98 protein-coding genes, 1 tRNA gene and 1 pseudogene are annotated in these 115343 nt (G+C 64.9%); 41 read left to right on the top strand and 59 right to left on the bottom strand.

Annotated elements, in window-relative coordinates; translation table 11 throughout:
• Positions 1-156: 156 nt before the first annotated feature.
• On the bottom strand, positions 157-1191 hold the full coding sequence (pcaQ, locus tag BTH42_RS30780; protein ID WP_075304957.1) for a pca operon transcription factor PcaQ: 1035 nt from the start codon (positions 1189-1191) through the stop codon (positions 157-159).
• 110 nt (positions 1192-1301) lie between these two features.
• Between pcaQ and pcaH the strand changes: the two genes are divergently transcribed.
• Complete coding sequence (gene pcaH, locus BTH42_RS30775) at positions 1302-2006, top strand: protocatechuate 3,4-dioxygenase subunit beta (RefSeq protein WP_075304956.1); 705 nt, start codon at positions 1302-1304, stop codon at positions 2004-2006.
• A gap of 3 nt (positions 2007-2009) precedes the next feature.
• Positions 2010-2597 (top strand): protocatechuate 3,4-dioxygenase subunit alpha, encoded by a 588-nt coding sequence (pcaG, locus tag BTH42_RS30770; RefSeq protein WP_075304955.1) that lies wholly within the window; start codon positions 2010-2012, stop codon positions 2595-2597.
• A gap of 230 nt (positions 2598-2827) precedes the next feature.
• On the opposite strand, the gene BTH42_RS30765 is transcribed toward pcaG, so the two are convergent.
• On the bottom strand, positions 2828-3094 hold the full coding sequence (locus tag BTH42_RS30765) for an H-NS family nucleoid-associated regulatory protein (RefSeq protein ID WP_075304954.1): 267 nt from the start codon (positions 3092-3094) through the stop codon (positions 2828-2830).
• Positions 3095-3583: 489 nt separating this feature from the next.
• On the opposite strand from BTH42_RS30765, the gene BTH42_RS30760 reads away from it, so the two are divergent.
• Positions 3584-4222: a LysE family translocator gene (locus BTH42_RS30760; RefSeq protein ID WP_075304953.1), complete on the top strand. Its 639-nt coding sequence runs from the start codon at positions 3584-3586 to the stop codon at positions 4220-4222.
• A 65-nt stretch (positions 4223-4287) separates the two neighbouring features.
• Here BTH42_RS30760 and BTH42_RS30755 read toward each other — a convergent pair whose 3' ends face one another.
• Positions 4288-5922: an acyl-CoA synthetase gene (locus BTH42_RS30755; RefSeq protein WP_075304952.1), complete on the bottom strand. Its 1635-nt coding sequence runs from the start codon at positions 5920-5922 to the stop codon at positions 4288-4290.
• A 236-nt stretch (positions 5923-6158) separates the two neighbouring features.
• Between BTH42_RS30755 and BTH42_RS30750 the strand changes: the two genes are divergently transcribed.
• On the top strand, positions 6159-6902 hold the full coding sequence (locus tag BTH42_RS30750) for a Crp/Fnr family transcriptional regulator (RefSeq protein WP_075304951.1): 744 nt from the start codon (positions 6159-6161) through the stop codon (positions 6900-6902).
• Between the two features lie 67 nt (positions 6903-6969).
• Here BTH42_RS30750 and BTH42_RS30745 read toward each other — a convergent pair whose 3' ends face one another.
• Positions 6970-7323 carry a transposase gene (locus tag BTH42_RS30745; RefSeq protein ID WP_075304950.1) on the bottom strand — a complete coding sequence of 118 codons (354 nt, stop codon included), beginning with the start codon at positions 7321-7323 and terminating at the stop codon, positions 6970-6972.
• 282 nt (positions 7324-7605) lie between these two features.
• Between BTH42_RS30745 and BTH42_RS30740 the strand changes: the two genes are divergently transcribed.
• Positions 7606-8745: a porin gene (locus BTH42_RS30740; protein ID WP_075304949.1), complete on the top strand. Its 1140-nt coding sequence runs from the start codon at positions 7606-7608 to the stop codon at positions 8743-8745.
• A 166-nt stretch (positions 8746-8911) separates the two neighbouring features.
• On the opposite strand, the gene BTH42_RS30735 is transcribed toward BTH42_RS30740, so the two are convergent.
• The 9 genes from BTH42_RS30735 to BTH42_RS30700 form a co-directional block, all read right to left on the bottom strand.
• Positions 8912-10057, bottom strand: coding sequence for a porin (locus BTH42_RS30735; RefSeq protein WP_075304948.1), 1146 nt, complete (start codon positions 10055-10057; stop codon positions 8912-8914).
• A gap of 895 nt (positions 10058-10952) precedes the next feature.
• Positions 10953-11126 carry a hypothetical protein gene (locus BTH42_RS35700; RefSeq protein WP_178392268.1) on the bottom strand — a complete coding sequence of 58 codons (174 nt, stop codon included), beginning with the start codon at positions 11124-11126 and terminating at the stop codon, positions 10953-10955.
• 219 nt (positions 11127-11345) lie between these two features.
• Complete coding sequence (locus BTH42_RS30730; protein ID WP_075304947.1) at positions 11346-11552, bottom strand: hypothetical protein; 207 nt, start codon at positions 11550-11552, stop codon at positions 11346-11348.
• A gap of 332 nt (positions 11553-11884) precedes the next feature.
• Positions 11885-11972: transfer RNA gene (locus BTH42_RS30725), tRNA-Ile, on the bottom strand.
• A gap of 155 nt (positions 11973-12127) precedes the next feature.
• Entirely contained in the window at positions 12128-14518 is a 2391-nt protein-coding gene (rpoD, locus tag BTH42_RS30720; RefSeq protein WP_075304946.1) for an RNA polymerase sigma factor RpoD, read from the bottom strand.
• 92 nt (positions 14519-14610) lie between these two features.
• Positions 14611-16497 carry a DNA primase gene (gene dnaG, locus BTH42_RS30715; RefSeq protein WP_075304945.1) on the bottom strand — a complete coding sequence of 629 codons (1887 nt, stop codon included), beginning with the start codon at positions 16495-16497 and terminating at the stop codon, positions 14611-14613.
• Positions 16498-16623: 126 nt separating this feature from the next.
• Positions 16624-17070: a GatB/YqeY domain-containing protein gene (locus tag BTH42_RS30710; RefSeq protein ID WP_075304944.1), complete on the bottom strand. Its 447-nt coding sequence runs from the start codon at positions 17068-17070 to the stop codon at positions 16624-16626.
• Between the two features lie 246 nt (positions 17071-17316).
• Positions 17317-17529, bottom strand: a complete 213-nt coding sequence (rpsU, locus tag BTH42_RS30705; RefSeq protein WP_008919901.1) for a 30S ribosomal protein S21 — start codon at positions 17527-17529, stop codon at positions 17317-17319.
• Between the two features lie 68 nt (positions 17530-17597).
• Positions 17598-18815 (bottom strand): NAD(P)/FAD-dependent oxidoreductase, encoded by a 1218-nt coding sequence (locus tag BTH42_RS30700; RefSeq protein WP_075304943.1) that lies wholly within the window; start codon positions 18813-18815, stop codon positions 17598-17600.
• A 133-nt stretch (positions 18816-18948) separates the two neighbouring features.
• Between BTH42_RS30700 and tsaD the strand changes: the two genes are divergently transcribed.
• On the top strand, positions 18949-19977 hold the full coding sequence (tsaD, locus tag BTH42_RS30695) for a tRNA (adenosine(37)-N6)-threonylcarbamoyltransferase complex transferase subunit TsaD (RefSeq protein ID WP_075304942.1): 1029 nt from the start codon (positions 18949-18951) through the stop codon (positions 19975-19977).
• 126 nt (positions 19978-20103) lie between these two features.
• On the opposite strand, the gene folE2 is transcribed toward tsaD, so the two are convergent.
• From folE2 to BTH42_RS30675, 4 genes are all read right to left on the bottom strand, one after another.
• Positions 20104-20910: a GTP cyclohydrolase FolE2 gene (gene folE2, locus BTH42_RS30690; protein ID WP_075304941.1), complete on the bottom strand. Its 807-nt coding sequence runs from the start codon at positions 20908-20910 to the stop codon at positions 20104-20106.
• 235 nt (positions 20911-21145) lie between these two features.
• On the bottom strand, positions 21146-23053 hold the full coding sequence (dxs, locus tag BTH42_RS30685) for a 1-deoxy-D-xylulose-5-phosphate synthase (RefSeq protein WP_075304940.1): 1908 nt from the start codon (positions 23051-23053) through the stop codon (positions 21146-21148).
• An 87-nt stretch (positions 23054-23140) separates the two neighbouring features.
• Positions 23141-24022, bottom strand: a complete 882-nt coding sequence (locus tag BTH42_RS30680; RefSeq protein WP_075304939.1) for a polyprenyl synthetase family protein — start codon at positions 24020-24022, stop codon at positions 23141-23143.
• Positions 24019-24327 (bottom strand): exodeoxyribonuclease VII small subunit, encoded by a 309-nt coding sequence (locus tag BTH42_RS30675; protein ID WP_075304938.1) that lies wholly within the window; start codon positions 24325-24327, stop codon positions 24019-24021. The genes BTH42_RS30680 and BTH42_RS30675 overlap by 4 nt, the downstream gene beginning before the upstream one ends.
• 320 nt (positions 24328-24647) lie before the next feature.
• Here BTH42_RS30675 and BTH42_RS30670 point away from each other — a divergent pair, with 320 nt between their 5' ends.
• Both BTH42_RS30670 and BTH42_RS30665 read left to right on the top strand, forming a co-directional pair.
• Positions 24648-25754 carry an aromatic ring-hydroxylating dioxygenase subunit alpha gene (locus BTH42_RS30670; RefSeq protein ID WP_075304937.1) on the top strand — a complete coding sequence of 369 codons (1107 nt, stop codon included), beginning with the start codon at positions 24648-24650 and terminating at the stop codon, positions 25752-25754.
• A 148-nt stretch (positions 25755-25902) separates the two neighbouring features.
• The gene (locus BTH42_RS30665; RefSeq protein WP_075304936.1) at positions 25903-26772 is read left to right on the top strand and encodes a sulfurtransferase; all 870 of its coding nucleotides are present in this window, start codon (positions 25903-25905) and stop codon (positions 26770-26772) included.
• Between the two features lie 34 nt (positions 26773-26806).
• On the opposite strand, the gene BTH42_RS30660 is transcribed toward BTH42_RS30665, so the two are convergent.
• From BTH42_RS30660 to polA, 3 genes are all read right to left on the bottom strand, one after another.
• A complete protein-coding gene (locus tag BTH42_RS30660) occupies positions 26807-27679 on the bottom strand; it encodes a dienelactone hydrolase family protein (protein ID WP_075304935.1) in 873 nt (290 codons plus the stop codon).
• A gap of 91 nt (positions 27680-27770) precedes the next feature.
• Complete coding sequence (locus tag BTH42_RS30655; protein WP_075304934.1) at positions 27771-29126, bottom strand: NAD(P)/FAD-dependent oxidoreductase; 1356 nt, start codon at positions 29124-29126, stop codon at positions 27771-27773.
• Positions 29127-29283: 157 nt separating this feature from the next.
• The gene (polA, locus tag BTH42_RS30650) at positions 29284-32025 is read right to left on the bottom strand and encodes a DNA polymerase I (RefSeq protein WP_075304933.1); all 2742 of its coding nucleotides are present in this window, start codon (positions 32023-32025) and stop codon (positions 29284-29286) included.
• Position 32026: 1 nt separating this feature from the next.
• Here polA and BTH42_RS30645 point away from each other — a divergent pair, with 1 nt between their 5' ends.
• The 4 genes from BTH42_RS30645 to BTH42_RS35695 all read left to right on the top strand — a co-directional run bounded on the left by BTH42_RS30645 (position 32027) and on the right by BTH42_RS35695 (position 35081).
• Positions 32027-32770, top strand: a complete 744-nt coding sequence (locus BTH42_RS30645; RefSeq protein ID WP_075304932.1) for a TIGR00730 family Rossman fold protein — start codon at positions 32027-32029, stop codon at positions 32768-32770.
• A 198-nt stretch (positions 32771-32968) separates the two neighbouring features.
• Complete coding sequence (locus BTH42_RS30640; RefSeq protein ID WP_075304931.1) at positions 32969-33550, top strand: chromate transporter; 582 nt, start codon at positions 32969-32971, stop codon at positions 33548-33550.
• A complete protein-coding gene (locus BTH42_RS30635) occupies positions 33547-34077 on the top strand; it encodes a chromate transporter (RefSeq protein WP_075304930.1) in 531 nt (176 codons plus the stop codon). The genes BTH42_RS30640 and BTH42_RS30635 overlap by 4 nt, the downstream gene beginning before the upstream one ends.
• Positions 34078-34262: 185 nt before the next feature.
• The gene (locus BTH42_RS35695) at positions 34263-35081 is read left to right on the top strand and encodes a hypothetical protein (protein ID WP_178392267.1); all 819 of its coding nucleotides are present in this window, start codon (positions 34263-34265) and stop codon (positions 35079-35081) included.
• A 123-nt stretch (positions 35082-35204) separates the two neighbouring features.
• Here BTH42_RS35695 and BTH42_RS30625 read toward each other — a convergent pair whose 3' ends face one another.
• Complete coding sequence (locus BTH42_RS30625; protein WP_075304928.1) at positions 35205-36731, bottom strand: AMP nucleosidase; 1527 nt, start codon at positions 36729-36731, stop codon at positions 35205-35207.
• Between the two features lie 187 nt (positions 36732-36918).
• On the opposite strand from BTH42_RS30625, the gene BTH42_RS30620 reads away from it, so the two are divergent.
• The 7 genes from BTH42_RS30620 to BTH42_RS30590 all read left to right on the top strand — a co-directional run bounded on the left by BTH42_RS30620 (position 36919) and on the right by BTH42_RS30590 (position 42652).
• On the top strand, positions 36919-37311 hold the full coding sequence (locus tag BTH42_RS30620; RefSeq protein ID WP_075304927.1) for a hypothetical protein: 393 nt from the start codon (positions 36919-36921) through the stop codon (positions 37309-37311).
• Between the two features lie 194 nt (positions 37312-37505).
• Positions 37506-38501 carry a homoserine kinase gene (locus BTH42_RS30615; protein ID WP_075304926.1) on the top strand — a complete coding sequence of 332 codons (996 nt, stop codon included), beginning with the start codon at positions 37506-37508 and terminating at the stop codon, positions 38499-38501.
• Positions 38492-39298 (top strand): BPSS1780 family membrane protein, encoded by an 807-nt coding sequence (locus tag BTH42_RS30610; RefSeq protein WP_075304925.1) that lies wholly within the window; start codon positions 38492-38494, stop codon positions 39296-39298. Before BTH42_RS30615 ends, BTH42_RS30610 begins: the two co-directional genes overlap by 10 nt.
• Positions 39299-39428: 130 nt before the next feature.
• The gene (locus tag BTH42_RS30605) at positions 39429-39890 is read left to right on the top strand and encodes a MarR family winged helix-turn-helix transcriptional regulator (RefSeq protein ID WP_075304924.1); all 462 of its coding nucleotides are present in this window, start codon (positions 39429-39431) and stop codon (positions 39888-39890) included.
• 187 nt (positions 39891-40077) lie between these two features.
• Complete coding sequence (locus BTH42_RS30600; protein WP_075304923.1) at positions 40078-40497, top strand: organic hydroperoxide resistance protein; 420 nt, start codon at positions 40078-40080, stop codon at positions 40495-40497.
• 153 nt (positions 40498-40650) lie between these two features.
• Positions 40651-42150, top strand: coding sequence for a deoxyribodipyrimidine photo-lyase (locus tag BTH42_RS30595; RefSeq protein ID WP_075304922.1), 1500 nt, complete (start codon positions 40651-40653; stop codon positions 42148-42150).
• A 16-nt stretch (positions 42151-42166) separates the two neighbouring features.
• Complete coding sequence (locus BTH42_RS30590; RefSeq protein ID WP_256702431.1) at positions 42167-42652, top strand: TspO/MBR family protein; 486 nt, start codon at positions 42167-42169, stop codon at positions 42650-42652.
• A 219-nt stretch (positions 42653-42871) separates the two neighbouring features.
• Here the strand turns inward: BTH42_RS30590 and BTH42_RS30585 are convergent, their stop codons facing one another.
• On the bottom strand, positions 42872-43054 hold the full coding sequence (locus tag BTH42_RS30585; RefSeq protein ID WP_075304920.1) for a DUF3563 family protein: 183 nt from the start codon (positions 43052-43054) through the stop codon (positions 42872-42874).
• A 110-nt stretch (positions 43055-43164) separates the two neighbouring features.
• Positions 43165-44349 (bottom strand): PHB depolymerase family esterase, encoded by a 1185-nt coding sequence (locus BTH42_RS30580; protein WP_075304919.1) that lies wholly within the window; start codon positions 44347-44349, stop codon positions 43165-43167.
• A gap of 367 nt (positions 44350-44716) precedes the next feature.
• On the opposite strand from BTH42_RS30580, the gene BTH42_RS30575 reads away from it, so the two are divergent.
• The 4 genes from BTH42_RS30575 to BTH42_RS30560 all read left to right on the top strand — a co-directional run bounded on the left by BTH42_RS30575 (position 44717) and on the right by BTH42_RS30560 (position 47863).
• Positions 44717-45421 carry a phosphatase PAP2 family protein gene (locus tag BTH42_RS30575; RefSeq protein WP_075304918.1) on the top strand — a complete coding sequence of 235 codons (705 nt, stop codon included), beginning with the start codon at positions 44717-44719 and terminating at the stop codon, positions 45419-45421.
• Between the two features lie 246 nt (positions 45422-45667).
• Entirely contained in the window at positions 45668-46441 is a 774-nt protein-coding gene (gene modA / locus BTH42_RS30570) for a molybdate ABC transporter substrate-binding protein (RefSeq protein ID WP_075304917.1), read from the top strand.
• A 35-nt stretch (positions 46442-46476) separates the two neighbouring features.
• A complete protein-coding gene (gene modB, locus BTH42_RS30565; RefSeq protein ID WP_075304916.1) occupies positions 46477-47151 on the top strand; it encodes a molybdate ABC transporter permease subunit in 675 nt (224 codons plus the stop codon).
• A 1-nt stretch (position 47152) separates the two neighbouring features.
• Entirely contained in the window at positions 47153-47863 is a 711-nt protein-coding gene (locus tag BTH42_RS30560) for a sulfate/molybdate ABC transporter ATP-binding protein (RefSeq protein ID WP_075304915.1), read from the top strand.
• Positions 47864-47915: 52 nt separating this feature from the next.
• On the opposite strand, the gene BTH42_RS30555 is transcribed toward BTH42_RS30560, so the two are convergent.
• The 4 genes from BTH42_RS30555 to BTH42_RS30540 all read right to left on the bottom strand — a co-directional run bounded on the left by BTH42_RS30555 (position 47916) and on the right by BTH42_RS30540 (position 52228).
• Positions 47916-48761, bottom strand: a complete 846-nt coding sequence (locus tag BTH42_RS30555) for a TOBE domain-containing protein (protein WP_075304914.1) — start codon at positions 48759-48761, stop codon at positions 47916-47918.
• A 218-nt stretch (positions 48762-48979) separates the two neighbouring features.
• Positions 48980-49402, bottom strand: coding sequence for a VOC family protein (locus BTH42_RS30550; protein WP_075304980.1), 423 nt, complete (start codon positions 49400-49402; stop codon positions 48980-48982).
• Positions 49403-49551: 149 nt separating this feature from the next.
• Complete coding sequence (locus BTH42_RS30545; RefSeq protein WP_075304913.1) at positions 49552-50736, bottom strand: porin; 1185 nt, start codon at positions 50734-50736, stop codon at positions 49552-49554.
• Between the two features lie 148 nt (positions 50737-50884).
• The gene (locus tag BTH42_RS30540) at positions 50885-52228 is read right to left on the bottom strand and encodes an MFS transporter (RefSeq protein ID WP_075304912.1); all 1344 of its coding nucleotides are present in this window, start codon (positions 52226-52228) and stop codon (positions 50885-50887) included.
• A gap of 156 nt (positions 52229-52384) precedes the next feature.
• Here BTH42_RS30540 and BTH42_RS30535 point away from each other — a divergent pair, with 156 nt between their 5' ends.
• Both BTH42_RS30535 and BTH42_RS30530 read left to right on the top strand, forming a co-directional pair.
• Positions 52385-52903: a MarR family winged helix-turn-helix transcriptional regulator gene (locus BTH42_RS30535; RefSeq protein WP_075304911.1), complete on the top strand. Its 519-nt coding sequence runs from the start codon at positions 52385-52387 to the stop codon at positions 52901-52903.
• An 84-nt stretch (positions 52904-52987) separates the two neighbouring features.
• Complete coding sequence (locus BTH42_RS30530) at positions 52988-54553, top strand: sulfatase-like hydrolase/transferase (RefSeq protein ID WP_075304910.1); 1566 nt, start codon at positions 52988-52990, stop codon at positions 54551-54553.
• Between the two features lie 19 nt (positions 54554-54572).
• Here the strand turns inward: BTH42_RS30530 and BTH42_RS30525 are convergent, their stop codons facing one another.
• A complete protein-coding gene (locus tag BTH42_RS30525; RefSeq protein ID WP_075304909.1) occupies positions 54573-54956 on the bottom strand; it encodes a tautomerase family protein in 384 nt (127 codons plus the stop codon).
• A gap of 98 nt (positions 54957-55054) precedes the next feature.
• On the opposite strand from BTH42_RS30525, the gene BTH42_RS30520 reads away from it, so the two are divergent.
• Entirely contained in the window at positions 55055-55906 is an 852-nt protein-coding gene (locus BTH42_RS30520) for a LysR substrate-binding domain-containing protein (RefSeq protein WP_075304908.1), read from the top strand.
• A gap of 129 nt (positions 55907-56035) precedes the next feature.
• Here BTH42_RS30520 and BTH42_RS30515 read toward each other — a convergent pair whose 3' ends face one another.
• Positions 56036-56785: a hypothetical protein gene (locus BTH42_RS30515; protein ID WP_075304907.1), complete on the bottom strand. Its 750-nt coding sequence runs from the start codon at positions 56783-56785 to the stop codon at positions 56036-56038.
• A gap of 113 nt (positions 56786-56898) precedes the next feature.
• On the opposite strand from BTH42_RS30515, the gene BTH42_RS30510 reads away from it, so the two are divergent.
• Together BTH42_RS30510 and BTH42_RS30505 are read left to right on the top strand one after the other, a co-directional pair.
• Entirely contained in the window at positions 56899-57333 is a 435-nt protein-coding gene (locus BTH42_RS30510; RefSeq protein ID WP_075304906.1) for an MbcA/ParS/Xre antitoxin family protein, read from the top strand.
• Positions 57330-58031: an RES family NAD+ phosphorylase gene (locus BTH42_RS30505; protein ID WP_075304905.1), complete on the top strand. Its 702-nt coding sequence runs from the start codon at positions 57330-57332 to the stop codon at positions 58029-58031. Before BTH42_RS30510 ends, BTH42_RS30505 begins: the two co-directional genes overlap by 4 nt.
• A gap of 36 nt (positions 58032-58067) precedes the next feature.
• Here BTH42_RS30505 and BTH42_RS30500 read toward each other — a convergent pair whose 3' ends face one another.
• The 4 genes from BTH42_RS30500 to BTH42_RS30485 form a co-directional block, all read right to left on the bottom strand.
• Complete coding sequence (locus tag BTH42_RS30500; RefSeq protein WP_083654984.1) at positions 58068-58805, bottom strand: metallophosphoesterase; 738 nt, start codon at positions 58803-58805, stop codon at positions 58068-58070.
• A 145-nt stretch (positions 58806-58950) separates the two neighbouring features.
• Positions 58951-60375, bottom strand: coding sequence for a cytochrome c (locus BTH42_RS30495; RefSeq protein ID WP_083654983.1), 1425 nt, complete (start codon positions 60373-60375; stop codon positions 58951-58953).
• A gap of 19 nt (positions 60376-60394) precedes the next feature.
• Positions 60395-61996: a GMC family oxidoreductase gene (locus tag BTH42_RS30490; protein WP_075304903.1), complete on the bottom strand. Its 1602-nt coding sequence runs from the start codon at positions 61994-61996 to the stop codon at positions 60395-60397.
• A gap of 92 nt (positions 61997-62088) precedes the next feature.
• Positions 62089-62718, bottom strand: coding sequence for a sugar dehydrogenase complex small subunit (locus BTH42_RS30485; protein WP_083654982.1), 630 nt, complete (start codon positions 62716-62718; stop codon positions 62089-62091).
• A gap of 393 nt (positions 62719-63111) precedes the next feature.
• Here BTH42_RS30485 and BTH42_RS30480 point away from each other — a divergent pair, with 393 nt between their 5' ends.
• From BTH42_RS30480 to treY, 8 genes are all read left to right on the top strand, one after another.
• Entirely contained in the window at positions 63112-63774 is a 663-nt protein-coding gene (locus BTH42_RS30480; RefSeq protein ID WP_075304902.1) for a DUF1345 domain-containing protein, read from the top strand.
• 483 nt (positions 63775-64257) lie between these two features.
• Complete coding sequence (locus tag BTH42_RS30475) at positions 64258-67710, top strand: maltotransferase domain-containing protein (RefSeq protein ID WP_075304901.1); 3453 nt, start codon at positions 64258-64260, stop codon at positions 67708-67710.
• Positions 67707-71180 (top strand): maltose alpha-D-glucosyltransferase, encoded by a 3474-nt coding sequence (gene treS, locus BTH42_RS30470; RefSeq protein WP_075304900.1) that lies wholly within the window; start codon positions 67707-67709, stop codon positions 71178-71180. Before BTH42_RS30475 ends, treS begins: the two co-directional genes overlap by 4 nt.
• A complete protein-coding gene (gene glgB, locus BTH42_RS30465) occupies positions 71173-73383 on the top strand; it encodes a 1,4-alpha-glucan branching protein GlgB (protein ID WP_075304899.1) in 2211 nt (736 codons plus the stop codon). Before treS ends, glgB begins: the two co-directional genes overlap by 8 nt.
• A 101-nt stretch (positions 73384-73484) precedes the next feature.
• A complete protein-coding gene (glgX, locus tag BTH42_RS30460; protein ID WP_075304898.1) occupies positions 73485-75695 on the top strand; it encodes a glycogen debranching protein GlgX in 2211 nt (736 codons plus the stop codon).
• A 199-nt stretch (positions 75696-75894) separates the two neighbouring features.
• Positions 75895-77799, top strand: coding sequence for a malto-oligosyltrehalose trehalohydrolase (gene treZ / locus BTH42_RS30455; protein ID WP_075304897.1), 1905 nt, complete (start codon positions 75895-75897; stop codon positions 77797-77799).
• Positions 77796-80015 (top strand): 4-alpha-glucanotransferase, encoded by a 2220-nt coding sequence (gene malQ / locus BTH42_RS30450; protein WP_075304896.1) that lies wholly within the window; start codon positions 77796-77798, stop codon positions 80013-80015. The genes treZ and malQ overlap by 4 nt, the downstream gene beginning before the upstream one ends.
• Positions 80012-82966, top strand: a complete 2955-nt coding sequence (gene treY / locus BTH42_RS30445) for a malto-oligosyltrehalose synthase (RefSeq protein ID WP_075304895.1) — start codon at positions 80012-80014, stop codon at positions 82964-82966. The genes malQ and treY overlap by 4 nt, the downstream gene beginning before the upstream one ends.
• A 53-nt stretch (positions 82967-83019) precedes the next feature.
• Here the strand turns inward: treY and BTH42_RS30440 are convergent, their stop codons facing one another.
• Entirely contained in the window at positions 83020-84363 is a 1344-nt protein-coding gene (locus BTH42_RS30440; RefSeq protein ID WP_075304894.1) for a hemolysin family protein, read from the bottom strand.
• Positions 84364-84465: 102 nt separating this feature from the next.
• The gene (locus BTH42_RS30435; RefSeq protein ID WP_075304893.1) at positions 84466-85281 is read right to left on the bottom strand and encodes a sensor histidine kinase KdpD; all 816 of its coding nucleotides are present in this window, start codon (positions 85279-85281) and stop codon (positions 84466-84468) included.
• 196 nt (positions 85282-85477) lie between these two features.
• On the opposite strand from BTH42_RS30435, the gene BTH42_RS30430 reads away from it, so the two are divergent.
• The gene (locus tag BTH42_RS30430; protein ID WP_075304892.1) at positions 85478-85819 is read left to right on the top strand and encodes an FKBP-type peptidyl-prolyl cis-trans isomerase; all 342 of its coding nucleotides are present in this window, start codon (positions 85478-85480) and stop codon (positions 85817-85819) included.
• 43 nt (positions 85820-85862) lie between these two features.
• Positions 85863-86642 carry an AraC family transcriptional regulator gene (locus tag BTH42_RS30425; protein WP_075304891.1) on the top strand — a complete coding sequence of 260 codons (780 nt, stop codon included), beginning with the start codon at positions 85863-85865 and terminating at the stop codon, positions 86640-86642.
• Positions 86643-86660: 18 nt separating this feature from the next.
• Here BTH42_RS30425 and BTH42_RS30420 read toward each other — a convergent pair whose 3' ends face one another.
• From BTH42_RS30420 to BTH42_RS30305, 24 genes are all read right to left on the bottom strand, one after another.
• The gene (locus BTH42_RS30420; protein ID WP_075304890.1) at positions 86661-87857 is read right to left on the bottom strand and encodes an O-succinylhomoserine sulfhydrylase; all 1197 of its coding nucleotides are present in this window, start codon (positions 87855-87857) and stop codon (positions 86661-86663) included.
• A 148-nt stretch (positions 87858-88005) separates the two neighbouring features.
• Positions 88006-89553: an amidophosphoribosyltransferase gene (purF, locus tag BTH42_RS30415; protein ID WP_075304889.1), complete on the bottom strand. Its 1548-nt coding sequence runs from the start codon at positions 89551-89553 to the stop codon at positions 88006-88008.
• Between the two features lie 88 nt (positions 89554-89641).
• Positions 89642-90196, bottom strand: a complete 555-nt coding sequence (locus BTH42_RS30410) for a CvpA family protein (RefSeq protein ID WP_075304888.1) — start codon at positions 90194-90196, stop codon at positions 89642-89644.
• Between the two features lie 7 nt (positions 90197-90203).
• On the bottom strand, positions 90204-91184 hold the full coding sequence (locus BTH42_RS30405) for an SPOR domain-containing protein (RefSeq protein ID WP_075304887.1): 981 nt from the start codon (positions 91182-91184) through the stop codon (positions 90204-90206).
• A gap of 29 nt (positions 91185-91213) precedes the next feature.
• Positions 91214-92524, bottom strand: coding sequence for a bifunctional tetrahydrofolate synthase/dihydrofolate synthase (gene folC, locus BTH42_RS30400; RefSeq protein ID WP_075304886.1), 1311 nt, complete (start codon positions 92522-92524; stop codon positions 91214-91216).
• 308 nt (positions 92525-92832) lie between these two features.
• Positions 92833-93705: an acetyl-CoA carboxylase, carboxyltransferase subunit beta gene (accD, locus tag BTH42_RS30395; RefSeq protein ID WP_075304885.1), complete on the bottom strand. Its 873-nt coding sequence runs from the start codon at positions 93703-93705 to the stop codon at positions 92833-92835.
• Positions 93706-93783: 78 nt separating this feature from the next.
• Entirely contained in the window at positions 93784-94596 is an 813-nt protein-coding gene (gene trpA / locus BTH42_RS30390) for a tryptophan synthase subunit alpha (protein ID WP_075304884.1), read from the bottom strand.
• Positions 94597-94671: 75 nt separating this feature from the next.
• Positions 94672-95586 (bottom strand): site-specific DNA-methyltransferase, encoded by a 915-nt coding sequence (locus BTH42_RS30385; RefSeq protein WP_075304883.1) that lies wholly within the window; start codon positions 95584-95586, stop codon positions 94672-94674.
• Positions 95587-95595: 9 nt separating this feature from the next.
• Positions 95596-96789, bottom strand: a complete 1194-nt coding sequence (gene trpB, locus BTH42_RS30380; RefSeq protein WP_075304882.1) for a tryptophan synthase subunit beta — start codon at positions 96787-96789, stop codon at positions 95596-95598.
• Between the two features lie 59 nt (positions 96790-96848).
• Positions 96849-97559 (bottom strand): phosphoribosylanthranilate isomerase, encoded by a 711-nt coding sequence (locus BTH42_RS30375; protein ID WP_075304881.1) that lies wholly within the window; start codon positions 97557-97559, stop codon positions 96849-96851.
• Positions 97556-98368 carry a tRNA pseudouridine(38-40) synthase TruA gene (gene truA, locus BTH42_RS30370; protein ID WP_075304880.1) on the bottom strand — a complete coding sequence of 271 codons (813 nt, stop codon included), beginning with the start codon at positions 98366-98368 and terminating at the stop codon, positions 97556-97558. Before truA ends, BTH42_RS30375 begins: the two co-directional genes overlap by 4 nt.
• Positions 98365-101031 carry a FimV/HubP family polar landmark protein gene (locus BTH42_RS30365; RefSeq protein ID WP_075304879.1) on the bottom strand — a complete coding sequence of 889 codons (2667 nt, stop codon included), beginning with the start codon at positions 101029-101031 and terminating at the stop codon, positions 98365-98367. The genes truA and BTH42_RS30365 overlap by 4 nt, the downstream gene beginning before the upstream one ends.
• A 138-nt stretch (positions 101032-101169) precedes the next feature.
• On the bottom strand, positions 101170-102291 hold the full coding sequence (gene asd / locus BTH42_RS30360; RefSeq protein WP_075304878.1) for an aspartate-semialdehyde dehydrogenase: 1122 nt from the start codon (positions 102289-102291) through the stop codon (positions 101170-101172).
• Between the two features lie 392 nt (positions 102292-102683).
• Positions 102684-103751 carry a 3-isopropylmalate dehydrogenase gene (gene leuB / locus BTH42_RS30355; RefSeq protein ID WP_075304877.1) on the bottom strand — a complete coding sequence of 356 codons (1068 nt, stop codon included), beginning with the start codon at positions 103749-103751 and terminating at the stop codon, positions 102684-102686.
• An 86-nt stretch (positions 103752-103837) separates the two neighbouring features.
• Entirely contained in the window at positions 103838-104491 is a 654-nt protein-coding gene (leuD, locus tag BTH42_RS30350; RefSeq protein WP_075304876.1) for a 3-isopropylmalate dehydratase small subunit, read from the bottom strand.
• A gap of 86 nt (positions 104492-104577) precedes the next feature.
• On the bottom strand, positions 104578-104736 hold the full coding sequence (locus BTH42_RS30345) for an entericidin A/B family lipoprotein (RefSeq protein ID WP_028196115.1): 159 nt from the start codon (positions 104734-104736) through the stop codon (positions 104578-104580).
• Positions 104737-104741: 5 nt separating this feature from the next.
• On the bottom strand, positions 104742-106151 hold the full coding sequence (gene leuC, locus BTH42_RS30340) for a 3-isopropylmalate dehydratase large subunit (RefSeq protein ID WP_075304875.1): 1410 nt from the start codon (positions 106149-106151) through the stop codon (positions 104742-104744).
• Positions 106152-106481: 330 nt separating this feature from the next.
• Positions 106482-107783, bottom strand: coding sequence for a citrate synthase (gltA, locus tag BTH42_RS30335; protein ID WP_075304874.1), 1302 nt, complete (start codon positions 107781-107783; stop codon positions 106482-106484).
• Between the two features lie 72 nt (positions 107784-107855).
• Entirely contained in the window at positions 107856-108128 is a 273-nt protein-coding gene (locus BTH42_RS30330; RefSeq protein WP_075304873.1) for a succinate dehydrogenase assembly factor 2, read from the bottom strand.
• Between the two features lie 85 nt (positions 108129-108213).
• On the bottom strand, positions 108214-108918 hold the full coding sequence (locus tag BTH42_RS30325) for a succinate dehydrogenase iron-sulfur subunit (protein WP_075304872.1): 705 nt from the start codon (positions 108916-108918) through the stop codon (positions 108214-108216).
• Positions 108919-108944: 26 nt separating this feature from the next.
• Entirely contained in the window at positions 108945-110720 is a 1776-nt protein-coding gene (sdhA, locus tag BTH42_RS30320) for a succinate dehydrogenase flavoprotein subunit (RefSeq protein ID WP_075304871.1), read from the bottom strand.
• 4 nt (positions 110721-110724) lie between these two features.
• Positions 110725-111093 (bottom strand): succinate dehydrogenase, hydrophobic membrane anchor protein, encoded by a 369-nt coding sequence (gene sdhD / locus BTH42_RS30315; RefSeq protein WP_075304870.1) that lies wholly within the window; start codon positions 111091-111093, stop codon positions 110725-110727.
• A gap of 3 nt (positions 111094-111096) precedes the next feature.
• Complete coding sequence (sdhC, locus tag BTH42_RS30310; RefSeq protein ID WP_075304869.1) at positions 111097-111513, bottom strand: succinate dehydrogenase, cytochrome b556 subunit; 417 nt, start codon at positions 111511-111513, stop codon at positions 111097-111099.
• A gap of 157 nt (positions 111514-111670) precedes the next feature.
• Positions 111671-112471: a GntR family transcriptional regulator gene (locus BTH42_RS30305; RefSeq protein ID WP_075304868.1), complete on the bottom strand. Its 801-nt coding sequence runs from the start codon at positions 112469-112471 to the stop codon at positions 111671-111673.
• A 491-nt stretch (positions 112472-112962) separates the two neighbouring features.
• Here BTH42_RS30305 and BTH42_RS30300 point away from each other — a divergent pair, with 491 nt between their 5' ends.
• The 3 genes and pseudogenes from BTH42_RS30300 to BTH42_RS36190 all read left to right on the top strand — a co-directional run.
• Positions 112963-113946 carry a malate dehydrogenase gene (locus tag BTH42_RS30300; protein ID WP_075304867.1) on the top strand — a complete coding sequence of 328 codons (984 nt, stop codon included), beginning with the start codon at positions 112963-112965 and terminating at the stop codon, positions 113944-113946.
• 190 nt (positions 113947-114136) lie between these two features.
• The gene (locus BTH42_RS30295; RefSeq protein ID WP_075304866.1) at positions 114137-115144 is read left to right on the top strand and encodes a CoA ester lyase; all 1008 of its coding nucleotides are present in this window, start codon (positions 114137-114139) and stop codon (positions 115142-115144) included.
• Positions 115145-115209: 65 nt separating this feature from the next.
• Positions 115210-115343, top strand: a pseudogene (locus BTH42_RS36190) (2-methylcitrate synthase); the annotation flags it as partial.

The following is a 115343-nucleotide window of genomic DNA, read 5'->3' as shown; positions in this document are numbered from 1 at the left end:
GGTGCGCCGCCGCAACGCGCGGGCCGCGGCGGCTTTCGCACCGTGTTTGTACACCGGGTCGCGGGGCATTCGCAACCGCGATTTTGTACTGAATGGTTCAAACGTTGATGCGTGCAGCGGTCGTGCCCGCTCGCGCGCGGCCCGCGCCGCGTCGCATCAGTGTTCCGGCGGGTTGCTTCGGCCACTTTTGCGAGCCGGCGCGCGGGTATTTTTACCGGCGCTTTTGCGCGGTTTTTTCCCCGCTTTGTGGTCCGCGACTGCCGCCATCCGCTCCCGCGCGACTTCGCGCACCGCCTCGATGAACGCACGCCCGACCGCCGACGGCTGTGTATCCGAGCGCCGGATCAGGCCGACCGGCTCGCCGGTCCCCGCGAACGGCAGCGGCAGGCGCACCAGCATCCCGTGCGCGAGCTCGTATTCGACCGCGCTTTGCGGCACGAACCAGACCGCGCCGTTTTCGAGCGTCAACGCACGCCCCGTCGACACCGACAACACCTCGACGAACCCCGACAGCGGCGCCACGCCCCACGCGGCCAGCAGACTTTCGGCCGACTGGCGGATCAGCGTGCCGAACGGCGGCAAGACGACCGTAAACGCATCTAGCGACGTCACCGGCAAGCCCGCCCCCTGCGCGAGCGGATGCCCGGCACGCACGACTGCGATCAACGGCTCGGTAAACAGTTGCTCGAAACTGAGGCCGACCATCCGCTCGGGATCGGCAAGACGGCCGATCGCAAATTCGATCGACCCCGCCTTCAGACGCTCCAGCAGTTCCGGATTCGCGCCGGTCGCGAGCCGCACGATCACGCGCGGCCATTGCTCGGCGAACTGCCGCAGCACCGGTGGCACCAGCACCGCCGCGACGGTCGGCAGCACGCCGATTTCGAGCGTCGCGGCCGCCGCGCCTTCGGCTTGCGCGAGCAGATCGACGCCCTGGCGCAGTGCGCTCACGCAGGCGCTCGCATGCGGCATAAATAGCTGCCCCTCGCGGGTCGGCACCGCGCCGTGGCGGCCGCGCTCGAACAGCCTGACGCCCAGAATCGCCTCCAGCTCGGCGACCGTTTTGGACACCGCCGGCTGCGTGATGGACAGACTGTGGGCCGCCCGCTGGACGCTGCCGAATTGCGCGACGGCCAGAAAGCACTGAAGATGACGGAACTTGACGCGGCTATCCGCGAGACTGCGTTGCATAACGGGAGGTTATACGAAACGGGCGAAAACGTCATTTTGCATAACTGCCGGCGTTGTATAAAGTGCCGGACACACGTTGCACCCCACGATTCCTCCAACGGAGACACCTCATGGAAGATTCCCTGCTCAGCCCGCGCGATTTCGCGTCGCATCCCGAATACATCTACCCGCCGTACGGTTCGTCGGTCAAACGCGGCCCGACGCGTCCGCTGATTCCGCTGAAGGAACGTCTGCGCGACCAGCGCGTGCCGGTCTACGGCACCGAAGACCTCGACGCGCTCGACAACGACCTGACCCGCAACGCGGTGCGCAATGGCGAGCCGCTCGGCGAGCGCATCATCGTCACCGGCCGCGTGCTCGACGAAGGCGGCCGCCCGGTCCGCAACACGCTCGTGGAAATCTGGCAAGCCAACGCGGCCGGCCGCTACGTGCACAAGGCCGACCAGCATGACGCGCCGCTCGACCCGAACTTCCTCGGCGCCGGCCGCTGCATCACCGACAACGAAGGCCGTTACCGCTTCCTGACCATCAAGCCGGGTGCGTATCCGTGGGGCAACCACCCGAACGCATGGCGTCCGCAGCACATCCATTTCTCGCTGTTCGGCGATCACTTCGGTTCGCGTCTGGTTACGCAGATGTACTTCCCGGGCGACCCGCTGCTCGCGTTCGATCCGATTTACCAGGGAACGCCGGCAGATGCCCGTGAGCGCATGATCTCGAAGTTCTCGCTGGATATCACGGAAGAAGCCTATGCGCTCGGCTACGATTTCGACATCGTGCTGCGCGGCCCGAACGAAACCCCGATGGAGCGCTAAGCCATGACGACCCTCAAGCAAACGCCTTCGCAAACCGTTGGCCCGTACTTCGCGTACGGTCTGGTCCCGCAGCAATACGATTTCGACTACAAGAGCCTGTTCACGCACGTGCTGGCTGACCGCGAAGCGGCCGGCGAGCACATCACGATCATCGGCAACGTGCACGACGGCGACGGCAACGTGATCGGCGACGCGATGCTGGAAATGTCGCAAGTCGACTCGAACGGCCACTATCCGGAATCGCGTGAAGAGATCCAGAAGACCGGCTTCCGCGGCTTTGCCCGCGTCGGCACCGGCACGGATTCGCGCAAGCGCTTCGTCGTCGAAACGGTGAAGCCGGGCCGTGCGAATCCGGACGAAGCGCCGCACGTCAACGTGATCCTGACGATGCGCGGCATGCTGCTGCACACGTTCACGCGCATCTATTTCGAAGACGAAGCGCAGGCGAACGAAAAGGACGCGGTGTTGGCAGCGGTGCCGGCCGAGCGTCGCAATACGCTGATCGCGCGTCGCGAGCCGGGCACGTCCAACGTCTATCGCTTCGACATTCACATGCAAGGCGATAAGGAAACCGTGTTTTTCGATCTGTAAGGCAGGAATAGTGAAGCAGGCTTGAAAGCGAAACTGTGAAGCGATTACTGCACACTTTCATCCAGCTTTCACATAAACTGCGTACGATCCGTCAAGCGACTGGATCGCGAAACTCCGAGTAGTAAAGTTAAGCCCGCGTTGAGCGGGCTTTTTTTTTGCGCGGCGGGCGGCGCGCGGCGGGACCGGTGGCTTCTGGACGGCTTTGTGGCGGTTTTTTCAGGCCGTTTCGCTCAGCACAGGAAATGGTCGATGCTCTGGCCCGCGTATATCGCGCGCCGCAGCCATTCGGGCTTGTCGCCGTAACCGTCCCACGTATTGCCGAACGCATCGCGATAGCGCACCGCGCGCACCGCGTTCGCATCGGCCTCGATCGATTCCGCCAGCGCCTCCAGCGTGATGTCGTAGTCGTCCATGCGACGGCGGATCCACACGATCATCCGATCGCGCACATTCTCATCGAGTTCGAACAGGCGTTGTTGTCCTTCTCGCTCTTTCATAACGTTCTGATATCGCAGCTGATGCTGGCGTTAGACAAACAGGGCTGTCGCGAAACAACGCGAAGCCCGTGCGCAATTCAAAAGAAAACGGAAACAAATCGGATTCACAGCATCCGTGCAAATGCGCGAAAAACCGCACTCGCGAAGTGAAAGTTCGTTAAATCCGGGATTGAAGCAGCTGAATGAAGGCGTTGGAGTCAGGCAAGCTAGTTATTCCAAGGGCGCTTCAGCGTATGGAAGCCGATTCTAGCATTCAATTTATTTGGGGCGCAGCAACGGAGTTTTTCCAATTGCGCGGGTCGCACCGAGTGCACCGAGTGCACGGCCGGCGGCTTTTCAGTATTCGTGGCCGCGGCCGCGCGATTGACGGACAATGCGATACGTTACGCCCGATGCCCGCCGGCCACGCCCGCATCGCGGCGCGTCACCTCGCGTCGCACCGCGCGACCGTAGGCCGCCCAAACGCCCCGCCCCTCAGGAGACAATCGAATGCCCGCCTCGACCGCTATCCTCACGATCCTCGCCGCGTTGTTATTGGGCGCGATGAGCCCGGGACCGAGCTTCGTGATCGTCGCGCGCAACGCGATCGGTCTGTCGCGCAACGACGGACTCGCGACCGCGCTCGGCATGGGCATTGGCGGGGTGTTCTTCAGCGGCATCGCGCTGCTCGGGCTGTATACGCTGCTCGCGACCGTCGAGTGGCTGTATGTTGGGCTGAAAGTGGCCGGGGGCGTCTACCTGATCTATCTGGCGTCGAAAATCTGGCGCGGCGCCGCGCAGCCGCTCGCCTTCAGCGCGACCCCGGCGGGCGCCGGCGGCAATCCGCGCAAGTCGTTCTGGATCGGCCTGAGCACGCAGCTCAGCAATCCGAAGACGGCGGTCTATTACGGCAGTATCTTCGCGGCGCTGCTGCCGCAGCATCCGCCGCTGTGGTGCTACTTCGCGCTGCCGCCGGCGATCTTCGCGATCGAGGCGGGCTGGTACACGATCGTCGCGCTGTGCTTTTCGAGCAAGCGGCCGCGCGAGATCTATCTGCGCTGGAAGGCGTGGATCGACCGCATTGCCGCGAGCGCGGTGACCGCGCTGGGCCTGCGGCTGATCCTGAATGCGCACAAGATGGGGATTTGATAACGCGGCGCGGCGTGTCTCGCACGCTCGCGCCGCTTAGCGGACAGCGTTGAAGGCCGCGAGCGTCAGCCCTTGCCTTCCGCCTTGATCCGCGAGCGCAACTCGAACTTCTGGATCTTGCCGGTCGAGGTCTTCGGCAATTCGCCGAAGCGCACCGCCTTCGGCAGCTTGTAGCCGGCGAGGAACAGCCGGCAGTGCGCGATGATTTCCTCCTCGGTCGCCTGCGCGCCCTCCTTCAACTCGACGAATGCGCACGGCACCTCGCCCCACTTCGGATCGGCCATCGCGACCACCGCCGCCACCGACACCGCCGGATGCCGGTACAGCGTGTCCTCGACCTCGATGCTCGAAATGTTCTCGCCGCCCGAAATGATGATGTCCTTGCTGCGGTCGCGGATGCGCACATAGCCGTCGGCGGTGCGCACGCCGAGATCGCCGGTATGGAACCAGCCGCCGGCGAACGCCGCTTCGGTCGCGCGTTCGTTCTTCAGATAGCCCTTCATGCAGATGTTGCCGCGGAACATGATCTCGCCGAGCGTTTCGCCGTCGTCCGGCACCGGCGCGAGCGTGTCCGGATCGAGCACCGCGACCGCCGCCTGCAGGTGATAGCGCACGCCCTGGCGCGCGGTCAGGTCGGCGCGGGTGATGTCGTCGAGTTCGTCCCACGCGTCCTGCTTCGCGCACACGGCCGCCGGCCCGTAGGTTTCGGTCAGGCCGTACACGTGCGTCAGATCGAAACCGATCTCCTTCATCTTCGCGATCACCGCGGGCGGCGGCGCCGCGCCGGCGACCATCGTCGACACCCGGTGCGTGATGCCCTCGCGCCATTCGGCCGGCGCATTGGCCAGCGCGCTCTGCACGATCGGCGCGCCGCAGTAGTGCGTGATGCGCTCGCGGCGAATCAGCTCGAACACGGTCTTCGCGTCGAACCTGCGCAGGCAGACATTGACGCCCGCGCGCGCCGCCACGGTCCACGGGAAGCACCAGCCGTTGCAATGAAACAGCGGCAGCGTCCACAGATAGACCGCGTGCTTCGGCATGTCCCATTCGAGGATGTTGCTGAGCGCATTCAGATACGCGCCGCGGTGATGGTAGACCACGCCCTTCGGGTCGCCGGTGGTGCCGGACGTGTAATTGAGCGCGATCGCGCCCCATTCGTCGGTGGGCGGGGTCCATTCGTAAGTGGGGTCGCCGGCTTGCAGGAACTGCTCGTAGTCTGTCGCGCGGGGGAACTGCGCGGGGTCGGCGGGCTGCGCGTCGGCCACGCTGATCACGCGCAGCTCCGGAAATTCGAGCGCCGCGCGGTGTGCGAACTCGCCGTATTCGGTGTCGACGATCAGCGCCTTGGCTTCGCCGTGGCGCAGCATGAACAGCAGCGTGGCGACGTCGAGCCGGGTATTGAGCGTGTTGAGCACAGCGCCGGCCATCGGCACGCCGAAGTGCGCTTCGACCATCGGCGGGATGTTCGGCAACAATGCGGCAACCGTGTCGCCGCGCTCGATGCCGGCCGCCCGCAACGCGCTCGCGAGGCGCCGCGCGCGCTCGTAAGTCTCGCTCCAGCTGCGACGAATCTCCCCGTGGACGATCGCGAGCCGGTGGCCATACACTTGCGCTGCGCGCACGAGGAAATCGATCGGCGTCAGCGGGACATAATTGGCCTCGCGCCGCTCGAGACCTTCGTCGAACATGTGCTGCGTCATTGCGTAGTCTCCTTGGGCGCGAGCCGCGCCGATGATCGTTCTGATTGGCAAACCGGGACCTGCTGCCTGCCGTTCACGTTGGGTTCACGTCGGCAGCGAGCCCTAGCCTAGCAATTGTCATCGCGAACTGTCTGTCATTCAAATGACAGAGTCGCGCGGCACGCGTTCCGCCCCTCGTCCGCACCGCGCTATCCTGCTCCAACTGTTGCTCCAACCGCTCAAGCCGCTTATTGCCGATGAACGACGCTCCGCTCACCGACCACGCCGAAACCCGGCCGCCGTGCTCACGCGTCGCGCCCGCCGAACTCGAACGGCTGTTTACCAACTGCGCATGGTTTCGCGCGCTGGCCGCCGAGCATCGGGCGCTGGTGCTGGCCAGCGCGCACGCCGAGCATCTTGAAGGCGGTGCGTGGATCGCGCGCCGCAGCGAGCCTTCCGACTACTGGATCGGCGTGCACTCCGGACTCATCAAGCTGGCGATCTACAACGCGTCGGGCCGCAGTTGCACGCTGTCGGGCGTGCCGCCGGGCGGCTGGTTCGGCGAAGGCAGCGTGATCAAGCGCGAATTGCGCAAATACGATGTGGCGGCGATCCAGCCGTCGCTGGTGATGTTCGTGCCGTCGGCGACGTTCCATGCGCTGCTCGAAACGAGCCTGCCGTTCACGGGGTTCGTGATCCGGCAGTTGAACAACCGGATGGGCGAATTCATCGCGTCGATCCAGAACAGCCGGCTGCTCGACGTGGATGCGCGCGTCGCGCAGTCGCTCGCCCAGTTGTTCAATCCCGATCTCTATCCGGACACCGGGCGCACACTGGCGATCTCGCAGGAGGAAGTCGGGCTGCTCGCGGGCGTGTCGCGGCAACGGATTAATCAGGCGTTGCAGAACCTCGAGAAGCTGCGAATCTTGCGGCTGTCGTATAACCAGATCGACGTGCTCGATCTGGAAAGGCTGTGCGAGTTCGGACGGGAACAGATCTAGGCGGCGCCCTTTCTGTTATTGCGCCATTCTTTCTGCCACCGCGCGGTGGGCCGTCGCGCGCGACGCCTTAGCCCGCCCGCGCGCCGCCCCTGCGCGTGGCGCGCGTTTCGAGCGCGTCGTCGGTCTTGAATAGCGCGAACATGATCGCGGTCAGCACGCCGGACTTTTTCCAGCGCAGATAGTAACGATGCGCGGTCTGGTACGGGACGTAGCCCTCGGGCATCGCACTCCACGGCGCTCGCGTGTGCAGCACCCACATCACGCTGTCGAGCACGCGGCGCACATCGATCGGCGGCCGCCCGCGGCGCGGTCCGTCGTTCAGCATCTCAGGCAATAGTGACGCGACGCGCAGCCATTGTTCGTCGGTCAAGTCCTGCACTTTCGGCCAGGTCGAGTTGGATTCGGTAGAAGGGATATTCATGCATCAATACCCGTCCGCACAAAACATGAGCCAGCGTCGCGGAGCATGGGTGTCCATAGATCAATAGATCAACCCGTTCGAGACTACTCGAAGCCCGCTTGGGCAAAAGTCAAATCTTGTTAGCAATAAGGACGCAATTGTCAGAAAGCGCAATACGTTATTGCAGCAACACTTCGAGTGAGCCGCGCGGGCCGTGATCTATCATCGGCGCGCCCGGCGCCGCGGGCGATCCGCGCGCCGCTTCCAAAAGATAAATCTCTCTCTCCACACGCAGGAAATTCAGTGAGACACACCCGTCTTCTCAAAACCGCCGCGCTGCTCGGCGGCGCCGCCCTCGCCGTCACGTCGGAACAGGCCGCCGCGCAAAGTTCGATCACGCTGTACGGCGTCGCCGACGTCAGCGTGCGCTATCTGACCAACTCGAACGCCAGCAACGACAATCGCCTGTTCATGACGAACGGCGCGATCACCAACAGCCGCTGGGGTCTGCGCGGCTCGGAAGATCTCGGCGGCGGCATCAAGGCGATCTTCGATCTGGAAAGCGGTATCGATCTGCAGAACGGCGCGGCGTCCGATAGCCATCGCCTCTTCAACCGCAACGCGTATGTCGGGCTGAGCAGCCGCTACGGCACGCTCACGCTCGGCCGCCAGAAGTCGCCGCTGTTCGATCTGCTCGGCGACACCTACGACCCGCTGACCGTCGGCAACTACAACGAGAATTCGTGGCTGCCCGGCGCGCTCGGCGCGGGGCTCTATGCGGACAACGCGGTCAAGTACACCGGCACCTTCAACGGCCTGACGGTGGCCGCGATGTATTCGTTCGGCACCGACTCGACGTCGACCGGCGATAGCGGCTTCTCGGGCCAGGTGCCGGGTCATCTCGGCGCGGGCAATATGTACGGTTTCACGCTGTCGTACGCGGCCGGCCCGCTCAGCGTCGCGGCCGGCGTGCAGCAGAACAGCGACAACAGCAATCACAAGCAGACCATCTTCAACGCGAACGCGGTCTATGCGTTCAGCGCGACGAAGGTCTACGTCGGCTATCTGCATTCGAAGGACGACACCGGCTTTGTCGATAGCGCGCTCGCGCAGCAGACGCTGGTGCCGGGCGTCGATATCGTGAAGGGCTCCGGCCGCATCGACAACGGCCCGTTCGCCGGCGTCACCTGGCAGGCCACCCGCGCGCTCACGCTGACGGGCGCCGCGTATTACGACCACATGTCCAATGCGGCGATCGGCAACGGTCAACTCGACAGCGGCTACCGCTACACGTTCGTCGGCCTCGCCGAATATGCGCTGTCCAAGCGCACCGAGGTGTACGGCACTGTCGATTTCAACAAGGTGTCGGGCGCGGCTTCGGTCGAACTGCCGGGGCGCGACAATCAGACCGGCGTTGCACTCGGTCTGCGGACGATTTTCTAAAAGACGATTTTCCGGATCGTGACGGCAAAACGGCGCCCCTTGGGGCGCCGTTTTTTTTCGCCTGTCGCGCGGCAAGTCGGCTTGCCGGTGTGTGCGTTTGCCGCGCGCATAAAAAAAGGTGCCGCGAACGGCACCTTTTTGTACTACAGGTAGCTTCTGCTGAAGCTTAGAAGCGGTGACGCAGACCGACCGTAGCAGCCGTCTGGTTCTTCGACGACGAGGTCGGAACCGTGTTGTCGCCGCTGTAGATCGAAGCCACGCCGCCGTCGCCCATTGCGTGCTGGTACACAGCCTGAGCGTAGACGTCGGTGCGACGCGACAGCGAGTAGTCAGCCTGCAGGCCGATCTGGTGGTAACGGGTCTTCATGTCGTTGCCAGCTTCGTTCACGCCGTAGCCACGCGAGTCGGTGAACGTGTAAGCAACGCCCAGAGCCATTGCCGGCGTCAGGTTGTACTTACCGTTGACTTCGTAGTTGTTGGTGTGACCTTGACGCTGACCAGCTGCTGCGCCGACCAGGTTGTCGATACGCGATTGCGTCCATGCCAGACCGACCGTTGCCGGGCCGAGGTCATACGAAGCCGCTGCGCCGAACTGACGCTGACGGAATTGAGCAGCGTTGATCACGCCACCTGCGTTCGCGACGACGCCGTCCGAAGCGCCCGTGCCGTTGCCAGCCGGGTTGTTCTGCTGGGCGTAAGCAGCACCGAGGTGCAGGCCTTGCCACTGGTATGCAGCACCGACGCTGTACTGGCGGTTGTTCGCGAAGTTACCAGCTTCGTTCGAGAAGCCGTACGTGCCGCCGAACGTGAAGCCAGCGTAGTTTGCGCTCGAGTACTTGATCGAGTTGTTAACCGACAGACCACCGTTGGTGTTCAGGTTGTCGTTGTTGTACGGGTGCGCGAAGAACGTGCCGCCCCAGCTGCCCGTTGCGGTCAGCGGTGCGAGGTAGTCTTGAGCTGCGTCGAACTGACGGCCCAGCGTGACGGTACCGAATTGTGCGCTCGACAGACCGACGAATGCCTGACGGTTGAAGATGCCGCCGTTGTTACCCAGGCCGCCGTTGTTGACGTTGAAGCCGCTTTCCAACGTGAAGATTGCCTTCAGACCGCCGCCCAGATCTTCCGAACCGCGCAGGCCGAACATGCTCTGGTTGATGCCGCCGCTGCCTGCTGCCCACTTAGCGTTGCCACCAACGTTGCTGGTGTACGTCAGGCCTGCGTCCAGCAGACCATACAGGGTCACGCTGCTTTGTGCGTGTGCGACGGAAGCGAACGATGCGGCAGCCGCAACGACGATGAGACTCTTTTTCATGGGAACTCCAATTCGAAAAATTTACGGGGAGCGGGACCCGCTTCAGCGGCCGATGCCGAGAGCATCTGCCACCGCCCTGTGGCCGAGCCGTGAAGCTTGGCTGGGCACCCTTGAAACGAAGCGTGAGTGTAGGTGGACACCCTAATAGCGACGCCAATAATTCACGCAACAGGATTTTTCGAATTTCGCAACAATAGCCACCCAACTTGATTTAAGTCATTGTTTTTCCGTCAGTTATGACAAGATTGCGACGGCCGCAGAGCTGCGCCAGGCAAGGCGAATTTGCAATGTCTCAATATTCGAAGTTGTGCGTTTGCAACACCGTCTTAATACGGATGACTTAATCGGGTCGGAACAAATTGCCGAATAAGCGAGCAGAATTTCCGTACGCGGACCTATTGAAATGATTGATATTCGGGGGTATGGAAAAATATTTATAAATTCCGGGAACTTAATGGAGTTAATCCAGTCATTCTCCCGCCACTCGGTCGATTAGCGAATTGACCTGCCGGTTGATTAACGCGTCGCCCAATACGCGACGCAATTGCCCGATTGCAATTCACCACTTTCGAGCGCCGCTTTGCGCGGCCGCACAAGGCCACGGGCGTTGGCTCTGCCACCGGTCGCCATCTCAATAAAAAACCGCCTGCCCGGCGGTCTTGTGATTTCCCGTTTCGGCTAACGCCTGTCATCGGCTTTTTCACAAAGCCTATACGCGCCGTGAAGAAGCTTTCGGCACGGGCATTGCCCGGAGGTGAATTGCGGCGCCGGCCGCCGCGTGACAAAACCCGTGCTGAAAGCGGAAGCCTTAATTTAATAAGGCTTCCGTATTGATTTAACGACTTGGGCGCGGTCTTTTTTACACGGACTTTCCCTGATACCGGTCAATTCTGACTTATGGTTCGCGCGGCGCGCGCCTGAGAGCCTCTTCGTCTTCAGGCGACGAACCGGGCGCGAGCGGATCGGTTTCGGGCGGCGTGTCGGGCAACGGCCGCGGTTGCTCGCCGGGTTCGTCGAGCGGCTGGTTGGCGGGATCGGCAATCGGGTCGATGGTGGGATCGGTTTGCATGGCGGCGTCCAGTGTCCAGTGAATGGGAAGAACTCCCACCCGAGGGACGCGCAACCGCTATTCCCGGCAAGGCCGCCGGTAAGCGCCCACGTGCGCCGACGTGCGCCGACGTGCGCCGCGTCGCTCGTCGCCAGAGCGCAGGCGAGCGAACGCTCGGCGGGACGGCGAGCCTGTAGAAACTGCTCTCGCTTAAAACGAAAGTTTCAACGCGGCGGCGCTTCAATGCGAATCGCGCTTCGCTCCGGTCGAATCGTCGGGCGTGGCGGCGAGGAACGGCTCCAGCCCGAACAGCCACGCGAAACAGAAGGCGACCCGTGTCAGCATGCGCATCGGCGGTTGTGACAGAGGCGCGGTCGCCTCATCCAGCGACGCGCCCGGCGCGGGCTGAGGTTCGGTTAAATCGGCGGTGGTCTGGTCGGAGCGCATGGTAGTTCTCGTTATTGGATTAGTGTGGAAGCCGACCTACTGCAAACGACATGCCACTCACGCCAGACCGAATACTCCCGTCTGTCAGATCAGACTACCGACGCGCCGCGGCAGGCTCTGTGCGCTTGCACGCGAATAGAGGGAAAAGAGCGAACGATCGGGTGGAGATCTTTAGACGAAAAGCTGAGCCGGCGGGCGCGGGTTGCCGGGGGCACCGCGAAGAGAAGAAAAGAAGGATGCGCAATTGCCGCGGATCACGTGCGGCGCGTAGAACACGGAGCTCGCCAAAACAAAAAGGGTTCCGAAAAATCGGAACCCTTCTATTGATACTTTGGTGGGCCGGGTGGGATTCGAACCCACGATGTCCTTTCGGAGGCGGATTATGAGTCCGCTGCCTGCAACCAACACGGCGTCCAGCCCACGAAGAAAAAGACCCGGTCATAAAGGCCGGGCCCGTTTCATCGATTGGCCGACATACTACACGAAAAAGGGGTCTCCGCAACCGCCTCGCTCGCGCGAAACGACCGGGAGGCCCCTTTGATCGCATCATTTGCGGCCAGCCGCAGCTACCGCGCTCAACTTCCTTCGAGGAACGACTTCAGCTTGTCGGAACGGCTCGGGTGACGCAGCTTGCGCAGCGCCTTCGCCTCGATCTGACGAATCCGCTCGCGCGTCACGTCGAACTGCTTGCCGACCTCTTCGAGCGTGTGATCGGTGCTCATCTCGATCCCGAAGCGCATCCGCAGCACCTTCGCCTCGCGCGGCGTCAGCGAGTCGAGCACGTCCTTCACGACGTCGCGCATGCTGGCGTGCAACGCGGCGTCGGCCGGCGCGACCGTGTTGTTGTCTTCGATGAAGTCGCCCAGATGCGAATCGTCGTCGTCGCCGATCGGTGTTTCCATCGAGATCGGTTCCTTCGCGATCTTCATGATCTTGCGGATCTTGTCCTCGGGCATCTCCATCTTTTCGGCCAGCGTTGCCGGATCCGGCTCGAGACCGGTTTCCTGCAAAATCTGACGCGAGATGCGGTTCATCTTGTTGATCGTCTCGATCATATGAACCGGAATCCGGATCGTGCGCGCCTGGTCGGCGATCGAACGCGTAATGGCCTGACGAATCCACCACGTCGCATACGTGGAGAACTTGTAGCCGCGCCGGTATTCGAATTTGTCCACCGCCTTCATCAGGCCGATGTTGCCTTCCTGGATCAGGTCGAGGAACTGCAAGCCGCGATTCGTGTACTTCTTCGCGATCGAAATCACCAGACGCAGGTTCGCCTCGGTCATCTCGCGCTTCGCCTGACGCGCCTTCAGCTCGCCGGCCGCCATCTGCCGGTTGGTCTCCTTCAGGTCCTTCAGCGGCAGCACCACGCGCGCCTGCAGATCGAGCAGACGCTGCTGCTGTTCGCGGATCGCGGGGATGTTACGCGTGAGGATCGCGCTATACGCATGGCCTTCGGCAACGATCTTATCGGCCCATTCCAGGTCGGTTTCGCTACCGGGGAAACGCGCGATGAATTCCGCGCGCGGCATCCCGCACTTGTCGACCACCGTATGCAGAATCTGCCGCTCGACCTGGCGTACTTCATCGACCTGCGCGCGCAGCGTGTCGCACAGACGCTCGACGGTACGCGCGGTGAAGCGGATCGACATCAGCTCGTTCTGGATCGTTTCCTGAGCCTTCAGATAGGACTTGGACTTGTAACCTTCCTTCTCGAACGCGCGCCGCATCTTGTCGAACCATTCGCTGATCAGCGCGAATTTTTCGAGCGACGCGCGCCGCAGCGCTTCGAGCTGCGCGGCGTTGGCCGTCGCTTGCGCGGCGCCATCGTCTTCTTCCTCGTCCTCTTCGTCCTCTTCCTCGGCTTCCTCGTCTTCGTTTTCGATCGCTTCGGCTTCCTGCGCGGAGAAGCCGTCGGCGTCTTCCGCGTCGGCGTCGATCAGGCCGTCGACGAGTTCGTCGATACGTATTTCGTCATTCGCGACGCGCTCGGCCATCGCGAGGATGTCGGCGATCGTGGTCGGGCAGGCCGAGATGGCCATCACCATGTGCTTGAGGCCGTCTTCGATCCGCTTCGCGATTTCGATTTCGCCTTCGCGCGTGAGCAGCTCGACCGTACCCATCTCGCGCATGTACATGCGCACGGGGTCGGTGGTGCGGCCGAATTCGGAGTCGACGGTCGAGAGCGCGACTTCCGCTTCCTCTTCGACTTCGTCGTCCGACGAAGCCGCGGGTGCGTTGTCGTTGAGCAGCAGCGTTTCGGCATCCGGGGCCTGTTCGTAGACCGCGACGCCCATGTCGTTGAACGTGCTGATGATGCCTTCGATCGCCTCGGTCTCGGTGAAGTTGTCCGGCAGGTGATCGTTGATTTCAGCGTAGGTGAGGAAGCCGCGCTCCTTGCCGAGCTTGATCAGCGCGCGCAGTTTGGAGCGGCGTTCTTCGAGTTCCTCGACGGTGCCGGGCTGCGACGACGCGAATGCATCCTTCAGCAGCGCCTTTTCCTTTGCACGACGGTCGCGAGCCTTGACCTTCTCCGTCTTGCCCGGAGCGGCGGCGGCGGTTTCTTCGGCCTGGGTTGCATCGTCTTCGACAGATACTTCGTTCAGCTTTTTCGTCATGGAGTTCGCTGTACCAGCTGTAGTCTCGACCCCCGGCTGTTGAACAACAGCCGGTTGAACCGTGGATACTGGAGTCACGCGCGCTACCGCACCTTCCTCAACGGCAGCCGCTTCCCTTGCGCTTCTGACACCTGACCGCTTCGCGGCCGACGGTGCTACCGCTTTCGCCGCCCGGACCGAGGCAGCCTGCGCGGCCGCAGTCGTCGACGACTTCTTCCCGGCAGCCGGGGCGACATTGACGGCAGACGATCTTCGGGCGGATACAGTCAGCTTGGCTTCGGTAATTTTTCCGCTGCGCTCTTTAGCGCGTGAGCCCGTTGTCTGATTTCCGCCTGTAGTCTTTGCCATCGCATCGCCTTTTCGCCTTTGCTAGGAAAACCCTTGAAAAACAAACCGCTACAAACCTTTTATTCTACCACCCGGGTTTTTTGACCTCTCCGTTACAGCCCGAGCTGACGCTTCATGTCAGCCCGCTTCCGATTGAGCTCCGACAACTCCGCGAACTCTTCCGGCGTATGCCGGGATTGTCTCGACAAATGCTCGAGACGCTCGCAATAAGCGTCGTACCGCATCTTCAGAATCGCGGCTTTCAATTCCTCGCCAACGATCCGTTCCTGCTCGCGCCGCTCCTCGATAACGGTCGCATCCTGCGGGTCTTTCAGCAGCAAATCCCGGACGTTTTCATCATAGTCTAGAATTTTGCGAAAGATTTCCTCGAAAGTTGGGGCGTTCGCGCCATTTCGCAAGAGATCGGACAACAGCTGGAACTCCGCCGATTCGCCCAGTGCGCGCGCGTGCGTGGTCACCTCGGCGAACAGTTCGGCGTGGCGCGTTACGGTAACCAGCGCCTCTTCGGCCTCCTCGTCGAGCATCGCGACCGTGCGCGGATGCATCACCAGATTGCGCAGCGTCTTTTCCTCGATCCCGGTCACACTGCGGCGGTCCTTGCGGGCCGGCGCCTCGCGCGCCGCCGCGGCGATCCGCGCATCGACTTCGCACAGCGCCGCGACTTCGGTGAACGGCACGTCGAGCCGGTCCGCGAACATATGCATGATCTGCGCGCGCAGCGCATTGGCCGGCAGCGCCTGCAACAACGGCTTCGCGTCGAACAGCGCGCGCGCCTTGCCTTCCGGCTGATCCAGCTCCTTGCCGGTCAACACCTCGTTGAGCATGAACTGCGACAGCGGCATCGCGCGTTCGACCTGGGTCGCGAACGCCTCGGTGCCGAACTCGCGCACGTAGCTGTCCGGATCGTGCTCGGACGGCAGGAACAGGAAGCGGATCGTGCGGTTGTCGGCGGCATGCGGCAGACAGGCGTCGAGCGCGCGGCGTGCGGCGCGGCGGCCGGCCGAATCGCCGTCGAAACTGAAGATGACCGTGTCGGTCTGGCGCATCAGTTTCTGCACATGAATCGGCGTGCAGGCGGTGCCGAGCGTCGCGACAGCATTCTGAAAGCCAAGTTGCGCGAGCGCGACCACGTCCATATAGCCTTCGACGACCAGCACGTAGTGCTGCTCGCGAATCGCCAGACGGGCCTCGAACAGCCCGTACAACTCGCTGCCCTTGTTGAATAGCGGGGTTTCGGGCGAATTCAGATACTTCGGCTCGCCGCCGTCGAGCACGCGGCCGCCGAACCCGATCACCTGCCCCTTCACGTTGCGGATCGGGAACATGATCCGCTCGCGGAAGCGGTCGTAGCGGCGGTTCTGCCCCTGCGCGTCGGACTTTTCGCTGACGATCACGAGACCCGCTTCGACCAGCGCGTCGTCGCGATAGTTGGGAAATGCGGTCTCGAGGTTCTGCCAGCCGTCCGGCGCATAGCCGAGGCCGAAGCGCGCGGCGATCTCGCCGGTCAAGCCGCGCTTTTTCAGGTATTGGATCGCGCCCGGCGCGCTGCGCAGCTGCTTGCGGTAGTAGTCGCAGGCAGTCTGCATCAGGTCGGACAGCGCGGTGGTGACGGCCTTCGACGCCGCCGGCGCATAGCCGCCGGAGCCGCCGCCCCCGCCTCCGCCTCCGCCGCCATAACCGGGCGAAGGCTCGCGCGGCACAGTCAGGCCGACCGATTGCGCAAGCTCGGTGACCGCTTCGGGAAACGACATGCCCACGTGCTCCATCAGGAACCCGATGGCGGTGCCATGCGCGCCGCAGCCGAAGCAGTGATAAAACTGTTTAGTCGGACTAACCGTAAACGAAGGGCTCTTCTCGTTGTGAAACGGACAGAGCCCCATCAGGTTCGCGCCGCCCTTTTTCAACTGCACGAACCGGCCGACCACGTCGACGATATCGACGCGGTTGAGCAGGTCCTGCAGGAATGACGGTGGGATCACAGTAGATGACGCTGCCAGGAAAGCTTCAAAATCCAGGCCCGGAAACCGGGCTCGACACTGCAAGCGGGCCGCGCGCGCGTTGCCTTCGACGACGCGGCGCGCGCAGCCCGGACCAGGGCTCGCGGCTTACTTCGCGAGCGCGGCCTTGACCTGCGCGGAGACGGCGGTCATGTCGGCGCGGCCGGCGAGCTTCGGCTTCAGCACGCCCATCACCTTGCCCATGTCCTGCGGACCGGCCGCGCCGGTTTGCGCAACCGCGGCCTGCACTTCGGCGACGATTTCCGCGTCCGACATCTGCTCCGGCATGTAGGCGGACAGAATCGCCAGTTCGGCCTTTTCCTTGTCCGCGAGGTCCGTGCGGCCGGCGGCTTCGAACTGGCTGATCGAATCCTTGCGCTGCTTGATCATCTTGTCGACCACAGCGGTCACGCTGGCGTCGTCGAGCGTGATGCGCTCATCGACTTCGCGCTGCTTGATCGCGGCGAGCAGCAGGCGGATCGTGCCGAGACGCTCGGTTTCGCGCGCCCGCATCGCAGCTTTCATATCGTCGTTGATCCGGTCCTTGAGACTCATCACTCACCTGTATTACGTTGAAAAATTGAAAAACCGGCGGGTCGGCGGCGGCATGCCGCGGCATCAACACAAAAACCCGCTTGGGACAGCTTCCTCAAGCGGGTTGGCGCAATGTGCGTAGTGGATGCAACCCTGCCGGCTGGCCCGATGGGCCGGGTTTTCCGCGACGGCACCGATCGTGCCGCCAGCGGTATCGAGGTTGCCGCGGCGCTCGTTCAAGCGAAAGGGCAGCAACGCCAGAATCAATCAGTAGAGCTTTTTCGGCAGCATCTGGCCACGCAGACGCTTGAAATGACGCTTCACCGCCGCTGCTTTCTTGCGCTTGCGTTCGGCGGTGGGTTTCTCGTAAAACTCGCGAGCGCGAAGTTCCGTCAGCAAACCGTTTTTCTCCATGGTGCGCTTGAATCTGCGCATGGCCACTTCGAACGGCTCATTATCTTTTACGCGGATGGTCGTCATTTTTCAATAACGGAACTTTGTAAAGGTTGATGAGTATAGCAGAGCTTTCTCACAAAGCCACCGCGCCGTCAAGCCCCCCGCGCATAGTCGGCGGCGGCTTCGCCGGCCGCGACGCCCGACGCCCACGCCCACTGAAAGTTGTAGCCGCCGAGCCAGCCGGTGACGTCGACCGCCTCGCCGATGAAGTAGAGGCCGGGCACGCGCGAACTCATCATCGTCGTCGACGACAGGCCGCGCGTGTCGACGCCGCCGCGCGTCACTTCCGCCTTGCGATAGCCTTCGGTGCCGTTCGGGGTGAGCGTCCAGCGCGACAGCGCCTCACCGATGCGGCGCAGCGTCTTGTCCGGTAAATCGGCGAGCCGCGCGTCGGCGGGCACCTGATGGGTGTCGAGCCAGGCGTGCGCGAGCCGTTGCGGAACCCACTCGGACAGCAGATTGGCGATCTGCCGCTTGGTGCTGCTTTTGGCCTCGATCAGATCGGCCGCCGCGTCGCGTTCCGGCAGCAGGTTGATATGGATCGGTTCGCCCGGCTGCCAGTAGCTCGAAATCTGCAGCACGCCGGGGCCCGACAGACCGCGATGCGTGAGCAGCAGGTCTTCGGTGAATTCGGCGCCGGTCCTCTTGTTGCCGGTCGACAGCTGCACTTCGAGCGACACCCCCGAGAGCGCCGCGAACGGCTCCCAGTCCGCGGGCGCGAAGGTCAGCGGCACCAGCGCCGGACGCGTGTCGATCAGCTTGTGGCCGAACTGTTTGGCGAGCCGGTACGCGAAGTCGGTCGCGCCGATCTTCGGGATCGACAGGCCGCCGGTGGCGACCACCAGCGCGCGGGCCGCGATCGTCCCGGCCGAGGTGCCGAGCGTGAACTGGCCCTGGCCGTCCTGGCCCACTTCTTCCACTCCTAGCGGCGTCCGCCACGCGACGCGCCCCTCATCGCATTCGCGCTTGAGCACGTCGATGATCGCGTCGCTCGACTGGTCGCAGAACAGTTGGCCTTTGTGCTTCTCATGCCACGTGACGCGGTGCTGCTTCAGCAGCGACATGAAGTCGCGCGGCGTGTAGCGCGCGAGCGCTGAACGGCAGAAATGCGGATTCGCCGACAGATAGTTCGCCGGCCCCGCGTACAGATTCGTGAAGTTGCAGCGGCCGCCGCCGGAAATGCGGATTTTTTCCGCGAGCCGCTGTGAGTGGTCGATCAGCACGACGCGCCGGCCGAGTTGCCCGGCCACGGCCGCGCACATCATGCCGGCCGCGCCCGCGCCGATTACCGCGATATCGAAGGATTCCATGGGGCCGCATTGTACCTGCGGGGCCTCGCCGGCAGAGGGGGCGGCCGGCGGCCGTTGCCCCGCGCTGCTATACTTTCAGGCTTACCTTTCACTTTCGGGCGCGCGTTCGCGCGTCCGGCTCAAGCGACTCATCATGCTCGTTCTCGGCCTCGAAAGCTCCTGCGACGAAACCGGTCTCGCGCTCTACGACACGGAGCGCGGCCTGCTCGCGCACGCGCTGCATTCGCAGATTGCGATGCACCGGGAGTATGGCGGCGTGGTGCCGGAACTGGCTTCGCGCGACCATATCCGCCGCGCGCTGCCGCTGCTCGAAGAGGTGATGGAGCGCGCAGGCGTCGCGCGTAGCGACATCGACGCGATCGCGTACACCCAGGGCCCGGGGCTCGCGGGCGCGCTGCTGGTCGGCGCGAGCGTCGCCAATTCGCTGGCGATGGCGTGGAACAAGCCGACCATCGGCATCCACCATCTCGAAGGGCATCTGCTGTCGCCGCTGCTCGTCGATGAACCGCCGCCGTTCCCGTTCGTCGCGCTGCTAGTGTCCGGCGGCCATACGCAGCTGATGCGCGTGACCGACGTCGGCGTCTACGAGACGCTCGGCGAAACGCTCGACGACGCCGCCGGCGAAGCATTCGACAAAACCGCCAAGCTGCTCGGCCTCGGCTACCCGGGCGGGCCGGAAGTGTCACGGATGGCCGAATTCGGCACCCCCGGCGCAGTCGTGCTGCCGCGCCCGATGCTGCATTCCGGCGACCTCGACTTCAGCTTCAGCGGCCTGAAGACCGCGGTGCTGACAAACGCGAACAAGCTCGGCGGCGCGAACATCTGCGAGCAGTCGAAGGCCGATCTGGCGCGCGGTTTCGTCGATGCAGCGGTTGAAGTGCTGGCGGCCAAGTCGCTCGCGGCGCTCAAGCGCACGAAGCTGAACCGGCTGGTAGTGGCGGGCGGCGTCGGCGCGAACCGGCAGTTGCGCGAAGCGCTGTCCGCGGCCGCGCAGAAGCGCAATTTCTTCGTGCACTATCCCGACCTGTCGCTGTGCACGGACAACGGCGCGATGATCGCGCTGGCCGGCGCGCTGCGTCTGCAACGCTGGCCCGAGCAGGCCGGCAACGACTACGCGTTCACGGTGAAGCCGCGCTGGGATTTGAGCTCGCTCGCGCACTGAGCCGAACCTGAACTGCGGGATCTCCGCACACGCAACACGAAAAAAAGCCGCTTCAAAAAGCGGCTTTTTTCATACTTCGAAGCGATGCGCGACGACCACCCGGTCCGCGCATCGACGGCACGCCCTTTAAGCGACCCGCTTATCCCGCTCGATCACCGCATACGCGCTGTGATTGTGGATCGACTCGAAGTTCTCGGCTTCGAGCACATAAGCGACCACGCGCTCATCCGCGTTCAGACGCTGCGCGACATCGCGCACGAGGTCTTCGACGAACTTCGGATTCTCATACGCGCGCTCGGTCACGAACTTCTCGTCCGGCCGCTTGAGCAGGCCCCACAGTTCGCACGACGCCTCTTCCTCGGCGATCCGCACCAGTTCTTCGACCGCGACCTCGCCGTTCAACTCGGCATTGATCGTCACGTGCGAGCGCTGGTTGTGCGCGCCGTACTGGGAGATCTTCTTCGAGCACGGGCACAGGCTCGTGACCGGCACCAGCACCTTCAGGAACAGCCGCGTCGCACCGTTGCGGGTGTCGCCGCTCAGCGTCACTTCGTAGTCGAGCAGGCTTTGCACGCCCGACACCGGCGCGGTCTTGTTCACGAAGTACGGGAACGACACTTCGATCCGACCCGCCTCGGCCTCGAGCTTTTCGAGCATCGTCGTGAGCATCGTGCGGAAGGTGGCCGCGTCGAGCGGCGTCTTGTTCTCTTCGAGCAACGCGACGAAACGCGACATGTGGGTGCCCTTCTGCTCGGCCGGCAGATGCACGTCGAGGCTCCAGGTACCGACGGTCGGCTGCACGTCGCCGGCCTGAGTGCGTACCGTCAACGGATGCCGCACGCCCTTCACGCCGACGCGCTGGATCGGGATCTGGCGGGTATCGGGCGTGCTTTGCACGTCGGGCATCACAAAGGCGGGATTCATCTGATTCATTCTTTTGTCCTTTCTGGAAAGCGCCGGGCGGCCTTCGTTTGGTTGTATCTGCAAGCGTCGCTCAGCGACGGCTTCGAGGCGCCCAGCGGCCGTGCGGATCAGTACGCGCAACGGCGAACGCCGGCTTTCGCCGGCGTTGGGTGACGGGTCGCAACGCCCGTCCGTTCAAACTGGAGATTGCCGCGGCCACCGTCGCATGACGGCGGCACCGGCGCTACGACCAGCGATAGCGCGCTTACGCGACGCGCTTCACCGACGATTGACCGCCGACCGCGCCGCTCGCGAGGAAGCGTTCGCGGATCGACCGGGCGATACCCGCTGCGTCGAGACCGCACGCGGCGAGCAGCTTGGCCGGGTCCCCGTGATCGATGAACCGGTCGGGGAGGCCCAATTGTAGTACGGGTCGCATAACCCCACTCTCGAGCAGGGCTTCGACGCAGGCCGAACCCGCGCCGCCCATGATGCAGCCTTCTTCGACGGTGACGATCGCGTCGTGGGTTTCGGCGAGCTGACGCACGAGGTCGGCGTCGAGCGGCTTCACGAAGCGCATGTTCGCGACGGTGGCGTCGAGTTGCTCGGCGGCCGCCAGCGACGGCGCGACCATCGTGCCGAACGCCAGAATCGCGATCCGCTTGCCGGCCGGCTGCGAGGTCTCGCGACGCACTTCGCCCTTGCCGATCGGCAACGCGCTCATCTGCTTGACCGTCGCGACACCGGTGCCCGCGCCGCGCGGATAACGCACCGCGGTCGGGTTCGGCTGCTGGAGCGCCGTGTACAGCATCTGCCGGCACTCGTTTTCGTCCGACGGCGCCATCACGGTCATGTTCGGGATGCAGCGCATGAACGCGAGGTCGTACGCACCAGCGTGAGTCGCGCCGTCCGCGCCGACGAGGCCCGCGCGGTCGATTGCGAACACGACCGGCAGGTTTTGCAGCGCGACGTCGTGGATCAACTGGTCATACGCTCGTTGCAGGAACGTCGAGTAGATCGCGACGACCGGCTTCATGCCGTCCGCGGCGAGACCGCCCGCGAACGTCACCGCGTGCTGCTCGGCGATGCCGACGTCGAAGTAGCGATCCGGGAAGCGCTTCTCGAACTCGACCATACCCGAGCCTTCGCGCATTGCCGGCGTAATGCCGACCACGCGCGAATCGAGTTCGGCCGCATCGCACAGCCATTCGCCGAACACCTGCGTGTAGGTCTTCTTCGACGGCGTTGCCGCCGGCTTGATGCCCTCGGCCGGATTGAACTTGCCCGGGCCGTGGTACAGCACCGGATCGGCCTCGGCCAGCTTGTAACCCTGGCCTTTCTTCGTGACCACGTGCAGGAATTGCGGGCCGCGCAGTTCCTTGATGTTCTGCAGCGTCGGGATCAGCGAGTCGAGGTCATGACCGTCGATCGGGCCGATGTAGTTGAAGCCGAACTCTTCGAACAGCGTAGCCGGCACGATCATGCCCTTCGCGTGCTCTTCGAGCTTGCGGGCGAGATCGAGCATCGGCGGCGCGACGCGCAGCACGCGTTCGACGCCGGCGCGCGCCGCCGCGTAGAAGCGACCCGACATCAGACGCGCGAGATGGCGATTCAGCGCGCCGACCGGCGGCGAGATCGACATGTCGTTGTCGTTGAGGATCACCAGCAGCGGCACGTCGTCTTCGACGCCCGCGTTGTTCATCGCCTCGAAGGCCATGCCGGCCGTCATCGCGCCGTCGCCGATCACGGCGATGCCCATGCGGTTATCGCCCTGCAGCTTGCTCGCGACCGCCATGCCGAGCGCGGCCGAGATCGACGTGCTCGAGTGCGCGGTGCCGAACGTGTCGTATTCGGATTCGTCGCGTTTCGGGAAGCCCGAGATGCCGCCCAGCTGACGCAGCGTGTGCATCTGGTCGCGGCGGCCGGTCAGGATCTTGTGCGGATAGGTTTGATGGCCCACGTCCCAGACGATGCGGTCGTGCGGCGTGTCGAACACATAGTGCAGAGCAATGGTCAACTCGACCGTGCCGAGGTTGGACGAGAGATGGCCGCCCGTCTGCGACACGCTGTCGAGCACAAAGGCGCGCAACTCGTCGGCAAGCGGTTGCAATTGGCGGCGATCGAGGCGGCGCAGGGCTGCCGGGTCGTCGATGGTTTTCAGCAAGTCGTACATCGTCGTTCCATTGTAGGAAAACTTACGCGCCCGCACTTCATACATGCACCCCGGGGATGGAAGGTGCGCGGCGGCGGGCTTTCGCGTTCAGCTGACCCGGTTCACCACCAGGTCGGCCAGTTCGGCAAGGCGCTGTGCGCGCGCGCCGAACGGCGCGAGCGCGGCGTGGGCGTCGCTGCGCAGTTGCGCGGCGAGCGCGCGCGACGCGTCGAGCCCGATAATCGACACGTAGGTCGGCTTGCCGTCCTTCGCGTCTTTGCCGGCGGTCTTGCCGAGCGTCGCGGAATCGGTCGTGACGTCGAGAATGTCGTCGACGACCTGAAACGCGAGGCCGACCGCGGCGGAATATGCGTCGAGCGAACGCAGCGCGTCCGCGTCCGGCGTGTCGCCGGCCAGCGCGCCCATGCGCACGGCCGCGCGCAGCAGCGCGCCGGTTTTCATCCGGTGCATGGTTTCGAGTTGCGGGCGCGTCAGCGTATGGCCGACGCTCGCCAGATCGATCGCCTGGCCGCCGCACATGCCGAGCGAGCCGCTCGCGAACGCGAGTTCGCGCACCAGCGACGCCTGTTGCTGCGGCGCGAGCACGTCCGAAGTCAGCACGACGAATGCCTGTGACTGCAGCGCATCGCCGACCAGCAGCGCGGTCGCTTCGTCATATTTGACGTGGACCGTCGGCTTGCCGCGGCGCAGTTCGTCGTCGTCCATGCACGGCATGTCGTCGTGCACGAGCGAATACACGTGGATCATTTCCAGCGCCGCCGCCGCCGCGTCGAGGCACTCGGCGCGCGCGCCGGTCAGCTCGCCGGCCGCATGGCACAGCAGCGGCCGCACGCGCTTGCCGCCGCCGAGCACTGCATAGCGCATCGCTTCATGCAGTTTGGCGGGTTCCGTGGTCTCGGCCGGCAGGTAGTTTTCCAGCGCCGTTTCGACGCGTTCGAGTACCGAGCGCGTCCATTGTTCGAATGTCATAGGTCGTCCCCGCTTTCAGTCGCGGCTGTGCCTGCGGTATTCATGGGCAACGGCTTGAGCGTCTCGCCATCCAGCACGCGCACCTGCTGCTCGACTTTCTCGAGCTGCTGTTGACAGAATGCGACAAGTGCCGCGCCGCGACGATACGCGGCCAGCGATTCCTCGAGGCTCAGGCTGCCGCCTTCCATGCGCGCGACGAGCTCTTCCAGCTCCGCCTGCGCAGCCTCGTAATTCTCCGGCAGCGGCGCGCTGTCGCCACATTCGGCTGACGCGGCGGCGGAATCTTTCGATGCGGTCTTCGCCATGAATAGTCGCAAAATTAAAACAAGTCGGACATTCTACGGCAAAAGCGCCAGGTTCGACCCGCTCGCGACCCTGCGCCCCGCCGTGCCTCCCCGTTTCCACCTTTTGCTCCGCTCGCTTTTGCAGCGCTTCGACCCGAAAGTCTCGCAGAAAAAAATCCGAGGGTCTGCGGCGAAAATGCCGAACTTTCTCGACATTTTTGACCCAAATCAGTCACTTAAGCGCCCCAGCAGTGGGGAAACAGGTATAATCGCCGGTTCCCTAAATCGAATCTATCGATGGTTGGGTTGTTCACTGCTTTCACGTCTTCACGGGAGTGGGAATGTCCAATCTGAGCAATGCATTGCAGTTGCGGTCTGTCCACAGCCAGCTGCCAGTCACGGCTTACTTTGACGAAGCGCTTCTTACGCGCGAAATCGACACCCTTTTCAAGAAAGGTCCTCGCTACGTCGGCCACGATCTCATGGTGCCCGACGCGGGGGATTATTTTGCCTTGCCCAGCGAACGCGAGGGGCGGGTGCTCGTCCGCAACCAGCAGTCGCAGGTCGAACTGCTGTCGAACGTCTGCCGCCATCGCCAGGCCATCATGCTCAACGGCCGCGGCCAGACGCAGAACATCGTCTGTCCGTTGCATCGTTGGACCTATGACCTGAAGGGCGAACTGCTCGGCGCTCCGCATTTTGCGGACAACCCGTGTCTGAATCTCGGCGCGACGCCGCTGCAGAACTGGCAGGGCCTGCTGTTCGAGGCACAGGGCCGCGATGTCGCGAAAGATCTCGCCCGCCTCGGTCCGAGCCGCCATTTCGACTTTTCGGGCTTCATGTTCGATCACGTCGAAGTCCACGAGTGCAACTACAACTGGAAGACCTTCATCGAGGTCTATCTGGAGGACTATCACGTCGCGCCGTTCCATCCGGGCCTCGGCAGCTTCGTCAATTGCGACGATCTGACGTGGGAGTTCGGCGACTGGTACAGCGTGCAGACGGTCGGCGTGCACAAGGCGCTCGAACAGCCGGGCAGCCCGACCTACCGCAAGTGGCACGACGAAGTGCTGCGCTTCCGCGGCGGCAACCCGCCCGAGTTCGGCGCGATCTGGATGGTGTACTACCCGGGCATCATGATCGAGTGGTATCCGCACGTGCTGGTCGTGTCGTGGCTGATTCCGCGCGGTCCGCAGCAAACCACCAACGTGGTGGAGTTCTATTACCCCGAGGAAATCGCGCTGTTCGAACGCGACTTCGTCGAAGCCGAGCGCGCCGCCTATATGGAAACGGCCCGCGAAGACGATGAAATCGCCGAGCGCATGGACGCCGGCCGGCTCGCACTGATGGAGCGCGGCGAGTCGCAGGTCGGTCCGTATCAGAGCCCGATGGAAGACGGCATGCAGCACTTCCACGAGTTTCTGCGCCGCGAACTCGGCACGATCTGAGCCGCGTCGCGTGACGCTGCAAGCAACACAAGGAAAGACGGGCTGCGGCCCGTCTTTTTTTGTTTAGACTACCCACATAGACCGGCCACCCGCCCGCCGCAGCGAAACGCGCAGCCGGAGCCGCCATCGCTTGCATCGAGGAGACATCATGCCCCATACCCACTACACCACTCTGATCTCCGCGACCAATCTGGCCGAGCGGCTCGCCGCCGCGCCGGGCAGCGTCTTCGTGATCGACTGCCGGTTCGATCTCACCGATACCGAAGCGGGCGAAAAAGCCTATCTGGCCGGCCATCTGCCGGGCGCGCATTATCTGCATCTCGATCGCGATCTGTCCGGGCCGAAGACCGGTTCGAACGGCCGGCATCCGTTGCCGGAGCGCGCGCGGCTCGTCGAAACGCTCGAATCGCGCGGGCTCAAGCAGGGTCAGCAGGTCGTCGCCTACGACGCGCAAGGCGGCATGTACGCGGCGCGGATCTGGTGGCTATTGCGCTGGCTCGGCCACGACGCGGTCGCGCTGCTCGACGGCGGACTGCAGGCCTGGCAAGCCGCCGGTCAGCCGTTGACGCAGGACGCGCCCGCGCAGAATACCGGCGACTTCAAGGCAGGCGCGCCGCTCGCGGTCACCGTCGATGCACAGACGGTCGAGCGCAATCTCGGCACGAAGGAACGCGTGGTCGTGGATGCGCGCGCGGCCGATCGCTATCGCGGCGAGAACGAGACGCTCGATCGCGTCGGCGGCCATATCCCCGGCGCGCTGAATCGCTTCTTCAAGGACAACCTGACCGCCGACGGCCGCTTCAAGTCTGCCCATACGCTGCGCGAGGAATTCCACGCGCTGCTCGGCGACACGCCGCCCGAGCACGTGGTGCTGCAATGCGGCTCGGGCGTGACCGCCTGTGTCAATTCGCTCGCGATGGAAATTGCCGGCCTGCACGGCTCCGCGCTGTACGCTGGCTCGTGGAGCGAATGGAGTTCGGATTCGAAGCGGCCGGTCGCGACAGGGCCGAATCCTTAAGCCTTGAAGCCCCTAAGAGCGCCGGCCGCGTGCGTCACGCGACCCCGTGCTGCTTGAACCACACCAGCGCGCGACGCCAGCCATCCTCCGCATCGGCCTTCCGGTAGCTCGGCCGGTAGTCGGCGAAGAACGCGTGGCCCGCATCGTCGTAGACGACGAACTGCGAGCCGCGTCCCGCCGCCGGCCCCTGGGCGATCGCCTGCTTCATCTGCTCGAGTGTGTCCTGCGGAATGCTCTGGTCCTGGCGCCCGTACATCCCGAGCACCGGCGCATGCAGATTAGCGACGAGATCGATCGGATTGGCCGGCGTGTTCTCGGTTTTCGCGCCCGTCACGCGGCCGTACCACGCTGCGCCCGCCTTCACGCGCGGATTGTGCTCCGCGTATAGCCACGCGATCCGCCCACCCCAGCAGAAGCCGTTCACGCCGAGCCGGTTCAGGTCGCCGCCGTTCGCGCCCGCCCACGCGGCGGCCGCGTCGAGATCGGCCAGCACCTGCTGGTCGGGCACCTTGCTGACCAGTTGCTCGTTCAACTGCTGCATGCTCGTGTACACGGTCGGATCGCCCTGCCGCTCGTACAGGTCCGGCGCGATCGCCAGATAACCCTGCTTCGCGAAGCGCCGGCACACGTCGGCGATATGCTCGTGCACGCCGAAGATTTCGTGCACGACGAGGATCACCGGCAGATCGGTCTTGCCCTTCGGTTGCGCGCGATAGGCCGGCACCAGCGTGCCGCCAGACTGAAACGCGACTTCGCCGGCTTCGAGGCCGTCGCTGTCGGTGTGGATGGTCTGCGCCGAGACCGGCAGCACGGCCGCGGCGAAGCCGGTGCCGAGCGCGGCCTTGATGAAGGTACGGCGGTCGAACGGAACGTGCGGGATCAGGCTGTCGATTTCGGGTTTCAGCATGCGGCGCTCCTCGGTTGGTTGATCGGATGCAACAGGATACGCGCAGAGCGCATCCTGTTGCAGATTCGACCGTGGAGAAAGCCGGTGCCCGTCAGTGCAGCTTGACGCGCGGCAGCGTGGTGCGGCGCAGCCAGTGCGCGAACGTGTCGAGCACCATGCGCGGATAGCCGTGCAGCGCGGCGATGTGCAGCCGGTACAGCGACATGTACATGAAGCGCGCGAACAGCCCTTCGATCAGCATGTTGCCGCCGATCACCCCGCCCATCAGATTGCCGACCGCGCTGAAGTGGCCAAGCGACACCAGCGAGCCGAAGTCGCGATAGGTGAATTCCGGCAGCGGCCGGTTGTCGAGCCGCGCCGCCAGCGCCTTCAGCAAAAAGGTGGCCTGCTGGTGCGCGGCCTGCGCGCGCGGCGGCACGTTGCGCTCGTTGCCCGGCCACTGGCAGGCGGCGCAATCGCCGAGCGCGAAGATGTTGTCGTCGATTTCCGTTTGCAGCGTGCGGCGCACGGACAGCTGGCCGAGCCGGTTGACCGGCAGCCCGTCGAGCTGCCCCAGCACCGCCGGCGCCTTGATGCCGGCCGCCCACACCGTCAGATCGGCGCGCACCGTGTGACCGCTCGCGGTACGGATGAAGCCGGGTGCGACCTCCGCCACGGTTTCGCCGATCATCAGCTTCACGCCGAGCTTGGTCAGCAATTCGGCGGTAGCTGTAGAGACACGCTCCTGCAGCGCCGGCAGAATCCGCGGCCCCGCCTCGATCAACACGATGCCGACGTCATGCCGCGGGTCGAGCTTGTGCAAGCCGTACGCGGACAACACCTGCGCGGTATTGCGCAATTCCGCCGACAACTCGACGCCGGTCGCGCCGCCGCCGACGATCGCCACCTGAATGCGCGGTTCACTGGTGCTCCAGGTGCCGGGGCCCGGTCGCGATTCGACCGGCTCGTGCGCCTGGTGCTCGGCGCGCATGCAGGCCGCGATCAGGCGTTTGCGGAAACGCTCGGCCTGGCCGACGGTATCGAGTGCAATGGAGAATTCGGCCGCGCCCTGGACGCCGAAGAAGGCCGTGGTACTGCCGATCGCGATGACCAGCGTGTCGTACTCGAGCACGCGCTCGGGCAGCAGTTCCGCGCCGTCGTCGTCGAGCACGGTGCCCAGCGTGATGCGGCGGCTCGCGCGGTCGAGCCCGGTCAGCTCGCCCTGCTGGAACTCGAAGCCGTGCCAGCGCGCCTGCGCCGCGTATTCGAGCTCCTGCGTGAACGGGTCCATGCTGCCGGCCGCCACCTCGTGCAGCAGCGGCTTCCAGATGTGGGTCGGATTGCGGTCGACCAGCGTGACGAGGGCCTTCGCATCCTTGCCCTTCCTGCCGGCGCCGTAGCGATCGCCGAGACGAGTCGCCAGTTCCAGCCCGCCCGCACCTCCGCCAACGACGATAAATCGATGCATTGCACTTCTCCGTGTAGCCGATGAATTATGCGTCGCAACGCCGCGCACGAAGGCGCCGTTCCGCACCGATTGTCCTCGACCCACACGGGTAGCCACAAGTCGCCAAAACCCATGTGTGACATGCGCACGACGTTATCGCGCGCGTGTCATCGCAATGTCAATGCGCCTCTTCCCAATTCAGTCCGGCGCCGACCTCGGCGACCAGCGGCACTTTCAGCGCGGCCACGCCGCACATCAGTTCGGGCAGACGCTTGCGCACTTCCGACAATTCGGCGTCCGGCACTTCGAGAATCAGTTCATCGTGCACCTGCATGATCATGCGCGTGCCGATCTTCGAATCTTCGATCCACTTCTGCACCGCGATCATTGACAGCTTGATCAGGTCGGCGGCCGTACCCTGCATCGGCGCGTTGATTGCCGCGCGTTCGGCGGCCTGGCGACGCGGCCCGTTGCCGCCGTTGATTTCCGGCAGCCACAGACGGCGGCCGAATACGGTCTCGACGTAACCCTTCGCCTTCGCGCTCAAACGCGTCTCGTCCATATAACGCGCGACGCCCGGATAACGCGCGAAATAACGGTCGATATACATCTTCGCCGCGTCGCGCGTGATGCCGAGGTTCGCCGCGAGGCCGAACGCGCTCATCCCGTAGATCAGGCCGAAGTTGATGACTTTCGCGACGCGCCGTTGATCGTTCGACACTTCGAGCGGCGTCACGCTGAAAATCTCCGAAGCCGTCGCGCGGTGAATGTCCTCGCCTTGCGCGAACGCGCGCATCAGCGATTCGTCGCCGGAGATGTGCGCCATGATGCGTAGTTCGATCTGCGAATAATCGGCGGACACCAGCTTGTGTCCCGGCGGCGCGATGAACGCCTCGCGAATCCGGCGGCCTTCGCCGGTACGCACCGGAATGTTCTGCAGGTTCGGATCGTTCGACGCGAGCCGCCCGGTCACCGCAACCGCCTGCGCATAGTTCGTGTGCACGCGGCCGGTCTGCGCATTGACCATGCGCGGCAGCTTGTCGGTATAGGTGGACTTCAGCTTCGACAGGCCGCGATGCTCGAGCAGGATCTTCGGCAGCGGATAGTCTTCGGCGAGCTTTTGCAGCACTTCTTCGTCGGTGGACGGTGCGCCGCTCGGCGTCTTCTTGACGACCGGCAATTGCAGCTTCTCGAAGAAGATCTGACCGATCTGCTTCGGAGAACCAAGATTGAATTCGCCGCCAGCCAGTTCGTACGCCTGACCTTCGAGTTCGATCAGCCGCGTGGCGATCTCGCTGCTTTGCTGACGCAGCTTGTCCGCGTCGATCAGCACGCCGGTGCGCTCCATCTTGCGCAGCACGCGCGAGGTCGGCACTTCGATCGCGCTATACACGTGCTCCAGCGTCTTTTCCGCTGCGATCTGCGGGTACAGCGCCTGATGCAGACGCAGCGTGATGTCGGCGTCTTCGGCCGCGTATTCGGCGGCCTGCTCCAGCGCGACTTCGTCGAAGCCAATCTGTTGCGCGCCCTTGCCGCAAATCTCTTCGTACTTGATCGTCTTCACGCCGAGATGGCGCAGCGCGAGGCTGTCCATGTCGTGCGTGCGATGCGATTCGAGCACGTACGATTCGAGCAGCGTGTCGTGCTGCACGCCGCGCATCTCGATGCCGTAATTCGCGAGCACCTGTTCGTCGTACTTCATATGCTGGCCGACCTTCTTGCGCTCGTCGCTTTCGAGCCACGGCTTGAGCTTCGCGAGCACTTCGTCGCGCGGCAGTTGCACCGGCGCGTCCGGGCCGCGATGCGCGAGCGGCACGTAGGCCGCGCGGCCCGCTTCGACGGAAAGCGACAGGCCGACGATCTGCGCGGTCATCGGATCGAGCGAGGTGGTCTCGGTATCGAACGAGGTCAGCTCGGCCGCGTTGATTTTCTCGAGCCACGCGTCGAACTGCTCCCACGTCTGCACGGTGTCGTAGTGACGTTCGTGGTCCACCGTCAACGCGGGCGGCACGTCCGTTTCCGGGCCTTCGACCGCATCGGCAATTTCGACTTCACGCAGCCACGTCTTGAAGCCGTTGCGCGTAAAGACGTCGCGCAGTTCTTCGCGCGACTCGGGCCGGCTTTGCAGGCTTTCTTCGATCGACACGATATGACCGGTCAGATCGCACTGACGCTCGACGGTCACGAGCTTGCGCGCCATCGGCAGGAAGTCGAGCGCGCGGCGCAGGTTCTCGCCGACCGCGCCCTTGATCTCGCTCGCATGTTCGACGATGCCGTCGAGCGAGTCGTATTGCGTGAGCCATTTGAGCGCGGTTTTCGGTCCGCACTTGTCGACGCCCGGCACGTTGTCGACGGTATCGCCGATCAGCGACAGATAATCGACGATGCGTTCCGGCGGCACGCCGAACTTCGCGATTACGCCTTCGCGATCGAGCGTTTCGTTGGTCATCGTGTTGACCAGCGAAACGCGATCCGATACGAGCTGCGCGAGGTCTTTGTCGCCGGTCGACACCACCACGTTCATGCCGAGCTTTTCGGCTTGCGTGCACAGCGTGCCGATCACGTCGTCGGCTTCGACGCGTTCGATCATCAGCAGCGGCCAGCCGAGCGCGCGCACCGCGACGTGAATCGGTTCGATCTGACGCGACAGATCTTCCGGCATCGACGGGCGATTCGCCTTGTAGTCCGGATACCAGTCGTCACGAAATGTTTTGCCCTTGGCGTCGAACACGCACGCGCTATACTCTGCGGTAACTTCCTTGCGCATGCGCCGGAGCATGTTGATCATCCCGTAGAGCGCACCCGTCGGGCTACTGTCGGGGCCGCGCAGATCAGGCATCGCATGGTAGGCCCGGTATAGATAACTCGAACCGTCGACCAACAGCAGGGTCTTACCTTCAAGGCTTCGTTCTTCAGGCATTATGACTAAGAGAAAAGTGATTCCGAGTCTGCGATCGCTCGCAGATCAAGAGCGCGCAACGGCCAAAAAAGCCCGCGCATCGTGGCAGATGTTCACGATTATGGCAGAGTTTATCGAGGCGACCGAGTACCTGTCGGAGATTCGCCCGGCTGTCAGCATCTACGGTTCGGCGCGTCTGAAACCCAACACGCCGTACTACAAACTGGCCACGCAGATCGCTCGCAAACTGTCCGACGCGGGCTTAGCGGTGATCTCCGGCGGCGGCCCCGGCATCATGGAAGCGGCCAACAAAGGCGCGCATGCGGGCAAGGCGCCGTCGGTCGGTCTGAACATCGAACTGCCGCACGAGCAATCGGGCAACCAGTGGCAGGACATCTCGCTGCGCTTCCGTCATTTCTTCACGCGCAAAGTCACGTTCGTGAAGAACTCGGACGCGGTCATCGTGATGCCTGGCGGCTTCGGCACGCTCGACGAACTCGCGGAAGTTCTCACGCTGATCCAGACCAAGAAATCGCGTCACGTACCGATCATTCTGGTCGGCGCCGAGTTCTGGGAAGGACTGCTCGCGTGGTTCAAGAGCTCGCTGATTCCGATGGGCCTGATCAATCCGACCGACATCGATCTGATGCAGGTGATCGACGATCCGGACCAGGTGCTCGAAGCGGTGCTGAAGTTCTATGAAGATCGCGAGGAAGGCGACCAGCATCCGGTGAAGTCGGACGAGGACCGGATGTTCTATCTGTAACGTGCTGTGCTGAACACCGCATTGCGCGAATCGAAGCGGGCAGCCTCTGAGCTGCCCGCTTTCGTTTTGAAGGCCAGTTTGCGATGCGCTTACGGTGATGCGTGTTGATGTGTGGATCGGGCGTGTAGACGCAAATATCGTTTTGCATGCCACCGGTTCGGCGCTACCCTGCTGGGCTTCTACCCGAAGCATCGCAACATGGACCACCCACTCACCTCGCGCGAGCCCGGCCCCGGACTCGAACTCGCACCCACCCCCACGGTGCGCGAAATCTTCAGCGGCTTTCTCGGCCTCGGACTGATCTCCTTTGGCGGCGCATTGCCGCTCGCGCGCCGCGCGCTCGTCGAACAACGCCGCTGGCTCAGCGCCGAAGAATTCACCGACCTGCTCGGCCTCTGCCAATTCCTGCCGGGCGGCAACGTGATCAATCTGTCGGTCGCGATGGGGATGCGCTTTCGCGGCTTGCCCGGCGCGCTGGCCGGTCTGCTCGGGCTGATCGCCGGGCCTTCGCTGGTGGTGATCGGCCTCGGCGTGCTGTATGAACACACGCAAAACGATCCGCATGTGCGCCATCTGTTCGCGGGGCTCGCGGCGGCCGCGTCGGGTCTGCTGATCTCGATGGCGATCAAAATCCTGCTGCCGTTGCGCAACAAACCGCTCGCCGCGCTGATCGCTGCGCTCGGCTTCGTCGCGATTGCGATCCTGCGGCTGCCGCTATTGCCGACCATGCTGGTGCTCACGCCGCTCAGCATTTATCTCGCGGCGAGGAGCGCACGATGACTCACACGTTAATTGCACTCGCGGTCATCTTCAGCCAGTTGTCGCTGCTCGCGTTCGGCGGCGGCAATACGATTCTTCCGGAGATGCAGCGCCAGGTGGTCGACGTGCATCACTGGATGCCGGCCAGCGAATTCAGCGCGCTGTTCGCGCTCGCGCAGGCCGCGCCGGGACCGAACCTGATGATCGTCACGTTGATCGGCTGGCACGTGGCCGGCTGGGCCGGGATGCTGGTGACGTCGATTGCGAAGTTCGGGCCGTCGTCGATTGTGACGATTCTCGCGCTGCATGCGTGGGAGCGTTTCAAGGACCGGCCGTGGCGGCGCTACGCGCAACTGGGTTTGGTGCCGGTGACGGCCGGCATCGTCGCGGCGAGCGCGGCGGTGATCGCGCGAGCATCGAACCCGACCGCGATCGCCTGGGCGATCAACGCATTCACCGCCGTGCTGGCGACGAAGACGCGGATTCATCCGCTATGGCTGCTGGCGGCGGGAAGTCTGATCGGTTTGAGCGGGTTCGGGCAAGGTTAAGCCGGCCAAAATACTTACCAGTTATTGCCAGAAGTTTCCTGCTGAAAGAGAAAGTTTCGGTAAGCTAAACTTTCCGCTTACTCCCCTTAGATTCAACGAGTTTCAGCCGTAAAAGCGAACGGCGATTCCATCGATTGGATGAAGCTCCCGGCGAGAGATCTCGCTAAATCTTACGGAGTAAAAGAATGTCTATTTCAGCTTTGGCGGGAAACTCCACGGGCCTCGAAGCCTGGTGGTCGTCCACCAGTTCGCGAAGCTATCAGGCGCAAACAGATGATTCGTCTTCAACGTCGACCGACAGCGCGTCGTCGACCAATCCGCTGGTCGCGGCCATCGCGGCCGCGCTCGCGCAGTTCGGCGTGACGTCGACGGACGGTTCGTCGTCGGCAACGTCGACGTCTTCGTCGACCGATTCGACCTCGACCTCGACCGCTTCGACTACGTCGTCCACCTCGGCGAGCGCGATCAGCGCGGCGCTGCAACAGTTCCTCGGCGCACTGTTCCAGGCGGCCGCGCCGCAAGGCGGTCCGGGCTCGCAGGACTCGGGCACCGGCAGCACGAACGCGAACGGTGTTGTCGCCGCCAGCGGCACGACCTCCAGCGCGGATACGTCCGATACCGCGGACAGCACCGCGACCACCTCGGCCTCCGCCGGCGCGATGCCGCCGCCCCCGCCTCCTGCGCCGTCGTCATCGTCGGCGCAGGGTTACGACGGCGGGTTCGCGACCGCGATCGAAAATCTCGCGCAATCGTTGGCGTCCGGTTCGTCGTCGAGTTCGAATTCGGACAGCACATCCACGGATGCCAGCACGACCGGCTCATCGTCGAGCGACAGTTCGCTGGCGACGGATTTCGAGAACCTGCTGACGGCACTCGGCGCGTCGAGCGGTTCGTCGAGCACATCCAGCAGCGCGGATCTGCAGAAGTTTCTGACCTCGCTCGCGGCCAATCTGCAAAACGGCACGGCCAGTCTGAGCGGGATGTTCGTCAGCACGTCGGCCTGAGAACGGCCAGCGGTCGCGCCGAAGAATCCAGAGGCTCGTAAAGCGCCGCGGGCGATGCCGGCAGTCCCTCCCGATCAGGACACCCGCATCGCCCGCCGCACCCGCCCCAACCTACCGGCGTGATTACTGGAACGCCACCTCCGCAAAGCTGCGCAGCTTGCGACTATGCAGGCGATGCAGCCCGTTCATCCGCAGCAGCTCCATCGCCTTCACGCCGATCTGCAGATGCTGATCGACCTGCGCGCGATAGAACTGGTCAGCCATGCCGGGCAGCTTCAGCTCGCCGTGCAGCGGCTTGTCCGACACGCACAGCAGCGTGCCGTACGGCACCCGGAAGCGGAAACCGTTCGCGGCGATCGTCGCGCTTTCCATGTCGAGCGCGATCGCGCGGCTTTGCGACAGCCGCTGCACCGGCTCGCGATGATCGCGCAGCTCCCAGTTGCGGTTATCGACGCTCGCGACCGTGCCGGTACGCATCACCCGTTTCAACTCGACGCCGTCGAGCTGCGTGACCTGCGCGACCGCGCGTTCGAGCGCGACCTGCACTTCGGCGAGCGCCGGGATCGGCACCCACAGCGGCAGATCGGCGTCGAGTACATGGTCTTCGCGCACATAGCCGTGCGCGAGCACGTAGTCGCCCAGACGCTGCGTGTTGCGCAGCCCCGCGCAGTGGCCGAGCATGATCCACGCGTGCGGGCGCAGCACCGCGATGTGATCGGTGATGGTCTTCGCATTCGACGGCCCGACGCCGATGTTGACCATCGTGATGCCGCTGCCGTCCGCGCGCTTCAGGTGATACGCGGGCATCTGCGGCAGCCGCGGCGGCGACGTGCCCTCCTGGGCCTGCTCGCCGAGATTCTCGTTGTAGGTGACCACGTCGCCGGGCTCGACGAACGACGTGTATTCGCTGCGGTACGCGCGCAACTCCTCGTCGTCGGTATGGGTCATCATGCTGCGGCCCAGCTTGACGAATTCGTCGATATAGAACTGGTAGTTCGTGTACAGCACGTAGTTCTGCACGTGCGTCGGCGAGGTCGCCGTGTAGTGCTTGAGCCGGTGCAGCGAGAAGTCGACCCGCGCCGCCGTGAACAGCGCGAGCGGATGCGGCTCGCCCGGCAGCGGCTCGTAGGTGCCGTTGACGATCCGGTCGTCGAGCAGCGCGAGGTCCGGCGTGTCGAAGATGTCGCGCATCAGGAACAGGCGCTCGCGGTCCAGATCGCCTTCGAGGTGGATGCCCTCGGCAAACGCGAAGTGAATCGGAATCGGCTGGTCCGACACGCCGACTTCGATCCGCACGTGATGGTTCTTCGCTAGCAACCGCAGTTGCTCGCGATAGTAGTTACCGAACAGGTCGGGCCGCGTGACGGTCGTCTCGAACACGCCCGGCCCCGCGACGAAGCCGTACGAGCGGCGCGAATCGACGTGCGTGTTGACTTCGGTGCGCACGCGCACGAACGGATAGCAGGCGCGCACGCGATTGACGAACTGCTCGTTGCGGCGGTAGCGCGCGAACGCATCGCGCAGGAACGACGTGTTCGCCTCGTAGATCGCGGCGAGGCGGGTGACGGCCTCGGCCGCGTCCTCGAAGCCCTCGGTGGGGAAGCTGTTGGCGGGAGTCTGCACCGTGCGTTGATTGATATCGTTGTTCATCATCGTTCACCCCTATTGATGAGACGACCTTACCACGGAACCTGGCGCCGCCAAATGTCAACCACGGGCTGAAGACGGGCTTGCGCACGGTTCGCGCGCGTTGCGCGAAAGCGGCGCAAAATAAGGCCGCGCGCCCGTACGCGAGGCCGGATTTGCTAAAATCGGCGCACCCTTTCGGAGAATCACCATGAAGCCGCTCCTTCCCATCGCCGTTGCGCTGGCTTTCGCCTTCGGCAACGCCGCGATGGCTGCCCCCGTCGACGAACCGCCGCCCGCCGGCGCGCCCCAGTCCGCCAATGAACGGGCCGGTTTGCCGGACCTGGAGAAGATCAATCGTCCCGGCGCAGAGGTCAGCTCGAAGGTCGAAATCAACGTTCCGCGCACGCCGAGCTTCCACGAAGTGAGCCCGACCGGCACCGAAATCACGGAGTATCGCGACAAGGGCAAGCCGGTCGAAATCAACGTGCATTCGAATTTCGGCACCCGCTACCAGATGAGCGCGCCGCTCGATACGTCGCCGACCGTCCACGACAGCGGCCGTCCGAGCACACGTTTGCCGTCGGTGAACCTGCGCTACTGATCGACCCGGAAGCGGCGCGCCGGCACCGGCACTGGCCGGGTCCCGCGCCGCGGCCCGTGTTCCGCGCAAGCGCAATGCGGATACGCCGAACCGCCTGGTTCGACACCGCCTCCACCCGCTTGCTGCCTACTTTTGTCGCACCTCGCACTGGCCCTACCGCGCCAGCCCGAACAACCTGACCCGACGTTTCCCGCATGGCCGTCTTCACCGCAGTCAACGACTCCCAACTCGCAGAATGGATGCGCCACTACGACCTCGGCGATGTCGTCGAATTGCGTGGCATCTCGTCCGGCATTGAAAACAGCAACTTCTTTCTGACGACGACGCGCGGCGAATACGTGTTGACGATTTTTGAAAAGCTGACCGCCGAACAACTGCCGTTCTATCTCGACCTGATGCGCCACCTCGCGTCGCGCCGCGTGCCGGTGCCCGACCCGATGCCGCGCAACGATGGCGCGCTGTTCGGCATGCTGCTCGGCAAGCCGGCGACGATCGTCACCAAGCTCGAAGGCGCGCCGGAACTCGCGCCGGGCATCGAGCACTGCGTCGAGGTCGGCCAGATGCTCGCGCGCATGCACCTCGCGGGCCGCGACTATCCGCGCTATCAGCCGAATCTGCGCAGCCTGCCGTGGTGGCGCGACACCGTGCCGACAATCCTGCCGTACCTCGAAGGCGAGCAACGCGAGTTGCTGGCGTCGGAACTCGCGCATCAGGAAGCGTTTTTCGCGTCGGCCGATTACGCCGCGATGCCGAGCGGCCCGTGCCACGCCGACCTGTTCCGCGACAACGCGATGTTCGCGCACGCGGCGCCCGACACCGGCCACGAAGTGCGGCTCGGCGGCTTCTTCGACTTCTATTTCGCCGGCTGCGACAAATGGCTGTTCGACGTAGCGGTGACGGTCAACGACTGGTGCGTCGACCTCGCGACCGGCCAGCTCGACGACGCCCGCACCGAGGCGCTGCTGCGCGCGTACCAGACGGTGCGGCCGTTCACCGCCGAGGAAAACCGCCATTGGGGCGACATGCTGCGGGCCGGCGCGTACCGCTTCTGGGTGTCGCGCCTGTATGATTTTCACCTGCCGCGCGCGGCCGAACTGCTCAAGCCGCACGACCCCGGCCATTTCGAACGCATTCTGCGCGAACGCCTGAAAGGCGTCGCCAATCCTGGCATCCATACTCCATGCAACTGATCGAAGTCCCCGCGAAAACCGGCTACGTGTGGTTCCGGCAAGGCATCTGGCTGTTCCGCAAGAATCCGCTCGCGTTCCTTACGCTGTTCTTCACCTATCTGCTGGTGATGACGCTGGTGTCGCAGATCCCGGTGGTCGGCGGCGTGCTGCCGCTGCTGTTCATTCCGGGCGTCGCGGTCGGCTTCATGGCCGCGTGCCGCGACACGATCGCCGGCAAGCCGGTGTTCCCGACCATCCTCGTCGACGGCTTTCATTCGTACGGTCCGGTGGTCACGCGGCGGCTGCTGGTGCTCGGCGTCGTCTACGTGATCGCGATGGCGCTGGTGCTGGCCGGCTCCGCGCTCGCCGACGGCGGCATGCTGCTGCAAGTGATGCTCGGCAACGCGACGATGGACGAGAACGCGATCGCCAACAGCAACATTCCGCTCGCGGTGCTGACCGCGCTCGCGTTTTACGTGCCGGTCGCGATGCTGTTCTGGTTCTCGCCGATTCTCACCGCGTGGCACGACGTGCCGCCGGTCAAGGCGATGTTCTTCAGCGTCGTCAGCTGCTGGCGCAATCGCGGCGCGTTCGTGGTGTTCGCGGCGCTGTGGTTCGCGGTGGCGACGCTGGTGTCGCTCGGACTGTCCACGCTGATGCAGGCGCTCGGCGCGGCCGAGTTCGCGTTCGCGATCCTGATGCCCGCGACGATGATCGTCACCACGATGCTGTATTGCTCGTTCTACGCGACCTATCGCGGTTGCTTCGGCGTGCAGACGCCGCAAACGCCGGATCTGCCGACCCGGCCCGCGGCCTGATCCATTTCACGCGCGGGGCCGTTCTGGCGCCCGCGCCGTTCCTTCCTCTCGCGCCCATCACCCTGCGTCGGTTTGCGGCACAATGGTTAGCGTGCAATCCATTTGCACGCTCTTTCAGCCGAGATGCACGATGACCACTCAGCGCGCCGCCCTCCCCTTTACGCTCGACGAGCAACTCTGCTTCGCCCTCTACTCGACCTCGCTGGCGATGACGAAGGCGTACAAGCCGCTGCTCGACAAGCTCGGCCTGACCTACCCGCAATACCTGGCGATGCTGGTGCTGTGGGAAACCGACAACGTCACCGTGAAAGACATGGCCACGCGCCTGAATCTCGATCCGGCGACGGTCACGCCGCTGCTCAAGCGGCTCGAGGCACAAGGCCTCGTCGAACGCGTGCGCGGCACCGACGACGAACGACTCGTCTACATCCGGCTCTCCAGCGCGGGCAAGGCGCTCAAACGACAGGCACGCGAAGTGCCGGCGGAAATCTTCTGCGCGACCCAACAGACGCCGGAATTCCTGCTGCGCTTGCGCGACGATCTCACACGCCTGCGAGCGACGCTCAACGATTACATGGACGACGGCGAGTAACCGCCGCACTGCCGCGAGCACCGACCAAACGGGGGCACGCTATCGCGTCGATGCAAAAATTAATTTGCACACAAATGATTTGTGTACTATCTTACTCGACATGCCGCTTCGCTGTTACCTCGCCAGACCGGCGAACCAGCCCGCGCAAGCATGCGAACCCTGACCAATCCAGACAAGGAGCAGCACCATGAACATCCTCTACAAAGCAAGCGCAACGAGCACCGGTGGCCGCGACGGCCGCGCCGTATCGTCGGACAATGCATTGGACGTGAAGCTGGCTGCGCCGCGTGAGCTCGGCGGCAACGGCGCGGCGGGCACCAACCCCGAACAGCTGTTCGCGGCCGGCTACTCGGCCTGTTTCCTGAGCGCGATGAAGTTCGTCGCCGGTCAGCGCAAGCAGGCGCTGCCGGCCGACACGCAGGTTTCCGCGGACGTCGGCATCGGCCCGAACGACCACGGCGGCTTCGCGCTCGACATCGATCTGCGCATCACGCTGCCGGGCCTCGCGCCGGAAGCGGCGAAGGAACTGGTCGACGCCGCGCATCAGGTGTGCCCGTACTCGAACGCCACGCGCAACAACGTCGCGGTGCGTCTGCACGTCGCGTAAGCCGGCCGACCGGCGCGCAACCCCGCGCCGTCGCGAACAACGCCCGCTCCCTGCACAATAGGGGCGGGCGTTGTTGCATCCAGCTGCATCTGGCGCCCGCGGCACGCAATCTGCGACACCGCTCCCCAACTTCCCGCTTTCCACCGATACCCGATGACACGCGCCCGCCGCCTCGACGACTCCTTCGACACCGGCCTCGTCTGGTTCCGCCGCGATCTGCGCAGCACCGATCATGCCGCGCTGTACTACGCGCTCAAGCATTGCGAGCGGGTGTGGTGCGTCTTCGTGTTCGACACGACGATCCTGCAACCGCTGATCGATACGTGGCAGACGCGCCATCCGGGCGAACCGGTGCAGGACCGGCGGATCGATTTCATCCTCGCATCGCTGCAAGAACTGGACGATGCGTTGCGCGCCCACGGCGGCGGCCTCGTCGTGCTGTATGGCGATCCCGCGGAACTGGTGCCGAAGCTGGCCGCCGAACTGCGAGTCGATGCGGTGTTCGCGAACCACGATTACGAGCCGGTCGCGATCGAACGCGATGCGGCGGTCGGCGAACAGCTCGCCGACGCGGGCCGCCAGTGGCTGTCGTTCAAGGACCAGACGATTTTCGAGCGCGACGAGGTGCTGAACGGCCAGCGCAAACCGTTCGCGGTGTTCACGCCGTACAAGAACGCGTGGCTCAAGCAACTGGGCGCGTTCGACCTCAAGCCCTACCCGGTCGAAACCTACGCGAAGCATCTGGCGCCGCTGCCGCGCAAGCTCGATCGCAAGTTGCCGACGCTCGACCAGCTCGGCTTCGCGCCGAGCAACCTCGCGGAGCTGGCGCTGCCCGCCGGCATGAGCGGCGCGCAACAGTTGCTCGACGACTTCCTGACGCGCATCGATAGCTACGCGGACCGCCGCGACTTTCCGGCCGCGAAGGGGCCGAGCTATCTGTCGGTGCATCTGCGCTTCGGCACCGTGTCGATCCGCACGCTCGCGCGCCTCGCGTACGAGATGTCGCTACAGCCCGACGGCAAAGGCGCGGCGACCTGGCTCTCCGAGCTGATCTGGCGGGACTTCTACTTCATGGTGCTTGCGCATCATCCGCGCATCGCGAGCGGCGCGCCCTTCAAGCCGGAATACGCGCATCTGCGCTGGGAACACGGCGCGGCGGCCGACAAAGCGTTCGCCGCGTGGTGCGACGGCCGCACCGGCTATCCGCTGATCGACGCGGCGATGCTGCAACTGAACCGCACCGGCTACATGCACAACCGTCTGCGGATGGTGACCGCGAGCTTTCTCGCGAAGGATCTCGGCATCGACTGGCGCCGCGGCGAGCGCTATTTCGCGGACCTGCTCAACGACTTCGATTTCTCCGCGAACAACGGCGGCTGGCAATGGGCAGCCTCGACCGGCTGCGACGCGCAACCGTACTTCCGCATCTTCAATCCGGTCACCCAGTCCGAAAAATTCGACCCGGACGGCCGCTTTATCAAACGCTACCTTCCCGAGCTCGCGAACTTGCCGGCAAAATGGATTCACGCGCCGTGGCTGGCGGGCGCGCAGCGGCTCGCGGAATTCGGCGTGGTACTGGGCAAGGACTATCCGGAACCGATCGTCGATCACGCGCAGGCCCGCGAGCGCACGCTGGCCCGTTACGGCAAGTGAGTGCCCGCTTACATCAATGAACAACAACATCTGGAGGGTAAAGATGCGCCGCCTGCCGTCGCTGCTCGTGTTTCTGATCCTGACGCTGGCGGCCGGCTGGGCCGCGAGTCTATCGATGCCGGACGCGTGGTACGCGGGTCTGCACAAGCCCGTCTTCAATCCGCCGAACTGGGTGTTCCCGCCGGTCTGGACCGTGCTGTACGTACTGATGGCGTTTTCCGCGTGGCGGGTCTGGAAGCGCGACGGCATGACCGCGGCGATCGTGCTGTGGGTCGTACAACTGCTGTTCAACGCGGCGTGGATGTGGCTCTTTTTCGGCCTGCACCGGCCCGACGCGGGGCTGGTCGACATCCTGATCCTGCTGGTGCTGATCGTCGTGCTGACCTATATGTTCTGGCGACGTGATCGTCTCGCGGGCGTGCTGCTGGTGCCGTACGTGATATGGGTCGCGTATGCGGCGCTGCTCAATTACGCGCTATGGCAGATGAATCCGGCTGCGTGATTCGAGCCGTTGGAGATGAGTTGCCTGAGGCAGGCACTTAGAAGCGACACGCTGGAAGTAAGCCGTCTGAGTGGCCCGGCCGCGAAGGCCGCGTGGAGCGCGAAGCGGGTGAAGCGAAGGTTTCGGGCGAGCGCCTGAGCGGCGTGCCCCGAACACCGGCGTCTCATTACCCGCCGATGCTCCGATTGCTACATTTGATGCGGACGCTTCGACGCCGGATCAGCCGTAGTGCTGGCTCATCCACGACGGCTGGCGCACGTTCGCGTCACGGTCGAGCTTGCGCATACGGAATTCGAGATCGTACAGATCGGTCGCTTCGGCGAGATAGGCGTCGGCGCGCTCTTTGGCGAGCTGGTCCGGCGATTTGGTCAGGAATAGAAACAGGCGGCTAAGCAGATACATGGTCGACCTCGGCAATGTGAGCTAGGCGTTTACGCCTAAGGGATAACCCGTATTATAGGGAAAACCCTAGGATTGCGCCACTGATCAATATTCGAGGTGTTGTCCCGGCGTCACCGGCCGGCCGACGAAGCCGCCACCGCCGCGCCATCCGCGACGCGCGAGGCCTCGGGCCGGCGTTGATGCTTGAAGAATTCCCAGATCATCGCGCTCGCGTCCGGGCCTTTCGACGAATGGAACGGCACCGCGTCATCGCCGCCCGCCCATGCGTGGCCGAGCCCCTGGACCCGGCACATCCGTACCACGCGACGCCCGCTGCGCACATAGTCGCGCATCACCACGCCGCCCTTGCGGTCCTCGCGCATCTCGCCGGACTTGCGCGCGCCGCGCGCGTCGATCATCCGGTTCAGGCGCAGGAACTGGGTGGCCAGCTGCTCGGCGTTGACCGGCGCGACCACGTGGTCGGCGTCGCCGTGAAGGATGATGGCCGGCATCCCCGGGTATTGGGCAACGTCGGTGATCGCATCGACGAGTTCGACCGGCTCGCGGCGCGCGCCGCGCCGCATCACGTCCATCGCGGTGATGCCCGAGCGGGCTTCGCCCAAAGCGGGGCCAGAGTGGAGCGCCACTGCGGCGAAATGCCCAGGATACTTGACGGCAAGCAGCGAACTCAGGCCCGCACCGGCGGAAATCCCCGCCACGTACACGCGCTCGGCGTCGAAGCCGTGCTGCGCGACCAGCGCATCGACCAGCGACACCACCGCCCGCGCCTCCGCGCCGCCCGCGCTGTCGCCGGCGTCGTACCAATGCCAGCAGCGATGCGAGTGCGCGTGCTTCGACTGCTCCGGGTAGACCACCGCGAAGCCGTAGCGGTCGGCGAGCAGGTTCATCCGCGTGCCTTCGGCGAATTCGTCGATGGACTGGGTGCAGCCGTGCAGCATCACGACCAGCGGCATCGCTTCGTGCGCATGGCCGGACGGGATATACAGCCCGTACTGCAGATGATTGACGAGCCGGCCCGGCGCGGCCGGCGCGGAATGGAACGAGCGCGTCCACGCGCCGCTCGCCCACGCCGCCGCGCGCGGCCGCACCCGCGACTCGCGCGGTGCTTCGCGTTTCGCGGGCGTGCGCAGCGCGGCGGCCGGCTTCAGCGGCCGGGCTTTACTCGACGGTTTGTTGGCGGCGGCGCGAACCGGTCGCGCCGGCGTTCGCTTGACGGTTTTTTGCGCGTGTTCGGTCTGAATCGCGAGCAGCCGCTTTAAACCGCGCAGCCAGATTTTCGACAGGCTTTTAGCCATCGGCGATAACCTCGCAAAAAGGGACAGTGCAGATCAGGGGAAAATCACCAGATCGCATAAAGTTGTGCAATGCACAATAACACCATTTTTCGTCCGTTGCTGAAGACCGCTGTCGTCAGCCAGGTCAGATTTCCGCTGCCGCGAACCTTGTCGCGACCCCGCCGTCCAACTCGCACGATGGCCGTTCGGCAGCCAACATTCAAGGCAATAAATGCGTCGCGGGCGGCAAGACCGTCAACCCGACACCCGTCTATACTGACGGCTAGCCTTCGACCCTGTCGAACCGAGTCGCACCGGCATGCACCGCCGGCCGCGCGCCGCTTCCCGCTCACCCCCATTCCACGCGACCCGCGTCGCGCTTTTGCCCATGCCCGATTTACCCATCCATCTGTGGTATTCGATCACCAGCCTCGGCGGCGCCGGCATGACGCTGCCGCTCGCGTTCGCCATCGCGATCTGGCTGGCGGTCGGCTATTCGTGGAGGCTCTCCGCCTGCTGGCTGGCCCTGCTCGGCTCGGCGATCGGTATCGTGACCGTCACCAAGCTCGCATTCCTCGGCTGGGGCGTCGGCATCCGTGAACTCGACTTCACCGGCGTCAGCGGTCACGCGATGCTGTCCACCTCGGTCTATCCGGTCGCGCTGTTTCTGATGCTGTTGCCCGCGCGGCCCGCGCTGCGGCTGTTGGGGGTGCTGGCGGGGCTCGCCGCCGGCATCGCGGTGGGCTTGTCGCGCGTTGTGCTGAGCGCGCATTCGCCGTCCGAAGCGGTGACCGGTTGCCTCGTCGGCGCGCTCGCCGCGCTGGTGTTCGTGCGCATCGCGTGGAATGCGGAGCCGGGCCGGCTGTCGATACTGCCGGTGGCCGTCAGCATGCTGGTGCTGGCGATCGTGATGCACGGCGTGCACGTGCCGACCCAACGCTGGGTCACCAATATCGCGCTCAAAGTGTCCGGCCACGACCGGCCGTTCATCCGCGCGAAATGGAAGGCCACGCGCGAATTCCGGCCGGAAGCCGCGCCGCTGTCGCAGACTCTCAACACCCTCGAACCGGCGCCGCGCGCGCCGATCGGCTAAGCGGCTAAGCGGCTCAATGGCTAGCGGCCGGGCGGCCTGCTGGCCGCTGCCGCGCCGTTAGCCGACTTTCTCCTGCTTACTTCCCCCTCTTCGATCCTCTTTCCCGCTGAGCTTGCGCGTCACGCGTTGCGTGACGCGTGACCTGCCGTACCGAAAATCTGTCGCGCTCACCGCTATAACCGCGCATATATTACGATAGCGGTTTCACATCGCAGCTTTGTCCACGTCAGACTTTTCAGGTCCTTCATGACACTTTCCCGCCATCTGAAGCAATACGCGCTGTGCGTTGCGAGCGCCGTCTCCGTTCTCGTCAGCGTGAATGCGCACGCCAATGAACTCGTGGTGTCCGCCGCCGCCAGCCTGACCAACGCGTTCAAGGCAGTTGGCGACGCGTTCGAGCAGCAGCACCCGGGCACCAAGGTACTGATGAACTTCGGCGCGTCCGACGTGCTGATGCAGCAGATCGTCAAGGGCGCGCCCGCCGACGTGTTCGCGTCCGCGGATCAGAAGGCGATGGACAAAGCCGCCGCGGAAAAAGTGATCGTGCCGGCCACGCGGCGCGACTTCGCGGCCAATTCGCTGGCGCTGATCGTGCCCGCCGACAGCCGTTTCGCGCCCGCCAGTCTCAACGATCTGACCGGGGCCAGCGTGAAGCGCGTCGCGTTCGGCGATCCGGCTTCGGTGCCGGTCGGCCGCTATACGCAGGGCGCGCTGCAGGCCGCCGGCGTGTGGGACGCGGTGAGCGCGAAGGCGGTGCTCGCGGCGAACGTGCGCCAGAGCCTCGACTACGTCGCGCGCGGCGAAGTCGACGCCGGCTTCGTGTTCGGCACCGACGCCGCGATCATGCCGGACAAGGTCAAGGTCGCGCTGACCGTGCCGACGCAAACCGCGATCACCTATCCGATCGCGCAGGTGGAAGGCAGCCGCCACGCGGCCGACGCGCAGGCGTTCGTCGATTTCGTGCTGTCGCCGGCCGGCCAGGCGGTGCTCGCGAAGTACGGCTTCAAGCCCGCGCACTGATCCACAGCACTGATTCATAGAAGAGGCACACCGTCATGCAAGAGGCCTGGGTTCCGCTGCTGCTGTCGCTGAAAGTGGCGGGCTGGGCGACCGCGCTCAATCTCGTGCTCGGCGTCGCGGCGGCGCTCGGTCTGTCGCGCTGGCGCTCCGCCGCGCGCGACGTGATCGACTCGCTGCTGATGCTGCCGCTGGTGCTGCCGCCGACCGTGCTCGGCTACTACCTGCTGGTGCTGCTCGGCCGACGCGGCGTGATCGGCGCCTGGCTCGACCGCTTCGATATCCAGCTCGTGTTCACGTGGCAGGGCGCGGTGATCGCGTCGACGGTGGTCGCGTTTCCGCTGGTGCTGAAGTCGGCGCGCGCCGCTTTTGAAGGCGTCGATCCGCAGCTCGAACACGCGGCGCGCACGCTCGGCGTCAGCGAAACCGCGGTGTTTTTCCGCGTGACGCTGCCGCTCGCCGCGCGCGGCATCCTGGCCGGCGGCCTGCTCGCGTTCGCCCGCGCGCTCGGCGAATTCGGCGCGACGCTGATGATCGCCGGCAACCTGCCGGGCCGCACGCAGACGCTGTCGGTCGCGGTCTACTCGGCGGTGCAGGCCGGCGACGACAGCACCGCGAACTTCCTCGTGCTGGTGACCTCGGTCACGTGCGTGACGATCCTGCTGCTCGCGGGGCGCCTCGTGCCGCAGCACACGCTTCTGAGGTCCCGCTGACATGCCGCTCAACGTCGCGATCCGCAAAACCTTCGCCAGCGCCGAGCGGCGCTTCACACTCGATGTCGCGTTCAGCGCGAACACCCAGCGGCTCGTGCTGTTCGGGCCGTCCGGCGCGGGCAAGAGCCTGACCTTGCAGGCGATCGCCGGGCTGCTGCGGCCCGACGAAGGGTCGATCACGCTGCACGGCGCCACGCTGTTCGACAGCGCGAGCGGCATCGATCTGAAGCCGCAGGCGCGCAAGATCGCCTATCTGTTTCAGGACTACGCGCTGTTTCCGCATCTGAACGTGCGCCAGAACATCGGCTTCGGGTTGCGCCAGGGCTGGTTCAATCCGCGCGCGCGCGGCACGCATCCGCAGGTCGATTACTGGCTCGATGCGCTGGAGTTGCGGGGCGTCGCGGGCAATCACCCGGCGCAGTTGTCCGGCGGGCAGAAGCAACGGGTGGCACTGGCGCGAGCTCTGGTGTCGCAACCGCGCCTGCTGCTGCTCGACGAACCGTTTTCCGCACTCGACAGCGCGTTGCGCCAGCGCATGCGGCGCGAGCTGTCGGACCTGCAAACGCGCCTCGATATTCCGATGGTGCTGATTACGCACGATCCCGACGATGTCGCCGCGTTCGGCGATCAGGTCGTGCAGGTCAACGACGGCCAGGTGCGCGAAGATCAGCCGTTCGCGGGGTATGCGCGCAGCGAGGCGTCGCCGCGTTGAGTGGGTGCGGCCCGCGAGGCTGGCCGTAGCTCGTTCAACGCGCCGGCGGCGCTCAATCCTTCACGCCGAGTATCACGCTCGATGCCTTGAACGCGGCGACCGCGTTCGCGCCTTGTTGCAAGCCAAGCGTTTCGACGCTTTCGTTGGTGACGACCGCGGTGATCACCGCGCCGCCTTCGAGACCTAGCGACACCTCCGCATTCACCGCGCCGTGCTTCACGCTCTGCACGATCCCGCGCAACTGATTGCGCGCGGACAGCTTGAGCGGCGCGCCGTCTTCGCGATCGACCAGCAGCACCACCCACGACGCCTTGATCAGCGCAAACGCCGCGACACCTTCGGCGAGCCCGAGCGCCTCGGTGCTCTCGTGCGTGACGACCGCGACGATGGTCTGGCCGCCGGGCAGCGCGAGCGACACTTCGTCGTTGACGCTGCCGCGCGTGAGCGCCGACACCTTGCCGTAGAACTGATTGCGCGCGCTCGTTTTCACGCCGATGCGGCCGATCAGATCCCAGTCGTTCGCAAAGCCTTCGATCGCCGCGCCCGCGCGTTCGAGAAAGCGCCGATGTTCGCGCTCGACCGCGCGAAACGTGTCGATCAGCTTGACCGCGCGCGGCGTCAGCGTGGTGCCGCCGCCGCCCTTGCCGCCGGTCAGCCGCACGACGAGCGGCTCGCCGGCGAGGTTGTTCATCGTATCGATGGCGTCCCACGCGCCCTTGTAGCTCATCCCCACCGCCTTCGCCGCGCTCGTGATCGAGCCGGTGTCGCCGATCGCCGCGAGCAGCGCGATGCGCGCCGCGCCGCCGAGCGTCTGCGTGCCGGCCTGGAACCAGACTGAGCCGCCGAGTTCAAGGTGGTCGTGGGGCGGGTCGGTGGGATCGGTTGGTTCGGTGGTCATGGTTGGAGCGCTCGGGGCGGGGTGGCGGGAGGAACGGGGGACGGATCATTATAGCGACGCGATGCCGGCCGGCTGCGGGCTCCGGCCGGGGATGAACGATGCGTCGTTGCCGCGCTGACTACCTTCATGATCGTCCAAAGCGTTCGTGGCGGTGTGCTGGCTGAGGGGGAGCCGGCTCGGTGGCGGTGGGGGAAAGTTTAGAGATCAACGGCCAACATTCAGTCCTCCGGAACAAACGCGGGATTGAACACAACCTCCCACAGATGCCCATCGGGGTCCTGAAAATATCCGGCATAGCCGCCCCAAAAAGTTTTCCCCGCGGCCTTCACGAGCCGTGCTCCCGCAGCGACCGCTTGCTGCATCGCCTGATCGACTTCGTCCGTACTGCCAACGTTGTGGCCAATGGTGAATTCCGTCGCGCTGCGTGCGGAAACCGGCAAGCCGGCGTCGTGCGCAATGTCGGCGCGGGCGAAGAGCGCCAGTTTGAGTCCGGCCTGAAGGTCGAAGAACGCGACCGCGCCATGTTCGAATTCCCTTCCGATGACGCCCTCGGTCGCCAATCCCAAGCCGTCCCGGTAAAACTGCAGGGCGCGCTCCAGATCGTCTACACCGATGGTCAGCACACTGATTCTGGGTTTCATTCGGTCACCTTTCATCGAGTCGCGGAGATTGTCCAACCATAGCAGTGCTACGAGGGAATCGTCTTCCTGGTTATCAGATCGAACTACGCGCCGCAAACCCAGCACTATGCTGGTGAGCGCGCACCAGGCTACTTGCGGCGATCTCGATCCTAGAACCTGTGCCGCAACCCGGCGACCACTCCCACCTGAACCGTGCGCCCTTCACCACCCGGCCCAAGCACGTTAAGCGCCACGGTATCGGCATCGGCGGCCGCGCGCTGATAGAGCACGGAGACGTGCAAATCCGTGCGCTTCGAAAGCAGATACATCGCGCCGAGATCCAGTTGATGCCATTGGGGATGATCGCCGCGCGCGAACGCCTTCGCGCCGGTGCCCACGAAGCCCGAGCCATCCGTGAAGATATATCCCGCGCCGAGCATCAACGCCGGCGTCACGTAGTAACGCGTGTTGACTTCGTAGTTGCGCACGCCGAGGCTGCCGGCGCCAGCGTAATCGAGCAACGTGTCGGTGAAGACGAAGTTGAACACAGCGTGCTGCGTCGCATAGCCGATCGCAGCGCCGTAGACATTCTGGCGGGTCACAAATCCGGTGTTGTAGAAGATGCTCGTCGCGTTCGTGTATTCGCCACCGACTGCACCACCCGGGTTGCTGCCCGAAGTCGACGACGAAGGGTTATCCAGATGCAGCCACGTGAGCGCCGCCTGCCAACCGTTCGACTTCCACGAAAGGCCCAGACTGTACGCGCGATTGTTCGCGAAGCCCGTGTCCGGCGCGCCGCCCGCCTGATTGCTGAACGCGTAGATCGCGCCCGCGCGCAGACCTTCGATCGGGGACACCTGGTATTTCACCGTGTTGTCGAGCCGGAAGGTGTCGAAGGTGTTATCGACGTCGCCGATATGGGCGCCATAGATGCTGCCGAACGTCTGCCACGCGAGGAACGGCGACAGGTAGTCATAGCTGATGTCGTATTGCCGACCGAGCGTGACGCGTCCGTAGCGCGCCGTGTCGAGTCCGACGAACGCCTGGCGACCGAACATCCGGCCGCCTTGCAGTGCGGCGCCCGTCAAGCCGCTAAAACCGTTTTCGAGCGTGAAGACAGCGCGCGTACCGCCGCCGAGGTCTTCACTGCCCGTCAAGCCAAAACGGTCGCCGGCACCGAAGCCGGTCACGGCCGACACGCGGCTCGCGCCCGCCGCGCTGATACTCGACGCCGCGGTGTTCGTGTACGCGATGCCGGTGTCCACGATGCCGTACAACGCGATCGAGCTTTGCGCATGAACGTATTGCATCGGCCCCGCACAAAGCAGGCCAGCGACGGCAAGGGTCTTCCACATGAATGTCTCCAGTTTGCTGTTATTAGATGGCGTGCGGCCGCACGGGACTTTCCGTACGGAAAGCCCCGGCGCTGCAATTTCATGCGTGGTTTTGAAGGAAGGTGCGCGCGCGCTGTTTTCCGCGTCGTGCTTCGCCGCGCCTCGTCCGCTAGTCCGGGCTCGACCCGGCTACGACGGATTCGAGCGGCGCGTGCTCGCGCGGCGTGTTGGGCAGAACGAGGCGCAGGGCGATCATCCCCGTGGCGAGCACGATGGCGGCTACGCCGAGCGCGCTGTCGAGATTGCCGCTCTGCGTTTTGAGCCAGCCCGTGACGGTCGAACTGAGAAACCCGCCGATCGACCCGAGGCTCGCCATGATCGCGAGCGCGTGACGCGCGGCGTGCTCGGCGAAGCAGATGGTCGGCGTGGTCCAGAACAGGCTCAGTGCCGTGAAGATCCCTACCGAGCCGAGACACAGCACAGACGCGCTCGCGATGGGACTGTTCGGGAACATCGGCAGCATGACGAAGGCCACGATCGTGAGGACCGCACCAACGACGATGTGCCAGAAACGCTCGAGCCGGCGGTCCGAATGTAGCGACATCAGGTAAGCACCCACCGCGCTCACCAGCGAAATCACGCTGCTATAAATGCCGATCTCGAGCGGTGTCGTGAGGCCCGCGCTGCGCAGCAAAGTGGGCGTCCACGTACCGAAGACGTTAAGGCACCAGAAGATCGCGAAGTACACGTACGCGAATCCATAGACGCGCGGGTCGCGTGCCACCTCCATGAAACTCGCGCTCTGACGTGCGATTGTGCCCAGGCTCGCCTGCACGTCCGCCGCGATAAAGCGCGCTTCATCGGCGTTCAGCCAGCGCGCGTTGGCCGGACGTTCGGCGAGCCACCACCACGCCATCACGCCCAGCGCTACAGACGGCACGCCTTCGAGCACGAACAGCCATTGCCAGCCTTCGAGCGACGTGCCGTGACCGAAGTTCTGCAGAATCCAGCCCGCCAATGGGCCGCCGATAATGCCGGCAATGGTAGGGCTGATTTCGAAGAGGCTCATCATCTGTCCGCGCAGACGGTGCGGGAACCAGTACGTGAGATAGAGAATCACGCATGGCGCGAAGGCCGCTTCGCTCGCGCCGATCAAAAAACGCATCACGTAGAATTCGTGCTTCGTTGTGGCAAACGCGAGCAACACGGTGCAGATGCCCCACGCGCACATCAGCAACGACATCGTGCGTCGCGCGCCGATCACGCCCACCAGCTTCATCCCCGGAATCACGAACGCGGTATAGCCGAGGAACAGCATTCCCGCGGCGAGGCCATACGCGGCTTCGCTCAACTGCAGGCTCTGCAGGAATTGCAGCTTCGCGAAGCTGATGTTCACACGGTCGATGAAATTCACCACATAACAGACGAACAGAAAGGTCACGAGCCGCCGCGCGACCCGTCGATAGAGCAGCGCGGCGCGCTTGGGGTCATGGGGTTCTACTCTCGGGATCATGTCGTCTCCAGGTTTTAGCGAATTGTGCGCAGCACGAACTCGATGCAATGTGGAGGGCAGGATACGATGCGTGTTTTTCCTTAACCAAGTTAAAGGTCGTATCGAATACCCTGGGGTGCGTGTTCCCCGGCGTCACGACAAAAAGCCTTCTTCGCCATGACCGATTCCGCTTCGCCCGCAGCACCGTCGCGTCTCATCGAGCCGCAGACGATCGACGACTTTCTCGTGCTGCGCCTGCGCCGCGTCGCCGTGGCGGCGGCCGACGGCCCCGGCTGGCTCTACGAGCGTGAACTCGACATCAGCCGGCGCGACCTGCGTGTGCTCGGCATCATTCACGACCAGCCGGGAATGACCTCGGGCGCACTCGCCGCGCGGCTCAACGTGAGCGCGGTTCTCGCGAGCCGCACTGTTTCCGCGCTGGCGGACGAAGGACTCGTGCGCAAGGTGCGCAATCGCGACGACACGCGCTCGATCGAACTGGTACTGAGCGAGAAAGGCCAGGCCGTCTACGCACGTGGCCTGCAACTGGGCGTGGAGTTCAATCGCGAGCTGGCGTCGTGTCTGTCCGACGACGAAGCGCATGCGCTCGATGCGCTGCTACAAAAACTCGAGGAACGCGCACTCAAACTGTCGGAGCGCGAAAAAGCGCAGTTCATGGCGCAGCGCAAACGCTGAACTTGGTTAACGGTCTCGTCCTCTCCTACGATCTGCGCCAGGCATCACATCGATGCAACGCACAGATTCGAGGAGACTTATTTCATGACCGCCCGCAACGTGCTGTTCATCATGTGCGACCAGTTACGCGCCGATCATCTCGGCTGCTACGGTCATCCGTGGCTGCGCACGCGCAACATCGATGCACTGGCCGCACGCTCGGTCTGCTTCGATAACGCATTCGTTTCGTCGGGTGTCTGCGGTCCGTCGCGCATGTCGTACTACACGGGCCGTACGGCGACGAGCCACGGGGCGACGTGGAACCGCGTGCCGATGAACATCGGCGAGATCACTCTCGGCGAGTATCTGGCTCGACATGAGCGCAGCCTCGCGCTGGCGGGCAAGACGCATGTCGTTGCCGACGAGGACGGCATCGCGCGCATGACGCTCGCCGGAAACAACGAGGCGCTCGCGGCGCGGCTGCGCGTCGGGCATTTTCACGAGCTCGACCGTTACGACGGTCATCACGAGCCGGGTAGCGAATCCGGCTATCCCGCATGGCTGCGCGCGCAGGGTTACGACAGCACGCGTCCGTGGAGCGACTACGTGATCAGCGTGCAGGACGACGCGGGCGGCGTGCACTCGGGATGGAAGATGCGTAACGTGCACTGGCCGTCGCGCGTACTCGAAACGCACTCCGAAACGGCGTACATGACCGATCAGGCGATCCGCCATATCGAACAGGAAGGCGATACGCCGTGGGCGCTCCATCTCTCGTACGTCAAACCGCATTGGCCTTATGTCGCGCCGGCGCCTTATCACAACCTCTACTCGCGCGATCAATGTCTGCCGCTCAAACGCAGCGAAGCGGAACTCGTCGATCAGCATCCGGTGCTGGGCGCGTATCGCGAGCAGGAGGAGTGCCGCAACTTCGCGCGCGCGGAAGTCTCGGACAAGGTGCGGCCTGTTTATCAAGGCCTGATCCAGCAACTCGACGATCACCTCGGGCGCCTGTTCGACACGCTCGAGCGCCTGGGCCGTTTCAAGGACACGCTCATCGTGTTCTGCGCCGATCACGGCGATTTTCTCGGCGACCACTGGCTTGGCGAAAAGGAAATTTTCTACGACACCGTGCAGCGCGTGCCGATGATCGTCTACGATCCGTCGCCGCTTTCCGATGCCACGCGCGGCACCCATGAGCGCCGCTTCATGTCGAACGTCGACGTGGTCCCCACCGTGCTCGACAGCCTCAACCTGCCGATCGACGACGCGCGTATCGAAGGCCGGTCGGTGTTGCCGCTGCTGCGCGGCGAGGCGTGCGACGACTGGCGCGAATTTGTCGTCTCGGAACTCGACTACAGCTTCCGGCGAGCGCGTCTGATTCTCGATCGCCAGCCTGATGAATGCCGCGGATGGATGGTGCGCGATGCGCGCTGGAAGTACGTGCACTGGCAGGGCTTCCGTGCGCAGCTCTTCGACCTCGAGAACGATCCTGACGAGTTCGTCGATCTCGGATCGGTTGCCGAGCTCGAACCTGTGCGCGAGGCGATGCATCGCAAACTCGGCGAATGGCAGCGAGCGGCCAGGACGCGCGTGACCGTCAACGACGCGCTCGTCCTGCGCACGACCGATGTGCATAAATCGAAGGGGGTTTTTTACGGAGAGTGGTGAGCGTAACCACCCCGCCCCCTCAAACCGCGTACTGCGCCACCCCATTGCCAAACGACCAATTCTCCGTCTTAACCTCGACGAGATTAATAAACACATCCTCCGCCCGAACCCCGGGCGACTTCCCAAGCTCATCGACGATCTGCTTGTAGAGCGCCTTCTTCTGCTCGACCGTACGCGTATTGCTGACGGTCAGCTGAATCACAACAAAGTCATCCCCACGCTGAATGTTCTGATACTGCCGGTCGTAAATCATGTTGTCGTCCGTGTGCTCGGTGATCAGCACGAACAGGTCATCGGGCGGCACGTTGAAGGTATTCACCAGCGAGCGCTGGATCCCGGCGGTCAGCGCCTGACGATACTCAGCCGGCTTGCCGGCGCGCAGAGAAATACGGGTAAGCGGCATGATCGGCTCCTTGTTGCGGTGTTGAATTAAACACAGCTTAGGCGCGCCGAGTCATAATAAACAGATATCTCCGCCTATTTCATCCATTTCAATCCGAAATGAAAGTCCTCGATCTCGATGCGGTACGCGCGTTCGTGCTGGTCGCCGATCTGCGCAGCTTCACCCGCGCCGCCGACGCGCTCGACACCACTCAATCGGCCGTCAGCCTCAAGCTGAAGCGGCTGGAAGCCCATCTGGGCAAGCAGTTGCTCGAGCGCACGCCGCGCGTCGTGCGTCTGTCCGCCGACGGCAACGCATTTCTCGGCGCCGCCCGCGAGCTGCTGAACGCGCACGAGCGCGCGCTCGGCGCGCTGTCGGTCGAGCGGCGGCGGCTCGTGCTCGGGCTCAGCGAGCATGTCGCCGGACCCGATCTGTCGCATCTGCTCTCCCGCCTCAATGCGCACGATCCGGCGCTGGTGGTCGAACTCCATATGGGCGCATCGGCGACCCTGCTCGCGCAGTTCGACGAACGCCGGCTCGACGCGGCGATCGTCCGCTACGGTATCGACGAGCCGCCGCGCGACGACGCGCAGCCGCTGTTCAGCGAACCGCTCGGCTGGCTCGCGACGCCGGCGTGGCTGCCGCGGCTCGGCGAACCGCTCGCGCTCGCGCTGCTGAGCCCGCCGTGCAACGTGCGCGACGTCGCATTGCGCTCGCTCGAAGAAGCGGGGATTGCGTGGCAGGAAGTGTTCGTCGGCGGCGGCGTGGCCGCGGTCGGCGCGGCGGTGGCGGCGGGACTCGCCGTATCGCCGCTCGCGCGGCGGGTCGCGCCGCGCGGTCTGGTCGACGTGGGCAGCCGGCTCGGCTTGCCGGCATTGCCGGAGTCGCGTGTAACGCTGCACTCGCGGGTGCGCGAGCCGCGTTCGGCGGAAACGCTGCGGCTGCTCGCGAACGGGCTCGCGGCGGCGTAATGCGCCAACTTAAACCGCCAGCGTAAGCCACCAACATAAGCCGCCAACGCAATCCGCCGGCGTGAGCCAGCAGCGTGACGCGGCGCAACTACAGCACGCAGCGTCACGCGATCCGGCAGAAAGAAAAACTCAGTGAATAATCGGCGGCAGCGAACCGCTGCTGGCAGTAGCCGGATTGGGCACGGAACCCATCGGCGCGATGTCGCCAACGTTTGCGGAATCGGCCGGCGCGCGCTGCACAGCCGGCCTGATCGGATTCGCACGGGCGACCGCCGGCTTCGCCGAGACCTTGACCGCGTGCGGATGCGCATTCCGGCCGGTCGTCGCGAAGTTCGCGCGCATCACCTTGCCCTGAGCGGGCTTCGCGCGGACCAGTTGCGCGTGCGCTTGCGGATGGGCATGCGCCGGCGAATGCGCGGCCTGCGCGGTCACGGTCGCATGCGCACGCCCCTTGCCCGCGGCCGCGACGCGAGCGGGAGCCTTAACGCCGCCGTGCGCGCCCTTCACACCACCCTTCTTAGCCTCGATCGCCGCGATCTTTTTCACGCCGCCGCGATGCGCGGCAAGCTTGTCGCCGTGGCGCGCGCCGCCCGCCGTAGTCGCAACATGCGCGGGCCGCTGCCGCCCACCCGCCACCCGCACCGGATGCGCACCCGCGCCGGCCTTACCGCCAATGTGAGCACCCGCTTGCGCCGACGCCCCCGGCATCGCCTGCGCCGGCGCTGCTTGCGGCTCGCTAACCGCCGCCTTCGCAATCCGCCCGCTCACTACATGCCCGCTAGCCTCGGGCGGATTCCACGTTTCCGTATAACCGGCCGCGACGGCCGCTTCCGACATGCACCACACGGCCAATGCCGCTGCCACTGCTCGAACCCGCATCTCCTGCTTCTCCTGATCGACGACTGCCCAAACGAGCCGGGATTATATTCTCTTGCAAAAATCCATATATGGACTAATATCAGTTCAAAGTACATATAGGGACTTACCCGCTCATGGCTCACGCTGCCCGACTGACCACGCCCGAGGCGCCGCGACGCTCGTCGTCGGAACCCACGCTAACGGACATGTCCGCGGCGGGTCTGCGCGCGTTCTTCAACATCGCGCGCGACTGGGACCTGAACGCGGACGAACAGATCAGACTGCTCGGCTCGCCGGGCCGCTCGACGTTCTTCAACTGGAAAAAGGAGCCGCAGGCCGCGCGCCTGAGCCGCGACACGCTGGAGCGTCTGTCGCTGCTGCTCGGCATCTATAAGGCGCTGCAGATTCTGCTGCCGCAGCCGAGCGCCGCGGATAACTGGATCAAGCGCCCCAACAGCGCGCCGCCGTTCGGCGGGCGCCGCGCGCTGGACCGCATGCTGGCCGGCAACATCAGCGATCTGGTCGCCGTGCGCCAGTATCTCGACGCGATGCGAGGCGGCTGGGCGTGACACAACCGCAATGGCAGGATCGCTGGACCAGCGCCGCGCTCGACTGGTCGCCCGCGTATCGCGTGATTCCGACGCGTTTTCCGGCAATCAATCTGTTCGACCGGGTTGCGTCGCCGGAAGATTTCGACGCGCTCTACGCGCTCGAAGCGATGACCAACGACCGGCTGCGCACCGAGATCGGCGAACTCGATCTGGTGCCGCGCGAGGAGCGCCGCTTCGGGCCCGGCTACGGGCCGATCATGGCCGCGCTCACGCATCTGAATCCGCTCGGCAGCCGCTTCTCCGACGGCACCTACGGTGTGTTCTACTGCGCGCGCTCGCGGGCCACTGCGATCGCCGAAACGCGCTTCCACACCGGCCAGTTTCTCGCCGCGACCGCGGAGCCGCCGATGCGTCAGCAGATGCGGCTGTACACGGTCATCGCGCAAGGCGGCGTGGTCGATCTGCGCGGCGACGCGGCGTTCGACCCGGCGGTGCTGTCGCCGGACGACTACCTCGCCGGCCAGACGCTCGGGCGCGCGGTGCGGGCGGCGGGCGCGCCGGGGATCGTCTATCCGTCGGTGCGCGACGCGGCCGGCGAATGCCTCGCCGCGTTTCGCACCACGCTGCTGCGCGAGTGCCAGCACGCCGCGTATCTGGAATACAACTGGAACGGTTCGAGCGTCGATATGGTGTTCGAGCTCAATCAGGTGGGCTAACGGTTCGGCTAGAAGTCCGGTGAGGGGTTCGGCGGCTCACGGCAGCGCCAGCGCGCCCGCCCCTTCCGCGCGCGCCGCTTCCACCGAGATCGACCAGCGCCGCAGCGCCTGCGGCTGCACGATCGTCAGCGTGCCGCCGGGGCCGAACGCGCCGGTATCGATAAATACCTGCGAGCCGATCTGCGTGATGTCGCGCACCGGCGTATGGCCGCAATAGGTCAGCGAGAGTCCGCGCTGGCCCGCCGGATCGCCGTTGCCCAACGCCAGCTCGCGGCCCCACAGCAGTTGCTGGCGGGTTTCGGCCGAATAGTTGCCGGCGTCCAGCTCGGCGTCCGAGCCGAAAAATTCGCCATGCAGAATATTGAAGCGCTCCTTGCCTTCGCCGATCACGCGCACCAGCGGCAGCGTGCGCAGATACTCGGCGTAGTGGCGCAAACGCTCGTCGGGCACGTCGATCGCCCACCCGCCGCCGATCCCGTACCACCACTGGCGCCGCAAGCGCCCCTCGGCGACCGCGCACAGCGTGTCCTCGTGATTGCCGAGCACTGCGAAGAACCACGGCTTCGCGAGCAGCGCGAGCGCCTGCTCCGAATGCTCGCCGCGATCGACCAGGTCGCCGACCGAAAACAGCCGGTCGCGAGCCGGATCGAACGCGATCTGGCAGAGCAGGTAACGCAGCGCATCGACGCAGCCATGCAGGTCGCCGACCACGAAATCGCGGCCGGCCAAGTTGGCGGCGTGATGCTGAACGAAGTTGGCGGGTGTCGAACTCATCTTCAAATAATAATGCGGCCGACGCCGGTATGTATGCGCGGTGCCTATCGTAGCCGCGCGCCATTACGCAATCCGCGTGCCCGCGCGGTCCGGGCCGGGGTCCTCTGGTCCGGGCTCGCTATTGCAGCTATCGCAGCTATTGCAGCTACTGCAGCGTGCGCAGCTTCGCGACCTGGCCCGCGCTGATCGTCGCCTGCGGGTTGCCGAACTGCTTCGTCACATAGTTCGTGAGCGCGGCGATCTGCTCGTCGTCGAGATGACCGCCGAACGCGGGCATCATCACGTCCGCGTGCGCGGTCGTGCGGTTCACGCCGCGCAGGATCACCAGCGCGAGATTGTTCGCATCGCTCGCGCCGACCGTCGAGTTATGGATCAGCGACGGATACGCGCCCGGCGCGCTCGCGCCGACGCCCTGCCCGCTCCAGTTGTGGCAGCTCGCGCAATTGGCGACGAACAGCTGCGCGCCGTTCACGCCTTTGACGGCCGTGCCGCGCAAGCCGGTGACGTCGTCGGCCGGCGTGCCCCAGTCGTGGCGGCCGCGCGTATCGCCGCCGTTGACGGGCGGCACCGAACGCAGATAGACGACGATCGAGCGCAAATCCACCGGCGTCAGATACTGCGTGCTGTTCGCGACCACCTCGCCCATCGGGCCGGCCGCGTTCGCGCGGCCCGGCGCCGCGCCGGTCGCCAGATACGCGCGCAGTTCCGCGTCGCTCCACGCGCCGACGCCGCTCAGCTTGTCCGGCGTGATGTTGAACGCGTGCCAGCCGGCCTGCACCGCGCCGGACAGGCGCGCGCCCGACTGCAGCCCCTGCATGAAATTACGCGGCGTATGGCACGCCTCGCAATGCGCGAGCCCCTCGACGAGATACGCGCCGCGATTCCATTCGGCGCTCTTCTGCGGGTCCGGCACGAAGCGGCCCTCGGTGAAGTTGAACAGATTCCAGAACACCATCAGCCAGCGCTGGTTGAACGGAAACTTGAGGCTGTTCGCGGGCGGCGTGAAGTGAATCGGCTGCAGCGTGTTCAGATACGCGCGGATCGCCAGCACGTCCTGCTCGGTCACGCGCGTGTACGCGGTGTACGGGAACGCCGGGTACAGCCGCTCGCCGCTCTTGCCGATGCCCTCGTGCATCGCGCGCATGAAGTCGGCATCGGTCCAGCGGCCGATGCCGGTCTCCGGATCCGGCGTGATGTTCGGCGTCACGATCGTGCCGAACGGCGTGCTGATCGGCAGGCCGCCGGCGAACGGGCGCGACTTGTCGGCGGTGTGGCAGGCCGCGCAATCGGCGGCGCGGGCCAGGTATTGGCCGCGCCTGATCAGATCGCCGTTGGCGACCGGGCTGGTGGGCATGGCCGTGTCGTCCGGCGTCTGCTCGACGTCGTCGGCGTACGCCTGGGTGATCGGCAGTTCGTCGCTCTGTTGCGCGTGCGGGCCGTGCGCCTCGTGCAATGCAATCGCCAGCGAGAACACCGAAAACGCCGCCGCCAGCGCCGCGCCGCCGAAACGTCGACGCGGCGCGTGCGGCAGCGGATGATCCGGTTGCGCGCGAGAGGGGTGGTTCAACATGATGGCTCTCCGCTCGGGCTCAGATTTCGCGCTTCAGCTTGTCGGCCAGCTTCAGCGACAACGCCGCGATCGTCAGCGTGCAGTTCACCGACGCCGCGCTCGGCATCACGCTGCTGCTCGCGACGAACAGGTTCGAATGATCGTGCGTGCGGCAGTCCTCGTCGACGACCGAGTTCGCCGCGTCGCTGCCCATGATCGTCGTGCCCATGATGTGATTGTTCGGCGCGAAGCTGTCGTCGAACGACACCTCGGCGCCGCCGAACAACTCGGCGATCCGCGCGTAGTGTTCGCGCGTATCGGCGGCGCTTTTCTTCACGTAGTCGTTGATCGAGTAGTAGATCTCGGGCTGCGCAATACCGAGCGCGTCCTTGTGATCGGCCGACGGCACAACCCGGTTCCGCGGTTCCGGCAAATGCTCGTGAAAGCTGTTGATGCTCAGCGTGCGCGCCGCGCGGTCGCGAATCTGCCGGTCGAGTTCGGCGCCGGTCAGCCCTTGTTTCAGCAGCGCGGCGGTCACGCTCATCGTCGCCACGCCGTTCGACAGATGCAGCTTTTTCGCCGCGTAGTCGGAGCGGAACGCGCCGTCGCGGAAATTGACGATCGAGGTCATCTCCATCGGACCGCGCCCGGGCCACAGCGGCTCGTTCGCGAGAAAAGTCACGCCGGTGCCCGGATGGTCCATCAGGTTGCGGCCGACCTGATCGGAGCTGTTGCCGATTCCGTGCGGGAATTTATCGGAACTCGACATCAGCATCAGCTTCGGCGTTTCGATCCCGTTCGCCGCGAGCACGAACAGCTTGCCGGTCACGCGCGTGCTGTTGCCGTTCGGGTCCTTGTAGTGGACCGCGGTGATCAACCCTTTGTTGTCCGCTTCGACGCGATACACGACCGCTTCGGGAATCAGTCGCGCGCCGGCCTGTTCGGCCTTCTCCGCGTGAATCACGCCGTTGTACATCGCGGCGATCGGGCAGATCGGCATGCAATTGTTGTTGCCGCAGCAGGTGGGCCGCGCATCGTAGGGGCGGCTGTTGCGCGCGACCGGTTCGGGCACCACCTTGAAGCCCTGCGCGTTGAGCACGTCGCTGAAACGCTGATCCATATACGACAGCGGCAACTGCTGCATCGGATACGGCTTCGAGCGCGGAGAGCCGAGATCGATCGACGTATCGGGACCGGACACGCCGAGCTGCACTTCGGCGGCGACGTACCACGGTTCGAGCGTCTCGTACGGATACGGCCAGTCGCGCCCGACGCCATACAGTTTGTGCAACTGAAAGTCCGATGGCAGCAGCCGCCACGCGGCCGCCGCCCAGTGCCACGTCGTCCCGCCAACCAACCGCACATATTGTGAGTTGTACGGATAATCGCCCTTCTGGATCAGGTAGTTGTTCGGCGGCGAGTACTGCGGATGCGGCGCATAAGCGGTCGACGGATACGGCGTCGCGAAATCGGATTTGGCCGGCGAGTTGCGAAAGTTCTCGACGATCTGCCAGCGCGGAATCCGCGGCCCCGCTTCGAGCACGATCACCGACGCGCCCGCCAGCGCCAGTTGATGCGCGACCAGACTGCCGGCGACGCCCGAGCCGACCACGACGATATCGGCGGAATTCGTGTTTGCCATTGTTGCCCTCTTCTATGCGCTTGCCGCTGCGCGCGCGGCGTATCGTGACGACCACGCCCCACATGCAGCGACCCGCGCGGCGGCCACGCCGCTCACGCGGACGCGGGATTGCGCGTCCAGTAGAACGGCACGTCGCGGCAATAGGATGGAATCGTGAGCACGTCGCCCACCGGCGTGAACATCAGCGCCTTCTCATACGCGACCACCTCGACGTGCGGCGTGTCGCCGACAAGGCCGAGATACCACGCGCGCATGATCGCGCCGACCGTCTTCGCGAGCGCGGGCTGCTCGCTTTGCAACGCCTGCGTGACGGTGTCGGACGGCACCCCGCCGTGCGACTGCAGCCACGTATTGAGCGCGCCGACGTTCTGCGCGAACTGGCTGTCGGCACGCGAGAGCGCCGCATAGACGCGCTGGCCGAGCAGCGGATCGAACTCGCTGCGGCCAGTCAGATGTTGCGATAGCGCGAGGAACGCATCGAGTCCGCCGGCGGCGGGCGGCGTATCGGCGGCGAAAGCGGAGGTCAACAACGAAGGCGCGCGGCCCGCGCCGGCAAACGCGAGCGCGGCGGCCGCCGCGCACGAGCCGAGCAGCCACGCTCTGCGCGCGGCCGAAAACGAAGCCGGCAAACCGGCGGGGGACATCATGCTGCGATAGGACTTCGATCCCTGGAGATGCGGCGCCGCGCGGCGCGCATCGTTATTCTCAGGAACATCTGTCATGGGGGCTCCAGACGGTGAGTCGTTCTGAACGAGCGGCACGGCGACGGCACGATGCCGTTGGCGAGCCGCTGCGTTTGCTCTTCCCCAAACCTTGGTCTTGCGCCGCTTGCGCGGTCTCATATGCGAGCACGAAACTCGCGCGTGTGGCATGCCCGATTGCAGCCGTAGACGATATGCGCCGATGTCCTTCGATATGCATCGCGCGGTGAACGCGGCGGAAACCGGCCTCGGTGCCGCTGGCTGCCAATCGCCTTTCAACCGAAAGCGGCGTGCAAGGCCGCTGCGGGAGACTATAGCGTGTCGGCAACCGATTCGACAAATGCTCCACAAATAGCCGGCGCCCCGCGCAGTAGAATCCGCGACACGTCCACTCGACCCGATCACGCCCGCTTCATGTCCATCAAATACTATCCGCAGGTTCTTCGCAATCGACCCCGCACGGTGATCGGACTCGCGATCGGCATCGTCGTCGCGTGTCTGGTGCCGGGTCACACGAGCCCGATGGCGCGCGCGCTGATCGGCTGGGACGCGGCGATCTGGAGCTACCTGCTGATGATCTGGCTGCACATGGCGCTCGCCGACGAGCACGTGGTGCGCGAATACGCGATCCGCGACGACGAAAACGCCGGCGTCGTGCTGGTCGTGATCTGTGTCGCGACGATCGCGAGCATCGCCGCGATCGTGCTCGAACTCGCATCGGCGAAGGGGACCGGCGGCGCGACGGGTGCCTGGCACTACCTGCTGACCGGGCTCACGCTGATCGGCGCGTGGTTTCTGATTCCGACGATTTTCACGCTGCATTACGCGCGGCTTTACTACGACACCGATGCGCAGGAAACCGCGCTGAAATTTCCCGATCATCATTTGCTGCCGAATTACTGGGACTTCCTGTACTACTCGTTCACGATCGCAGTCGCTTCGCAGACGTCCGACATCGTGTTGCGCTCGCGCGAGATTCGTCGCGCGACGCTCGCGCAATCGGTCCTGTCGTTCTACTTCAACGTCGCGGTGCTCGGGCTGTGCGTGAATATAGCAGCCGGGCTGCTCGGTTCGTGACCGCCAGAAGACGTGCGAATGAACGTGCGATGAAATTTGTGTCACACGTCGCCACAACGTTCGCATTACGAATCGCTTTACCGAAACGCGCCGTGTAAAACCCGGACCCCCGCCGCCCGTTTTACATACCCGGCCGCCTACCGCGCCCGCGGTTCGTGCCGGTTCCAGCGCGCAGCGTGCGCTCCCGCACATTGCGCGGGCTCACGGCTCTTACCGTGCGGACGCCGGCGCGCCGCCCCGCCGCCAGCCCCTTTGGCACAACGTTTGCTCCTTCCGCCACGAGTGTCGACCAGCCGCGCGCAGCGGGCGTCTGGCGTCAAAGCACCCGCGACTGGCCAGCGGCGTGCCGATCTATGCACTACTCTGACCAGTACGCGCCCGTGCTAGCGCAGCGCGCGGTATCCGGCTCGGCAAGCCCAATGAGCGCTGTGATCGCATGCCAACTGCATCCACACCGCAGCAGGACAACTCTGGAAACGACCGATGGAACCTCCAAACGGGTACGCGCCGCGGATTTACTTTTTCCATTCTCTTCTGGTCGGGCCGCTCGATGCATGGCCCGCGCAGTTCGCTCATGCAGCCGGACTCGGCTTCGATCATGCGTTGATCGGCGGCCTGTTCGAGCCGGGTGAGGCCAATCACGGCCAGCTGGTCGGCAATCACGCACGTCTTCATCCGGTATTCGAGGCGCAACAGTTGGCGCCCGACGCGCTGCGCACGCTCGCCGAATCCGCGCGCCGCAATGGTCTGACGCTGCTGGTCGATCTGGTGGTCGACCGGATGGCCGCCGACGGCGCGTTGTACGCCGAGCACGCGGACTGGTTCCATCCGCGCGAATCGGAACTCGCGCGACTCGATCCGCGCCACGTGCATCGCGAAGACAACGTGGTCTACGCGAATTTCGACGACCCGGCGACCAGCGCGTCGCTGACCGTATGGTGGACCCAGCAGTTGCTCGCGCTCGCCGAAGCGGGCGTGGGCGGCTTCCGTTTCGATTCGCCGCATCGGGTGCCGGCCGCCGTGTGGCGGCATCTGCGCGACGAGGTGCGCGCGAAGCATCCGGACGTGCGCTTTCTCGCGGCGACGCCGGGCCTCGCGCGCGGCGACCTGCCCGGGCTCGAAGCGGCCGGCTTCGATAGCGTGTTTTCGTCGGTGCGCTGGTGGGATTTCCGTTCGAGCTGGATGGCCGAAGAACACGCGGCGCTCGCGCGCGTCGGCGCGCCGGTCGCGTTTCCCGAAGCGCCGTACGGCACCCGCCTTGCCGCCGAGCTGACCGACACCCACGACGCGGCAATCGTCGAGCGGGCGTACCGGCGCGCGCTGTTCACGTCGGTCGCGCTCGGCAGCGGCTGGATGATGCCGATGGGCTTCGAATACGGTCTCGCCGAGCCGCTGTCGCAAACGCGCGGCGACGCCGCCCAATTCGCGCGCGCCGCGCAGTCGCGGCGCTTCGATCTGACGGTCGCGGTCACTCAGGCGAACGACTTCGCGCGCAACACGGCGACGCTGCACGCCAATGGTGAATTGCGCCCGCTGTCCGGGCCGGGCGCACCGGCCGCGGTCCTGCTGCGCGCGGACAACGCCGATCTGCGCGACGCGAGCGAGGCAGTCCTGATCGTGATCAATCCCGATCTCGGCGCGCCGGTGCGGATCGATCCCGCGCGTTTTCTGAAGGGCGTGCCCGGCAGTTTCACACGCTTCGTGCCGCTCGATGCGGCCGGCCGCGCGGAGCCCGCCGCACTCACGCCGTTCGCGCTGGCGCCGGGAGCGGTGCGGCTGTTGCGCGCCGCGACCGAAGCGCCGATCCGACTCGCGCCGCCGATCGACAAAGCGAACAGCAAACGCAGCGGCCGCAAGACCGTGCTCGAAGCGCTCGACGCGCCGCGCGTCGCGATTGAAAGCGTGACGCCGTCGGTCGAGCATGGCCGTTTCGCGGCGAAGCGCAGCGTCGGCGAGCGCGCCGAAATCAGCGCGGCGATCTTCGCCGAAGGTCACGACAAGATCGCCGCGGCAGTGCTGTGGCGCGCCGCCGACGAAACCGCATGGCACGAACAGCTGATGTCTCCCGCGCCGCCGGCCGGCCTCGATCTGTGGAGCGCGCGGATTCCGCTCGAACGGATCGGCCGCTATGAATTCACCGTGATCGCGTGGCGCGACGATTTCGCGTCGCTGGTCGAGCACATCGAGAAGAAGCTGAAGGCGGGGCAAACGGTCGAGATCGAAATCGACGAAGCCGCGCATCTGTTCGCGCTGGTGCTCGCCGAAGTCGAGACCACCGAAGGCGCGCAGAAAGCGCCGCTCGAACAGATCGTGCGCGACTTCACGAAGGCCGATGCACAGCAGAAGCTCGCGCTGATCCTCGCGCCGGCGACGAAGCAGGCGATGACCGCCGCGCGCCATCGCCCGTTTCTGAGCCGCGATCCGGTGATCTACAAGATCGACGCGGAACGCACGGCCGCGTATTTCGCGAGCTGGTACGAGATCTTCCCGCGTTCGATGAGCGACGACGAATCGCGCCACGGCACCTTCGCTGACGTGACGGGCAAGCTGCCGCGGATTCGCGAGATGGGCTTCGACGTGCTGTACTTTCCGCCGATCCACCCGATCGGCGTCGCCAACCGCAAAGGCCGCAACAACACGCTGACCGCGCAGCCCGGCGACGTCGGCAGCCCGTATGCGATCGGCGGGGCCGAGGGCGGCCACACCGCGGTGCATCCGCAGCTCGGCACGCTCGACGACTTCAAGGCGATGCTGAACGCCGCGCATGCGCACGGCCTCGAAATCGCGCTCGACTTCGCGATCCAGTGCTCGCCCGATCACCCGTGGCTGAAAGAGCATCCGACATGGTTCGCGTGGCGCCCCGACGGCACGCTGCGCTACGCGGAAAATCCGCCGAAGAAGTACCAGGACATCGTCAACCCGGACTTCTATGCGCGCGACGCAAAGCCCGACCTGTGGCTCGCGTTGCGCGACGTGATCCTGTTCTGGATCGACGCGGGCGTGCGTATTTTCCGCGTCGATAATCCGCACACCAAGCCGCTGCCGTTCTGGGAATGGATGATCGGCGACGTGCGCGCGCGTCACCCGGACGTGATGTTCCTCGCCGAAGCATTCACGCGGCCGCGCATGATGAACCGGCTCGGCAAGATCGGCTTCTCGCAGTCGTACACGTATTTCACGTGGCGCGAATCGAAGCGCGATTTCATCGAGTACATGAACGAGCTGACGCAGACCGGCGCGCGTGATTTTTATCGGCCGAACTTCTTCGTCAACACGCCGGACATCAATCCGCGCCATCTGCAGGCGCAGGGACGTACCGGCTTTCTGATTCGCGCGGCGCTCGCATCGACGCTCGCCGGTTTGTGGGGCGTGTATAGCGGCTTCGAACTGTGCGAGGCGACCGCATTGCCGAACAGCGAAGAATATCTGGATTCCGAAAAGTATCAGCTGCGCGCGTGGGACTGGAACCGGCCCGGCAATATCGTCGGCGAGATTACCGCGCTGAACCGGATCCGCCGCGCGAATCCCGCGCTGCACACGCAGCTCGGCCTTACGTTCCTTACCGCGCACAACGACCACATCCTGCTGTTCGAAAAAGCAACCGAAGCACGCGACAACGTGATCGTCGTCGCGATCAATCTCGATCCTTATAACGAACAGGGCGCGGACATCGAGTTGTCGTGGGACACGTTCCAGCGCTGGCATCTGCACGATCACGCGACGCTCGAAGTCACCGACCAGATGACCGGCGCGCGCTTCGAGTGGCAGGGCCGCCGCCAGCACGTACGGCTCGGCTCGGGGCAGCCGTTCTCGATCTGGCGCATCGCGCCGCAAGGCGGTTTGCCCGCCGAACGCCCGGAGGAGACCGATCACGATCCGGACAGCGCTCATCACGCAGCCGCTGGCAACCCAACCTACATGGAAGGTGGAACATGAAGCGTGACGAACCGGTCCAAACCGCCCACGAAGCGCAAACGGTCAGCGCCACCGCCAGCGCGAGCACAGCCAAAGCGCCCCGTGCGCGCCGCCGCGGCAAACCCGTGATGCTGAGCGACGATCCGCTCTGGTACAAGGACGCGATCATCTACCAGGTGCATATCAAGTCGTTCTTCGATGCGAACAACGACGGCGTCGGCGACTTCCCCGGCCTGATCGCGAAGCTCGACTACATCGCCGAGCTCGGCGTCAACGCGATCTGGCTGCTGCCGTTCTATCCGTCGCCGCGCCGCGACGACGGCTACGACATCGCCGATTACCGCAACGTGCACCCGGACTACGGTCAGCTCGGGGACGTGCGGCGCTTCATCCAGGAAGCGCATTCGCGCGGCATCCGCGTGATCACCGAGCTGGTGATCAACCACACGTCGGATCAGCACCCGTGGTTCCAGCGCGCGCGGCGCGCGAAGCCCGGCTCCAGCTATCGCAACTTCTATGTGTGGTCGGACACCGATCAGAAGTACCAGGAAACACGCATCATCTTCATCGACTCCGAACCGTCGAACTGGACTCACGATCCGGTCGCGGGCGCGTATTTCTGGCATCGCTTCTACTCGCACCAGCCCGATCTGAACTTCGACAATCCGGCGGTGCTGAAGGAAGTGCTGCAGGTGATGCGCTTCTGGCTCGACATGGGGATCGACGGGCTGCGACTGGACGCGGTGCCGTATCTGGTCGAGCGCGAAGGCACCAACAACGAGAACCTGCCGGAAACGCACGCGATCCTGAAGAAGATTCGCGCGACCATCGACGCCGAATACCCGAACCGGATGCTGCTCGCCGAAGCGAACCAGTGGCCGGAAGACGTGAAGGAGTACTTCGGCGCCGAAGACGAATGCCATATGGCGTTCCACTTTCCGCTGATGCCGCGCATCTATATGTCGATCGCGAGCGAGGACCGCTTCCCGATCACCGACATCATGAAGCAGACGCCGGACCTCGCCGAGTCGAATCAGTGGGCGATCTTCCTGCGCAATCACGACGAGCTGACGCTCGAGATGGTCACCGACTCCGAGCGCGACTATCTGTGGAACACCTATGCGAGCGACCGCCGCGCGCGTCTGAATCTCGGCATCCGGCGCCGTCTCGCGCCGCTGATGGAGCGCGACCGCCGCCGCATCGAGCTGATCAAGTCGCTGCTGCTGTCGATGCCCGGCACGCCGGTGATCTACTACGGCGACGAACTCGGGATGGGCGACAACATCCACCTGGGCGACCGTGACGGCGTGCGCACGCCGATGCAATGGTCGTCCGATCGCAACGGCGGCTTCTCGCGCGCCGATCCGGAGCAACTGGTGCTGCCGCCGGTGATGGGTTCGCTGTACGGCTTCGACGCGGTCAACGTCGAAGCGCAAAGCCGCGACCCGCATTCGCTGCTGAACTGGACGCGCCGGATGCTGGCGACGCGCCGCTCGAAGCAGAGCTTCGGGCGCGGCACGATCCGCTTCCTGAAGCCGGAAAACCGCAAGATTCTCGCGTATCTGCGTGAGATGCCGGGCGAGGCGCCGATCCTGTGCGTCGCGAATCTGTCGCGCGCGCCGCAGGCGGTCGAACTCGACCTGTCCGAATTCAACGGCTTCGTGCCGATCGAGATGACCGCCGATTCGGTGTTCCCCGCGATCGGTCAGCTGACCTATCTATTGACGTTCCCGCCGTACGGCTTCCTGTGGTTCATGCTGTGCGAAGGCGGTCAGCGGCCGAGCTGGGCGCAGGCGCATTCGGAGCCGCTGCCCGAGTTCGTGACGATCGTGATCCGCGAAGGCCAGGCCGGCCCGACGCCGGAAAACGTGCGGCTGCTCGAATCGGAAGTGCTGCCGTCTTGGCTGAGCCGGCGCCGCTGGTTTGCATCGAAGGATCAGAAGATGCATGCGGTGCGGCTCGCCGCGCTGACCACGATTCCGAACGGCGGCTTCGCGTTCACCGAGATCGAAGCGGACGTCGGCGATCACACCGAGCGCTACGTGGTGCCGATCGCGATCACATGGGGCGGCGAAACCACCACGCCGCTGTTCATGCAGCTCGCGCTCGCGCGCGTGCGGCGCGGCCGCAACGTCGGCCACCTGACCGATGCGTTCGCGCTGCCGATCTTCGCGCACAACGTGCTGCGCAAGCTGCGCGAACGCGCGGTCGTGCCGACCGTGCAGAAGAGCGAGATCAGGTTCATTCCGACCGAGCGCTTCAGCGAACTCGACAGCCTCGGCGAGCGCCCGGAAATTCGCTGGCTCGCGGCCGAGCAAAGCAACAGCTCGCTGATCGTCGCCGACGCGGCGGTGCTCAAGCTGGTGCGCCGGCTCGTCGCGGGCATTCATCCGGAAGCGGAAATCAGCCGCTATCTGACCCAGCTCGGCTATGCGAACACCGCGCCGTTGTACGGCGAAGTGGTGCGCGTCGATCCGGAGGGCGTGCCGCATACGCTCGCGATCCTGCAAGGCTTTATCGATAACCAGGGCGATGCGTGGAACTGGTCGCTCGACTATCTGCGCCGCTCGGTCGACGAACTCGCAATCGCGATCGACACCGAAACGCAGACCATCCCGGACCGCACCAACGAATCGATCCTGCTGGACGGTTACGGCGAACTGGCGGGGATCATCGGCCGACGGCTCGGCGAACTGCACGTCGCGCTCGCATCGCCGACCGACGACCCGGCGTTCGCGCCGGAGCCGACCAATGCGGGGCAGGTGCAGGCATGGGTCGACGGCACGCAGAAGATGCTCGCCGCCGCGCTCGATCTGCTGGCGCCGCGCATCGACCACATCAGCGACCCGGAAACCCAGGCGCTCGCCAAGAGCCTGCTCGACCGCCGCGACGCGCTGGTGGCCGCCGTCGATCAACTGGTGCCGGGCGACGTCGACGCGCTGCGCATCCGCATCCACGGCGACTTCCATCTCGGCCAGGTGCTGGTCGCGCAAGGCGACGCGTACCTGATCGACTTCGAGGGCGAGCCCGCGCGTTCGCTCGACGAGCGTCGTCAGAAGTCGAGCCCGCTGCGCGACGTGGCCGGGCTGCTGCGTTCGCTGTCGTATGCGAGCGCGGCCGCGCAATCGACCACCGAAAGCGCGCCGCAACAGACCGCCGACCGCAAGCGCGTGCTGTTCGAGCGGTTCCGCGCGCAGGCCACCAACGCGTTCCTCGCCGAGTACCGCGCGGCGGTCGCCGACGCGCCGACGCCGCTGGTCGCGCCCGAAGCCGAGCAGGCGCTGCTCGATCTGTTCCTGATCGAGAAGGCCGCCTACGAGATCCGCTACGAAGCGGCCAACCGGCCGACGTGGCTGGGCCTGCCGGTGCGCGGCCTCGCCGCGCTCGCGAGCCGGCTGCTCGGCGACACCGGCACGCCGCCGGACACTTCATCAACCCAGGCGCCAGACGCCGCAACGCCGCCTAACCCGGCCGAGGGCGACTATGAGTGAGCATGATCCGGCCGCGGGCCTGCAACCCGTCGATATCGACGCACTGGTCGAAGCGCGCCATCCCGATCCGTTCTCGCAGCTCGGGCTGCATCGCACCGACGCGGGGCCGATCGTGCGCGCGCTGTTGCCGAACGCCGCGCATGTGACGGTGATTTCGCGCGCCGACGGTGCGACGCTCGGTGAGCTCGAACAGTTGCGTCCCGGTCTGTTCGCGGGACGTATCACCGAGGCGATGCCGTACCGGTTGCGGATCGACTGGCATGGCGTCGTGCAGGAAGTGGAGGACACCTATTCGTTCGGTCCGGTGCTCGGCGACGAACCGCTGCAACGGCTCGCGCACGGCGATCCGTATGCGGTGCTCGAATGTCTCGGCGCGCGGCCGATGGAAGTGGACGGCGTGCCCGGCGTGCGCTTCGCGGTGTGGGCGCCGAATGCGCGGCGTGTGTCGGTGGTCGGCGACTTCAACGCGTGGGACGGCCGTCGTCATCCGATGCGGCTGCGTCACCAGGCCGGCGTGTGGGAGCTGTTCGTGCCGCGCGTCGGCGCGGGCACGCGCTACAAATACGAACTGCTGTCGCGCGACGGTCATCCGCTGCCGCTGAAGGCGGACCCGTGCGCGATGCAGACCGAGAAGCCGCCGGGCACCGCGTCGGTGGTCGCGCATGTGGACGAGGTCGAGCAGTTTCCGTGGACCGATCACGCATGGATCGAGGCACGGGCCGACAAGCAGACCGCGCGCGCGCCGATCTCGATCTACGAAGTGCACGCGGAATCGTGGCTGCGCATCGGAGAACAAGGCAATCGCGGTCTGGACTGGGAAGAACTCGCGGAGCGGCTGATTCCGTACGCGAAGAGCATGGGTTTCTCGCACGTCGAATTTCTGCCGGTCGCCGAGCATCCGTTCGGCGGCTCGTGGGGCTACCAGCCGCTCGGCCAGTTCGCGCCGTCCGCGCGCTTCGGCAAGCCCGAGCAGTTCGCGCGCTTCGTCGATCGCGCGCATGAAGCGGGGCTCGGCGTGATTCTCGACTGGGTGCCCGCGCACTTTCCGAACGACGCGCACGGGCTGATCGATTTCGACGGCACGCCGCTCTACGAGCACGCCGATCCGCGCGAGGGCTATCACCAGGACTGGAACACGATGATCTACAACCTCGGCCGCAACGAGGTCAGCGCGTTCCTGATCGCGTCCGGGCTCGCGTGGCTGAAGCGCTATCACGTGGACGGTTTGCGCGTCGATGCGGTCGCGTCGATGCTGTACCGCGATTATTCGCGCGCGGCCGGCGAGTGGGTGCCGAACATCTACGGCGGGCGCGAGAACCTCGAATCGATCGCGTTCCTGAAGCGTCTGAATCACGAGGTGCGCTACGTGCCGGGCGCGCCCGGCGCGATCACGATCGCCGAGGAATCGACCGCATGGCCGGGTGTGACCGCGCGTGTCGAAGACGGCGGGCTCGGTTTCGACTTCAAGTGGAACATGGGCTGGATGCACGACACGCTGCACTACATGCACGAAAACCCGGTGTACCGGCAGTACCATCACCACAACATGACGTTCGGGATGGTCTATGCGTACTCCGAACGTTTCGTGCTGCCGCTGTCGCACGACGAAGTGGTGCACGGCAAGGGCTCGCTGCTCGGCAAGATGCCGGGCGACCGCTGGCAGCGTTTCGCGAATCTGCGCGCGTACTTCGGTTTCATGTGGACGCATCCGGGCAAGAAGCTGCTGTTCATGGGCGGCGAATTCGGCCAGATGGCGGAGTTCGACCATGACGGCTCGCCGCACTGGCATCTGCTCGACGATACGAACCACCACGGCGTGCAACTGCTGGTGCGCGATCTGAACCACCTGTATCGCAACGAGAGCGCACTGCACCAGACCGACAGCGAGCCGGGCGGCTTCGAATGGCTGATCGGCGACGACAGCGGCAACAGCGTGTTCGCGTACCGGCGCACCGACGGCGCCGGCCAGGAGATCGTGGTGGTCTGCAACATGACGCCGGTGCCGCGGCCCAACTACCGGCTCGGCCTGCCGCGCGGCGGACGCTGGGTAGAAGTACTGAATACCGACGCGGGCGTGTACGGCGGCTCGAACATGGGCAACGGTGGGCTGATTCACACCGACCACATCACGAGCCACGGCCGCCCGCACTCCGCCGCGCTGACCTTGCCGCCGCTCGCGACGATCGTGTTGCGCGCGGATTGAAGGACGTGCCGCAACACGCGGCGCATTGGCTATGGCGCCGCGCGAGCGTGGCATGAAGACCCGGGCCGCGCGCCCAACAATCAGAACAGGAAAGGGGAATCATGTCGCATGCGATGCCCGACCGGCTGTTGCCCGGCTCGCCCTACCCGCTCGGTGCGAGCTGGGACGGCCTCGGCGTCAATTTCGCGGTGTTCTCGGCGAACGCGCAGAAAATCGAGCTGTGCCTGTTCGATCCGACCGGTCGCAAGGAAATCCGCCGCTACCCGCTGCCCGAATGCACCGACGAAGTCTGGCACGGCTATCTGCCCGGCGCGCATCCGGGCACCGCGTACGGGTTTCGCGCGCATGGTCCGTATCAGCCGCATTTCGGCCATCGCTTCAATCCGCACAAGCTGCTGCTCGATCCTTACGCGCGTAAGCTGGTCGGCCACTTTCGCTGGTCCGACGCGCTGTTCGGCTACCGGATGCATTCGAATCGCGCGGACCTGTCGATCGACCGGCGCGATTCCGCGCCCGCGATGCCGAAGTGCGTGGTGGTCGACGAAGCGTTCGACTGGTCGCACGACAAGCGCCCGAACGTGCCGTGGGGCGAGACCGTGATCTACGAGACCCATGTGCGCGGTGCGTCGATGCTGCGCAACGATCTGCGCCAGCACGAACGCGGCACGTTTGCGGCGCTGGCGTCGCCGGAGTTCATCGAACATCTGCTCAAACTCGGCGTGACCGCGGTCGAACTGCTGCCGGTGCATGCGTTTCTGAACGACCGCTTTCTGGTCGAGCGCGGGCTGCGCAACTACTGGGGCTACAACACCGCGGCGTTTTTCGCGCCCGAGCCGACCTATTTGAGTTCGCACCGGCTCGACGAAATGCGCATCGCGGTGCGCCAGTTGCACGCGGCCGGCATCGAAGTGATTCTCGACGTGGTCTACAACCACACCTGCGAAAGCAACGAGATGGGCCCGACGATCTCGTGGCGCGGGCTCGACAACGCGAGCTACTACCGGCTGATTCCCGGCGACGAACGCCACCACATCAACGACACCGGTTGCGGCAACACGGTTAACCTGCCGCATCCGCGCGTGCTGCAGATGGTGATGGATTCGCTGCGCTACTGGTCGACCGCGTTCAACATCGACGGCTTCCGCTTCGATCTCGGCGTCACGCTCGGGCGCGAGAGCCACGGCTTCGATCCGGGCTCGGGCCTGTTCGACGCGTTGCGCCAGGACCCGGTTCTGTCGCAGCGCAAGCTGATTTCCGAGCCGTGGGACATCGGCCCCGGCGGCTATCAGCTCGGCAACCATCCGCCCGGCTTCAGCGAATGGAACGACCGGTTTCGCGACACGGTGCGCCGTTTCTGGCGCGGCGACGCGGGGCTGCGGCCCGACCTCGCCGCGCGCCTGACCGGCTCGGCCGACGTGTTCAACCGGCGCCATCGCAAGCCGTGGGCGTCGCTGAACTTCGTCACGTCGCACGACGGCTTTACGCTGGCCGACGTCGCCGCGTACGAGCACAAGCACAACGAGGACAACAAGGAGGACAACAACGACGGCCACAACGAGAATTGCAGCCGCAACTGGGGCGTCGAAGGCGCGACCGACGACCCGGCGATCGTGGCGACACGCCGGCGCGTCGCGCGCTCGCTGATCGCGACGCTGTTCATCGCGCTCGGCACCCCGATGATGCTGGCCGGCGACGAAGCATTGCGCACCCAGCGCGGCAACAACAACGCGTATTGTCAGGATAACGACCTATCCTGGATCGACTGGGACCTCGCCGATTCGCCGGAAGGCCGCCGCATGACCGAGTTCGTCGCGCGGGTGATCGCGTTGCGCAAACAGCACCCACTGCTGCGCGAAACGCGTTTTCTGTTCGGCGATCGCGAAGTGCTGCCGGGCCTGTTCGACGTCGGCTGGTTCGACGAGCACGGCGATCCGCTGACGATCGAAGCGTGGCAGGACCCGGAAGGCCGCGCGCTCACGTTGCGTCGCGCGGGACCGGGCCTGAACGGCGAAACCGAAGTATTGTTATTGATGCTCAACGCGCACGAGCAAGCGTTGCAATTCGTTCCTCCCGCACCGCACCTGGAATGGCACGTGCTGTTGGACACGGCCGCGCCGGAGCGGGCGCCCGAACGGCTCGCGACGCCTGAGCTGGAAGTAGGCGCGCACGGCCTCGTGATCGTCGCCGCGCAACCGACCGGCGACGCGGACTGGCAGGCCGGCTGGATCGCCGGCGCGCAGCATGGGCCGCGTCTGCTGACCGCGCTGCCGCCCGATCCGGGCACGCAGACCCAGGACGACGGCGCGCGCTGAGGTTGCTTTGCGGTTGCGCTGCGGTTGCGCTGCTCTTGCGCAGACGCTCGAAGCACGCGCCGGCGGGGTGGCAAGAATGTTGCGACGCAACGGTGAGCGCGCCGCCGCAGCGCATTCATCACATCAATGCATGCACGCACGGCGTTCCGTATCGCATTTCACTTGGCGGCTCGACAGCCGCTTCGAATGGTGAAGAAACATGTCCGAAAGACCGATCGATCCACACACGCATCACTTCGCGCACTGCCTGCCGTTCAGCGCGCAATTGCTCGGCGCGCACGGCAGCCAGCCGCGCACGCGCTTCCGGTTCTGGGCGCCGTCGTGCGCCAGCGTGCAGGTGGCCATCGAAAACGGTCCCGCCCAGGGGCTGCACGACATGAGCGCGACCGGCAACGGCTGGTTCGAGGCCTGCATCGACAGCGGCGCGGGCACCTTGTACCGCTTCCGGCTCGACGACGGCCAACTGGTCCCCGATCCGGCCTCGCGCTTCCAGCCGCAGGACGTGCACGGCCCGAGCGAAGTGATCGACTCGCGCGCGTACCGCTGGGAACACACCGGCTGGACCGGCCGGCCGTGGGAAGAAACGGTGTTGTACGAGCTGCACGTCGGCGCGCTGGGCGGCTATGCGGGCGTGCAACAGCGTCTGCCGGCGCTCGCCGCGCTCGGCGTGACCGCGATCGAGCTGATGCCGCTGAACGATTTTCCCGGCCGCCACAACTGGGGTTACGACGGCGTACTGCCGTATGCGCCCGACTCCGCGTACGGCCGGCCGGAAGAACTGAAAGCGCTGATCGACGCGGCTCACGGTCTCGGCCTGATGGTGTTTCTCGACGTGGTCTACAACCACTTCGGCCCCGACGGCAATTATCTGCATACCTACGCAAAGAAGTTTTTCCGCGAAGGCAAACCGACCCCGTGGGGACCGGCGATCGATTTCGCGCGCAGCGAAGTCAGCGACTTCTTCACCGACAACGCGGTCTACTGGATCAACGAATATCGTATAGACGGTCTGCGCTTCGACGCGGTCCACGCGATCGACAACCACGAGTGGCTGCGCGAACTGTCCGACCACATCCGCGCGCGCATCCAGCATGGCCGCCACGTGCATCTGGTGCTCGAAAACGAGCACAACAGCGCGAGCCTGCTCGATGCGCATTTCGACGCGCAATGGAACGACGACGCGCACAACACGCTGCACGTGCTGCTGACCGGCGAGACCGAAGGCTATTACCACGCGTATGCGGAGCGGCCGGTCCGCCGCCTCGCGCGCGTGCTCGCGGAAGGCTTCGCGTATCAGGGCGACCCGTCGCCGATTCACGACGGCGCGCCGCGCGGCGAAGCGAGCGGCCATCTGCCGCCCAGCTCGTTCGTGATGTTTCTGCAGAACCACGATCAGATCGGCAATCGCGCAATGGGCGAACGGCTGCGCTCGCTGACTTCCGATGACGCATTGAGAGCGGCGACCGGTTTGCTGCTGCTGTCGCCGCAAATCCCGCTGCTGTTCATGGACGAGGAATACGGCTCGACCCAGCCGTTCCTGTTTTTCACCGACTACGAAGGCGAACTCGCCGACGCGGTACGCGAAGGACGGCGCCGCGAATTCGCGAAGTTCTCCGCGTTCAGCGATGAGAAACGCCGCGCGCAGATTCCCGATCCGAACGACGAGCAGACTTTCGCCGCGTCGTCGCCGCCGGCTGCCGATGTAGCGCCGACACTGGAGCGCCTCGACTGGATGCATTTCTACAAGTCCGCGCTGGCAGTGCGCGCGAAGCTGATTACGCCGCGCCTGAAGCACGGCAAGGCGCTCGGCGCGACCGTGCTGCCTACCGCCGACGGCGCCGACGCGAACGCGCTGATCGCAAGCTGGCGGCTTGGCGACGGCGAGACGCTATCGATCGCGCTGAATCTGTCGAACGACGACGTCGCGTTGAACCACGCGCCGGACGGCAAGGTCATTTTCGAAACGCCGCCGCGCGTGCGCGAGCGGATCGACGCGCAGACGCTGCCGGCCCATAGCTTCGTCGCGTGGCTCACCGGCGACGTCAGCGAATACGCGAGCCGCCACGATGCGCGGCTCGTGTCCCACGAGGAGCAGCGCGCGTGACGACCCGACGCTCAAGTGAAAAACTGCTCGCCCTCGCGACCCGCGCGGGCTTCGAAGTCGAGTGGCAGGACGCGCACCACAACGTGCAGCACGTGCCCGATCAGACGCTCGCGACGCTGCTCGACCGGATGGGCCTGCCGTGCGCGAACGCGACCGAGATTCGCCATAGCGCCAGTGCTCTGGAGGCCGAACTATCGGGCCGCCGGCTGCCGCCGCTGATGACCGCGGTGATCGGGCGCGGGATCGCGCTGCCCGCGGCCGCGGTGAGATCGGGCAGCCACTACCGGATCGAACTCGAAAGCGGCGCGATCATCGATGGGCGCTTTACCGCGCCGAAAGGCGAGGAAGCGCTGCTCGCACCGATCGACGAAGCCGGCTATCACACGCTGGTGATCAACGAACAGCGGATGACGCTCGCGGTCGCGCCGCCGCGCTGCTATACGGTCGCCGATGCGTGGCGCACGCTGCACGATGACAAGGACACCGATGCACCGCCGCTGTGGGGTATCGCCGCGCAGCTATACGGATTGCGACGCGTCGGCGACGGCGGGATCGGCGATTACACCGCGCTCGCGCAACTCGCGGAACTCGGCGCGAAGCGCGGCGCGCACGCGCTCGCGGTCAGCCCCACGCATGCGATGTTCAGCGCGCAGCCGGAACGCTTCAGCCCGTACGCGCCGTCGTCGCGTTTGTGGCTCAACGTCACGCATATCGATCCGGCCGCGGTGTTCGGCGCGGATGCCGCGCGCGCCGCGTTAGCGGCCGCGGATGGCGGCAACGCGTGGGCGCAATACGAAGCGCTGCCGCTGATCGACTACCCGCACGCGACGCCGCTAAAACTGAAGGTATTGCGCGCGCTGTACCAGCAGTTCAATGCGGGCGAACGCGCGCAGCACTCGCCGCACGCGCTCGAATTCCACGGCTTCTGCGAACGCGCGGGCCGCGCGCTCGAAGATCATGCGCGCTTCGAAGCATTGCAGGCCGCGCAGCTCGCGCAAGGCGGCGACGGCCATTGGCGCAACTGGCCCGACGCATTACGCGATCCGCGCAGTCCCGAAGTCGACGCGTTCGCCGCCGCGCAGCGCGACGAAGTCGACTTCTATCTGTTCATGCAGTGGCTCGCCGCGCGCGGGCTGTCGCACGCGCAGAACGCGGCGCGCGAAGCCGGCATGGCGGTCGGCCTGATCGCCGATCTCGCGGTCGGCTGCGACAGCGCCGGCAGCCACGCGTGGTCGTATCCGGACGACATGCTGCAACGCGTATCGGTCGGCGCGCCGCCCGATCTGTTCAACCAGGCCGGCCAGTCGTGGGGCCTCACGACCTTCTCGCCACGCGCGATGCGAACTCAGGGCTTCGCCGCGTTCATCGACATGCTGCGCGCGGCGTTCACGCACGCGGGCGGCATTCGTATCGACCACATTCTCGGCTTGCGGCGGCTGTGGCTCGTGCCCGACGGCGAAAGCGCGCGCAACGGCGCGTATCTGCGTTATCCGCTCGAAGACCTGTTGCGGCTGATAGCGCTGGAATCATGGCGGCATCGCGCGATCGTGATCGGCGAAGATCTGGGTACGGTGCCGCCCGGTTTTCGCGAGCGGCTCGACGAACACGGCATCGATGGCATCCGCGTACTGTGGTTCGAGGGCGCGCCCGACGGCAACGGCTTCAAGGCACCGCGCGAGTGGGATCGCTTCGCGGTCGGCACGACGACCACGCACGATCTGCCGACGGTGGCCGGCTGGTGGCGCGGCAGCGATATCCAGTGGCGCAACCGGATCGGCCAGACGCTGGCGCGCGCGGACGGCCGCGATCCGGAGCAGGTTGCGCTCGAAGAGCGGGCCGAACAACGCGGTCAGTTGTGGCGCGCGTTTCAGCAGGCCGGCGTCGCGGCCCCGCAGGTCGCGCCGCCGTCCGCGGATAACGCGCCGGTCGACGAAGCGCTCGCGTTCGTCGCCGCGACGCCGGGGCCGCTGGTGACGTTCCCGCTCGAAGATCTGCTCGGGCTGGCCGAACAGCCGAACTTGCCGGGTTCGATCGACGAGCATCCGAACTGGCGCCGCCGGATGACGCTGCCGGTCGACGCGATGTTCGACGACGCCGCGTTCAGCGACCGCCTGCTGGCCGTCGAGCGCGCGCGCCGGGCCGTAGCCGCCGCGGATGGCACCGTTGCTTCGTCGTCCTCTTCATCGAAACTTTCTTCGGAGCCTGACACGCCATGACCGTCCCACGCTCCACGCTGCGCCTCCAGTTCCATCGAGGCTTCACGTTCGACGACGCCGCGCGCCGCGTCGAGTATTTCGCCGCGCTCGGCATCAGCCATCTGTACGCATCGCCGGTCACGACCGCCGAGCCCGGTTCGCTGCACGGCTACGACACCGTCGACTACACCCAGGTCAGCGCCGAATGCGGCGGCGAGGCGGGGCTGCAACGCCTCGTCGAAAAACTGCGCGCGCACGGCATGGGGCTGATCGTCGATATCGTGCCGAACCATATGGGTGTCGGCGGTTCGAGCAACGCGTGGTGGCTCGACATTCTCGAATGGGGGCGTCACAGCTCGTACGCGCGCCACTTCGACGTCGACTGGCACTCGCCCGACCCGGCGTTGCGCGGCAAGGTGCTGCTACCGACGCTCGGCGCGCAGTACGGCGACGAACTCGCGGCGGGCCGTATCGCGCTGCGTTTCGCGGCCGACAGCGGGCGCTTCCTGATCGGCTACGGCCCGCATCGGTTTCCGGTCTGCCCGGTTGACTACGCGGCGATCCTGCAAAGCGCGGATCGCGCCGATCTGAGCGCGCTCGCCGCACGCTTCCAGGGGCTGACGACCCAGCCCGCCGATCAGCCGCGCGCCGCCGAGGCACGCGATGCGCTGCGCGAGTTCGTCGCCCGCGAAGGCGAATCGGCGATCGAGTTGGTGCTGGAGACGTACTCGCCCGAGGACCCGGTCACGCGCGACCGGCTGCATCGGCTGCTCGAACGACAGCATTTCCGGCTCGCATCGTGGCGCACCGCATCCGACGAAGTGAACTGGCGGCGCTTCTTCGATATCTCGACACTCGCCGGCGTGCGGGTCGAACGGCCCGAGGTTTTCGAGGCCGTGCATGCGCTGATCTTCCGGCTGTATCGCGACGGCCTCGTCGACGGCTTGCGGATCGATCACATCGACGGCCTCGCCGAGCCGCGCGAATACTGCCAGCGTGTGCGGCAGCGGCTCAGCGAGTTGCGCGAGACCGCGCCGTACGTGGTGGTCGAAAAGATTCTCGGCCGCGGCGAGACATTGCGCGACGACTGGCCCGTCGACGGCACGACCGGCTACGACTTCATGAACGACGTCGGCGCGCTGTTGCACGACCCGGCCGGCGCGCAGCCGCTCGCGCGCACGTGGGCCGAACTGACCGGCCGCAGCGCGCAGTTCGCCGACGAAGCGCTCGCCGCGCGGCGCAAGATACTCGCCGAGAATCTGACCGCGGAACTCGATCGCGCCGCGCGGGCGCTGCATCGGATCGCGCGCGATTCGCTGACTACGCGCGACTTCACGTACCCGACGCTGCGTCGCGTGCTGACCGAGCTGGTCGTGCATTTTCCGGTGTACCGGATGTACCCGCAGAGCGCGGTGCGCAGCGCGGCCGACAACGTCTACTTCGACGTCGCGCTGGCCGGCGCGCGCGCGACGCTGCCGCGCTCCGATCATGCGGCGCTGGAACGTGTGAACGCGTGGCTCGGCGGCAGCGCGGAAGACGCGCCGCCGCCGGCGCGCAGTGGTTCCAGTTCGGCGTCCGCCGCTGCCGCTTCTGGTAGTTCGAGCGGCGCCGCACAACATCAGCAGCAAGGCCAAAACGCCGGTCCGCCATCGCATGCGAACTCCGCGCGCCGCAACGCACAGACGCTGTTCTCGCAACTGAGCGCGCCGCTCGCCGCGAAGGCGATCGAGGACACCGCGTGTTATCGCTATGGCCGGCTGCTGTCGCGCAACGAAGTCGGCGCGGATCCGGGCGAGTTCGCGCTGTCGGTCGAGCAGTTTCACGCGGGCAATCTGGCGCGCGCGCAGCGCTTTCCGCATGCATTGCTGGCGACCGCCACGCACGATCACAAGCGCGGCGAAGACGTGCGCGCGCGGCTCGCGGTGCTCAGCGAACTCGCCGACGACTGGAGCGCGACGCTGCACGCGTGGTCGACGCTGAATGCGCCGCAACGGCGCGCGCTCGACGGCACCCCGGTCGGCAGCGTCAGTCAGGACATGAGCGATGCGTGGGCGCCCGGCCCCGCCGCCGAGGCGATGCTGTATCAGACGCTGGTCGGCTGCTGGCCGCCTGAACTGCGCGCCGACGACGAAGCCGGCGTGAAGGAACTGGCCGAGCGCGTCGCGCAATGGCAGTTGAAGGCGCTGCGCGAAGCGAAGCTGCAGACCAATTGGCTCGCGCCCGACGAAGCGTACGAGGCCGGCTGCCGCGAGTTTTTGTTCGACATCCTCGCGCCGCAGCGGCGCGACGGTTTTCTGAACGAGCTGGCGGCGTTCGTCGCACGCATCGGCCGGGCAGGCGCGCTCAACAGCATGCAACAGACGGTGTTGCGGCTGACCTCGCCAGGGATTCCTGATCTTTATCAGGGCACCGAGTTGTGGGACTTCAGTCTCGTCGATCCGGACAACCGTCGACCGGTCGATTTCGCGCAACGGGAAGCGTGGCTCGCGCCGACGCAAACGCCGCCGTCGGAGTTTCTGGCCGACTGGCGCGACGGACGCGTGAAGCTCGCGATGATTCAACGCCTGCTCGCGTTGCGCACGCATCTGCCGGAGTTGCTGAGTCAGGGCGCGTATCTGCCGCTCGCGGTGCGGGGCAGGCATGCGGCGAACGTGATTGCGTTCGCGCGGCGGCATGGCAATGCGTGGGCGGTGGTGGTCGCGAGCCGGTTGGCTGCGCAGTTGCTGGATGTGGGTGTTGCGGGTGTTGCAGGTGGCGCTGCTTCCAGCGCTCAATCCGATCTGCCGTTAGTCGACCCCGCGCGCTGGGAAGACACCGCCGTCGAAATGCCGGCCGATCTGTCGGCGCGCGCGTTGTTCGACTGGCTCAGCCCGGCCGCGCCGAAAGTCGACGACGGTCTGCTGTATCTGCGCGACGCGCTCACCGTGATGCCGGTGGCGGTGCTGGTGGAGGATGGCGTGCCGAGGAGTTGACGCTGGAGAGCGGCGGCGCGCGGTTCAGCGCCGCGCCGCCCATCAACCGCCAGTCAACCACCCTCGTCGTCGAACAGCTTCGGATACACGCGCACCAGCACGATGCGCGGCCCCTTCATCTTCTTGACCACCACGTCGAAATCCTCGAACTCGATCCGCTGCCCTTCGCTCGGCAGATCGTTGAGCGCCTGGATCACGAGACCGCCGACCGATTCGGCCTGCCCTTCATCGATATCGATCCCGAGCGCGCGTTCCAGCGACACCACCGGCAAGCTGCCCTTGCCCATCAGCGTGCCGTCGTCCATGCGGGTCCAGTCGGCGTCGCCCTGGCGGAACTCGTCGTGGATCTGGCCGACCAGCGCGCCGAGCAGATTGTCGAGCGTCAGGAAGCCGATCGGCTTCGCGTTCTTGTGGCCGACCAGCGCGAAATGCGGCGCGCCCTTGCGAAAGCGCCGGAACAGTTCGAGCGCCGGCATATCGGGCTTCACGTACTGCACCGGGCGCACGTAGTGCGACAGGTCGTCGAGCGTGCTGCCGGCCTGACGCGCGAGCAGCAGATCCTTCAGATGGATCATGCCGGCCACCCGTTCGCCCGATGCATCCTCGAACAGCGGATAGCGGCTGAAGCGATGCCGCGCGACCACCTGCATGTTGTCGCGCAGCGGCAGATCGCGGCGCAGTCCCACCATCTCATGCGACGGCCGCATCAGGTCCGATACCGTCATGCGCGAAAAGTCGAGCGAGTGCGCGATCGTGTTCCATTCGTCCTGGCTGTAAGCGCCGGCCGGCGAGCCGAGTTCGCTCGCGACGTTCGCGCGGCGGCCGCGCAGGATCAGCTTCAGTTCGTCGGTCGAGTAATGCGAGTCGTGGCCGTGATCGGCGTCGAGCCCGGCGGCCTTCAGCACCGCGTTCGCACTCGTGTTGAGCACCCAGATGGCCGGATACATCGCCCAGTAGAACGCGTACAGCGGCATCGCGGCCCACAGCGAAATCTTCTCCGCCTCGCGGATCGCGAGCGACTTCGGCGCGAGTTCGCCGACCACGATATGCAGGAACGAGATGCACGAGAACGCGAAGAACAGCGAGATGCCGTGGATCAGCTGCGCCGATTCGACGCCGATCAGACCGAACAGCGGCGTCAGCAATTGCGCGAACGCCGGTTCGCCGATCCAGCCCAGGCCCAGCGAAGCGAGCGTGATGCCGAGCTGACACGCGGACAGGTAGGCATCGAGCTGGCCGTGGACCTTCGCGAGCAGACGTCCGCGCATGCCGTGCTGGGTCGCGAGGCTGTGCACGCGGGTCTGCCGCAGTTTGACGAGCCCGAATTCGGCGGCGACGAAAAAGCCGTTGAGAGCAACGAGAAACAATGCACCGATAAGGGCGACAACCTGGATCAAAGCGACGGGCTCCGGCGACAAAAGTTGTCAGTATAGAGGCTGAAAGCTGACTGAAACGTTAATCGCGCTTAACTGCTTCGGTCAGCGTTCGCACGACGATGCTCATTTCGGCGCGCTCGCGCTCAGCGGCACGCGCAGCGCGAGCGTGGCCGGCGCGCCATCGCCGGCTTCGCCCGCGTCGCTCTGTTCGAAGCCGCCGCCGTGCGCCTCGGTCACGCGCTTGCACAGCGCGAATACCCACGCAATCCGTTTCGCTTCGCGCGGCTCGCCGGCCTGTTTGCGCGCGAACGCTTCGAGCAGATGCGGCAACGCGGGGTCGTTCAATGCGGCTTCGTTCGGCGTGTAGGTGACACTCGCGTGCCAGGTGCCGGGGTCCGCGCGCGTGCTGAGCACGACCTCGGCGCCCTGCGCGCTTGCTTCGACGGCGAACGTCAGCATCAGCCACAGCGCGGCGGCAAGGCGCTCGCGATCGCCGTTCAGCTGTTCGGTCGCGAGTTGCGAGTCGAGCCGCACTTCGACGCCGCGCGTGCGGGCGAGACCGGCGCGTACTTCCTCGGCGGTTTCGTCGAGCAGCGGATGTAGCGGAAACGGCTCACAGACGAGCGCGAGCGTTTTGGTTTCGGCGCGCGTCGCATCGACGATCGTCTCGAGCAGCTTCACCTGCTGATCGACACCGCTGCGGATGCCGGTGATCGCGCGTTGCGAGTTGGGATCGTTCGCATCGAGCTTGCGTTCGAGCACGTAGGCCCAGCTATGGATCGCATTGAGCGGACCGCGCAGGTCGTGCGATACCAGCGACAACACATGATCACGCATGAACAACGCGGTTTCGGCGCGCAGATGCGCGCTGCGTTCGGAGATGGCGAAGCCGGCAGGTGCCGGCTGTGCGCCCGCAGTGCCGGTTGAAGACGTTGTCACGATCGAGCCCTCTCAGGCAGTGCTGGGTGATGGAAGGAAGCCTCATTATAGGCATCTGCTCCGGGCCGGCCAGTCCGGCCCGGCGGTCGAGCGCGACGCAATCCGCGTGCCACGGCGCAACCCCGCGATGCGATGTCAACGCGCATACAAACACGCCTACAATGTCGGTTTTACGTTTTAACTAGAGGAGCGACGCATGTCGACTGTGACGACCGAATCCGGCCTGAAATATGAAGACCTCGTGGAAGGCACCGGCGCCGAGGCTGTGGCCGGCAAGACCGTGACCGTGCACTACACGGGCTGGCTGACCGACGGCCAGAAGTTCGATTCGAGCAAGGACCGCAACGACCCGTTCGCGTTCGTGCTCGGCGGCGGCATGGTGATCAAGGGCTGGGACGAAGGCGTGCAAGGGATGAAGGTCGGCGGCACGCGCAAGCTGACGATCCCGCCGCAACTCGGCTACGGCGTGCGCGGCGCGGGCGGCGTGATTCCGCCGAATGCGACGCTCGTGTTCGAAGTCGAACTGCTCGAAGTCTGAGTTTGTTCGTCTCGAGGTTCTTCGTTTTTACCCAGCTGTTTTCATGAGCCACGCCGCCGTCACCGCCCCTAACGTCTCGCTGCGCTGCTACGGCGCGGTCGAGGCGTCGGACGTGCACGACTTTCATCAGGTCGTGCTGGGGCTCGACGGCGCGATGGTGATGGCGGTGGACGGCGTCGCGCAGCAGATCGACGCCGGCTCCGCGTGGCTGATTCCGGCCGGCGCGCGGCATGATTACGCGGGCGTCGGTACCAACCGGCAGCTGGTGCTCGATCTGCCGGCCGCGTCGCTGGCGGTGCCGGAGCGGCTGTTCGAGCGCGCCCGGGCCGTGAGTGTCGATGCTTCGCTCGCGCAGCTCGTGCACCGGATCGCCGCCCATGCGACCGGCGGCGAGCAACCCGCGGCCGGCGACAACCGCCGTTTTCACTGGGACGCCGCGGCCCGTCTCGGCGCCGCGCTGGTCGCCGATACCGGCGCGCTTGCCGGCACCCAGGCCGCACGCGGCAGCCTCGATTTCGCGCGTATCGACCGTTGGCTGCGCGCGCATCTGTCCGAGCCGCTACGGATCGCCGACCTCGCCGCGCATTGCGGCTTCGGCATGCGGCGCTTTCACCAGTTATTCATCGATGCGTTCGGCGAAACGCCGCATCGTTATTTGCAGCGGCTGCGGCTCGATACGTCGCTCACGCTGCTCGCGGACCCGCGTCGGTCATTGACCGACATCGCGCTCGATATTGGTTTCGGCGATCAGAGCGCTTATACGCACGCGTTCACGCGGCGGTTCGGGCTGGCGCCCGGGCAGTGGCGGGCGTTGCGGCATTGAACGTGCCGCCCTGCCTTCTCAGCCTTGCAGACCGCGTTGCAAATCCGCGCGGATATCTCCCACGTTTTCCAGTCCCACCGCTAGCCGGATCAGACCTTCTGTAATCCCCGCCGCCGCGCGTGCTTCCGGCGTGATACGGCCGTGCGTGGTGGTCGCGGGGTGAGTAATCGTGGTGCGCGTGTCGCCGAGATTGCCGGTGATCGAGCAGACCCTCGTACCGTCGATCACGCGCCATGCGTTCGCGCGCATCTGCTCGGGCGTGTCGCCTTTCAGTTCGAACGACAGAATCGCGCCGCCCGACTTCTGCTGACGCATCGCCAGCGCATGCTGCGGATGCGATTCGAGCCCCGGATAGAACACCCGCCCGACGGCCGGGTGCGCTTCGAGCCAACGGGCAATTTCCAGCGCATTCGCCGACTGCTTTTCGACCCGCAGCGACAGCGTTTCGAGCCCCTTCAGCAGCACCCACGCATTGAACGCGGACAGCGTCGGCCCGGCGCTGCGCACGAACGGAAACACCTGTTCCATGATGATTTTCTTCGAGCCGACCAGCGCGCCACCGAGCACGCGGCCCTGGCCGTCGAGGAACTTGGTCGCCGAATGCATGACGATGTCCGCGCCGAGCTTCAGCGGCTGCTGCAATGCCGGGCTACAGAAGCAGTTGTCGACCACGAACAGCGCGTTCGCCGCCCTGGCGATCCGGCTTATCGCTTCGATGTCCGAAACCTCGGTCAGCGGGTTCGACGGCGTCTCCAGAAAGAACATCTTCGTCTCCGGACGCACCGCGCGTTGCCACGCGTCCAGATCGGACGGATCGACGAACGTGGTGGTGATCCCGAAGCGGCTGAAGATCTGCGAGAACATCCCGAGCGTCGAGCCGAACAGTGCCCGCGAGCTGACCAGATGGTCGCCGGCCTGCAACGTCGACATCACGACCGACATGATCGCGGCCATCCCCGACGCGGTCGCGATGCAGGCCTCGCCGCCTTCGAGCGCGGCCAGCCGGTCCTGGAACATCGCGACCGTCGGGTTCGAGAAGCGCGAGTAGGTGAAATAGTCTTCGGAGTTTTTGAAGCGCTCGGCGGCTTCGGCGGCGCTCGCGAACACGAAGCTCGAAGTCAGGAAAATAGCTTCGGAGTGCTCGTTGAAGTCGCTGCGCGCGGTGCCGGCGCGGACGGCCAAGGTGTCGAAGTCGAAGTTCGGGAAGTCGTCCATGCTGGTCCTCGTTACCACCGGGGTTCGGCTGCCGCTTGCAGCGACGCATGACGACGCGCGGCGCGCGACAGCAACAAAAAAGCCCGCGTCTGCATCGGCAGAAGCGGGCTTCGGGTGCGCGGAGCTAACGCTCGCGTCGAGCTACGCGTCAGCCCACCGACAGTTGCAGATGCAGCTGCGAACGGGCCGGGCCGCCGTCGAGCGCTTCGCTCGCGGCGTCGCGATCCGACTGCGACGATGGCGCCAGACGCGCGCTTTCGATGCGGTCGAGGTACTCGGTCGTGATGTCGCCGGTCACGTAGTTGCCGTCGAAGCACGACGCCTCGAACTCCTTGAGTGCCGGGTTGATGTCGCGAACCGCCTGCTTCAGCGCATCGACGTCCTGGTAGACGAGGTGATCCGCGCCGATCATGCGCGCGACTTCATCGTCCGAGCGGCCGTGCGCAACCAGTTCGCCGCGCGTCGGCATGTCGATACCGTAGACGTTCGGGAATTTCACCGGCGGCGCCGCCGACGCGAAAATCACCTTGTTCGCGCCCGCATCGCGCGCCATCTGCACGATTTCGTGCGAGGTGGTGCCGCGCACGATCGAGTCGTCGACGATCAGCACGTTCTTGCCCTTGAACTCGATGTTCATCGCGTTCAGCTTCTGGCGCACCGACTTCTTGCGCACCGCCTGGCCCGGCATGATGAAGGTGCGGCCCACGTAGCGGTTCTTGAAGAAGCCCTCGCGATACTCGACGCCGAGCTTCTTCGCGACCTGCATCGCGGCCGGGCGCGACGAATCGGGAATCGGCATCACGACGTCGATCGCGACGTCCGGCAGTTCACGGCGGACCTTCTCGGCGAGGTAGTCGCCCATGCGCAGACGCACGTTGTAGACCGGCACGCCGTCGAGCACCGAGTCCGGACGCGCCAGATACACGAGTTCGAAAATGCACGGGTTCAGGCTCGGCGTGGTCGCGCACTGCTGCGAATGCAACTGGCCTTCCGCGTCGATGAAGATCGCTTCGCCCGGCAGCACGTCGCGCACGAATTCGAAACCGATACCTTCGATCGCCACCGATTCCGACGCCACCATCCACTCGACGCCGTCAGCCGTTTCCTGCTTGCCGAGGCACAGCGGGCGGATGCCGAACGGGTCGCGCACCGCGAGCATCCCGTAGCCGGCGATCAGCGCGACGATCGCGTACGAGCCGCGCACCCGGCGATGCACGCCCGACACCGCCTTGAACAGCGCCGACGGATCGAGTTGCAGGCCCGAGCTCGACAGTTGCAGCTCGTGCGCGAACACGTTGAGCAGCACTTCGGTGTCGGAGTTGGTGTTCACATGGCGACGATCGATGCGGAACATCTCGTCTTTCAGCTGCTGCCAGTTGGTCAGGTTGCCGTTGTGCGCGAGGATGATGCCGAACGGCGCGTTCACGTAGAACGGCTGGGCTTCCTCTTCGCTCGACGCCGAACCGGCGGTCGGGTAACGGACCTGGCCGATGCCGCTGGTGCCCGGCAGGCTGCGCATGTTGCGCGTGCGGAACACGTCGCGCACCATGCCGTTGGCCTTGTGCATGTGGAAATTGCTGCCGTTCGCGGTCGCGATGCCGGCGGCGTCCTGACCGCGGTGCTGCAGCAGCAGCAGGCTGTCATAGATCAGCTGGTTGACCGGAGAGTGGGAAACTACGCCTACGATGCCGCACATGGCATGTCCTTCAAAGGTACGAAATACGTGATGGCAACCGCTGCCTGGACCGCGGCCGCGCTGTGAGGCGACGGCACGCGTTACGACGTCAAGGCAACCGGTGTGCGCCGGAGTCCTGTTGTTGCGCATTGCTCTGGGCGCCCGGGTCGTCCACATGGACGTAAGCGGCGAGCGCCTCGGGTAGCAATGGTTTCATTGCGCGTACGCCTTCGACCGCATAGGGCCGCAGCAGCGCGTTGCGCCAGAATTCCTCTTTGGGCAGTTCGGTCAAGCCTCCAAGGGCGACCAGAATCAGCACCAGAACGACCCCGCGTACGAGGCCGAACATCAAACCGAGCGAGCGGTCCGCGCCGCCGAGGCCCGTGACCTGCACGAGGCGCGACAGCAGCGCGCTCACCACGCTTGCGACCAGCACCACCCCGATCACCACCAGCGAAAACGCGATCAACCACTGGGTCAACGCGCCGCCCGGCCAGGTGGACGGGATATAAGGGACCACGTAGCCTACGAACTCGCAGGCCAGCAAAAACGCCGCGATCCAGCCGATCAAACCGAATACTTCCGACAGCAACCCGCGCCACGCGCCGCGCAACGCCGATAAACCGATCACCGCCATTACAGCGTAGTCGAAGGCAGTGAACATCGCTGACTTACTGTGCGCCGCTGCCGTTCGAACCCGCCATCAGGCCGGCCCCGCGGACCTTCGCGATCGCTTCGGTGGCCGCCGCGCGGTCAGCGAACGGGCCGGCGCGCAGCAGCGTCAGCGTCGAGCCGTCGGCCTGCTTACGATGTTCGGTATATGCGGGTACACCCGCCGCTTTCAACTTGGTAACCCAGTTGCGTGCGTTCGCCTCGTTGGCGAACGCGCCGAGCTGCACCGCGAACCGGCTGCCCGGCGGCGAAGCCGGCGTGCCGGAGTTAGCGTCCGCGCTGGCGGTGGGCGAATTGGTGTCGTCGTCCGAAGAGGTTGCGGCGGCGGGGGGTTTGGTTTGCTTCGCAGGCGCCGCGGGTGCGGTGTTCGCGGCGAGCGCCTGGGTCTGCGGCTTCGCGGCGGGCTTCGGCGCGGCGGCCGTGGCCGGCGCGGTGGCGGCGGTCGAATTCGTGGCCTGTTTCGCGGGGCTTGCCGGAGCGGCTTGGGTCGCTTGAGCTGATTGGGCCGTCTGGCCCGCTTGCGTTGCCGGCGCCGGCTTGGCGGCGGAGGCCGCGGCGGTTGCCGTGGTTGCAGGCGCGAGGCTCGATGCGGCGAGGCCCGCGTCGGCGGCCGGCGGATTGTCCGGCGCGACGCCAGCCTGCACGTCTTCGTTGGCGCGAGATTTGGCGAGCTTGGACGCGGGGCGGCTGGGGATGTCGATCGAGATGTCGTCGGTGACGGGCTTCGGGTGCGAGTCCAGCACCATCGGCAGGATGATCACCGCGGCGGCGACCAGCGCGATCGCGCCGACCAACCGGCGCCGCGCGCGCTGCTTTTCCGGCAACGTGGGGTCGAGCAACATCGCATCGGCGTCGACCGGACGCTCGGTGCGGCGGGTGCGCCGCTCGACGCGCTCACCCCGGGCGGCCCGACTGGAACTGGTGTTTGCGCCGCGCCGGCTGGGCGCGTCGTCTTTCTTGCCGAACGAGAAAATTCCCATGAATCGCTTGGTTCGAGCCTGATGCCCGCTCAGTGTTGCTGCGATTTCCGGTAGGCCATCACGCCTGCTACCGTATAGAAACTGCCGAAAACGATAATTCTATCATTCTCTGACGCACGTTTTAGCGCGTCCTGGAAAGCCTGTGCGGGTGTTTCGTAACGCGTGATGCTGCTGTCCGCGCTGTCTTCCACGCCCAATTCGCGCAGCGTGGTTTCGAGCTCCTGCGCCGACGCGGCGCGCGGGGTCGGCAGATCGGTCACGCACCAGTGATCGATCTCGCCTTTCAGATGATTGAGCACGCCGGCGATGTCCTTGTCGCGCATCGCGCCGAACACCGCGTAGGTGTACGGGAAGAAGCCCATGTTGCCGAGGTTCTGGCCGAGCACCGCGGCCGCGTGCGGATTGTGGCCGACGTCGAGCACGATCGCCGGCTTGCCCGGCAGCACCTGGAAGCGGCCCGGCAGATCGACGTTGGCGATGCCGAGCCGGATGTCCTGTGCCGACACCGGCAGACGGTCGCGCAGCGCTTCGAGCGCCGCCAATGCCGCCGACGTGTTAATCAGCTGATTCGCGCCGCGCAGCGACGGATACGCGAGCGCCGAACGGCGCATCGTCGGGCCGACGTAGCTCCACTGCTGACGTTCGCTGCCGGCCTGCCCTTCGTAACGGAAGTCGCGGCCAAACAGCCACAACTCGGCGCCAACTTTTTCCGCGTGATCGATCAGCGATTGCGGCGGCACCGGATCCGAGCAGATCGCCGGTTTGCCCGGACGGAAAATGCCGGCTTTTTCGAAGCCGATCTTTTCGCGGGTATCGCCGAGATAGTCGGTGTGATCGAGGTCGATGCTGGTGACGATCGCGCAGTCGGTATCGAGAATATTGACCGCGTCGAGACGGCCGCCGAGGCCCACTTCGAAAATCACCGCGTCGAGGCCACGCGATGCGAACAGGCTCATGATCGCGAGCGTCGTGAATTCGAAGTAGGTCAGCGAGACCGGTTCGGCGAGGCTCTGGCGCGCGGCTTCGACGGCTTCGAAGTGCGGCAGCAGATCGGCATCGCTGGCCATCGCGCCATTGATGCGCGCGCGCTCGTTGAACGACAGCAGATGCGGCGACGTATGGCAGCCGACCGTGTAGCCCGCGCGCAGCAGAATCGCTTCCATGATCGCGCAGGTCGAACCCTTGCCGTTGGTGCCGCCGACCGTGATGATCGGGCACGCGAACGACAGTTGCATCGCGTCGCGGACTTTGGAGATGCGCCCCAAACCCATGTCGATGCCGACCGGATGCGCGGATTCAAGGTGCGTGAGCCACGCGTCGAGGGTGGGGAATGTCGTCATCGGGTGAATCTTGAGTGAATCGCGGTGGTGCGCGGGTGGTTCTGGGTACGGGCTGCAAATGGCGGGCGGCCACAGGCTTTCAGCATAGGCGGCCGCACAGAGTTTATGCGCACAAACCCGCCAGTGCAGCCGCCCTCGCTTCGGGTCCGAAGCGCCGCCACATCGTTTGCGAGCGTGATTATCCCGGAAATGACAGCGCGCCGCTTGATTGCTCACGCGGCGCGCTGCTTTTAACTGTTCTTCCCGGCGGTCACCGCGGGTCTATCGCGATGCCCCACCGTTTGCGTAGAAGACGATGCCGTCCGGCTTTACGCGACGGCGTCCGCCGGTTGATGGCTCAACAGCGCCAGCAATTGCGCGATTTCTTCGCGCAGCTTGCGGCGGTCGACGATCATGTCGATCGCGCCCTTCTGCAGCAGGAACTCGGCACGCTGGAAGCCTTCCGGCAGCTTCTCGCGCACGGTCTGCTCGATCACGCGCGGGCCGGCAAAACCGATCAGCGCCTTCGGCTCGGCGATCACGACGTCGCCGAGGAACGCGAAACTCGCGGACACCCCGCCCATCGTCGGGTCGGTCAGCACGGAGATGAACGGCAGCTTGGCTTCGGACAGCTTCGTCAGCATCGCGGTGGTTTTCGCCATCTGCATCAGCGACAGCAGGCTTTCCTGCATCCGCGCGCCGCCCGAGGAGGTCACGCAGATAAACGGCACCTTCTGTTCGAGCGCGTTCTGCGCGCCGCGCGCGAAACGCTCGCCGACCACCGAACCCATCGAACCGCCCATAAACGAGAACTCGAAGTTCGCGACCACCACCGGCAGCGTGTGGATCGCACCGCCCATCACGACCATTGCGTCGGTTTCGTCGGTATCGTCCATCGCCTCTTTCAGGCGCTCGGGATATTTGCGGCTGTCCTTGAACTTCAGCGCGTCGACCGGGACGATTTCCTGGCCGATTTCGTAGCGGCCTTCCGGATCGAGCAGGCTGTCGAGCCGCTCACGCGCGCCGATGCGCATGTGATGATCGCACTTCGGGCAAACATGCAGATTGGCCTCGACGTCGTTGCGATACAGCACCGCTTCGCACGACGGGCACTTGATCCACAGGCCTTCCGGAATCCCCTTGCGGTTCTTCGGGTCGGTTTGTTTGATTTTCGGCGGCAGCAGCTTATCGAGCCAGCTCATAGGGAATCCTTCTGGGTCAGCGATCGCGCGAACGGCGGGACTAGCCCGCCGCTCACGTTACCGCGACAAAAATAACTGTTATCGGGCAGTCGCGACGCTATCGAGCGCTTCGCGCACTTCGGCGACGAAGCGTTGCAGCGTCTGGGCAGCGACATCGGGCGCTGCCTGTTCGAGCAACTGGACGATACGGCTGCCGATCACGACGGCGTCGGCCACACCGGCCACCGCACGCGCCGTTTGCGCGTCGCGGATGCCGAAACCGACGCCCACCGGCAGGGGGACGCGCGACTTGATGGCCGGGATTTTACTCGCGATGCTGGAAACGTCCAGATTTGCCGCGCCGGTGACCCCTTTCAGCGACACATAGTAGACATAACCGCTGGCGATCCGGCCGACTTCGGCGATGCGCTCGTCGGTCGACGTCGGCGCCAGCAGGAAGATCGGATCGATACCGGCAGATTGCATCTGTTGCGCGAAGTTAGCAGCTTCTTCCGGCGGGTAATCGACCACCAGCACGCCGTCGACGCCGGCTTCTTTCGCTGCCTGCGCGAAGGCGTCGGCGCCCATCCGCTCGATCGGATTCGCGTAGCCCATCAGCACGACGGGCGTCTTGTCGTCGGTTTCGCGGAAGCGTTTGACGTCGGCCAGCACGTGACGCAGCGACACGCCGCGCGCCAGCGCGCGTTCGGACGACTGCTGGATCACCGGGCCGTCGGCCATCGGATCGGAAAACGGCACACCGAGTTCGATCACATCCGCGCCGCCGGCGGCGAGCGCGTGCATGAATTCGACCGTGCGCGCCGGATCGGGGTCGCCGGCCGTCATGAACGGGATCAAGCCTTTCTTACCCTGGGCGGACAGCGCGGCAAACGTGTTCTTGATACGGGACATGGAAATATTCTCGAATGGGGGCTATTGCGTTCAGTCCACGGCAAATTGCCGCCCGTTGGCGGCAATTTGCACGCTTTACTGCACTTCGGTCGACGGTTGCACTTTCGGCTTGGCCCGGCTTCGACGTGGTGCAGCGGGAGTCGCGGCGGCGCTCACGCGCTCGCGCGCTATCGCGCAATAACTTTCGTTGATCTCATAGCCGACGAATTCGCGCTGATGACGGACGCAAGCGACTGCGGTGGTGCCGCTGCCCATGAACGGGTCGAGCACGCGCCCGCCCTTCGGACAACTGGACAACACCATCCGCTCGACGATTTCCAGAGGCTTCTGGGTCGGGTGCGCGACGCGTTCGGCGTGCTGCCGATGCAATCGCGAGATCGACCAGACGTCCTTCGGGTTATAGCCGATCTCCAACCACTTGCTTCCTTCGAACAACTTACGCGAACGCGCCTTCTTCGTGGCTGCATCGTATGGGATGCGGACGGGATCGAGATCGAAGAAATAGTCCTTCGCCACCGCGAAAAAACCGATGTTGTCGTGCACCGACGTAAAGCGGCGGGTGGTGCCGCCCATACTCGGCACGCGCCGGTCCCAGATGATCTCGTTGATCATCACGAGCTTGGTCTTCAGGAAGCTGAAGATTTCCGGCGCGTACTGCCAGGTGCAGAAGATGTACAGCGAACCCGAAGGCTTGAGCTTCGGGATTGCCAGCTCGAGCCAACCGCGGGTCCAGACGAGAAATTCCTCGCCGGTCCGCATGTCGGAATCGTTGCCGTAATCCTTGCCCAAGCCGTACGGCGGATCGCACACGATCAGATCGATCGAGCCGTCGGGAATGTTCGCTGTATCGGTCAGAAAATCGCGGTTCAACAGCTGGATGCCGGCCGGCACCTGCGCCAGTAATGGCGCGGGTGCCGCGGCCGCCGCTACCTCGGCGGCCGGATTCGTAGTTTCAAGCGCCGGCTGCGGCTGGTCGAACTCGTCACGCATCGTCGTGGCTCAGAACTGAATGCCCGATCGCTCCGCGACCGTATGCATATCCTTGTCGCCACGGCCCGACAGGTTGACCAGCAGGACCTTGTCCTTTGCCAGGGTGGGAGCGAGCTTCGTCGCGTAAGCGAGCGCGTGGCTCGACTCCAGCGCGGGGATGATGCCCTCGATCCGGCAGCAGTCGTGGAATGCTTTCAGCGCTTCTTCGTCGGTGATGCCAACGTATTGCGCGCGATTGCTGTCCTTTAGCCACGCATGCTCGGGACCGACACCCGGATAGTCGAGGCCGGCCGACACCGAATGCGTCTCGATGATCTGACCGTTTTCGTCCTGCAGCAGGTATGTGCGGTTGCCGTGCAGCACGCCCGGGCTGCCGCCGATCAGCGACGCCGCATGGCGACCGGTCTCAATACCATCGCCAGCCGCTTCGACACCGATCAACTGCACCGAAGTGTCTTCGATATACGGGTAAAAGATCCCCATCGCGTTCGATCCACCACCGACGCACGCAATCACCGCGTCCGGCTGGCGGCCAGCGAGTTCGGGCATCTGCACCTTGCATTCGTCGCCGATCACGCGCTGGAAGTCGCGCACCATCATCGGATACGGGTGCGGACCGGCTACGGTACCGATGATGTAGAAGGTGTTTTCGACGTTGGTGACCCAGTCGCGCATCGCTTCATTGAGCGCGTCCTTCAGCGTTCGCGAGCCCGATTCGACCGGCACGACGGTCGCGCCGAGCAGCTTCATCCGATAGACGTTGGCGGCCTGGCGGCGCACGTCTTCGGCGCCCATGTAGACCACGCATTCCATCCCGAAGCGCGCGGCGATCGTCGCGGTCGCGACGCCGTGCTGGCCGGCGCCGGTTTCCGCGATCACGCGCGGCTTGCCCATACGCTTGGCGAGCAATGCCTGGCCAATCACGTTATTGATCTTGTGCGCACCGGTGTGATTCAGGTCTTCGCGCTTCAGATAAATCTGCGCGCCGCCGAGCAATTCGCTCCAGCGCTGTGCGTGATAAATCGGCGAAGGACGACCCACGAAATACTTCAGCTCGCGCTCGTATTCGGCGACGAAGTCCGGGTCTTTCTGATATTTCTCGTAGGACTCGCGCAGCTCGGTGAGCGCGGAGAACAGCGTTTCAGCGACGAACACGCCGCCAAACTGGCCGAAGTGGCCTCTTTCGTCAGGCAAGTTATACATGGTGATCACTCTTCTCAGAATGGCCGACGACCTTCATTGCGAAGGCTCGTGAGCCAGAATCATTCGACATCCGCCGCGCGCACCGCGCGCACGAACGCCGCCATCCGGGCGTGATCCTTCACGCCCCGGGCGCCCGGTACTTCGATGCCGCTCGAGACATCGACCGCGTACGGGCGCACGCGATGGATCGCATCATTGACGTTTTGCGTGTTCAACCCACCACTCAAAACGGCCCGACGCGCGAGCTCTGCTGGAATAAGTGACCAATCGAAAACCTTCCCGCCGCCGCCGTAGCCTTCGACATGGGTGTCGAACAGGAGGCCACTGGCAGCCGAATAATTGAACGCCGATTTTACCAAATCGGCCGATTGAGTATCCGCCGCAACCCGCAGCGCGCGCAACCAAGGCAAACCCGCAACGCCAGCAAGCGTTTCGCACTGCTCGGGCGTCTCGTCGCCGTGAAACTGCAGCAGCGTCAGGTTCACGTTGCTCGCGACTTCGCGGATCCAGTCCGGCGTCGCATTGACGAACAGGCCGACCACCGACACGAACGGCGGCACGTCATGCACGAGTTCGACCGCCTGGGCGACGCTCACCGAGCGCGCGCTCGGCGGATAAAACACGAGGCCGATCGCGTCGGCGCCGAGATCGATCGCGCAAGAGACGTCCTCCGGCTTGGAAAGCCCGCACAGCTTGATCCGCGTGCGATGCGGCACGCTTTGGCGGGCGGCCGCTTCGGTCTGGGTTGCAGGGGTGTCGGCTGCGTTCATGTTTCCGGTTGTTCGGTCCATACACTGCTCCACGGCACGCTGCCCGTCGCGGCGGCGGGCACGGCGAATTGCTCAGGATAGCCGACCTGCGCGAGGTACAAACCATCCGGCATAAAGGTTGGCGCCGCGCAGTCGCGACTGCGGCCCGCGAGTACCTCGGCCATCCATTCGGCCGGCCGGCGCCCAGCGCCGATCTCGATCAGACAGCCCATCAGGTTGCGCACCATGTGGTGCAGGAATGCATTCGCGCGAAAGCGAAAATGCACGAAGTTACCTTGGCGTTGCACGTCGATCTGGTACAGATGCTTGAACGGCGTCTTCGACTGGCATTGCGACGAACGGAACGACGAGAAGTCGTGTTCGCCGATCAAGTGCGTGGCGGCCTCGCGCATCGCGTCGACGTCGAGCGGCGTGTGCACCCAGCCGGCGCGCGTCGTCAGCATCGGCGAGCGCACTGGGTTCACGTACAGCACGTAGTAATAGGTGCGCTCGAACGCGGAGAAACGCGCGTGGAAATCGTCGGGCATCGGCTTCGCCCATTGCACGCCGATCGTCTTCGGCAGGAACGCGTTGGGACCCCGTACCCACGAGACGTCGGCGCGATCGAGTTCGGTATCGAAATGCACGACCTGGCCCAGGCCGTGCACGCCGCGGTCGGTGCGGCCGGCGACGATCGTCTGCACCGGCGTGCGCGTGAATTCGCGCAACGCCTTTTCCAGTTCGTCCTGCACGGTGTTGCCGTGCGGTTGCGACTGCCAGCCGGCGAACGCCGCGCCGTCGTACTGAACCCCTAAAGCGATGCGCGTCACGACAGCGGCGCGAGCGTCGAAAGCAACGCGCGGGCTTCAGTGCGCGTGGCCGGATCGTTGGCTTCGATCACTTCGTTGATCAGTGCGCGGGCGCCCGCGAGGTCGCCGAGCTCGATGTACTCGGAGGCCAGTTCGAGCTTGTTGCGCGCGATCCGGCCGAGATCGGCCGGCGTAAAGTCCGGCAACGGCTGGGCCAGGCTCGGCGGCAATTCGAGGTCGAAGTCGAGCTTCAGCGCGCCGAAACCGGGGCCGCCGAGACCGGCGACAGCGCCGTGGCCCGCGGTGCCGGCGGCGATTTCGTCGGCGATGTGCGGCACGTCGTGGTCCGGATCGGACGCGGGGAACGCTTGCTTCGCGGTGGCTTCCGGCGATGCGACCGGTTGCGTCGACAGCGAGGTCGAGATGCCGGCGCTATCGGGCGGCAATTCGATGCGCGGCGGCAACGGCATGTCGAGGCTGCCGAACGCGGCGACGGCATCGCGCGGGAATTCGCCCGGCGGGGGCGGCACCGGATGCGCCGGCGTCGGGGTATCGCTGAATGGCTGACCGAACGGCGCGGTGGTGCGCGGTTCGATCTGGTGTTGCGTGAAATCAGGCACAGAAGGTGGAGCGTCGAATGAGGTCTGCGATTCGGCTGCGCGAGCTTGCGCGGCGGCCGAAGGGGTTTCTGCGGGATGTGTGGTTGTAGTTGTACTGGTCGGTTGGTCTGCCGGTTGGTTTGGCGTGGCGCCTTGTGGAATTTCGTCGTCCCATTGCAGACGAGGTGCGTGCGCGTCCTCCGCGCTGCTGACACCCGGTTCGAGCGGTCGCAGCGGCAACGCTTCCGCGCCGAGCTCCGCGGCTGCGGCGAGGCTGGCGGCGGTTGCGGCTGCGGTCAGGTCTTCGTGGTGAGCCGGTGTGGGGGACTCGGTGGGAGCGTTGGTTTCGCTGGTTGGCGCAATGCTCGTGAGGGGTTGCGTCGGTGCGGTGGGTTCGGAAGTGGGGTGCGTGGCTGCCTGCTCGGTTGCCGCGTGCTCTGCTGCGGCCTCGTCAGTTACCGGTTGCTCTGCCGCTGCTTGTTCGGCCGCCGCGGCATGTTCTTCCGCCGCCCGTGCGGCTGCCGCGCGTTCGGCTTCCGCACGCTCCGCCGCGAGTTGGTCAGCAGCGGTACGCTCCGCTTCTGCCTGCTCGGCTGCTGCGCGTTCCGCCGCTACTCGATCCGCTTCCGCGCGTTCCGCCGCTGCATGCTCAGCGGCCGTACGCTCTGCCGCAGCCTGTTGCGCCGCCACGCGTTCCGCTTCCGCACGCTCCGCGGCGGCCTGTTCAGCCGCTATGCGTTCTGCGTCCGCACGTTCAGCCGCGGCCTGTTCGGCTGCCGCGCGCTCCGCTTCCGCGCGCTCCGCTGCTACGAGCCCTGCCGCGCTTACAGCCGCCGCCTGACCGCCTACCTCGGCCGCATCCCGCGAATCATCAGTACGGCCCGACTCCGCCGCGTCGACATTAGCCGCTTCCGCAGCACGAGCCGCGGCCGCCTTGTCGCGCTTGCGCCGCCCCATCCGCAACGCCGCGAGCAGCACGACCAGCGCCGCACCCACCGCCCCGGCAATACTCAGTTGCCGCTGCGACAGGCCGCCATCGTTGGACGAAGTCGCCGCCACGTTCGCATGCCCCGGTGCGGCCGCCATTGCCGCGGCAGACCCGCCCGCGGCCGGCTGCGCGGCGTTCGTCGACGCGGCGCCCGGCGCTGCCGGCGCACCGCCAATGCCATGCTTCTGCAATTCCATCAGCACGCGGTTTTTCAGCGCCAGCAATTGCTGCAGGCTCGACACCTGCGGATGCGCCTGCGAAGCCGCCTGCGTGCCAGCAACTGCCGGGGCGGTCGCCGGCGCCGACGCCTGACCGGCCGGCGCGCTCGCGCCCGGCTGAACCGAGCCGGTCCACTCCTGCGCGCCGCTTGCCGGCTGCGCCGCCGAACCCGCCACCGCTGCGGACGAACCCACGGCACCCGCCGCCGCGCCGCTCACCACCGCCTCGCTGGTTCCGGCGGGCGCGCTGGCACTGCCGGACACCGCCGGCGCGACCGGCGTCGCCGCGTGGTCCGCGGAACTGGCCGCACTCGCCGCGGCCGCATTCCCCTCCGCGACACCGCTCGTCACGCCGGCTGCCGCTGCCCCCGCCGTCGGCGCAGACGCCGAACCGGACGGCGCGGATGCACCCACAGCGCCCGAAGCCCCCGCCGCGACAGCAGCCGACGAAGCCGCCAACGCCCCCGTCGCATCCAGCGCCGGCACGATCAACACCGAGCCCACTCGCAGGCGGCTCGGGTTGTGATTGATGAACGCAGCCGGATTGGTGTCGAACAGTGCACGCGTCGAGCGCACGAGTACCGCGGCGTCGTGCGATTGCGTGATGGCGATCGCCACGTCGTTCAACGATTGTCCAGACCGAACCGTGTACTGGGTCCCCGCCGCAATCGCCATCACGACCGTGGTCGTACCCGATCCCGACGCGGCATCCGGCGCGCTCGCGGCGTTCGCCGGCGCGGCCAGCGCATTGCCCGCGCCACCGCCCAACAGTGCCAAAGCCAAAGCGGCGCCAGCGGCCAATGCCGCTGGCCCGTTCGCGATTCGACCCGGATCGTTTTGAATGGACATTGCCCGAAGAGCGGAGCGTCGAAGGTTCATCGGGACTCCCGGCGCGTCAGCGCGCGGCCTGTTTTGCGGATGGAAAGAGACAAGATGATCGGAGCACACAATGAAAAAAGCGCCGCGCAAGCGCGACGCTTCTTGAGTTGTCTACGCGTCGTGAGCGCGTAGTTTACTTTACTTGTCGAGCACAATGCGAAGCATGCGACGCAGCGGTTCCGCCGCGCCCCACAGTAGCTGATCGCCGACCGTGAACGCCGACAGATATTCGCCGCCCATCGCGAGCTTGCGCACGCGGCCGACCGGCACCGTCAGCGTGCCGGTGACGACCGCCGGCGACAGATCGCGCATCGACGCTTCGCGCTCGTTCGGCACGACCTTCACCCAGTCGTTGGCCGACGCGAGGATGTCGTTCACTTCGTCGAGCGGCACGTCCTTGTTCAGCTTGATCGTCAGCGCCTGCGAGTGGCAGCGCATTGCGCCGATCCGCACGCACAGGCCGTCGACCGGAATCGAGCCCGGCGTGCCCATGGCCGGCTTGCCGAGAATCTTGTTGGTTTCGGCGCCGCCCTTCCACTCTTCCTTCGACATACCGTTGCCGAGGTCCTTGTCGATCCACGGAATCAGCGAGCCGGCGAGCGGCACGCCGAAGTTCGAGGTCGGCATGCTGTCGCTGTTCATCGCTTCCAGCACGCGGCGGTCGATGTCGAGAATCGCCGAAGCCGGATCGGCCAGCTCGTTCTTCACCGCGCCGTTCAGCGTGCCCATTTGCGACAGCAGCTCGCGCATGTTCTGCGCACCGGCGCCCGAAGCCGCCTGGTACGTCATCGCCGTCATCCAGTCGACGAGGTTTTCGCGGAACAGGCCACCCAGCGCCATCAGCATCAGGCTGACCGTGCAGTTGCCGCCGATGAAATTCTTCTGGCCCTTAACGAGCGCGTTCTTGATCACGTCGAGGTTGACCGGATCGAGAATGATGACCGCGTCGTCCTTCATGCGCAGCGACGAAGCCGCGTCGATCCAGTAGCCGTTCCAGCCCGCCGCGCGCAGCTTCGGGAACACTTCGTTGGTGTAGTCGCCGCCCTGGCACGAGATGATCGCGTCGCACTTCTTCAGGTCGTCAATGCTTGTCGCATCTTTGAGCTTGGTCTCGTTCTTGGCGAACGACGGCGCGTTGCCGCCCGCGTTGCTGGTGCTGAAAAACACCGGTTCGATCAAGTCGAAATCGCCTTCCTGCTGCATGCGTTGCATCAGGACGCTGCCGACCATGCCGCGCCAACCTACGAGACCTACGTTCATGACTTCATACCCTTCGAATGGAAACTTCCCCGCATCTTTGCCCGCAGTGACCGCGCGGGGAAGATGGGCGGACACAACGGACGATCAGCGCTTCGTGATCGTTTTCGGGGTAATCGTTTTGATGGTAATGGCGAACTCGATCGCACGGGCAGTGATGCCGTGCTGTTTGGAAATCGAGGAGATTTGGGAGATCTGGGCCATCGACACAATATACACGAAAACTCGAGTCCGGCGGCGCCTCGCGGCGCGCCAGTCACACGATGCAGCGGATCAAGCGCGAATCGGCCTGAAAAACAGGCCGATTCGTAGATGCCGGGCTTTTCACAGCCCGGCGAATTGACTGCAAAACTACGGATTGCCTACTACCTGAACGCGCGTTCGCGCGCTCCGCATTACAGCGCCGCGACGACCGCGTCGCCCATTGCGGCGGTGCCGACCTGCTTGCAACCCGGCGTGAGGATGTCGCCGGTGCGATAGCCCTGCTCGAGCACCTTCTTCACCGCGCTTTCGATGCGATCGGCCTGCTCCGCCTTGTTCAGCGAATAGCGCAGCATCATCGCCGCCGACAGGATCGTGGCGAGCGGATTTGCAACGCCCTTGCCGGCGATGTCCGGCGCCGAACCGTGCGACGGCTCGTACAAGCCCTTGTTGTTCTTGTCGAGCGACGCCGACGGCAGCATGCCGATCGAACCCGTCAGCATCGCGGCTTCGTCGGACAGGATGTCGCCGAACATGTTGCCGGTCACGATCACGTCGAACGATTTCGGCGCCTTCACGAGCTGCATCGCCGCGTTGTCGACGTACATGTGCGACAGCTCGACGTCCGCGTATTCCTTCGACACGTCGATCATCACGTCCTTCCAGAACTGCGACGTTTCGAGCACGTTGGATTTGTCGACCGAGCACAGCTTCTTGCCGCGTTTTTGCGCCGCCTGGAATGCGACGTGCGCGATGCGGCGCACTTCCGGCTCCGCATAACGCATCGTGTCGAAGCCTTCCTTCGCGCCGGCGAACAGGCCGTCCGGCGACGAACGCACGCCGCGCGGCGCGCCGAAGTAGATGTCGCCGTTCAGTTCGCGCACGATCAGGATGTCGAGACCCGAAACGATCTCTTCCTTCAGCGACGACGCACCGGTCAATTGCGGATAGCAGATCGCCGGGCGGAAGTTCGCGAACAGTTCGAGATGCTTGCGCAGGCCGAGAATGGCCTGCTCCGGACGCAGCGCGCGTTCGAGCTTGTCGTACTTCCAGTCGCCGACCGCGCCGAACAGGATCGCATCGGCTTCCTTCGCCAGAGCGAGCGTCGAATCGGGCAGCGGATGGCCCTTCGCTTCGTAGCCCGCGCCGCCGACCGGCGCTTCTTCGAGTTCGAACTTCTCGCCGAGCACGTTCAGGACCTTGACGGCCTCCTTGACGATTTCGGGACCGATGCCGTCGCCCGGCAACACTGCGATCTTCATGCGAATTCCTTGATGATTATGTCGAGACTGGGAGCGCGAACCGCGCGCGGGCCAGCGCACCCTGGTGCGCCGATGCCCTCACGCATTTAACCGACGAGGCGGTTGTTCAGCCACGGCTGCTTCGCGAGACGTTCGGCTTCATACTGACGAATCTTGTCGGCATGACGCAGCGTCAAACCGATGTCGTCGAAGCCGTTCAGCAGGCAGTACTTACGGAATGCAGCAACTTCAAACGGGTAGGCGGTCGTGCCGTCGGCGGTGCGCACGACTTGCGCGTCGAGGTCGACCGTCAGCTCGAAGCCGTTGAACGCATACGTTTCGTTGAACAGATGATCGACCTGCTGTTCGGTCAGCACGATCGGCAGCACGCCGTTCTTGAAGCAGTTGTTGTAGAAGATGTCGGCGAAGCTCGGCGCGATCAGCGCGCGAAAGCCGTACTGCTGCAGCGCCCACGGCGCGTGTTCGCGCGAGCTGCCGCAACCGAAATTCTTGCGCGCGAGCAGCACCGATGCGCCCTGATAACGCGGCTGGTTGAGCACGAAGTCCGGGTTCAGCGGACGCTTCGAGTTGTCCTGACCCGGCTCGCCGTGGTCGAGGTAGCGCCATTCGTCGAATGCGTTCGGACCGAAGCCCGTGCGCTTGATCGACTTCAGGAACTGCTTCGGAATGATCGCGTCCGTGTCGACGTTCTCGCGATCGAGCGGCGCCACGACGCCGGTGTGTACGATGAATTTATCCATGACGCTTGCGCCTGTCTGAAGACCGGACGCTGCGGCTGGCGGCGTGAAAGCCGCGCGCCGCAGCGCCGGTAAAAATCAAAAACCGCTTATTTGTCAGCGTGATTGCTGATCGAATTGCCGAGGTGCGACATGTCCTCGCCAAATCCGTGCACCGTGTTGCAACCGGCCAGACCGAGCAGAAGCCCGGCCAGCGTACCGAGTGCGAAGCGGCGCAATAGAGTGGTGCGATTCATGTTCTTCATCATGCGAGTCATCCAAGCTTGCGAATATCGACGAAATGCCCTTCGATGGCCGCGGCTGCCGCCATCGCGGGGCTCACCAGGTGAGTGCGACCACCGGCGCCCTGACGACCTTCGAAATTGCGGTTCGACGTGGACGCGCAACGCTCGCCCGGATCGAGCCGGTCGGCGTTCATCGCGAGACACATCGAGCAACCCGGCTCGCGCCATTCGAAGCCGGCGTCGGTAAAGACCTTGTCGAGGCCTTCACGCTCCGCCTGCGCCTTCACGAGCCCCGAACCCGGCACGACCATCGCCAGACGGATGTTCGGCGCCACGCGGCGACCCAGCTTCTTCACGACGTAAGCCGCGGCGCGAATGTCTTCAATGCGCGCGTTGGTGCACGACCCGATGAAGATTTTATCCGGCTTGATCGACTCGATCGGCGCATTCGGCTCGAGCGCCATGTACTTGAGCGCGCGTTCCATCGCGTCGCGCTTGACCGGGTCCTTTTCGCGCTCCGGATCCGGCACGCGGCCGTCGACCGACGTGACCATTTCCGGCGACGTGCCCCACGTGACCTGCGGCACGATATCGGCGGCGTTCAGCTCGACCACGCGGTCGAATTGCGCGCCTTCGTCGGACTTGAACTGCTTCCAGTACTCGACCGCGTGATCCCACTCGACGCCCTGCGGCGAGTACGGACGGCCCTTCAGGTATTCGACCGTGGTGTCGTCGACCGCGACCATGCCGGCGCGCGCGCCCGCTTCGATCGCCATGTTGCAGACCGTCATGCGGCCTTCCATGGTCAGCGCGCGAATCGTCGAGCCGCCGAATTCGATCGCGTAGCCGGTGCCGCCCGCGGTGCCGATCTTGCCGATGATCGCGAGCACGATGTCCTTCGCGGTACAGCCGCGCGGCAGTTGGCCCTCGACCTTCACGAGCATGTTCTTGCTCTTCTTCTGCAGCAGCGTTTGCGTGGCCAGCACGTGCTCGACTTCCGACGTGCCGATGCCGTGCGCGAGCGCGCCGAACGCGCCGTGCGTGGACGTGTGCGAGTCGCCGCAGACGATCGTCATGCCCGGCAGCGTCGCGCCCTGCTCCGGTCCGATGATGTGGACGATGCCCTGACGCACATCGGTCATCTTGAACTGCGTGATGCCGAAGGCGTCGCAATTCGTGTCGAGCGTGTCGACTTGCAGCTTCGAGACCGGATCGGCGATGCCGTGGCTACGGTCGGTAGTCGGCACGTTGTGATCGGACACGGCCAGGTTCGCGCTGATGCGCCATACCGGACGCTCGGCCATCTTCAGGCCTTCGAATGCCTGCGGGCTGGTCACTTCGTGCAGCAGATGGCGGTCGATATAGAGAATCGCGGTGCCGTCGTCTTCCGTGTGGACCACGTGGGTGTTCCACAATTTGTCGTAGAGAGTCTGTGCCATGGTATGCGGGGTAGTAATGACTTCGGGCTGCTATGTCGGTCGATTATGCCACGCAGTTAGACGGCGCGGAGCCCTCATCGAGGCAGAAAACCGATAAAAAACAGGGAGTTGGGTGGTAGTGGCGATACCTGTATCGGTGTTACCCGGCAAGCCTGCGGGACCGTCTCGACTGAATGCGCCGCATGCCGCGATCAAGAAGTGGCCGCGCAAACAGAAACGCCCCAACGGGAAACCCGTTGGGGCGTTTTATTCACTCAGGCTTCGCACTCTGGTGCGGCACGAATGAATGTGCCGCAAACCGGAGCGCGGAGCGCTGTCGCTCAGCGCTGCTTAGCGTTGCGCGAGCGGCTTCGCTTCACGCAGCGTGTCGCCGATGAACAGCTGACGCGGACGGCCAATCTTCTGTTCGGGATCAGCGATCATTTCGTTCCACTGTGCAATCCAGCCGACCGTACGTGCCATCGCGAAGATACACGTGAACATCGACGTCGGAATGCCCAGCGCGCGCTGCACGATACCCGAGTAGAAGTCGACGTTCGGGTACAGCTTGCGCGACACGAAGTATTCGTCTTCGAGCGCGATCTTTTCGAGTGCCATTGCCAGCTTGAACAGCGGGTCGTCGTGCAGGCCCAGTTCTTCGAGCACTTCGTGGCAGGTCTCGCGCATCAGCTTCGCACGCGGGTCGTAGTTCTTGTACACGCGATGACCGAAGCCCATCAGCTTCACGCCCGAGTTCTTGTCCTTCACCTGCTTGATGAACTCAGGAATGTTGTCGACCGAGCCGATTTCTTCCAGCATGTTCAGCGCGGCTTCGTTCGCACCACCGTGCGCCGGGCCCCACAGACATGCGATACCCGCAGCGATACATGCGAACGGATTCGCACCCGACGAACCGGCCAGACGGACGGTCGAGGTCGATGCATTCTGTTCGTGGTCTGCGTGCAGGATCAGGATACGGTCGAGCGCGCGCACCAGCACGTCGTTGACCTTGTACTCTTCGCACGGGTTCGAGAACATCATGCGCATGAAGTTCGCGCTGTACGACAGGTCGTTCTTCGGATAAACGAACGGCTGACCGATGCTGTACTTGTACGCCATTGCGACGAGTGTGGGCAGCTTGGCAATCATGCGGATCGCCGACACTTCACGGTGACGCGGGTTATTGATGTCGAGCGAGTCGTGATAGAACGCCGACAGTGCGCCGACCGCGGCGACCAGAATCGCCATCGGGTGCGCGTCGCGGCGGAAGCCGCGGAAGAAGAACTGCATCTGCTCGTGCACCATCGTGTGCTTCGTGACGGTGCCGACGAATTCTTCCTTCTGCGCAGCCGTCGGCAGTTCGCCGTTCAGCAGCAGATAGCAGGTTTCGAGGAAGTCGGCGTTTTGCGCGAGGTTGTCGATCGCGTAGCCGCGGTAGAGCAGTTCGCCCTTGTCGCCGTCGATGTAGGTGATCGCCGAATTGCACGACGCCGTCGACATGAAGCCCGGATCGTACGTGAATTTGCCGGTCTGGCCGTACAGTTTGCGAATGTCGATTACGTCCGGGCCAATCGTGCCCTTGTAAATCGGCATTTCAACGCTCGGCGAATTATCGCTGAACGATAGCGTGGCTTTAACATCTGACGGGGTCATAGCACATCCTCAATCGAAGTATGGTTACAGGGTTTCGATAATTGCACGCCTGGAACAGCGGACTGGCGGCGCTCAAGCGTTGCGCAGCAATTCCAGAACCCGGACCACGTCCGGGTCGGCCAGATCGCCTTCCGGTTCCTTGCGCGCGAGCAGCAAGTCCATCAGGTCGTTATCGCTCAGCTCGAGCAGGCGCGTGAGAGCGCCGACGTCGGCATCGCTGAGGTCATGCTCATATCGGCTGAAAAAACGCTCGAAAATCAGATCGTTTTCCAGCAGGCCCCGCCGTGCACGCCAACGAAGACGCGCGCGGCGGAGGGGGTCGGACTGATGCGATGTTTCGTTCATAGCAGTAAGCGCCGCTCCGCTCCCAGGCTAACGAACCGCCCCCGGAGGGGCAGCGTACGCGAAGAAGCGTGCGGGCTATTTCATCCTAGACTGCGCGGCGAACCATCAATTCCTTGATCTTGCCGATCGCCTTGGTCGGGTTCAGGCCCTTCGGGCAAACGTCGACGCAATTCATGATCGTGTGGCAACGGAACAGACGGTACGGGTCTTCCAGGTTGTCGAGACGCTCGCCGGTCGCTTCGTCGCGGCTGTCAGCGATGAAGCGATAGGCTTGCAGCAGGCCTGCCGGGCCGACGAACTTGTCCGGGTTCCACCAGAAGCTCGGGCACGAGGTCGAGCAGCTGGCGCACAGGATACATTCGTACAGACCGTCGAGCTCGTCGCGTTCTTCCGGCGACTGCAGACGTTCCTTTTCCGGCGGCGGCGTATCGTTGATCAGGTACGGCTTGATCGAGTGATACTGGTTGAAGAACTGCGTGAAGTCGCAGATCAGGTCGCGCACGACGGGAAGGCCCGGCAGCGGACGCAGCACGATCTTCTGCGGCAGGTCGTTCAGGTTCGTCAGGCACGCGAGGCCGTTCTTGCCGTTGATGTTCATTGCGTCCGAACCGCACACGCCTTCGCGGCACGAGCGACGGAACGACAGGGTTTCGTCGAGCGCCTTCAGCTTGACGAGCGCGTCGAGCAGCATGCGCTCGTGCGAGTCGATTTCGACTTCGTACGTCTGCATGCGCGGTGCCGCGTCCTTGTCCGGATCGTAGCGGTAGATTTCAAATGTACGCTTGGCCATTTCTCTGAATTCCTTTGACTTGTGCCTTAGAAGGTACGCGCTTTCGGCGGCACCGATTCGACGGTCAGCGGTTGCATGTGAACCGGCTTGTAGTCGAGGCGATCGCCTTCGCTGAACCACAGCGTATGGCGCAGCCAGTTTTCGTCGTCACGATGTTCGAAGTCGTTCTGCGCATGCGCGCCACGGCTTTCCTTGCGCGCTTCGGCGGAGACCATCGTGGCGCGTGCCACTTCGATCAGGTTCGCCACTTCGAGCGCTTCGATACGGGCCGTGTTGAAGACCTTCGACTTGTCCTTCAGATGGATGTTGTCGACGCGTGCCGCGACTTCGCGGATCTGTTCGACACCTTCAGCCAGCAGGGCCGAGGTACGGAACACGCCAGCGTGCTTCTGCATCGTGCCGCGGATGTCGTTCGCGACCGATTGCGCATACTCGCCCGACGACGAGCTGTCCAGCTTGGCCAGACGCGACAGCGCGAAGTCGGCAGCATCTGCCGGCAGCGGCTTGTGTTCCTTCAGTTCCTTCACGTGCTTGACGATGTGGTTGCCGGCCGCACGGCCGAACACCACGAGGTCGAGCAGCGAGTTCGTGCCGAGACGGTTTGCACCGTGCACCGACACGCACGAGCATTCGCCCACTGCGTAGAAACCGTTGACGACTTCTTCGTGACCCTTCGGCGTACCAACGACCTGGCCGTTGATGTTCGTCGGGATACCGCCCATCTGGTAGTGGATGGTCGGCACAACCGGGATCGGCTCTTTAATGCAGTCGACGTTCGCGAACTTCAGCGCGATTTCGCGGATCGACGGCAGACGCTTCATGATCGTCTCTGCGCCGATGTGCGACAGGTCGAGCAGCACGTGATCCTTGTTCGGACCCACGCCGCGGCCTTCCTTGATTTCCTGGTCCATCGAACGCGAAACGAAGTCGCGCGGCGCCAAGTCCTTCAGCGTCGGTGCGTAGCGTTCCATGAAACGCTCGCCGTTCGAGTTACGCAGAATCCCGCCTTCGCCGCGCACGCCTTCGGTGATCAGCACGCCCGCGCCGGCCACGCCGGTCGGGTGGAATTGCCAGAATTCCATGTCCTGCAGCGCGATACCCGAACGGGCCGCCATGCCGAGGCCGTCACCGGTGTTGATGAACGCGTTGGTCGATGCCGCGAAGATCCGGCCCGCGCCGCCCGTGGCGAACAGCGTGGTCTTGCCTTCGAGGATGTAGACGTCGCCGGTTTCCATTTCCAGCGCGGTCACGCCGAGCACGTCGCCGTCGGCGTCGCGGATCAGGTCCAGCGCCATCCATTCGACGAAGAATTGCGTCTTGGCAGCAACGTTCTGCTGGTACAGCGTGTGCAGCAGCGCGTGACCGGTACGGTCAGCCGCCGCGCAAGCGCGTTGCACCGGCTTTTCGCCGTAGTTCGCGGTATGGCCGCCGAACGGGCGCTGATAGATCGTGCCGTCCGCGTTACGGTCGAACGGCATGCCGAAGTGTTCGAGTTCGTAGACGGCGTTCGGTGCTTCACGGCACATGAACTCGATCGCGTCCTGGTCGCCGAGCCAGTCGGAGCCCTTGATCGTGTCGTAGAAGTGGTAGTGCCAGTTGTCTTCGCTCATGTTGCCGAGCGAAGCGCCGATGCCGCCCTGAGCAGCAACCGTGTGCGAACGCGTCGGGAACACCTTGGACAGCACGCAAACCGACAGACCCGCACGCGCGAGTTGGAGCGACGCGCGCATTCCCGAGCCGCCCGCGCCGACGATGACCACGTCGAACTTGCGACGCGGCAGAGAATTTTTGATTGCAACCATTCTTTTACACTCTCCAGAGAATCTGCGCAGCGTAGCCCGCACATGCGAGCAGCCAGAGGATCGTCAACGCCTGCAGGACGAGACGCGTGCCAACGGGCTTCACATAGTCCATCCAGATGTCACGGATACCAACCCACGCGTGGTAGAACAGCGAGAGCAGCGTGACGAACGTGGCGAGCTTCATCCACTGCGTCGCGAAGATCGACGCCCAGCCGTCGTACGAGAAGTCGCGCGCGAGGAAGAACCATGCGAGCAGAATCACCGTGTACACCGCCATCACGCAGGCGGTGACGCGCTGCGCGAGCCAGTCGCGCAAGCCGTAATGTGCGCCGACAACGAGACGCTTCGAACCGATTCGGTTATTGGCTGCCATTTTTTAGAATGCTCCGAACAGTTTTGCCGCGAATGCGATGGTGAGCAGCGACGACACGACCAGCACGACGATAGAGGTCGACTTACCCTTTTCCTTCGAGACCGCGTCGTGGTTCGTATCCATCAGCAGGTGACGGACGCCGGCGCAGAAGTGGAACATGTAAGCCCACGCGAGAACCAGCGTGATCAGCTTGACGATGATGTTGGAGAGGAAACCCTTGAAGACCTGGAAGCTGAGCTCGGAAGTCAGGCTCTGATCGAAGAGGTACAGCAGGAACGGAAGAGAAAGAAACAACAACGCGCCGCTCACGCGGTGCAGAATCGACACGCGCCCCGCTAGCGGGAGACGGTATGCCGTCAATATTTGCCCAAGACCGATATTCCGGAATTCCGGCCTCGGTTTTTTTACGGCTTCTGCCATGCTAGACCCCTACTATGTAGTCACACTAATCCGCAATTTTAGCGCCTTTTCATATCGCGCTGCAGCGAAAACCACCATGAGTCCTTTGCTGCGCGCGCAATGAATGCGCCTTCTGAATGGCCGGCGTACGGGACGCCGCACCTCGTTTCAGCCCGATTTAACTGAGATCGTTCTGATAGTAATACCCGGTTGTGACATACCAACCACGCCGGACTTCAACCGGACGATCCCCATATGTATAGGACACGCGCTCGACCGAGAGCAACGGAAAACCCGCCGGCACATGCAGCAGGTCCGCCACGGAAGGCTCCGCCGCGACCGCGCGGATTTTTTCCGTCGCGCGAATCATGCGGGTGCCGAATTCCGCCTCGAACATCGCGTAGAGAGGCCCCTTGTACTCGGACAGCCGCTCCAGCGTGAGCCCGCGAAATACCGCGCCGGGCAGCCAGATCTCGTCGAGCACCGTGACTTCGCCGTCGAACTGCAGCAGACGCTTGATCAGCACGACCGGGTCGGCCGGCTTCAGGTCCAACTGCCGGGCAATCTCCGCCGAGGCCCGCAGCCGCCGGCATTCGAGCAGGCGGCTCACGTGCGGATGCTCGGCGCCGTCGTCGGCGAGCAGCCGCAGGAAGCGGAACTGCGCGCGCTCTTCGTTGTGCGTTGCAACGAAAGTGCCCTTGCCTTGACGGCGCACCAGCAGGTTGTCGGCCGCAAGTTCGTCGATCGCCTTGCGCACCGTGCCCTGGCTCACCTTATAGCGGGCGGCCAGTTCGACCTCGCTGGGAATGATTTCGCCCGGCTTCCATTCGCCGCTCTCGAGGCTCTGCGTAATCAAGCCCTTGATCTGCTGATACAAAGGGCTGAACGTAGGCGACGCGGCCGCGGTGGCGGCGGATACGGCTTCGCCCGCGGCCCCTTGGCCATTCGGGTTCACAGGGTTCGCCGGGTTCGAATTCATCCGCGCATTTCATCATAAAGGCCCCGGCCGCGTCCAGACTTTTCCAGGGATAGATATGTCTTATATAAGACATAAGATAATGTTGACTTTGTCGATGTCGACTCCTACACTCCTTGTCGAGCAAGGGTTTGCGGGTTTTTCGGCGTTTTTTTGTTGCAGCGCCGCGACGCTCCGGCAGCCATCTGTGCCATGCCGTTCCCCACGCAGTCCAGGTTTCGATTCGCCGCCATCCGCTGGCCAGACGCTTGCCGAAACGCGCTGTTTGCAGGAGCCCGCACCGTGCAGCGGCGGTCCCAGCGCCACCATCCCCGTCCCGCTCGGCAGTACAGCTTTCCGGCATGGCGGTCTTGCCGCAGCGCGCCTCCGGCCCCGGCGTATTCCGGGTCCGCACGCGAACAGTGAATTCCGCCGTGTTTCATAACGCTACGCTGAACGCGCATATAGAATGGCGTTTTCCCTAGCGTCTAACGCATCGTCCTGGAGATTTCTCAATGGCTAAGCCCGCAAAGCGCGTTGCCGTCACCGGCGCCGCAGGTCAAATCGCTTACTCCCTGCTGTTCCGCATCGCCAATGGCGACCTGCTCGGCAAGGACCAGCCGGTGATCCTGCAACTGCTCGATCTGCCGCAAGCGCAAGGCGCCGTCAAAGGCGTCGTGATGGAACTGGATGATTGCGCATTCCCGCTGCTGTCGGGCGTCGTGATCACGGACGACCCGAAGGTCGCATTCAAGGACGCAGACGTCGCCCTCCTCGTCGGCGCACGTCCGCGCTCGAAAGGCATGGAGCGTAAGGACCTGCTGTCGGCCAACGCCGAAATCTTCACGGTTCAGGGCAAGGCGCTGAACGACGTCGCCAGCCGCGACGTGAAGGTGCTGGTCGTCGGCAACCCGGCTAACACCAACGCTTACATCGCAATGAAGTCGGCACCGGATCTGCCGAAGAAGAACTTCACCGCCATGCTGCGTCTGGACCACAACCGCGCGCTGTCGCAACTGGCCGCCAAGTCGGGCAAGCCGGTCGCGTCGATCGAAAAGCTCGCCGTGTGGGGCAACCACTCGCCGACCATGTACCCGGACTTCCGCGTTGCAACGGCAGAAGGTCAGGACCTGACCAAGCTGATCAACGACGAAGAATGGAACCGCAACACGTTCATCCCGACCGTCGGCAAGCGCGGCGCGGCGATCATCGAAGCGCGCGGCCTGTCGTCGGCGGCATCGGCGGCTAACGCTGCGATCGACCACGTGCGCGACTGGGTGCTCGGCACCAACGGCAAGTGGGTCACGATGGGCATCCCGTCGGACGGCTCGTACGGCATCCCCGAAGACATCATCTACGGCGTGCCGGTGACCTGCGAAAACGGCGAGTACAAGCGCGTCGAAGGTCTGGAAATCGATGCGTTCTCGCGTGAAAAGATGGACGGCACGCTGCAGGAACTGCTCGAAGAGCGCGAAGGCGTTCAGCACCTGCTGGGCTAAGCCTCTGATGCGAACAAACCGGAATACCGAAGCTGCCATGCGACGGATTCCGGTTTTTTTCGTGCGGAGTGCCTCGCGATCGAGTCGCTCCGCCCCTGATCCGAACGTGTTTTGCCGCTGCCCGGCAGCCCTCGCGCAGAGCACGTTCGGATCCGGTCTCCTCTAACCTCCCACGCCCTACCCGCCGAAGATGCGCGTTCTCACACCAGCCGAAGTGCTGTTTGATGGTGAAGTGCCTCCCGCCGTGCTGCCCGCCTGCGATCACTACGCCGGCAGCGAAAAGCTGATGCTCAAATCGCTCGCGCTGCAGCAGCAGCTCGGCCCGGTATTCGATATCACGCTCGATTGCGAAGACGGCGCGCAGGTCGGCCGCGAGGCCGAGCACGCGGAGCTGGTCGCGTCGCTGCTGGGCAGCGAGCACGACCGCTTCGGCCGCGTCGGCGTGCGGATCCACGACTTCGCTCACGCGCACTGGCGCGACGACGTGCGCCTGATTCTGCGCGCGGCGAAGCGAGCACCCGCTTACATCACACTGCCGAAAATCCGCAACGTGCCCGATGCCGCCGAAATGATCGCGTTCATCGAGGCGACGCGGCGCGAACTCGGCATCGCGCAGCCGGTGCCGGTGCAACTACTGGTCGAAACGCATGGCGCGCTCACGCGCGTGTTCGAACTGGCCGCGCTGCCCGGCGTCGAAGCGTTGAGCTTCGGCCTGATGGACTTCGTCTCCGCGCACGACGGCGCGATCCCCGACACCGCAATGCGCTCGCCCGGCCAGTTCGATCACCCGCTGGTGCGGCGCGCGAAGCTCGAAATCTCGGCGGCCTGCCATGCGTTCGGCAAAGTGCCGTCGCACAACGTCAGCACCGAAGTGCGCGACATGAGCGTGGTCGCGAACGACGCGCTGCGCGCCCGCAACGAATTCGGCTACACGCGGATGTGGAGCATCCACCCGGCGCAGATCGAGGCGATCGTCGCCGCGTTCGCGCCGCGCGACGAGGAAATCGCCACGGCCACCGCGATCCTGCTGGCCGCGCAGTCCGCCCAATGGGGGCCGACGCGCTACGGCGATACGCTGCACGATCGCGCGAGCTATCGCTATTACTGGTCGGTGCTGCGCCGTGCGCAGAGCACCGGTCGCGCGATTCCGGAAGACGCGGCGCCGCTGTTTGCGAAAGTGGGCGCTAACGGACAGTAAGCAGGTGGCATCAGCGAAGCGCTTGAACCGGCCGCATTGAGCCGGCACACAGGAGAACGCGGAAGATGAGCGACACGACGCAAACCGCCGGTGCAGCGGGCGGCAACGAGACACAAAGCGGCTTCAAGCCGAAAAAATCCGTCGCGCTGTCCGGCGTGACCGCGGGCAACACCGCGCTGTGCACGGTCGGCAAGACCGG

Source organism: Burkholderia sp. SRS-W-2-2016, assembly GCF_001931485.1.
Lineage (GTDB): Bacteria > Pseudomonadota > Gammaproteobacteria > Burkholderiales > Burkholderiaceae > Paraburkholderia.
Note: the sequence above shows the minus strand (reverse complement) of the source record. Positions and strands in the feature narration are given on the sequence as shown.

What these genes read in the sequence shown, in the direction of transcription:
- pcaQ (WP_075304957.1), bottom strand. Translation starts at nt 1,191, where the DNA reads ATGCAACGCAGTCTCGCGGATAGCCGCGTCAAGTTCCGTCATCTTCAG.
- pcaH (WP_075304956.1), top strand. Translation starts at nt 1,302, where the DNA reads ATGGAAGATTCCCTGCTCAGCCCGCGCGATTTCGCGTCGCATCCCGAA.
- pcaG (WP_075304955.1), top strand. Translation starts at nt 2,010, where the DNA reads ATGACGACCCTCAAGCAAACGCCTTCGCAAACCGTTGGCCCGTACTTC.
- BTH42_RS30765 (WP_075304954.1), bottom strand. Translation starts at nt 3,094, where the DNA reads ATGAAAGAGCGAGAAGGACAACAACGCCTGTTCGAACTCGATGAGAAT.
- BTH42_RS30760 (WP_075304953.1), top strand. Translation starts at nt 3,584, where the DNA reads ATGCCCGCCTCGACCGCTATCCTCACGATCCTCGCCGCGTTGTTATTG.
- BTH42_RS30755 (WP_075304952.1), bottom strand. Translation starts at nt 5,922, where the DNA reads ATGACGCAGCACATGTTCGACGAAGGTCTCGAGCGGCGCGAGGCCAAT.
- BTH42_RS30750 (WP_075304951.1), top strand. Translation starts at nt 6,159, where the DNA reads ATGAACGACGCTCCGCTCACCGACCACGCCGAAACCCGGCCGCCGTGC.
- BTH42_RS30745 (WP_075304950.1), bottom strand. Translation starts at nt 7,323, where the DNA reads ATGAATATCCCTTCTACCGAATCCAACTCGACCTGGCCGAAAGTGCAG.
- BTH42_RS30735 (WP_075304948.1), bottom strand. Translation starts at nt 10,057, where the DNA reads ATGAAAAAGAGTCTCATCGTCGTTGCGGCTGCCGCATCGTTCGCTTCC.
- BTH42_RS35700 (WP_178392268.1), bottom strand. Translation starts at nt 11,126, where the DNA reads ATGCAAACCGATCCCACCATCGACCCGATTGCCGATCCCGCCAACCAG.
- BTH42_RS30730 (WP_075304947.1), bottom strand. Translation starts at nt 11,552, where the DNA reads ATGCGCTCCGACCAGACCACCGCCGATTTAACCGAACCTCAGCCCGCG.
- rpoD (WP_075304946.1), bottom strand. Translation starts at nt 14,518, where the DNA reads ATGGCAAAGACTACAGGCGGAAATCAGACAACGGGCTCACGCGCTAAA.
- BTH42_RS30710 (WP_075304944.1), bottom strand. Translation starts at nt 17,070, where the DNA reads ATGAGTCTCAAGGACCGGATCAACGACGATATGAAAGCTGCGATGCGG.
- rpsU (WP_008919901.1), bottom strand. Translation starts at nt 17,529, where the DNA reads ATGACGACCATCCGCGTAAAAGATAATGAGCCGTTCGAAGTGGCCATG.
- BTH42_RS30700 (WP_075304943.1), bottom strand. Translation starts at nt 18,815, where the DNA reads ATGGAATCCTTCGATATCGCGGTAATCGGCGCGGGCGCGGCCGGCATG.
- tsaD (WP_075304942.1), top strand. Translation starts at nt 18,949, where the DNA reads ATGCTCGTTCTCGGCCTCGAAAGCTCCTGCGACGAAACCGGTCTCGCG.
- folE2 (WP_075304941.1), bottom strand. Translation starts at nt 20,910, where the DNA reads ATGAATCAGATGAATCCCGCCTTTGTGATGCCCGACGTGCAAAGCACG.
- dxs (WP_075304940.1), bottom strand. Translation starts at nt 23,053, where the DNA reads ATGTACGACTTGCTGAAAACCATCGACGACCCGGCAGCCCTGCGCCGC.
- BTH42_RS30680 (WP_075304939.1), bottom strand. Translation starts at nt 24,022, where the DNA reads ATGACATTCGAACAATGGACGCGCTCGGTACTCGAACGCGTCGAAACG.
- BTH42_RS30675 (WP_075304938.1), bottom strand. Translation starts at nt 24,327, where the DNA reads ATGGCGAAGACCGCATCGAAAGATTCCGCCGCCGCGTCAGCCGAATGT.
- BTH42_RS30670 (WP_075304937.1), top strand. Translation starts at nt 24,648, where the DNA reads ATGTCCAATCTGAGCAATGCATTGCAGTTGCGGTCTGTCCACAGCCAG.
- BTH42_RS30665 (WP_075304936.1), top strand. Translation starts at nt 25,903, where the DNA reads ATGCCCCATACCCACTACACCACTCTGATCTCCGCGACCAATCTGGCC.
- BTH42_RS30660 (WP_075304935.1), bottom strand. Translation starts at nt 27,679, where the DNA reads ATGCTGAAACCCGAAATCGACAGCCTGATCCCGCACGTTCCGTTCGAC.
- BTH42_RS30655 (WP_075304934.1), bottom strand. Translation starts at nt 29,126, where the DNA reads ATGCATCGATTTATCGTCGTTGGCGGAGGTGCGGGCGGGCTGGAACTG.
- polA (WP_075304933.1), bottom strand. Translation starts at nt 32,025, where the DNA reads ATGCCTGAAGAACGAAGCCTTGAAGGTAAGACCCTGCTGTTGGTCGAC.
- BTH42_RS30645 (WP_075304932.1), top strand. Translation starts at nt 32,027, where the DNA reads ATGACTAAGAGAAAAGTGATTCCGAGTCTGCGATCGCTCGCAGATCAA.
- BTH42_RS30640 (WP_075304931.1), top strand. Translation starts at nt 32,969, where the DNA reads ATGGACCACCCACTCACCTCGCGCGAGCCCGGCCCCGGACTCGAACTC.
- BTH42_RS30635 (WP_075304930.1), top strand. Translation starts at nt 33,547, where the DNA reads ATGACTCACACGTTAATTGCACTCGCGGTCATCTTCAGCCAGTTGTCG.
- BTH42_RS35695 (WP_178392267.1), top strand. Translation starts at nt 34,263, where the DNA reads ATGTCTATTTCAGCTTTGGCGGGAAACTCCACGGGCCTCGAAGCCTGG.
- BTH42_RS30625 (WP_075304928.1), bottom strand. Translation starts at nt 36,731, where the DNA reads ATGAACAACGATATCAATCAACGCACGGTGCAGACTCCCGCCAACAGC.
- BTH42_RS30620 (WP_075304927.1), top strand. Translation starts at nt 36,919, where the DNA reads ATGAAGCCGCTCCTTCCCATCGCCGTTGCGCTGGCTTTCGCCTTCGGC.
- BTH42_RS30615 (WP_075304926.1), top strand. Translation starts at nt 37,506, where the DNA reads ATGGCCGTCTTCACCGCAGTCAACGACTCCCAACTCGCAGAATGGATG.
- BTH42_RS30610 (WP_075304925.1), top strand. Translation starts at nt 38,492, where the DNA reads ATGCAACTGATCGAAGTCCCCGCGAAAACCGGCTACGTGTGGTTCCGG.
- BTH42_RS30605 (WP_075304924.1), top strand. Translation starts at nt 39,429, where the DNA reads ATGACCACTCAGCGCGCCGCCCTCCCCTTTACGCTCGACGAGCAACTC.
- BTH42_RS30600 (WP_075304923.1), top strand. Translation starts at nt 40,078, where the DNA reads ATGAACATCCTCTACAAAGCAAGCGCAACGAGCACCGGTGGCCGCGAC.
- BTH42_RS30595 (WP_075304922.1), top strand. Translation starts at nt 40,651, where the DNA reads ATGACACGCGCCCGCCGCCTCGACGACTCCTTCGACACCGGCCTCGTC.
- BTH42_RS30590 (WP_256702431.1), top strand. Translation starts at nt 42,167, where the DNA reads ATGAACAACAACATCTGGAGGGTAAAGATGCGCCGCCTGCCGTCGCTG.
- BTH42_RS30585 (WP_075304920.1), bottom strand. Translation starts at nt 43,054, where the DNA reads ATGTATCTGCTTAGCCGCCTGTTTCTATTCCTGACCAAATCGCCGGAC.
- BTH42_RS30580 (WP_075304919.1), bottom strand. Translation starts at nt 44,349, where the DNA reads ATGGCTAAAAGCCTGTCGAAAATCTGGCTGCGCGGTTTAAAGCGGCTG.
- BTH42_RS30575 (WP_075304918.1), top strand. Translation starts at nt 44,717, where the DNA reads ATGCCCGATTTACCCATCCATCTGTGGTATTCGATCACCAGCCTCGGC.
- modA (WP_075304917.1), top strand. Translation starts at nt 45,668, where the DNA reads ATGACACTTTCCCGCCATCTGAAGCAATACGCGCTGTGCGTTGCGAGC.
- modB (WP_075304916.1), top strand. Translation starts at nt 46,477, where the DNA reads ATGCAAGAGGCCTGGGTTCCGCTGCTGCTGTCGCTGAAAGTGGCGGGC.
- BTH42_RS30560 (WP_075304915.1), top strand. Translation starts at nt 47,153, where the DNA reads ATGCCGCTCAACGTCGCGATCCGCAAAACCTTCGCCAGCGCCGAGCGG.
- BTH42_RS30555 (WP_075304914.1), bottom strand. Translation starts at nt 48,761, where the DNA reads ATGACCACCGAACCAACCGATCCCACCGACCCGCCCCACGACCACCTT.
- BTH42_RS30550 (WP_075304980.1), bottom strand. Translation starts at nt 49,402, where the DNA reads ATGAAACCCAGAATCAGTGTGCTGACCATCGGTGTAGACGATCTGGAG.
- BTH42_RS30545 (WP_075304913.1), bottom strand. Translation starts at nt 50,736, where the DNA reads ATGTGGAAGACCCTTGCCGTCGCTGGCCTGCTTTGTGCGGGGCCGATG.
- BTH42_RS30540 (WP_075304912.1), bottom strand. Translation starts at nt 52,228, where the DNA reads ATGATCCCGAGAGTAGAACCCCATGACCCCAAGCGCGCCGCGCTGCTC.
- BTH42_RS30535 (WP_075304911.1), top strand. Translation starts at nt 52,385, where the DNA reads ATGACCGATTCCGCTTCGCCCGCAGCACCGTCGCGTCTCATCGAGCCG.
- BTH42_RS30530 (WP_075304910.1), top strand. Translation starts at nt 52,988, where the DNA reads ATGACCGCCCGCAACGTGCTGTTCATCATGTGCGACCAGTTACGCGCC.
- BTH42_RS30525 (WP_075304909.1), bottom strand. Translation starts at nt 54,956, where the DNA reads ATGCCGCTTACCCGTATTTCTCTGCGCGCCGGCAAGCCGGCTGAGTAT.
- BTH42_RS30520 (WP_075304908.1), top strand. Translation starts at nt 55,055, where the DNA reads ATGAAAGTCCTCGATCTCGATGCGGTACGCGCGTTCGTGCTGGTCGCC.
- BTH42_RS30515 (WP_075304907.1), bottom strand. Translation starts at nt 56,785, where the DNA reads ATGCGGGTTCGAGCAGTGGCAGCGGCATTGGCCGTGTGGTGCATGTCG.
- BTH42_RS30510 (WP_075304906.1), top strand. Translation starts at nt 56,899, where the DNA reads ATGGCTCACGCTGCCCGACTGACCACGCCCGAGGCGCCGCGACGCTCG.
- BTH42_RS30500 (WP_083654984.1), bottom strand. Translation starts at nt 58,805, where the DNA reads ATGAGTTCGACACCCGCCAACTTCGTTCAGCATCACGCCGCCAACTTG.
- BTH42_RS30495 (WP_083654983.1), bottom strand. Translation starts at nt 60,375, where the DNA reads ATGTTGAACCACCCCTCTCGCGCGCAACCGGATCATCCGCTGCCGCAC.
- BTH42_RS30490 (WP_075304903.1), bottom strand. Translation starts at nt 61,996, where the DNA reads ATGGCAAACACGAATTCCGCCGATATCGTCGTGGTCGGCTCGGGCGTC.
- BTH42_RS30485 (WP_083654982.1), bottom strand. Translation starts at nt 62,718, where the DNA reads ATGACAGATGTTCCTGAGAATAACGATGCGCGCCGCGCGGCGCCGCAT.
- BTH42_RS30480 (WP_075304902.1), top strand. Translation starts at nt 63,112, where the DNA reads ATGTCCATCAAATACTATCCGCAGGTTCTTCGCAATCGACCCCGCACG.
- BTH42_RS30475 (WP_075304901.1), top strand. Translation starts at nt 64,258, where the DNA reads ATGGAACCTCCAAACGGGTACGCGCCGCGGATTTACTTTTTCCATTCT.
- treS (WP_075304900.1), top strand. Translation starts at nt 67,707, where the DNA reads ATGAAGCGTGACGAACCGGTCCAAACCGCCCACGAAGCGCAAACGGTC.
- glgB (WP_075304899.1), top strand. Translation starts at nt 71,173, where the DNA reads ATGAGTGAGCATGATCCGGCCGCGGGCCTGCAACCCGTCGATATCGAC.
- glgX (WP_075304898.1), top strand. Translation starts at nt 73,485, where the DNA reads ATGTCGCATGCGATGCCCGACCGGCTGTTGCCCGGCTCGCCCTACCCG.
- treZ (WP_075304897.1), top strand. Translation starts at nt 75,895, where the DNA reads ATGTCCGAAAGACCGATCGATCCACACACGCATCACTTCGCGCACTGC.
- treY (WP_075304895.1), top strand. Translation starts at nt 80,012, where the DNA reads ATGACCGTCCCACGCTCCACGCTGCGCCTCCAGTTCCATCGAGGCTTC.
- BTH42_RS30430 (WP_075304892.1), top strand. Translation starts at nt 85,478, where the DNA reads ATGTCGACTGTGACGACCGAATCCGGCCTGAAATATGAAGACCTCGTG.
- BTH42_RS30425 (WP_075304891.1), top strand. Translation starts at nt 85,863, where the DNA reads ATGAGCCACGCCGCCGTCACCGCCCCTAACGTCTCGCTGCGCTGCTAC.
- BTH42_RS30420 (WP_075304890.1), bottom strand. Translation starts at nt 87,857, where the DNA reads ATGGACGACTTCCCGAACTTCGACTTCGACACCTTGGCCGTCCGCGCC.
- purF (WP_075304889.1), bottom strand. Translation starts at nt 89,553, where the DNA reads ATGTGCGGCATCGTAGGCGTAGTTTCCCACTCTCCGGTCAACCAGCTG.
- BTH42_RS30410 (WP_075304888.1), bottom strand. Translation starts at nt 90,196, where the DNA reads ATGTTCACTGCCTTCGACTACGCTGTAATGGCGGTGATCGGTTTATCG.
- BTH42_RS30405 (WP_075304887.1), bottom strand. Translation starts at nt 91,184, where the DNA reads ATGGGAATTTTCTCGTTCGGCAAGAAAGACGACGCGCCCAGCCGGCGC.
- folC (WP_075304886.1), bottom strand. Translation starts at nt 92,524, where the DNA reads ATGACGACATTCCCCACCCTCGACGCGTGGCTCACGCACCTTGAATCC.
- accD (WP_075304885.1), bottom strand. Translation starts at nt 93,705, where the DNA reads ATGAGCTGGCTCGATAAGCTGCTGCCGCCGAAAATCAAACAAACCGAC.
- trpA (WP_075304884.1), bottom strand. Translation starts at nt 94,596, where the DNA reads ATGTCCCGTATCAAGAACACGTTTGCCGCGCTGTCCGCCCAGGGTAAG.
- BTH42_RS30385 (WP_075304883.1), bottom strand. Translation starts at nt 95,586, where the DNA reads ATGCGTGACGAGTTCGACCAGCCGCAGCCGGCGCTTGAAACTACGAAT.
- trpB (WP_075304882.1), bottom strand. Translation starts at nt 96,789, where the DNA reads ATGTATAACTTGCCTGACGAAAGAGGCCACTTCGGCCAGTTTGGCGGC.
- BTH42_RS30375 (WP_075304881.1), bottom strand. Translation starts at nt 97,559, where the DNA reads ATGAACGCAGCCGACACCCCTGCAACCCAGACCGAAGCGGCCGCCCGC.
- BTH42_RS30365 (WP_075304879.1), bottom strand. Translation starts at nt 101,031, where the DNA reads ATGAACCTTCGACGCTCCGCTCTTCGGGCAATGTCCATTCAAAACGAT.
- asd (WP_075304878.1), bottom strand. Translation starts at nt 102,291, where the DNA reads ATGAACGTAGGTCTCGTAGGTTGGCGCGGCATGGTCGGCAGCGTCCTG.
- leuB (WP_075304877.1), bottom strand. Translation starts at nt 103,751, where the DNA reads ATGAAGATCGCAGTGTTGCCGGGCGACGGCATCGGTCCCGAAATCGTC.
- leuD (WP_075304876.1), bottom strand. Translation starts at nt 104,491, where the DNA reads ATGGATAAATTCATCGTACACACCGGCGTCGTGGCGCCGCTCGATCGC.
- BTH42_RS30345 (WP_028196115.1), bottom strand. Translation starts at nt 104,736, where the DNA reads ATGATGAAGAACATGAATCGCACCACTCTATTGCGCCGCTTCGCACTC.
- leuC (WP_075304875.1), bottom strand. Translation starts at nt 106,151, where the DNA reads ATGGCACAGACTCTCTACGACAAATTGTGGAACACCCACGTGGTCCAC.
- gltA (WP_075304874.1), bottom strand. Translation starts at nt 107,783, where the DNA reads ATGACCCCGTCAGATGTTAAAGCCACGCTATCGTTCAGCGATAATTCG.
- BTH42_RS30330 (WP_075304873.1), bottom strand. Translation starts at nt 108,128, where the DNA reads ATGAACGAAACATCGCATCAGTCCGACCCCCTCCGCCGCGCGCGTCTT.
- BTH42_RS30325 (WP_075304872.1), bottom strand. Translation starts at nt 108,918, where the DNA reads ATGGCCAAGCGTACATTTGAAATCTACCGCTACGATCCGGACAAGGAC.
- sdhA (WP_075304871.1), bottom strand. Translation starts at nt 110,720, where the DNA reads ATGGTTGCAATCAAAAATTCTCTGCCGCGTCGCAAGTTCGACGTGGTC.
- sdhD (WP_075304870.1), bottom strand. Translation starts at nt 111,093, where the DNA reads ATGGCAGCCAATAACCGAATCGGTTCGAAGCGTCTCGTTGTCGGCGCA.
- sdhC (WP_075304869.1), bottom strand. Translation starts at nt 111,513, where the DNA reads ATGGCAGAAGCCGTAAAAAAACCGAGGCCGGAATTCCGGAATATCGGT.
- BTH42_RS30305 (WP_075304868.1), bottom strand. Translation starts at nt 112,471, where the DNA reads ATGAATTCGAACCCGGCGAACCCTGTGAACCCGAATGGCCAAGGGGCC.
- BTH42_RS30300 (WP_075304867.1), top strand. Translation starts at nt 112,963, where the DNA reads ATGGCTAAGCCCGCAAAGCGCGTTGCCGTCACCGGCGCCGCAGGTCAA.
- BTH42_RS30295 (WP_075304866.1), top strand. Translation starts at nt 114,137, where the DNA reads ATGCGCGTTCTCACACCAGCCGAAGTGCTGTTTGATGGTGAAGTGCCT.